Origin of the sequence: Novosphingobium sp. ST904, assembly GCF_001298105.1 — a bacterium.
Classification (GTDB): domain Bacteria; phylum Pseudomonadota; class Alphaproteobacteria; order Sphingomonadales; family Sphingomonadaceae; genus Novosphingobium.
Map to the genome: position 1 here is coordinate 1 of NZ_LGJH01000145.1, position 91645 is coordinate 91645.

Genomic DNA, 91645 nt, shown 5'->3' on the forward strand with positions numbered 1-91645 from the left:
CGCTCGCGGACTTCAGGTGAAAATTTGTTGGTTGTCTTGCTCATAACGGATGCTCCTTCTCACAAGTTGGAGCCTCCTGGAAACCCGGGGCGCTTCAAAGCCTATGGCGACGTGATCTCAGACTATCGCGGCGGCAGCTACTCGCTCGTCAACACTTATGGCTGGGACACGAGCGATGCGTCGAACTACCACGCGCACGAAATCGACATGAACCAGAGCTTCCAGGATACCGCCTTCGACAACATCAAGGGCGCCCTCGCCTACGAGTTCACGCCCGACGACAAGATCTCCGTCGGCGGCGAATGGCGGCGGTTCAAGAACTCCGGCTTCAAGCGCACCTACAACGATGCCCTGCTGAACGATTTCAAGTCAGGTGCGGTAAGCGCAGACATCGGCGATTATTCGCAGGTCTACACCGGCTACAAGGGCCAGGACTGGGTGATCGTCGATTATGACAAGGCCCTCGACGTGCTCGGCATCGACCGGGGGAACTACCTGACCTCGAAGAACAGCGTCTTCGCGGTGGAAGAGCGTACCGCCGCCGGATACGTGCAGTACGACTGGAACCATCTGCTCGGCTCCCTGCCCTTCCGCGGCAACATCGGCGGCCGCTACTATCATACGGACATCCTTTCGGCGGGCATCGGCACCGTGAGCGGCGCGAATACGCCCATCGCGGTTTCAGCGAGCTATCAGGGCTTCCTGCCTGCCGTGAACATGATCTTCGAACCGGCTCGCGATCTCGTTGTCCGCGCTTCGGCTGCGCGCAACATCAACCGTCCCTCGCTCGGCTCGCTGGCCGTCAATGGCACCGTTTCGGTCGGTGACAACGGCGAACTGTCTGTCTCGGTCGGCAACCCTGCCCTCAAGCCCTACAAGTCCACCGACCTCGATCTTTCGGTCGAGTACTATTTCGGCAAGGTCGGCTCGGTCAGCGGGGCCCTGTTCTACAAGACGCTGGACGGCTTCATCACCACCCAGACCGTCAACGACGTACCTTACAGCCAAACCGGTCTTTCGACCGATCTTGTCCCTGGCGCGACCGGCAACACCATCGTCACCTCGTTCTCGCGTCCGGTGAACCTGGGCAAGACGGACCTGTGGGGCCTCGAACTTTCGGCGCAGACGGATTTCACTTTCCTGCCCGCACCGTTCGACCACCTCGGGACGGTGGTGAACTTCACATATGTCGATTCCAGATACGATTACTCGACGATGTACAGCGGCGGCGCCAACACCACGCTTGAAGGCTTGAGCAAGTACAACGGCAACGTCACTCTCTACTATCAGGATGCAAAGTTCGACATTCGCGGATCGGCCAATTACCGCAGCAGCTACGTCTATAGCGCAGCACCGATCACGAGTTCGCTGGGGCTCGACCAGGATCTCTCGGGCTATGCGGCAACTGTCTATGTTGACATGTCCGCCCACTACAAGGTGACTGACGCCATCCAGCTCACGCTCGATGCGATCAATCTCACCAACCAGCACGAACAGCAGTACTCGGACAGCACCAAGCGCCTTTATGTGAATACCCGTTCGGGTACGACCGTTATGGGCGGCGTCCGCTTCGAGTTCTGATGGAAAGGGCGCGAGGCACATCCCTGTCTCGCGCCCCAACCGGCATGGCGAACAAACGATAGCGCAAGGTCACATAACCGTCATCGAGCCCTGATAGCGGCCGCGCCGGAGGGCTTGTGTTTCCCAGCGGTCGCGTTCGGCTCATCACATCCTGCATGGTTCTGGCACTGGCCTCACCGCTTGCGGCCGGAAGCGCACATGCGCGTGCTGGAAAGCCTGCGCTTCCAACATCGCGGCCAAAGCCGCGCAGCATTGCCTTCAAGATCCCCTCCGGCCGCGTTGTCGATGTTCTGAGGGCGATTTCCCAGCAGTCCGGCGTCCAGATCGTTACCTCGGTGACACGGGACCTGAAAATCCGTCGTGCTGTACGAGAGCGGCTGACGGTCGAAGAAGCCCTGGCAAGGATCGCCGCCGAGGTTCCGGTAACGGTAAAACGGATGCCGGACGGGTTCGTGGTCACTCAGGGCATGCCATCCGCATCTCGCAGCCCTGCACCTTCTCCGGCTGCGACTGCGCGACATCGGAACCGGAAGCGCCGCCCATCATCGTCACCGGCTACCGCGAAAGCCTGAGGCAGGCGGTGGCGGAAAAGCAGGGGGCGCAGTCCATCCTCGAGGTCACCCGTGCCGAGGATATCGCCGCTTTCCCTGACCACAATGCTGCTGACGCTCTGCAACGCCTGCCGGGAATTGCCATCAGCCGTGACAATGGCGAAGGTAGGCAGGTTTCGCTGCGCGGTCTCGGACCGCTTTTCACCCGCACCACACTGAACGGGATCGAGGCGCTCGCCACCACCGCATCGGGTTTGGACAATCGCGGTTCGGCCAGTCGCCAGCGCCGGTTCGACTATTCGGTGTTCGATGCAGGACTGTTCTCGGAAGTCGAAGTGCTCAAGAGCTGGTCAGCGGATCGCGAGGCCGGCGGCGTCGGCGGGACCGTGGCCCTGCGCACGGTTCGTCCCTTCGACCAATCCGGCGACGTCACCCTGCTTTCCATGCAAGGCCGCGCAGGTGCCAACAGCAGTGCCGTCACGCCGCAGTTCACCGCCGAAATCTCGCGGAGAAGCGATCGATGGGGTGCGCTTCTGGCGCTGTCCTGGAGCCGGAATCGAGTTTCCGAATACGGCTACCGTAATTGGGACTGGGTTCCCGTCGTCTTCGGAGAAGCCAACGTCGGCTCCGGGGTGAGCAGCGAAGACCGGGCGCGCCTTACCGGCCATGGCGATCCACTGTACATGTCGCGCGCGCAAACTTACTCGACCTGGACTAACCGTTTCGATCGGCTGAACCTCGTTGCCTCGCTCCAACATGAGAGTGACGGTGGGGTCACAATAGCGCTGGATCTCGTCCACGCGCGCCTTTCCAATCATCGCGAGGAATACTCGCTGGCCGCAGCCGGAACCAACGGGCTGACTGCGGATGTCGATGGCACCCAGTTGCTCAACGCGGTAACGGTCGTGGGGAACACGATCACTGCGGCGGATTTCAGCAGGGTGGACTTCCGCTCGGAGCACAAGCTGACGGAAGATCACACCGATTTCAGTCAAGCGGTGTTCTCGCTCGACGCACCGATCGGAGAACGCACGAAGGTCGCCGCGCGGATCGGCTATGCCCGCAGCGATTTCGAGGAGCCGGTGTTCGACAAGGTTTTCCTCGAAGCCGTCGGCAAGGGCTTCAGCTATGTCGCGACCGGGCATGGCGCACGCAACGCCTATGGTTTCGACCTCACCCAGGCTTCCCAGTGGAGCCTCATGCGGGCGGACACCCGCGAAGATTCGATCGTCAATCAGAACGTCACAGCAAGGGTCGAACTGAGCCACACCATCGCTTCGGGGCTCGAATTGCGCCTCGGCGGCTCCTATCGCTATTTCGGCAACGACGGGTACGAACGGCGTGTAAGGGTTGACTACGAGGAAGGCAGTCCCGCTCTGACCTCCCTGTTCAACGGCAAGACGCTGGCCCCTTATATCGTCGCCGATGTCGATGCCACTTTTGCCGCGACCGGGCAGCAGCGCGATCTCGGCGGCGGCGATGACATGCCCGGCACCGCCTACGCATTGCATGAAAACACTTATGCCGCTTTCGCACTCGCCGCGGTCGGTGGACAGCTTGGCGCAATGCCGCTCAGGGCCGAGTTCGGGCTTCAATACCAGCGCGTGGATACCCTTTCCTCAGGCAAGGCCAGTACCGACGTCAGCCAGTATCCGGTTTCCCTTCGCAGTAGCCGGGGGGCGTGGCTACCCTCGATACAGGCGCGCCTGGAACTCCGTCCCGACCTGCTGCTGCGTCTTGCCGCCAGCCGTAACCTGAACCAGCCCGACGTTGCTGATCTGCGCGCCGCGGCACAGGTCAATGCTACGCCGTTCGGCGGCACCATCACCTCTGGCAACCCGGCCCTGAAGCCTTTCACGGCCGATGCGCTGGATCTGTCGATCGAGCACTACTCGGGCCGAGATGGCTATGTCTCTCTAGGCCTGTTCTACAAGCACCTGGATTCGTTCATCACCTCTCAGACCAGCGTTACGCCCTATTCGGAAACCGGCTATCCGTTGGAGTTCCTCTACGCCGATCAGGACCCCTCAATCCTCTACAACGTCGTGCGCCCGGTGAATGGGTCGGGTGCTTCGATCTTCGGGCTGGAGGCAGCCGTCCAGCGTGACCTGCGCTTTCTCCCCGCTCCGTTCGACGGTTTCGGAATGGCCGCAAACATCACTTTCGCCTCGGGCAGGAGCGACGTGACCTACGGCACCGATACGGTCGACCTGCCCCTGATCGACCTGTCTCGCTGGTCGGGCAACGCTACGCTCTATTACACGGGGCAAAAGTGGGATGCGCGGATCGCCGCCGCATACCGCGGATCGTACCGGGTTGGAGTGGGCAATAACGGCAACATCGGGGAATGGATCAAGCCGAGCCTGACACTCGATCTCGCCGCTCACTTCGCACTTGGTGAAAAGCTGCAGGCATTGGCGGAGGCCCGTAACCTGACCGACGCTCCGATCGTCCAGTACACCGACCGCGATGCCCGTCGACTGCTCGCCAGAACCCGCAGCGGGCGGGTATTCTCCGCCGGGCTCAGGTACAGATTTTAAGGACGCGATGACCATCCTGTCCCCACCCGGCCGCCTCGCCGCTCTTACTTCGCAAACCGCATTGGAATTGCCGGACATGCCGCGCTCATCACCGGGCCGTCGACAATGTACATGACCGATGCCGCCAGCCAGCTTTCCGCCGGGCTCGGGCGGCTGCGCAGCTATGTTCGCAAACGGATGCGCGACCCGGGCGGCATGGAGGACGTGGTGCAGGAAACGCTGGTACGCGTGATCGAACAGGAACGCCGACAAGTGATCGAGCAGCCTCTGGCCTATGCCTTCAGGGTTGCAGACTCTGTCATCATGGCAGGCGCCCGCAAGGCCGCGCGCGAAACGGAACTGGATGAATTCGAACTGGTCTGCAACCTGCCGCTGGCCGACGAGGTGCTCGATTACCGCCAGCGCCTCGGCCGGTTCGAAGCCGCCCTCGAACGACTTACCCCGCAACGCCGCACAGTGTTTCGCATGCGCCATATCGACGGAAAATCGCGGCAGGATATTGCGGCTGAAATGAACCTCAGCGTGGAGGCCGTGAAGAAGCACCTCGTGCGCGCAATGGCCGACCTCACCCTCTCCCTCGGCGACGACTGGGCGCCGGAAGCCGGGGCAGGAACCAACCATCATGGATGAACGACAGCTGGAAATGATTGAAACCGCCGCCGACTGGGCGGATCGCTACGATGACCTTGACGAGGCCGGGCGCCGAGAACTGGCGCGCTGGCTGGAGCAGTCCCCTGAACATGGCCGGACCTTTGCCAGCATGAGGCAAGTGCTCCAGGACGCAGCGCTGGCGGAAGCGCTCGAAAGCACAGCGAGCGTCGTGGAGGTGCCCATTCCCGAACTGCCGCGTCAGCGGCCTTCGGCAATGAGGCCCGGATTGCGGCGCACTGGGCAGGAGGCGCCGGGTCTCGGCAGGCGGCAGGTTCTCGCTGCCGGTCTGGCCGCGCTCGCAGTTGTACCCCTCGGCAGCTATTTCCTATTCCGGAACGACAAAAACGTGCCAGCCTCACCGCTCCGTTTTGCCAGCGCCGTCGGCAAGCGGCGCCATTTCACGCTGCCTGATGGCTCGGGCCTCTTGCTCGATGCCGCTTCTTCGGTCGCCGTTCACTTCACAGCCGACATGCGCGCGGTAGAGCTGGAGCGCGGAGCTGCCCGTTTCGATGTCCGCCACGATGCCGCGCGCCCTTTCGAAGTCCGCACCCCCGGGGCGAACATGACCGCGCTCGGCACCAGCTTCAGCGTCGATCGATTGACTGGTGCGTCGGAACTGCGCGTCTTTTCCGGACGGGTTCGGATGGCGGCAGACGGCCATGACGCGTTCGTCGTCCCGGCCCGGGAATGGGCGTTGTTCGACGGCAGTGCGACAAGCCGGGGGAATTTCGATGCCGAGACCCGGCCGGACTGGCAGAACGACTGGCTCGACGCAGATTCCATGCGGCTCGGCTTCGCGATAGAGCGGCTGGCCCGGTATAGCGAAACACCCATCCGGCTCGGCGATCCCGCACTGGCTAGCCGCACTTTCAGCGGCCGCTTCCGGCTGGACCGGCCAGAACAGTCGCTGGCCCTGATCGGCGCCCTGTTCGGCCTTGAAGCAAGCCGCCGCGCCGATGGTATCTACCTTGTAACTGCATGAAACGGAAGGGCGATCCTGCACCTTGCCGGACCGCCCGCCGATAACGTCATGCTTTCGCGAAGCGCCGCTCGTTCCAGTTTACCGAAAGTCCGGTGCTGGTAGTACCTGCGGTGGAACGTCCGGCAATGGTGTTCATGAAATGCCACTGCCCATTCACCCTTTCAGGCGTCAGATCCAGCGAGACATAGCCCCGGCGGCTGGTGTCGGCGAATGCCAGCCCCGGATTTGCTCCCCGAAGCGCAGCGGCAAGATCGGCGGCGACACGGAGGGCAAATATGCCTCATAGCCGGGCGAGGTGACCGAATGCCCGGCATATTCCACACCGGCCGCGCGCCCGTCGAGCGAGAGTTCATTGCCCCAGGCATTGTGGCTGTCGCCCGAGAGCACGACGAGGTTGCAATCCGCCTCACGCGCAGCGCGCAGCAGGCGTTCACGTGCGGCAGGATAGCCGTCCCATGAGTCCATGTTGAACGGCAGGCCGGCCTTCGATGCGGCGGCAATGGCCATGAGCGCCTGCCGCACTTTCGGGTCTGCCCCTGCCGGAACGAGATCCGCCATCTGCGGCGGGGCCTTGAGCGCCCCCATCACCACCTGCTGCGCCAGAACCTGCCAGCGCGTGCCGGACCTCGCCGAGTCCGCCAGCCCCTTGTACAGCCACGCTTCCTGCCTGGCCCCCATGAGCGTGCGGTCGGCGGACATCCATGGGCCGTCGCGGAATTCTGCGAGAGCCTTGGCGATGTCGTTTTGTCCAGCCATGGCCGAACCGAAATCGAGTTGCTGCGTGCGCTCGCTTACGCGGGTTTCCGGGCGGAACAGAGTTGCCAGCGAACCTATCTGGAAACTGTCATAGAGCGCATCCGACACCGGCATCCATTCGCGATAGGCCTTCTCGGCCGCCGCACGGCGTATCGCCCATGGGCCTTCCTTGTCGCTCTGGTGGTTCTCTGCCCCGCCTTTCCACGTGTCATTGGCGAATTCGTGGTCGTCCCACTGGGCAATCATTGGAAATCGCTGGTGAATCCGGCGCAGGTCGGGATCCAGGCGGTAGCTGGCGAAACGCAGGCGATAGTCGGCAAGCGTCACCGTTTCGTTATGCGGCTCGATCGCGCGACCCGCCATCGGGTGGTCGGGATAGTGGCCGTATTCGTACTCGTAGAAGTAGTCGCCGACATGAACGATCAGGTCGAGATCGTCGCGGGCGGCGGCGTGGGCATAGGCGTTGAACCAGCCGAACGGCATGTTCGAACAGGAGAAAAGCCCGATGCCGAAGCGTTCGACCTCACCCACCGGCAGGGTCCGGGTCCGGCCGACTTCGCTTTTGGTGCCGTCCGGCGCGATGAAGCGATAGAAGTACCATTGCCCCGGCGCGAGGCCGGAAACCACCAGCTTGGCGCAATTGTCGTGCGCGGGAGAAGCGACGACCTCGCCGCCTCCCGCCACTTTCCGGAAAGTGTCGTCCGCCGAAAGTTCGCAGCGCAGTTTCGTATCACCGCTGCCGACATAGCGGGTCCATAAGAGCACCGAGTTCGCCGCCGGCTCCCCACTCGCCACGCCGTGCGTGAAGCCGTGCGCGGTGAGTATCTGCGCTACTCCCGGTGTGGAAAGGGCGGCGAGCCCGAAGGCGCCTGCCTGGAGCAGTAGGCGGCGGTCGAGTTGAAGCGTCATGTCTATTCCTCGGGCTGTTCGCTCAGTAGCGCGCGGTGATCTCGATGCCGTAAGTGCGCGGTTCGGCCGGGATAAACGTGGGGTAACCGAAGGAGCCCCCGGTATTGCCGGCATCGAGCAGGTATTTCTTGTCCGTCAGGTTGCGGGCATAGCCGGCGATGCGGAACTTGCCCTCCATCAGCGAAACGCCGCCGCGCAGGTTGACCAGCGTGACCGGGCCCTGGCTGATCGCGTCCTTGTTGGGGATCTCGAAGTAGATCTTGCTGCGGTAGGTTACGCTTGGCGTCAGGAACAGGCTGGTGTTCCGGGTCAACGGCAAATTGAGATTGAAACCCGCCGCCCATTGCCATTTCGGCTGCAGACGGAACTGATCCCCCGCATAGACACCGTTGGATTCCTTGTCGTCGATCCCGCCACTGATGAAGCCAACATTGCCGAAGGCGCTCAGCCAGTCGGTGAAGCGAGCCTCGAGTTCGGCTTCGACGCCCAGGTTGGATGCCGACCCGGCGCTCTCGGTGCGTGCGACCCCGGTAGTGGCGTCAAGGACCGAGACCTGGAAATTGCTGTACTTGTCGTAGTAGACGCCCAGCGAGCCGGAGAACATGCCGACCGAGCCCTTGATGCCCGCCTCGTAGTTCCAGACCGTCTCCGACTTGATGAGATCGAGATCCGCAACCGGCCCCGCCGCTGCCGACAACTGGACGACCGGAGAACGGCGCCCCTCCGAAATCGTGGCGTAGAGATTGAGGCTCGGGGTCAGGTGATAGAGTGCGTTGAAGCGCGGCAGCACCGCCGCGTAGGACTTGCGGGCATAGAAGGTCTGTCCGTCCGTATCGACGAGCGGCAACAGCGGCTGACCGTAGACCGGCGCGTCAGGCTGATACGCGGAGTAGCCCGATCGCCGCTTCTCGATCAGCACGCGGGCACCTGCGGTCAGTTCAAGCGCGGGGGCCGGTTTCCAGCTCACGTCACCGAACATTGACCAGGACTGGTTGCGGCCCTCGTTCTTGTACCAGCTCGAATAGGGCACTGCTGAATAGGCCCCGCCGGTGAGCAGCCCGGTCGCAGAAGCGGCGGGAACGCTGTTGTCCGGCGCGACGCAGCCGAGCCCCGGAATGACGTTGGCGCTGCACTGGAGGTAGGTACCCAGTTCCGACGACATCGGCACATACTGGTAGCTGTCCTCGATGAAGTAGTTCCAGCCGAACGAGGCGCGCCACTGGTCGTCGCTGTAAGTGAAGCGGCCTTCGTGGCTCGCCTGCCAGCCCTTCGCGCGTTCCGCGAATTCAAGATACCAGGCAGCGGAACCGTCCGCATCGAACACTTCCAGCGCATCGAAGTGGCGGTAGCCGTTGACGGTGGTGAAATTCCAGCCGTCCGCGAAGTCCCACGCCAGCGTGAGGTTGCCGTCGTAGACATCGCGATCGAGCCCGAGCTTGTCGGAGCCCAGCACTTCCGCCGAATAGGGCGAACCGCCGAGATAAGCGGCTTCGTAGAGGCCGTCGACCGAAGTCGATCCGAGATTTTTCGAAAGGAACGGCGTTCCCGAATTACGTTGGCGATCGTAAGTGAAAGTCAGGTCGGCGGTGAAATCGCTGGTCGGGGTGTAGCGCAGGGAGCCACGAAGGCCGAGCTGGTCCTGCGCATAGAGATCGTCCTGCCCGGGGGCGAGGTTTTCGATATAGCCGTCACGCTTCTTCCATTGCCAGGCGATGCGTCCCGCCAGCACGTCGTTGCCAGCGTTGACGAAGCCCTCTACCCGGTAGGCATCCAGATTGCCGTAAGCGCCAGTCACTTCGGCAGAGACACCGGGCTGCGGCTTGGCCGAAACGAGACTGATCGCACCGATCGTGGCCGCCGTACCGAACAGCGTGGCCTGCGGGCCTTTCACCACTTCGATGCGGTCGAGATCGTAGAGGCCCTGATATGCGCCCCGCGACCGAGAGATGTCGACACCGTTGTAATAGAGCGTGACGCGGGGGCCCTGCTGCGCGGAACCGCTGTCGGAAGTGATGCCGCGAATGACGAAACCGGGGTTGTTCGCGCTCTGGACCTGTACATTGAGACCCGGGACGTAGTTCGAAAGCTCTCCGATATCGGTCACGCCCAGTTCGCGCATCCGCTCACCCGTCTGCACGCTGAGCGTGATCGGCACGTCCACGGCGCGCTGCTCGATCTTTTGCGAGGTGACGATGATCGAGTTGGCGCTTTCATCCCCGGCGTTCCCGCCGGTCGCTTCCGCGCCGGCCTCGGCTTCCGCCGCGAAGACCGCCGAAGGCATTCCGGCAAGCGCCGTTCCTGCAAGAAGAGCTGCCGAGCAAGTAACGAATTTCATTGCCGTTTCCCCTGGACCCGATTGGGTGATGGGACGGCGGGTTACGCCTCGCAGATTAAGTTTCCATGGCATTCCAATGACGGTTTAAGTCAGTGGATGAAGGCAAATGGCAATCGGTTGCAGCGTATCTGGGTATCGTCTGACCGCCTTGGATCGACGAAAGCCCGTGGTTGCCCCGGTGGTGGTGTTCTGGCTTACGGTTCCTCACAGACGTGAACCAAGGGAAACGCGAAGATGCGCTGGCGCGAGATGCGGGAAGACGATGTGGCTGGTGTTGCCACAGTGGCGGATGCGGTTCATCTCGATTACCCGGAGAATCCGGAGATCTTCGCCGCCTGCCTCCGCCATTATCCTTCCGGCTGCCGCGTACTGGAAGACGATGACGGACAGGTCGCCGGCTACCTCGTATCGCATCCCGGCAGGCAGGATCATCCGCCCGTTCTCGACACGCCGATGGAAGCCCTGGCGGAACCCTTCGACTGCTACTTCCTGCACGACCTCGCCCTCGGCGCGGCTACGCGCGGGCGAGGGTTCGCAGGTGAAGCCGTGGGGATTGCGGTCGGCGAAGCAAAGGCGCTGGGCCTTGACCGGGTGGTACTGATCGCCGTCGGGGATGCTCACAGCTTCTGGAAGAGACAGGGCTTCGAGTTGCTCGGCGACGGGCTCCTCGATCCGGCCAAGGGATATGGTCCCGAGGCACGGATGCTTGTGCGCCGATTCTGAAGAACTGCTTCTAGAGCGTCTTTGCCCAAGCCCGCATGTCAGTTGCAAAGCGCGTCAGTTCCCCCTCGTCCTCGAATACCGAATGCCCCGCAGCATAAGTCTTCGAAGTACGGTGCTCCGGTCCGATCCCGGCATGGTCGAGCGCAAACTGTCCGGCGGCGACAGGCGTGGTGATGTCGTAGTAGCCGCCCACCGTCATCAGCTTCATTCCTGGCTTGTCCACCAGTGCCTTGGCGAGGAACGGTGCGAAACGGACGGTGCGATAGACTTCTCCGCGACCCCAGTCCCACTTGAAATTGATCCCGAGATTGAGCGTGCGATAGGCGCTCGGCAACGCATAGCCGAGATCCTTGCCGATATAGTCAGCGATCAGGTGCCCGGTTTCCGCACCCAGCGTCATCGAGGGATCATCGAAGGGCGGGTGCATGTTCGATTCCGCCACGGCGCGGGTTACGCGGCCGTCAAGCTGGCCTGTGCGCAGCCCCTTCGCTGAGAGGAGGCCCAGCATGAAGGCCTGGCGATCGAGTTGCAGCCCGTCCTTCTCAAGCGTGGAGGCAGGCAGCCCGATGAGCGCCGATATGCGTGCCGCTACCTTTGCCCGTTCGGCCTCGGGCAGCGAAGCTCCTGCGATCAGCGCGCGGGCGTAATCGTTCTCCGCAAAGGCGCGGGCTGCGGCGAAATGCTGCTCCACGGTCGTGCCCTTGCGGTTGATGGCCTGATGATACCAGGCGACAGCGGCCAGGGTCGGCAACAGGGACACGTCGGAGATCACCGGCCCGTCGTTGTCGCCAAGCGAAAGGGAAAACAACGCCACGCCGTCGGGCAGCGGCAGCTTCGCCTTGCTCTCGGCATCAAGCATCGCCAGCGCGCGGGCGGTACCATAGCTCTCGCCTACAAGCGCGAAGGGCGCTTCGGTGCGGCCATTGGCCTGCCGCCAGGTCTGCACCACCTGGGCCACGGCTGCCGCATCACCGGAAACCGAGAACAGGCTCGTCGCATCCGCGCCCTTGACCGGCATCGACGCGCCTGTGCCCGGCGGATCGATGAAGACGAGGTCTGCTACGTCCAGCAGGCTGTGCGGGTTGTTCTCCATATGGGCGCCCTCACCTTTGCCGACGATGCGACGCGGGCCGAATGCATTCATGTGCAGCGGAGAGGACGAGGCTCCCGGTCCGCCGTTGAACACGAACAGCACTGGCCGCCTGGCGCTGCCTGCATCGCGCGCAACGTAAGCGTAAGTGACGACCACCGCCGCAGCCTCCCCCTTGGCATTCTGCACCGGCGTTTCGCTTACGATGGCGTCATAGGCCAGCTTCCTGCCGCCAAACTCGCCCTTGTGCCGGGTTACGACCACTTTGCGGCTGACGGCGGCACGCTCCACCATCGGCTCCATCGCTTTGAGGAACACCGGCGGCATCGGCAGGCTCTCGTCCTGTGCCAGAAGCGGCGTGGCGGGGAGCAACGTCGCCAGAACGGGAGCAAGGGCAAGCAGGCTGGAACGCATGAAAACGGTCTTCTTGGCGGACATTGCGTCTGGTTCCGATCAGGAGGAAATTGGCAGGGCGTCGATCAGGTGCTCGATGTCGTCCATCGAGTTGAACCACGAAGGACAGATACGGAAACGGTTGCGACTGAGCGTGATTGCAACGCCCGCGCGGGAAAGCGGCTCGGACAACTTCTTGTAGGCATCGGGCAAGGCACAAGTGAGCAACGGGCTTCGACAATTGGCGGGCGTCACCACGTCATAGCCCTTTGAGGGCAGCGCCTCATGCAGACGGCGGAGCATCGGCTGGCGATGCACCATGATGTTGTCGATCCCGAGTTCGAGCAGCCTCGCCAGCGACCAGTCGAGTTGCGCCATCACCGCATGGGAATGCGTGCCCATCGCGAACATGCCTTCGGCATCGGGCCGCGGGGTCATGTCGGCAATGCTCTGACCGGGCTCGTCGAACGGGTAGACGTGCGGCTTGAAGCTATCGAGCTGATAGTAACCGAACCGCTTGCGTTTGAGCCGTGCCAGACGGTCGGGCCGGACGTAAAGGAAACCTAGCCCAAAGTCGCCCATCAGCCACTTGTAGCTGGCCGTCGCCGCGAAATCGACGCCGCTTGCCTTCACGTCGATCGGCACGGTTCCGGCGGCATGAATGATATCGGCATAGACCAGCGCTCCGCGAGCATGAGCGATTTCGCAGATGCGCTTGAGGTCGTGCTCGAAGCCGTTGTAGGTCGAAACCAGTGAGAGACTGACAAGCCGTGTGTCCGGGCCGATCGCCTTTTCGTAGGCATCCGGGTCTATGCGTCCGTCTTTCGGCCGTATCCAGCGCACGTCAACGCCTTGCCTTGCAAGCTGATCGTAGAGCCAGAACGAACCGAAGAAATGGAGCGTATCGGTAACGACGCTGCCCTTCGCCGCCGGAAGATCGAGCGCATCGACGATCGACTGTTCGCCTGCAGTCGTGCTCTGGACGAAAGCCAGATCTTCCGGCGCGGCATTAATGAGGCGCGCGAAAGCAGCCTTGATCCGCACCTCCGTATCGTGGCTGGACCATTCCCGCATTTCGGCACGGGACTGGAGATAGGCATCGACCGAAGCCTTCGCGGGCAAGGGCACCGGATGCATCGTGCCGGAATCGAGATAGACCCTTGGCATAGCCGCAAAGTCGCCGGGGCGAGCAAGCGATACCCCCTTTACGGAAGCGGCCAGAGCTTCGCCTGCCATCGCCGGAGCCAGCGGCAGAAGCGTTGAAGCCCGCAGGATATTTCTGCGAGAGAGGCGCGGCGAAGGGGGCGAATCGGTTCGCTGGATCATTTACGCATCCTATGCAAAGGCTGGCGCATAAGAATTGCGCATTTCAAAACTTCAGCCGCTCTCATGTCCCCGGTGGATGAGGGCGTCACAGCGGCTGAAATCCATTTCGCGCATAATCTTGCCTTGGCAACTGGGCTAGGCTCTCACCGTTGTCGAACCAAAAAGGCCCGTCCATGCCGTCAAAGTCCGCTCGCCTGCTGGCTTCATCACTGTCTTTCCTTGCGCTTGTCGCTTGCCAATCGATCGGCACCGCGGAGAGGCAGACCGGCAGCCTCCCTGGCGACCTCTGCGGAAAGGGCATTGTCGGTGCGGCTTCCAAGCTTGGCGGTCTGGACTACACGACATGTGCCGGAACGATCGAGATCGACGATGCGAATGGCGTCAAGGCGGCGGACCTGTTCTACACCGCCTACTTCGCGAAAGCCGCTTCCCCCCAAAAGCCGCGCCCCATTGTTTTCATCTGGAACGGCGGTCCGGGCGCGGATTCCCGCCTGCTCCAGTTTCATGCCCTTGGACCACGCACGCTCCAAGGCGATGTTCTGGGCGATAATCCGGCAAGCCCCCTTCCCGTCGCCGACCTCGTGTTCCTCGACCCTGCCGGAACCGGCTTCAGTCGCGCCGTTTCGGAAGGAGCGGCCAGGCAGTTCTATTCGACGAACGGCGATCTTGCCGCCACGGCTCAGTTCATCCAGCGCTTCCTGAAGTCCCACGAGCGTGAGGGCGCACCCGTCTACCTCGTTGGCGAAAGCTTTGGCACATGGCGCGCCGCAGGCGTGGCGGAGGCGCTGATCGACCGTGGACAACCGGTCGCGGGGATCGCGCTCGTATCCGGCGGCATTCCAATGGGCGAGGAACGCGACCGCGCCCTGATGCGTGCGCTTACCCTTCCCAACCGCACGGCGACGGCTCTGGCTCTCGGCAAACTCGATGCCGCGCTCACAGCGGATCGCGCCAGAACCCTCGCCGATGCGGAAACATGGGCGCGCACGGTCTGGTATCCCGCGCTGGCCCACCCGGATAGGCTGGACGACACTTCCCGTACCAACGTCGTCGCCGGACTGTCGCGCTTCATGGGCCTCGCACCTTCGATGATAGATCCGAAGACGCTGTGGGTTTCGCCCAGAGAGTTCCGAACCAAACTCCTGGGCGCGAAAGGCAAGACCCTGGGCGTATTCGATATGCGGCAGACGGCACCGGCATCCGACGAAAAAGCAGGAAGCGCCGCAATCATCAAATTCTATCGGCAGGTTTTGAACTATCGCGCCGGTCAATATGCCGGGATCGATATCCCAGAACTCCCCGTTGGCAACGACTGGCAGTATGACCAGTCACCCATCACCAAGGAATCGCTGGCCCGCGCCATGGCGGGCGAAGGTCCGCCCAGTGCCTCCCAGCCCTGGGTGCTTCGCGCTCTGGAAAAGGCACCGACGATGAGGGTGTTCGTCGCGACGGGCCTTTACGATTCACTCAATGGCTGCGCAGCCAACGGCCAGGCCGCTCGCGATTTTCCCGAGCCTCTCGCGCACCGGATCGAGGCACACTGCTACGGCGGTGGCCACATGATGTACGAGGAAGCTTCGGAAGCCCCTCAATTTGCAAAAGACCTATCCAGCTTCTTCAGCAAGTCCCATTGAGCTGAGATATCGGGTTAGAAAATTCACATCCGCCTCCATGAAGGTAATTTTAATTCAATCAAGGTTCGCACCGCCCCTCACTTCGCAAAACCCTCGCTTGCTGCATGCGCTAGGTTCTCCTCAGGGAAAGAACACGCAGACAGAACATGAGGGGTAGTTCGATGATCCAGTCACGCATCGAGAGGGCGGGCTTTGCCGCGCTCATGGTTTCCACCGCAGCGGCCGCGCTGCTGGCCGGCGCACCGGCGCAGGCGCAGGATCTGGCGCCCACCGCCGACGACGGCGTACCGGCTGCGGACATCGTCGTTACCGGCTCGCGCATTCGCCGCGACGCTGCCGACGAGACCGCGCCGCTCAATATCGTGGATAGCCAGACCATCTCGGATCGCGGCTACATCAGCGCTTCCGACGCGCTCAACCAGCTCACGTCCAACAGTCCGATGCTCAGCCAGGCGGACGGCAGCGGCGAAGGCAGCGGGTCGGGGCAGCAGTTCCCCAATCTCTTTGGCCTTGGCGCTGGTCGCACGCTCACCCTGCTGAACGGTCGCCGCATGGTGACCAGTTCCTCCGGTCTCGGCGACGCGCAGGTCGATGCCAACATCATCCCGCTTGGCCTGCTCGACCGCGTCGAAGTGGTCCAGGGTGGTGGCGCTGCAGTCTACGGTTCGGATGCCATCGCGGGCGTGGTCAACTATGTGCTCAAGGACAAGTTCGAGGGCCTCGAACTCGATGCGCAGAACGGCATCTCCTCGCGCGGCGATTATCATACCTACAGCCTTCGCGGCACCGCGGGCAAGAACTTCGCGGACGGACGCGGCAATATCGCGATCGACGTGAACTACGCCAGGACCCCCACGCTGATGTTCGCGGACCGGCCGCTTTCGGCACTGGGCCGCCTGACGGTCAGCAACCCCGCCGACCAGTCCGCAACCGACGGGATTCCGGCGGTCAAGGAACTGCTCGACGCGCACTTCTGGGAGTTCAACTCCAACGGCGTCCTGTTCAACGCGCCCGCGCCGTTCACCCGCTTCCTCACCCAGTCGAACGGGACGCCGCTTCAGTTCGACTCCAGCGGTAATGTCGTTTCCTACGATCCGGGAACCGATGTTGGCATCCCGTTCTCCAGCGGCGGCCAGGGCTTCTCCTACCGCGACCTTGCGGGGCTGCGAACCGGCGTCGAGCGCTTCACGGGCAACCTGATCGCGCATTACGACCTGACCGATGCGATCACCCTGCGCACCGAACTGCTCTATGCCCATACCGCCGGAACCGAGATCCCGCAGGGCCAGAGCCGCACGATCCTGAACTACGGTACTTACGCCGGTCCGGTGATCTTCACGATCAATAACCCCTATCTCACCGATCAGGCGAAAAGCGTGCTTTCGTCAGCGAACCCCGGGTTCGCCGCCGGTGCTCCGCTGTTCCTGTCGAAGTACTTCTACGACCTGACGCCGGACAACCTGCAAAGCTACAAGACCGACACCTACCGCGGCCTGCTCGCCGTTGACGGAGAGTTCTCGGCCGGAAGCCGCAACTTCTACTGGACGGTCTCGGGAAGCTATGCCCGCGTCGATGGTTCGCAGCGCCGCTGGGAAGTCGACAATGCCAAGTACAGCAACGCGATCAATGCCGTGCTTTCGGGCGGCCAGATCGTCTGCGGCATCAATGCCGACGCCGATCCCGTCAACAATGACGCCTCGTGCGCCCCCATCAATCCGTTCGGCAACGGCAACGTCTCCAGCGCCGCGCAGCAGTATGTGAGCGTCCGCGCTGGCCTGGACTATCGTAACGAGCAGACCGACTTCCTCGCCACGCTTGGCGGCGACATAATCCAGCTTCCCGGCGGCACCGCCAAGTTCAGCCTGGCATACGAGCACCGCGATGAGCAGGTGTCCTACACCCCGCTCGCAGCGAACCAGCAGGGCCTGTTCGGCGGCGGCACCATGGAAGTCGCCCAGTCTGCCGGCTACAACACGGACGAACTTTCGGCAGAACTGCTGATCCCGATGATCGACAGCGCGATGAACGTACCGATCGTGCGCATGCTCGAAGCAAGCGCGGCGGGCCGCCTCGTCGACAATTCGATCGCGGGCAAGGAGCAGGTCTGGGATCTCGGACTTCGCTGGCAGCCGCTCGACGGGATTACCCTGCGCGTTAGCCGCAGCCGTAACTTCCGCGCGCCCACGCTTGCGATGAAGTTCTCGCCGACGACCACCTCGCTCGGTTCGGTGGGCTACGATCCCTGCGATGCCGACCGCATCAACAGCGGTTCGAACCCTTCGGTTCGTTATGCCAACTGTCTGGCGGCCTTCACCGCCAATCCGAACTACGGCGTGGAAGCAGATGGCACCAATGCAGGAAAGAGCGCAGCCGAGCGTCTCGCGGCGTTCCAGGACCCCGCCGAGAACTTCGAGCGCGCGACCATCACCAGCGGCGGCAACGCAAACCTGCGCAACGAGATTTCCGATACCTTCACGTACGGCGTGGTCCTCCAACCCCGGTTCATCCCGGGCCTGACCATCAGCGCGGATCGCATCGAGATCGACCTCAAGGACGGCCTCTCGGCCTTCACCACCGAGGACTTCACGGCGGCCTGCTATGATAATACCAACCCTGATCCCGCCGTCTGCAATGCCTTCACCCGCATTGCCTCTTCGGACGGCGTGAGCCCGGGCGGCACGATCCTCGCCGGCACGACGACCACCTTCAACGCCGGTGTCGTGAAGTACCGCGGCGAAGTCTACGCCGTCGACTACACCTTTGAACCTGGGAACATCGGCGCATTCCACCTCGGCGTGAACGCGACGCACAACACGCTCCTGACCACCTCGGTCACTGGCGAGAACTACGTCCGCACCGACAACACCTATGAAAAGCCAACCTGGGAAGGCCGTTTCAATCTGGACTGGACCAAGGGTCCGGTCCGGCTGAGCTACCAGGCCTATTACCTCGACAAGACCAAGGCCGCTTACGACGCGACCATCGAGACCACGCCCAACCCGCTGCTCGACAGCAACCTCACGCACTCGATCTCGATGCAGTTCGATACAGGCCGCATGATACTGCGCGCCGGCATCGACAACTTCACCGACGAGGCGCCTTCCTATCCGCAGATCGCCTATGGCGACATCCTCGGCCGCCGCTTCTGGGTCGGCGCCAAGCTGAAGATGTGACGGATTCTGGCGGCGCCGGGACCATTCCCCCCGGCGCGCCTCCATCCACAATCCAGCTCTATCCGGCAGATTCGAGAACATGGCTTCCAGCCCAGACGACCAGACTTCGAAGTCCTACGCCCAATGGGTAAGGCGCTCGATCATCCGGAACAGCAATTCCCGCAGCCTTCTCGTCAGCCTGTTCGAAAGTTCGGTACCCGAGCCGAAGGATCTGCTGCGCGAAGTGCTTCTCGAAGGTTTCGAGAATGGCATAAGCTCCCGCTATGCCAGTACTTTCGTGAAGGGGAACCCCTTCCTCGTCGCCGCGCTGGCGCGTGATTACGGTGTGCGTGAGGAACAGGTCCTGACCACCACCGGCGCAACCGGCGCGCTTTCGCTGATCTACCGTGCCCTGCTCAAGGCGGGTGATCGCATCCTTATCGAGAACCCCAGCTTCGAGCTGTTCGGCAGTCTTGCGCAGTCCGTCGGCATCGCAGTCGATACGTTCGAGCGCCCCGCTCCCTACTTCACGATCGATCCCGCCGAAGTCGAGGCACGCATCCGGCCCGAAACACGCATGATCGTCCTTTCGAACCTGCACAACCCGTCGGGAATGCCGGTCTCGGATGATACCATGCGTGCGCTCTGCGCCGTGGCGGATCGGCATGACGTGGTGCTGGTGGTGGACGAGGTCTATGCGCCCTATGCCGGGGACCGGTTGCGGCCTGCCGCCTCTCTTGGTGCTTCGCCACGCGTGCTTTCGGTCAACAGCCTGACCAAGATTTTCGGTCTCAGTACCCTGCGCTGCGGATGGATCGTCGGCGATGAAAGCCTGGTGGCGCCGGTTCGCGAACTGGCGCGAGAGGTGGAGTTTGCCATCTCGAACCTTGCGCACGCGGTTGCCGCGCTGGTCGTCGAAAATCCGGCGCGCTTTCAGGAGAACACCTTCTCGGTGATCGCAAAAGCCAGGCCGATCATAGAATCCTATCACGCCTACTGGACCGCTGAAGGACTGGTGGAAGGGACATTGCCCGAAAGCGGCTGCATCGCCTTCCCCCGCCTCGTCGGGATCGGAGATACCGAGCATTTCTCCGGCTGGCTTTCCGATCGCTGCGGAGTATTGGTGGCCCCGGGGGAATACTTCGGCGCGCCCGGACATATCCGCCTGGGTTTCGCAATGGAGCCGTCGCGCCTCGATTATGGCCTTCAGGCTCTGACCGACGGCCTCCTGACCTACCGGGAAACCCATAGACTTCTGGAATTGCCATGATCCTGACGCCGCAGCAGCCCTTCGGTCGCAAAAAGAAGTCTCCGCGTCGCCTTTCGGCGTTGACGGGGATCGCGCTTGTCGCGGCGTCTGCCGGACCCATTCCGACGCAAGCGGCCGAGCCGCCGGCCGAGAGGGTCCTCATCGATGCGCGGGTTTCGAAACCCGATCCCGCGCATCCTGTCCGCGCCGAGCTGAGGCTACGTCCCTGTCTCAGCCGGCGCGGACAGTTCACCCGCAACTGCGGGCTACATTTCCTATTCCCGCCCTCAGACCGGCAGGAATGCAAAGACCGAACGGCCGGTGATCTTCGCCTTCAACGGTGGACCCGGCGCTTCGGCCGCCTATCTCCACATGGGCCTGCTCGGCCCCGTGCTCGCGCATGTTCCGCAAGACCCTGCCGATACGAACGCGGCGCCGGCGGCACCCTGCCCGGCCCGTCAAAACTCTATGACGTGGCGACGTGGTCTTCATCGATCCACCCGGCACGGGATTTTCGGAGCGCCCCGCCGGTGCGGCAGGCGCGCCTTACAGCACGGTTGAGGGCGATGCGAATGCGGCGGCGGATGTCTTGCGCCAATGGCTCACCAGCCACGGGCGGCATCACTCACCGTTCTATATCCTCGGCGAAAGCTACGGCACGATCCGCGCGGTTGCGATGCTCGATGCGCTGGACCGGCAGGGCCTGGCTGCGAACGTGCGCGGCGTCGTCCTGCTGGGGCAGGCGCTCAACATGATCGAGACCTCGCAGCGCCCCGACAACGTCGTGACTTACGCCGTATCGCTGCCAACGCTGGCCGCCATCGCCTGCTACCACGGCATGGTGAAAGCGCCCTGCACGGCGGCAGGCGTGACCGACGCGGCGGCAAGCTTCGCCCGCGAGGACTACCTTCCCGCCCTCTATCGCGGCCGAGACCTGCCTCAGGACGAGCGTGATCGGCTCGCTGCACGGCTTGCCGAACTGACCGGCATTCCGGCCGCTTTCTACCTCGCAAACGACCTGCGCATTTCCAAGGAACGCTTTCGCGTCGAACTGCTGCGTGCAAAAGGCAAGGTCATGGGTCGTTACGATGCCCGCTATCTCGCCGATCGTCCCGCAAACGTGACGACGATGATGCCGGGCGATCCCTCATCGTCGATCTCGGACATTTTCGGCAAGGCGATGACCGTCTATCTGGGCGACACGCTCAAAGCTCCCGGCGCCGATACCTACAAGGTGATCGCCCGCTTCGAAGGCGGATGGAGCTATGGCGCAGAGGATTCGCCTTTCGCCGACTGGCCGTTCATGTCCGTGGTCGAGCGCCACGCGGCAACCAACGCTTGCCTGCGGCTTTTCGTCGGCACCGGGATCTACGATACCACCACGACCATCGGCGCGGCCGATTACCTCTTCGCACAATCCAGCCTGCCGAAGACGCGCTATCGCAACGAGCGTTATGTCGGCGGCCATGTATTCTATTCCGACGATGGCAGCCGCGCGCGGTTCCAGTCGGATCTCGTCGATTTCATCAATGCGGATAGCTGCCGGGGGGCGCAAAAGTGAGTGATGCTGAACATGCCTTGCGCAAGGGCATCGGCCTGTGGGGCGTGGTCTCGCTGGGGCTTGGCACGGCAGTCGGTGTTTCGATCTTCTCGGCCGTCTCCCCCGCCACCGCGCTCGCCGGACCGGGAATGTTGCTATCGGTGGTGATCGCGGCGCTGCCGATGTACCTCATCGCCGTCAGCTATGCCTACCTGGGCTCTGCCGATCCGGTTTCCGGCGCAAGCTTCGTCTGGCCATCGCGCTATCTTCACCCGACACTCGGGTTCTTCATCGCCTGGATGCGGATCATCGCCAACATGGGGGCAATGGTCGTGCTGGCGCTGGTGCTGGTCCGATACGTCTCGATGCTCGTGCCGCTACCGGTCAAGCCGACAATGTTCGCGGTACTGGTACTGGCGTTGCTCGCCAATCTGGTCGGCGTCCATGTCGCCACCCGCGCGCAAACTGTTATGGTCGGCGGGCTGATTCTGTTGTTCGGCCTGTTCGTGATCTGGGGCGGCATCACCGTGTCCGAGCCGGCCCGGCTCGAACCGTTCCTGCCGCGCGGACTGCACGGCGCCTTTGCCGCCGCGCCTCTTCTCATGGGTCTGTTCTTCGGCATCGAGGCAGCGACGGAAGCGGGCGGCGAAGTGGCCAACAGCCGCCGCAACATCCCGATCGGGATCGCGGTCGCCATTGGTTCGGCCACGGTTCTCTACGTCGCCGTAGCCTTCGTGGCGCTGACCGTGCTCGGCCCCGCCACGCTGGCCGGCAGCGAAGCGCCGATCCTCGAAACCGCCAGTCGCTTCATGGGACCGCTCGCCGTGCCGGCGATCGTGCTGGCCGCCATCGCCGCGATCGGCACCAGCCTGAATTCCATCTTCACGATGTTCAGCCGCAGCCTTTTCGCGATGGCCGAAGCGGGAGTTCTGCCCCGGGCGATCGCCAGCGTCCATCCCCGCTCGCACGTGCCGCACGTGGCACTGTTCACCGTCTTCGGAATCGGCTGTGCCGGCCTGCAGATGCCGATGGAACTGACCTTCCTCTTCCTCGCGGTCAACATCCCCAATCTCGTGAAGTATGGCAGCATCTGCCTGTCCGCCGCACGAGTGGCGAGGAGCTATCCCGAACTGCACAGCGGCGCAGGGTTCCGTCCGGCACGCGGCGTGATGATGACACTGGGCTGCGCCGGTACGGTCTGCGCGCTTGCCCTCATCGTGATCGGCCTCGAAGCGGATTGGCGGCCCTATGTCCTTCTGCTGGGCTGGGGCTTCCTGGGCGCGGTATGGTACTTCGCCCGTCGGCGCAGCTAGAAGCTCAAAAACCGGTTTACGAGAAAAGAGGCAGGTGGCGACGCCCCCTGCCTCTTTTCGTTCAGAACGCGAAGTCCTCGTGCGCCTCCGCTCCCGATCCGCCCATCAGCGCGACGGGCTTCGCGGCTGCTGCCGGTGCAACGACCTTGGGCGGCTCCGCAAAAGGCTTCACGCCCACCTCGCCCCAGATTTCCGACGGGAAGTACACCGTCCCACCCTTCACGACCATGGCCATGCGGTGGATCGCCGAGAGATCCTCCAGCGGGTTTCCGTCAAGCAACACGAAGTCGGCATACTTGCCCTTTTCGACCGAGCCATAGGACTGGTCGCGATGCATGTACTGTTCCGGTCCAAGCGTGCCGATCTTCAACACATCGGCCACGGGAAGCCCAGCCTCCGCGTAGATCTGCAACTCGCGGTGGACCGACAGGCCCGTGGCATCGTCGGTCCCCGGCAGGAGCGTGATGCCGCGCCTGTGCATGTCGCGCAGCAGCGCCTTGATCGTCACGAAGGCGCCGTCGTAACCGGCGGCATCCTCGGGCGTCTTGATCGGGGCAATGCCCTGGCGGCGATTGCGCTGCACGCCAACCGGCAGATGATCGAAATAGCCCGCGACGGCCGGACTGATCTTGCCGTCCCGGCTCATCATCAGCAGTTCGAGCGTCACTGCCGTAGGATCGAGCGCGATGTGCTTCGCCTGCATAGTGTCGAGCGTCGAAGCGACGCGCGGCGAGGTGATGTCCAGCCCTGCCGTCCGCCGCATGGCGTGAGCCGCAGCGGCGTGCGGGTATCTTCCTTGGGATCGAGCACCCAGCCCAGCATGAGCTGGTTGATGTGCGTCACTTCGTCATAACCCGCCGCGATCATCGCATCGGCATTCGTAAAGGCCGGGATATGCCCGGTTACCCCCATGCCGCGCCGCTTGGCTTCCCTGACCACGCTGGGCACCCATTCGGGATTGAAGCTGTTATAGATCTTCACCTGCCAGTAGCCGCGCGCACCGTACCAGCGCACCGCGTCGAGCGCCTCGGCCTCGCTACCGGCGATGAAGCCGTTGCGCGAACTGTAGGGGCTTCGCCCTTCGAGGAAGCCATTGCGCACGATGCGTGGCCCCGCCACTTCGCCCGCATCGATGCGGCGAGTCAGGTCGATCAGGAAGGCGTTCTCGTTGCCCATGTCGCGCACGCTGGTCACGCCCGAGGCGATGTACAGCAATGCCGATTGGAGCGAGACGTGAGCATGCATGTCATGCAGCCCGGGGATGACCACCCTTCCCGCACCTTCGACCGTGGCCTCGCCGGGCGAGGCAGGGCTGTCGAGCGGTTCGACCGAGGCGATCTTGTCTCCGAACACGACTATCGAAACCGGATCGCCCAGCTTGCCGCTGGCCGGATCGAAGACTCGCACGTCACGGATGCGGATCGGCGCGTCGTAGTTATGCGCGACCTTTTTCTGGATCGCGGCGAAACGGGCAGCCGAACGCTCTGCCGCGATTTTCGCCAGTTCGCCGGCATAAGGCGCAAGACTTTCGCGGACGGTGGCATTGGTCGGCGAATAGGCCGCCACCAGAGCGCCCTTGTCATCGAGCAGGATGGCGCTCGGCGTAAGACCGATACCTTTGACGAGGAAGGCGCGATAGGCAGTGGCGCCCAGCGAGACCGGCGCTTCCTCTTCCAGCGAAAGCGTGCCGCCGGGGGCTGCCGGCAAGGCATGATCGCTATCCGCCAGCAATGCGCGGGCATAGATGCCGAGCGAGAACGGGCTTCCTTCCTGCGCGACATAGAGCGTGGGTAACTTGGCCTGCATGGCGCCCTTGCCGGTCGTATCGACCCAGGACAGGCGCTTGCCTCTGGCAGTGAACTGCTCGTCCACCTTGTTGCCGAACGTCGAGGTACCCTGAAGGGTCCAACTCGTGGGCAGGCCATTGTCGTCGAGCACGATCGCCTCGTGCATGGTCGGGCCTCGGCCATTGCTCTTGACGTCATGGTCGATCGAGACGGTATTGCCCTGAACGTCCGCATAAACGTGGCCGACGTTCTCGCCATTGTCGATCACCGCGAAGCGCTCGGCCTCGGCGTGAAGTGCGCCGGCTGAAAGTGCGATCGTGGAACAGGCGAGCAAGCGCAGGGCCGCAGTTCGTTTCAGGTGCATCAGTTCGAATTCCGGCTTGCGTGAAAGATATGGGCAGCGGATGCAAGATCCTGCACCGCATGGCCGAGCGACTTGTAAACGGTGATTTCGTCGGCACTGCGCCGACCGGAGGCGCGCCCAAGCAGCACTTCACCGATTTCGGCAACGATGTGATCGTCACTCACGACGCCCGCCGCCCTGGCCACCAGGAATTCCGCTGCCGCATCGAGCGCGGAGGCCTTGCTGTCGGCGATGAAGCGGGCGGCCAGGACCAGTGCATTGTCGACCTCGACCGGGCCCGGGCCGCTTGATCCCACGATATTGACATGCGTTCCTGCGCGCACCCATTCGCCGAGCAGGATCGGCTGCCGGGCGCCGGTCAGCGTGCAGATCACATCTGCTTCGGCCGCTGCGGTCCTGGCATCGAAAGCCACTTCCACAGGTAGGCGCCCGCTCCAGGCATCGACGACGGCCTGCGCTTTCGCGGCATCGCGGCCCCAGATGAGAATGCGTTCGAAACGGCGCACCAGCGGCAGCGCCTCAAGGTGGGAATGGACCTGACCGCCGGTCCCCATCAGCAACAGTACTTTCACATCCTCACGCGCCAATGCGTCCGTGCCGACGGCCGTTGCTGCAGCGGTGCGGATATGCGTGATCTCCTCGGCATCGGCGACGCAGACCGGGCGCCCCTCCACCGGCTCAAACAGGGTCACGACGCCGCGATGGCGGCGTACGCCGGGGTTGTCCGGCTCGGCGAAGACGCTGATGAGCTTTGCCCCGAACATGCCCTGATCTGAAAGTGCGCCGGGCATCAGGCCGAAAGTCCGGCCCTCTCCCATGTGGATCATCGTTCGCAGCAACTGGCGCGTCTCACCGCGCGAAAGCGCTTTCATCGCTTCCCGCACGACTTCGATGCAAGAAGGGTAGTCAAGCAGGGCGCGCACGTCCTCCGCATCGAAGATCGACAGTTCGCTCCGTTTCATATCCCTGATCCGTCCCTGTTGCCGGCTATCGGCTCCTCAAGCATCACTGATAGCGCGCTGCGGCGAAATATCTCGACCTTTGTTGCGCTCATGCGCAATTGCGTGGCATGTTCAAACCAACAAACCAGAACAGGGAGCATAATCTTGCCTGCCGAACTTGACCGGCTCGACATGAAGATCCTCGATCGCCTTCAGATCGACGCCTCCGAATCTTCCAGCGAGATCGCTGACCGCGTGGGGCTTTCCCAATCGCCCTGCTGGCGCCGCATGCAGCGGCTCAAGGAGGAGGGTTATGTGCGCCACACCGTGGCGATCCTCGACCGTGAAAAGTTCGGCGAAAGCATGTTCATCTTCGCCCAGCTCAAGATGTCTCGCCTGTCGGACGACGACCGTGACCGGTTCGTCCACGCAGTGGAGGCAACACCGGAAATCCTCGAAGCCTACACGCTGTTCGGTGAAATGGACGTGATGCTCAAAGTCCTGGCCCCCAACATCGCCTGGTACCAGAACTTCACGTTCCGGACCCTGCTCCGCCTGCCCGGTGTGGAGGACGTGCGCTCCACGGCAACGCTCTCGGAACTCAAGTGCACGCACCGGCTACCGCTGCCGTCGTTGCCGGGTTGAAATCCCCACCTAGCATATTTCATGCGCACGCCTGCCGGCAAGCGATGCTCTTTGCACATTTTCCTTCGGTACAGCCTGTTAGCCTCGTTTCATGACATCGCTTCGCAACGCCCTGCTCGCCGCGCTTCTTTCCTCCACACCGCTCGCCTCCGCCACGGCGGCCGAAGCGACCGATGGCCCCGCGCCGGAAATTTCAATCGCACTGGCGCCGGTTGCCGATGAACAGGGCGCGCTTACACGTCTCGACGTGGCGATCCGCTTCGAAGCACCTCCACAAGGCGACGCGCTTGCTGCCATTGCAGTCACCGCCAATACCGTGGAGACTTCCGCGAGGAACCTGCAAGGTCTGGTCTTCTCCGATACCCGCGGCCTGATTCCGGTCGAAATGCATGACACGGCGCGGGACGGAGACAACCTCGAACGCTCGTGGAAAGCGCTGCGCCCGGTCGAAGGCGCGGTAACTGTCGCCTACCGCTTGCCTGTAGACCCGGCCCAGCCTGAAATGGCACGCCCGCAATACGAACTGCGGGCTGCCGACGCCGGGCTGTCCGGCGCAGGCAACGCTTTTCTCATACTGCCGGCCGACGCACGCGCCCGAGACCTGTCGGTAAGCTGGGACCTCGCGCGGGCAGGCAAGGACGCACGCGGCGTCTCCAGCCTTGGGATCGGGAATAGCCATGGCAGCCGCCCTCTCCGGCCCGACCAGATCGGCGGGACATACTACATGGCCGGCCGCATCGGATCTTACGCCAAGGGCACATTCTTCGGTGCCTGGCAGGGACAATTCAGCTTCGCCGGGCCTCAACTGATGGATTGGGCAGCCCGCCTTCAGAAATTCTACGGAGAATTCTTCGACCAGCGCCCAGCCAGCTTCGGGGTGTTTGCGCGAACCAATCGGCTCAATCCCGGAAGCGGCATCGGCCTGACCGACAGTTTCGCTTTTACCTTCAGCGAAAAAACGCCCCTCTCCGACCTCGAAAGCCTGCTGGCGCATGAAATGGTCCATGCCTGGATCAACTCACTCGGCGATTCGATGGACGCGGCGGGCGGGCTCGGCCTTTCGTGGTTCGGTGAAGGTCTCGCTGTCCATTATCAGCGCATGCTGCCTTATCGCGCCGGACTGATTTCGCGGCAGGCCTTCCTCGACGACCTCAACTCCACGGCCGGACGCTACTATACAAACGCCCTGATCGGCACTCCCAATGACCGTATCGCGGAAGGGTTCTGGAAGGACACCCGCATCCGCGTGTTGCCCTACGATCGCGGCTCGCTTTACTTCGCCTCGGTGGATGCGCAAATCCGCGCCGCCTCGGGTGGAAAACGTTCGCTCGACGATCTCGTGCGCCGCATGCTTGCCGAGCGCCGCGCCGGCCATGCCATGGACCTTGCGCTCTGGAAGACACTACTGGGCCAAGAGCTTGGCGCCCGGGGCATCGCCGATTTCGAAGCGATGCTGGCGGGTCTTACCGTGTTGCCTTCAGCAGACGCCTTTGGGCCCTGCTTCGACCGGGTTACAAAGCCGCTCAAGCGCTTCGACCTGGGGTTTGATCCGCTGATCCTCGTCACCCCGGACCGCGTGGTTAAAGGTCTTAAGCCCGGCTCCGCCGCAGAGGCCGCAGGGCTGCAAAACGGTGACCGCATCCTGAACCGTTTCCCGCAAGACGGCCTGCAAGGCGATCAGGACGCCAGCCTGACCCTTGACATCGAGAGGGACGGCCAGAAGCGCAAGCTGACCTATCTGCCGCGAGGAGAGACTATGGATGCGTACCAGTGGCAGGCGAAGCCCAGCGTCTCCTGTCACTGACGCAAACTCATGCCGGAACTGTCGTCATGCTGTCACCTGCCCTGAATAGCCGGCGGAAACAGCGCCGGTTTCCCGAAGGTTTTCAGCATGATCGAATCTCCGCTTTCCCGTCGCTCGCTGATCCGCGGCAGCGCCGGAGCGACGCTTGTCGGGATGGCAGCGTCAATCGTGCCTGACGGGCTTGCAGCCGCAAGCAACGCAAGACCAAGGGCCCCGCGCCCGGCAAAGCCTCTGGTGATCGGCCATCGCGGCGCCAGCGCGCTGCGCCCCGAACACACGCTCGCCTCCTACGCCAAGGCCATTGCAGACGGCGCGGACTTTATCGAACCCGACCTTGTCTGCACAAAGGACGGCATTCTTGTGGCCCGGCACGAGAACAACATCGCCGACACAACCGATGTCGCCAACCATCCAGAGTTTGCAGGCCGGAAAGCCACGAAAGTCATCGACGGCGAGAATGTTACAGGCTGGTTCACCGAGGACTTCACGCTTGATGAAATCAAGCGCCTGCGAGCAAGGGAACGACTCGGCCCGCTACGGCCGGAGAGCCATGGGTTCGACGGCCAGTTCCAGGTCGTTACCTTCGAGGAAATCGCCGAGTTCGTCGCTGCCGAGGCCCGTGCCCACGGCCGCTTGATCGGCGTCATTCCCGAGATCAAGCACTCTACCTACTTTGCCACTATCGGCATTCCGCTTGAGCAGCGCGTTCTCGACCGCCTCCACGCCAGCCTATACCTCTGCACTGCCCCGGTGATCCTCCAGAGCTTCGAGGTATCGAACCTGAAATGGCTGCGCGAGCGGCTTGATGGGCTCCGCAACGTCCAACTCATGCAACTCACCGTACCCGGTGCAAAGCGCCCGGCCGATCTTGCAGCAAAGGGCTCTGGCCCCAGTTTCGACGATCTCCATAAGCCGGCAGGCCTCGCTGAAATCGCGACTTATGCGGATTGGATATCGCCCTACAACCTCGCCCTTGTCCCGCGCGACAAGGACAATCGCCTTGCAGCCCAGCCCAGCGGTCTGGTCGCCAACGCACACGAGGCCGGCCTTCTGGTTTCCAGTTGGACTTTCAGGCCGGAAAATTACTTTCTTCCCGCCGATTTTCGCAACGCATCAGGCGATGCCGCACGCAACCCGGCAGGCAGCATCGCCGAAATCCGCCGGTATCTTGAACTGGGGCTCGACGCTTTCTTCACGGACGATCCGGCACTGGGCCGTGAAGCGGTTGACGGCACAAGGCTCAAAGCCTGACCCTCAACCACAAAAAAGCCCGCGAAAATCGCGGGGCTTTTATTGTTGGTGCGCCCGACGGGATTCGAACCCATGGCCCCCAGATTAGGAATCTGGTGCTCTATCCGGCTGAGCTACGGGCGCACTCGAGGGCCTCCTAGCTTGCGGCGAATGCCTTGGCAATTGGTTCAATTGGTCTGTTCGGGCGGAACTACCGGAAACGGCAAGGGCATGACCGGAATGCCTTCCTCCATAAGCTCCTGCGCCTGCTCGGGCGTGGCACGGCCATGGATCACTTCGGCATCGCGCTCGCCATAATGCATGGCCCGGGCATCTTCCACGAAGGTCTCACCGACAAAACGACTGGACCTGAGCGCCTCGACCTGCATCAGCGCAAGCTTCTGGAGCAGTTCGACCGCCTGCGGCGGGATTGCTTCCGCCTGCTGGAGCGAGGCCGGCTCTGAAGGCACTACCGCAGAGGAACCTTCCGGTTTCTGCGGCGGTGCGTCTGACGCAGCGGCCCGCTGGTTCCCCTTGCGTGCCAGGTGAGGCGCCTGAACCGCCTTGCCAACGTCGTCCGACCCGCAACGGGGACAACTCAGCAATCCCCGTTCCTGCTGCCGCGCATAATCGTCCGAGGACTTGAACCAGCCCTCGAAACGGTGATGCGCGGAACGGCATTCGAGATCAAAGACAATAGGCATCGCGGCCTATTTGGCGATCTCGCGGCGGTTGGCAAGGCTTGGCAACTGCGCGCGCACTTCGGCGATGCGGCCCGGATCAAGATCGACGAAGCCGAGACCGGCCATTTCCCCGCCCATATCGAGCAGAACCTCGCCCCAGGGGTCGATCGCCAGCGAATGACCGTAAGTCTCGCGCCCATCCTCGTGATGGCCCACTTGCGCTGCGCTGAGCATGAAAGCGCTTGCTTCCACGGCCCGTGCGCGCTGCATCAGGTGCCAATGCGCCCGGCCGGTAGGCACGGTAAATGCGGCCGGAGCGGCGATGACATCGCACCTCGCACGGCCGAGCGCCTCGAACAGCGCCGGGAAACGGACGTCGTAGCAAATCGCCAGACCCAGGCGCCCAAGCGGTGTTTCCACCGTCACCACCTTGTCGCCCGGCGCGTAAGCATTCGATTCGCGCCAAGATTCGCCCGTCGCCAGATCCACGTCGAACATGTGCATCTTGTCATAGCGAGCGCGAATCCCGCCCGAGGCATCGATGACGAAAGCGCGGTTGGCGTAGCGCCCATCGTTTCCGGGACGCACGGCCAGCGAGCCGAGATGGACCCAAACCCCTTCACGCGCCGCAGCCTCTCGCACGGCGGCCAGTACCCGATCCTCGCCCTCCGTGACGATGTTGACGGCTGCACGCTCGCGCTTGCGGTCAAGCAGGCCGGACATCTCGGGGGTGAAGACCATGACCGCACCGCCCGCCTTCGCCTCGGCAAGGGCGGAAACGATCGCGGCAGCGTTGACGTCGGGGTGGATGCCCGTGGTCATCTGGAACAGGGCGGCGCGGGGCATTCCGGTCAGAGCCCGAGAACGGGGTCTAGCTTGCCGGCGCGGTCCAGCGCGCTGATGTCGTCGAAACCGCCGTAGGGCTTATCGTCCACCAGCACCTGGGGAACGGTCATGGCACCGGGAACCCGCTCAACCATTTCGGCCCGCTTCGGCCCGCCCATCGTGATGTCATACTCTTCGTAGGTCACGCCTTTGCCGTCGAGCAGCGACTTGGCCATGACGCAATAGGGGCAGCCCCACTTGGTGTAGATCTCGACCTTTGGCTGGCTCATGAATACGGTTCCTTCAATCTCTTTGCGACCCTTGAAAGGGCGCCGCGCTATCATATCTAGGGATGCAAGTCATGGCCCGCCAAGGGGATGGCTTGCCAAAGAGGCGCCGGAGTCCGGGCCTCTTCACACGAAGATTGCTCAAGCGAGGATTTTTGTCATGAACCGTATCGATTTTTCGCCCTACCGCCGCACCATGGTCGGCTTCGACCGCCTGTTCGACATGATCGAGAACCAGGGCCGCGTGAATCCGGGCGATAAATATCCCCCCTTCAATATCGAACGTCGCGGCGCCGATGCCTATCGCATCACGCTGGCAGTCGCCGGTTTCAAGCCTGCCGACATCGATATCACTGCGCAGGCCAACCTGTTGGTGGTCAAGGGCCACAAGCCCGAAGAATCCGTCGAAGGCGAGATGCTGCACGTCGGCATCGCCCAGCGCGGGTTCGAGCGACGCTTCGAACTGGCAGATTATGTTCGCGTCGATGCCGCTGACCTTGCTGACGGCCTCCTTGTGATCGACCTCGTGCGTGAAGTGCCCGAGGCGATGAAGCCCAAGAAGATCGCGATTGGCGGCAATACGCTCACCGTGGTCGAGGGCAGCGCCGAAGAAGGTTCCGCTGCCGCCTGAATAGCCGGGTGAATTGCAGAATTGGGGGCGGTCCGGAAATGCCCGGGCCGCCCTTTTTGATGGTAAATTGCGCACTTCGCACGGGATGCAATTAAAACAGCGATGGACAGGCCAGGCCCAGCGCTTAATCCGCATGCTTTGCAAAGCAGTGGGCCGCACCTTTCCATGATTTCGATCCTGTCGGTCGTACTGCCGATCTTCGCCCTGACATTCGCAGGTTGGCTGACGCGGCGCTTGGGCATCTTCAGTACGCAATCGACGACTGAACTGAACCGCTTCGTGGTCTATCTCGCCCTGCCTGCGCTGCTTTTCGATATCGTAGCCAAGGCCGACGCGGCCCAACTCTGGCAGCCCGGTTTCGTCGCGGTGTTTGGGCTGAGCACGTTCTTCTTCTTCGCGCTTACCGTAGCCATCAGCCGACTGGCCGGCGCACAGATCGGCAATGCCGCAATCCATGGCCTCAACGGCGCTTATTCCAACGCAGCGTTTCTCGGCTTTCCACTGCTGCTGGCAACGCTGGGGCCGGCCTCCCAGACACTCACCCTGATCGCGACGATCAACACCGTCTGTGTGCTCTTTGCGGTCGCCATCGTACTGATCGAATTCGGAAACCAGTCAGGCGGCGCTGGCCCCTTGATCGTACTGCGCGTGCTACAGGCACTGTTTCGCAATCCGCTCGTATTGGCACCGCTACTCGGCGCTGCCGTGATGTCGAGCGGGATAGGCGTTGCCGCGCCCCTCGATGCATTCCTCAAACTGCTTGGATCGGCCGCAAGCCCTTGCGCCCTCGTCTGCCTCGGCATGTTCCTCGCCGAGCCGCGCGAAGCAGAACCCGGCAGCGCGAGGATGACCGCCCTGCTGGTCGCTCTCAAGCTGTTCGTCTACCCGGCGATCACGCTGGCGCTCGCCCTCTGGGTCTTCCCCCTGACCGCACCTCTGCGCAATGCCGCCGTGCTCCTGGCCGCCCTGCCGACCGGAACCGGCCCCTTCATGTTGGCCGAGTTCCATCGCCGGGAAGGTGCGCTTACGGCCAGGGTTATTCTGATCTCGACAGTGCTTTCGGTCGGGACGATCACGCTGCTGCTCACCCTACTCACCTGAAACGGGACATCCGGAATCAAGAGGGGCGGGCTCTTGCGAGCCCGCCCCTCTTCATAATTCGGCCGCTACCGGCTCAGACCAGTCGCGCTGCCGCAAGGCTGCCGCGATGAAACCCGCGAAAAGCGGATGCGGTTCGAACGGCCGCGACTTGTACTCCGGGTGGAACTGCACGCCCACGAAGAACGGATGATCCGGACGCTCGACGATCTCGGGCAGCAAACCGTCAGGCGACATGCCGGAGAAGATCAGTCCATTGCCTTCAAGCGTTTCGCGATATGAAGCGTTCACCTCGTAACGGTGACGATGGCGTTCCGAAATCTCGGTCGCATTGTAGATCGAGGCAACGTGGCTATTGGGCGAAAGCTCGGCCTTGTAGGCTCCGAGACGCATCGTCCCGCCCAGATCGCCGCCTTCGGCGCGCTTTTCCAGGCCGTCCTTGCCCATCCACTCGGTGATGATGCCGACAACGGGCTCCTCGGTGGGGCCGAACTCGGTCGAGTTGGCCTTTTCGACACCAGCAGAGCGGGCCCCTTCGATACAGGCCATCTGCATGCCGAGGCAAATTCCGAAGAAGGGAACTTCACGCTCGCGCGCGAAGCGCACCGAGGCGATCTTGCCCTCCGTCCCACGTTCGCCGAAGCCGCCTGGCACGAGAATGCCGTGCATCGGCTCAAGGGCAGCGGCGATCTCGGAATCTTCCTTCTCGAAGATCTCGGCATCGATCCAGTTAACGTTGACCTTGACCCGGTTGGCCATGCCGCCATGAACGAGTGCCTCGTTCAGCGACTTGTAGGCATCCTGAAGGCCGACATACTTGCCCACGACACCGATGGTGACTTCACCTTCGGGATATTCGAAGCGATCGGTAATGTCGTTCCAGCGCGAAAGATCAGGGGCTTCGGAAGCCATGCCGAAGTGATGAAGCACTTCCGCGTCGAGGCCCTCGTGATGATACTGCAGCGGCACCGCGTAGATGTTCGGCGCGTCAAGCGCGGGAATGACCGCCTGTGGACGCACGTTGCAGAACAGCGCGATCTTGCGGCGCTCACTCTCCGGCAGTTCCCGGTCGCAGCGGCACAGCAGGATATCGGGCTGGATGCCGAGGCCGGTCAGCTCGCGCACGGAGTGCTGGGTAGGCTTGGTCTTCAACTCGCCGGCTGCCGCGATGTAGGGCACCAGCGTGACGTGCACGAAACAGGTCTGTTCACGGCCGAGTTCATTGCGCATCTGGCGCAGAGCCTCGACGAAAGGCAGTCCTTCGATATCGCCCACGGTGCCGCCGATTTCGCACAGGACGAAGTCGAGATCCTCGGTCTCCGTCATCGCGAAGTCCTTGATCGCGTCAGTGACGTGCGGGATCACCTGTACGGTGGCGCCCAGATAGTCGCCGCGGCGCTCCTTGGCGATGATGTCCTGGTAGATACGACCAGAGGTGATGTTGTCAGCCTGGCGCGCCGATACGCCGGTATAGCGTTCGTAATGGCCGAGATCGAGGTCCGTCTCGGCGCCGTCGTCAGTGACGTAGACTTCGCCGTGCTGATACGGGCTCATCGTACCCGGATCGACGTTCAGATAGGGATCGAACTTGCGGATGCGGACGCGGTAACCGCGTGCCTGCAGGAGAGCCGCGAGGCTCGCCGCCATGAGACCTTTGCCGAGCGAGGAGACCACGCCGCCGGTGATAAAAATATGCCGCGCCATGGGAGTCGGCCCTTAAATTGCATGGGGGCACGAGCGCAAGAGCGCTGTGCCTGAATCCACAGTTCAAAACGAATGAAATGCCGCCTGCCAGAGCCAGACGGCATTCCTGTTACGATGATGCGCCGTAGTGTGCCCTGCCGGATTACCGGCCGGCAGCACCCGAAAGCGGATCATTGGCCGGAGTCGTGCCCGCAGGAGCGGCACCGGCCGGAGCCGGGCTCGCGCCATCCGCCGGAGCCCCGGCGGGAGCCGCCGGGCCGGCGAGCGGATCGGCCGGCTGCGCGGGCGCGGCCGGAGCCGTCTCGCGCTGAAGGGAAGTATCGATATCGCGGCCCGTGGTTTCGTTCACCGCAAGCGCTGCAAGCACGATCGAGAGAATCACGAAAACCGCAGCGAGAATTCCAGTGGCGCGGGTAAGGAAGTTGGCCGCGCCGCGTGCGGACATGATGCCCGAGGGGCTGCCGCCCACGCCGAGACCGCCGCCTTCCGACTTCTGCATCAGGATGACGCCGACGAGAAGGAGGGCGACAATCGCCTGGACCACGGTCAGGAAAAGAAACATCGTGCGTTTTTCTCAGTGTTCTCGGGGGCCAAGGCCCGCATCTCAAGTCGCGCAGATAGGCGCTAGTCCGTCTCTGCGCAAGTCATCAGCCGAAGCAGCTGCACAGTGCCCGCTGCCCGGCCGACTTTCGGGGCATTCTCGCCCCATTTCCGTCGTCAGTCGTTGCCCAGCGAAGCTGCAGCGCCAACGATGGCGAGGAAACTTTCCGCGGTCAGGCTTGCACCGCCCACCAATGCTCCGCCCACTTCCGGCACGGACAGCAGTTCATTCGCGTTGTCCGCCTTGACCGAACCGCCATAGAGAATGCGCACATCCGCACCGCCCTCGCCGTAAATGGCCTTGAGCTTGTCACGAATGGCCTGGTGCATCGCGGCCACGTCCTCGATCGAGGGCACGCGGCCCGTGCCGATGGCCCATACCGGCTCATAGGCGACCGAAAGCTTCTCGGGCGCGCCGTCCGTGCGCGGGCACGAACCTTCGAGCTGCGCGGCGACCACGGCTTCGGCGTCGCCCGCATCGCGTTGCGCTTCGGTTTCACCGACGCAGAGAATCACCGCGAGGCCCGCCGACAGCGCGGCCTCCGCCTTGGCCTTGACGTCGCCGTCGCTCTCGCCGTGGAGAGTACGGCGCTCGGAATGGCCGACGATGGTGAAATCCGCGCCCGCATCCTTGAGCATGGGCGCGGAAATGTCGCCCGTGAAGGCGCCGCTGTCTTCCGCACGGCAGTCCTGCCCGCCAACGCCGATCAGTTCTACCGCATCGCGGATGCGGTAGAGCAACGTCGCCGGCGGCGCGACCGCCACCTGCACCTTCGGGAAGCGTGCGGCAGCCCGGTCGATCGCGCGCGCCTCGTTAAGCATCGCGCGCGTGCCGTTCATTTTCCAGTTACCGACGATGTAGGGCAGACCAGCCATGTTATTAAGAAACCTTGATTTCGGGGCGCATCGACCTTCTGACATACCGCAGAGGACGGGAATCGCAGGCCGCGCTTTCGTGGCGCTGCTAGGGCACGCAGGGCCTTCTTGTCAAAATCCGTGGATCTACCGTTCAGGCAAAACTTGCCGCCCGCCGCCATTCTTCGCGAGTCGCGCCCATCAGCAAGGACATCGGATAGAACCTTGCCATTGCAGGATGTCACAAGCCCCCCTAAAGCCAGCCCCGTTTTCGTACGAAGGCCGTCATCACGCTCGGCCATCGTGCTCCGGTTGAACCCAAATCTCGCTGATCGGCACGGTCCATGCTCTCTTTCTTCCGTAACTTCCTGAAGTCCAAGATAGGTGCCGGCATCGCGCTGCTGGTCCTGGTGCTCATTACCCTGGCTTTCGTCGGCGGCGATATCACCGGCCAACGCGATTCCGCGGGCCTGGTGTCCGGTGCTTCCGTGGCCACAGTCGGCAAGGACGACGTAGAAGAAGGCGAGCTCGCACTTGCCGCCAAGTCCGCGCTGACCCGCGTGCAAGGGCAGGACCCGACGATGACCATGAAGGCGCTCATCGCGCAGGGTGGTCTCGAGCAGGTTCTCGACGAACTGATCGACCGTACCGCCACGGCGTTTTTCGGCAAGAAAGTCGGCGTGGTCGCCGGTGATCGCCTGATCGACAGCGAAATCGCCCGTATACCCGCCTTCCAGGGCGTCGACGGCAAGTTCGACCAGACCAAGTTCCGCCAGCTTCTCGCTCAGCAGGGACTGTCCGAGAAGTCGCTGCGCGAGGATATTGCGCAGGGCCTGATCGCGCAGCAGCTCATGCTGCCCGCGCAGTTCGGCACCACGATGTCGAGCTTCGCCGCCAAGCGCTACGCTTCCCTCCTTGACGAGAACCGCTCGGGTTCGGTCGTGGCGCTGCCCTCGCAGGCGTTCTTCCCCGAGAAGGCCCCGACCGACGCGGAACTCCAGGCATTCTACAAGGCTCACACAAACGCCTTCATCCGTCCCGAACGCCGCGTGATCCGTTACGCAGCCTTCGGCGAGGACGCGGTTGGCAACCTGGCCGCACCCACCGCAGCGGAAATCGCCAAGCGCTACGAGACCGACAAGGCTCTTTATGCCCCGCAGGACAACCGCAAGATCACGCAGTTGATCGTGCCTACCGAAGCTGCCGCCAAGGCGGTCGCCAGCGAAGTCGCCGGGGGCAAGACCCTCGAAGCGGCCGCGCAGGAAAAGGGCCTTTCGGCTGCGAAGCTTGAATTCTTCAGCAAGCAGCAGCTTGCCAGCCAGTTCTCTCCGGCCGTCGCAGACGCCGTCTTCGCGACCCCGACAGGCAAGCTGACCGCACCGCAGAAGAGCGCGCTCGGTTGGCACCTGATCCGCGTGGAGGAGGAACAGAAGAAACCTGAGCGCCCCCTCGCCGCTGTCTCGGACGAAATCGTCGCGAAGCTGACCGAGGAAAAGAAGAGCACCGCCTTCACCGACCTGCTCGCCAAGATCGAGGACGAGTTCGCGAATGGCGCCAGCCTCGTCGAAGTTGCCAAGTCGGTCGGCGCCACTGTCGAAACCACCGCGCCGATCACCGCCAACGGACAGGTCTACGGCAAGGCCGGGGAAACCGCGCCTGCACAGCTCCAGCCCGTTCTCGCCACCGCGTTCGGCATGGATCAGGAAAAGCCGCAGGCATCGCAGGTCGGCAAGGATGCAACCCAGTTCGGCGGCAAGAACTACATCGTCTACGACGTAACCCAGATCACGCCGTCGGCGCCTGCTCCGCTCAAGGAAATCACCAACGACGTGAAGGCCGCCTGGGCGCTGGACAAGGGCTCGGCCGCAGCTAAGGCCGCTGCGCTCAAGGTTCAGGCAGCAATGCGTCAGGGCAAGACGCTGGAACAGGCCATTGCCGCCAGCGGCGCCAAGGTACCACCTGTCGAACAGGTCTCCATGTCGCGCGCCACGCTCACCGCCGCACTGCGTTCGGGCCGTCAGGTACCGCCGCCGGTGTCGCTGATGTTCCACATGGCCAAGGGCACCGTGAAGGTGCAGGCAGCCGGACAGGATCGCGGCTGGTTCGTCGTCGTCCTCAAGGAGGTCGTGCCAGGCAAGGTCGATTCGCCGGTCCTCGTCGAAGGCACCCAGCGTGAGCTGGGCGGCCAGCTCGGCCAGGCCTATACCGACGCCCTCGGCAAGGCGATCCGCAAGGAAGTGGGCGTCACCAAGCACGACAAGGCTATCGCGGCCGTTCGCCGCCAACTCGATGGCGCCGGCAGCGCCGAGTAACAACTGAGATGATGACCGGGGTTATGGAACGCGAATCGGATCGCCTTGCAGCATTGGCGCAGCTCTCTGAAGGCAAGCCTGCGCTGCTCTGGCGCAAGCTTGTCGCCGACACCGAGACCCCGGTCGCCGCCGCGCTGAAGCTCTTCGAGGAAGGGCGCGGGGATTTCGTGCTGGAATCCGTCGAAGGCGGCGAAACCCGCGGGCGCTACAGCCTGATCGGCCTTGACCCCGACCTGGTGTTCCGCGCCGAAGGCCACGCCTGCGAGATCAACCGCAACTGGCAGCACGACCGGGAGAGCTTCACCGCCCTTCCCGGCGACGCCCTGGCGGAACTGCGCGCGCTCGTCGAAAGCTGCCGGTTCGACGTGCCGCCGCAACTTCCCCCGGCACTTGCCTGCCTCGTCGGCTATTTCGGCTACGAGACGATCGGCCTGGTCGAGAAACTGCCGCGCGCGCCGCAAAGCGCGCTTTCCTTGCCTGACATGTTGTTCGTGCGCCCCTCACTGATCCTCGTGTTCGATCGCCTCAGCGACGAACTGTTCTGTGTCGCGCCGCTCTGGCCGGAAGCAGGAGCGCCCGAGCGTCTGGTCGAACTCGCAGCGGAACGCATCGACGAGGCCCTGCGCAAGCTGGCCGCGCCGGTGCCCGCCGCGCCCACCGCTACGGATCTCGCCGAGCCGGTACAGACCCCGGTCATGGCTGCTGCCGACTACGAAGCCATGGTCCTCAGGGCAAAGAACTACATCGAGGCCGGCGACATATTCCAGGTGGTGTTGGCCCAGCGCTTCACTTGCGACTTCCCGCTGCCGCCCCTCGCGCTTTACCGCTCGCTGCGCCGCATCAATCCTTCGCCATTCCTCTATTTTCTCGACATGCCCGGCTTCGCGTTGATCGGATCGAGCCCTGAGATCCTCGTGCGCGTGCGCGAGGGCGAAGTGACGATCCGCCCGATCGCCGGCACCCGCCCGCGCGGCAAGAGCGCTGCCGAGGACAAGGCCAACGAAGTGAGCCTCCTCGCGGATCCCAAGGAACGCGCCGAGCATCTCATGCTGCTCGACCTCGGCCGCAACGACGTGGGCCGCGTGGCGGCCGCCGGTTCCGTTGAAGTGACCGACAGCTACACGATCGAGCGCTACAGCCACGTCATGCATATTGTCTCGAACGTGGTCGGCCAGCTCGACACGGAAAGGCACGATGCCATCGACGCCGTCTTCGCGGGCTTCCCGGCCGGCACTGTCTCCGGTGCCCCCAAGGTCCGTGCCTGCGAGATCATCGCGGAACTCGAACCGGAAACGCGCGGAGCTTACGCAGGCGGCGTGGGCTATTTCGCGCCGGACGGTTCGGTCGATTCCTGCATCGTCCTGCGCACTGGTGTCCTCAAGGACGGCGTGCTCCACGTGCAGGCGGGAGCCGGTATCGTTGCCGACAGCGATCCCGTCTACGAACAGCGCGAATGCGAGGCCAAGTCCGGCGCGCTGTTCGCCGCCGCCCGCGAAGCCGTGCGCGTCGCCGGGGAGCCGGGTTTCGGCCAGTGATGCGCGCCGCCGCCGCGGCCGTATTGCTTCTCGCTGCCTGCTCGTCGGGCGATGCGCGGCAGGAGGCCGCCGCGCCGCCCCCGCCTCCATGTGAAGGCGCCACCTTCGAAGGCGCCTCCTTTACGCATTGCACCGCCGATCCCGCGCGCCACACCATCCAGATGGTGCTCGGCCCGAAGGGCGGCGCCCCTTACCGCAGCCTCTCGCAATTGGCAGTGGATCGGCCCGGCAAGAACCACGCCGTCGCCTTCGCGATGAACGGCGGCATGTTCGACGAGAAGGGACAGCCGATCGGCTACTATGTCGAGGACGGCGTAAGACTGCACAAACTGAACACGAACGAGGGTTGGGGCAATTTCCACCTCCAGCCCAACGGCGTGTTCTATGGCGATGCGGATGGCCACTGGGCCGTGCGAGCCACGAACGATTTCGCCAGGAACATCGTCAACCGCCCGGATTTCGGCACCCAGTCCGGCCCCATGCTGGTGATCGGCGGCAAGCTTCATCCAAAGATCGACGCAGACGGCCAATCCAGGAAACTGCGCAATGCCGTGGGCGTGGACCGCAAGGGCCGCGCCCATTTCGTAATTTCGGACGAGCCGGTTTCCTTCGGGAAGCTTGGACGCTACTTCCGTGACAAACTCGATTGCCCCAATGCGCTGTTCCTCGACGGCAGCGTATCCTCGCTCTGGGACCCGGAGCACGGGCGCGTGGACGGCGGGCCTCCGCTGGGCCCCTTGATCGTCGTCGAGAAAGCGACGAAAGGCAGTACATGATCCTCGTCATCGACAATTACGACAGCTTTACCTGGAACCTGGTCCATTACGTGATGGAACTCGGCGCCGAAGTGGAAGTGGTGCGCAACGACGCCCTGACCGCCGCGCAGGCCATAGACAGCGGCGCGCAGGGTTTCCTTCTCTCGCCCGGCCCCTGCACGCCGAACGAGGCGGGTATCAGCCTCGATCTCGTGGGCGCCGCTGCCGACGCCGGCAAGCCGCTTCTCGGTGTCTGCCTTGGCCATCAGTCGATCGGTCAGTACTTTGGCGGCAAGGTCGTGCGCGGCGGCCTGATGCACGGCAAGACTTCCCCTGTCACCCATGACGATACCGGCGTCTTCCAGGGCATCCCCTCGCCCTTCACCGCGACGCGCTATCACTCCCTGATCGTCGAGGACATTCCGCAGGCGCTCAAGGTCAATGCCCGTTCGGACGACGGCCATGTCATGGGCTTCCGCCATGCCACGCTGCCGATCCACGGCGTGCAGTTCCACCCGGAAAGCATCGCGACCGAACACGGCCACGCGATGCTGGCAAACTATCTCAAGCTCTGCGGCCTCGACCCGAAGCTTCCAGCCCGCCTCGCCGCATGACTGTGGCAAGCCTTCCCGATCCGCTGCACCCTATCGAGGAAGCCGAAGCCGAAGAGGCTTTCGGTGCTATCCTCGATGGCAAGGTCGATGACGAAGCCATCGTTCGCTTCCTCATTGCCCTGACCGACCGCGGCGAAACCGCCGGCGAGATCGCCGGCGCTGCTCGCGCGATGCGGGCACGGATGATCCCCATCGCAGCGCCCGACAATGCCATCGACGTTTGCGGCACCGGCGGCGACGGGCACCATACCCTCAACGTCTCCACAGCGGTCTCGCTGGTGGTAGCAGCCTGCGGCGTCCCGGTCGCCAAGCACGGCAACCGTGCGGCCAGTTCCAAGGCTGGCGCGGCCGATACCCTCGAAGCGCTGGGCCTCAACCTGGACCGGGCTGCCGAAACCGCGGAAGAAACGCTCGGCGACCTTGGCATCTGCTTCCTGTTCGCCGCGCGCCACCACCCCGCGATGGGCCGCATCATGCCCATCCGCAAGGCGATCGGCCGCCGCACGATCTTCAACCTCATGGGCCCGCTCGCCAACCCCGCGAACGTCAAGCGCCAGCTCGTCGGCATTGCCCGCCCTGCCTATGTGCCGATCTATGCCGAAGCGCTGATGCACCTCGGCAGTGAGCACTCGTTCGTCATATCCGGGGATGAAGGGCTCGACGAACTCAGCCTCGCCGGCGGCAACGAAGTGGCCGAGATCAGGCATGGCGAACTCTCAATGCGCCGGATATCGCCGGAAGATGTCGGCCTGCCGATATCGCCGGTCGGCGCCATCCGCGGCGGCGACGCCGCTCACAACGCCGATGCCCTGCGCCGCCTTTTGCTGGGTGAAACCGGCGCTTATCGCGATGCCGTGCTGCTGAACGCCGCCGGCGCACTGATCGTCGCCGGTGAAGTCGAAACCTGGCAGGAAGGCGTCGAGGAAGCGGCGGAAGCCATCGACAAGGGCCTCGCCAATGCCCTGCTCAACTGCTGGATTTCAGCGCTCAAGTCCTGACCCAGACGGTCCCGAGGAAACCATGTCCGACAAGCTTACCGAAATCTGCGACACCAAGCGCGTGGAAGTCGAAACCCGCAAGGGCTTCGCCACCGTGAACGACCTCGACGCTCGCGCCGCAGGCCAGTCCACTCCGCGCGGTTTCGAGGCTGCGCTGCGCCGCAAGGCCCAGGATGGCTTTGCCCTGATTGCGGAAATCAAGAAAGCTTCGCCGTCCAAGGGACTGATCCGGCCTGATTTTCGCCCCGCAGAACATGCTGTCGCCTATGAGCGCGGCGGCGCGGCTTGCCTTTCGGTCCTCACCGACGCTCCCTATTTCCAAGGCCACGAGGACTATCTGGAGGATGCTCGCGCTGCATGCGCATTGCCGGTCATCCGCAAGGACTTCATGGTCGATCCCTGGCAGGTCGCAGAGGCCCGCGCGATCGGCGCGGACGCCATCCTCATCATCGTTGCCGCTCTCGACGACGTCCTGATGGCTGAACTCGAAGCAGCTGCTCACGAACGGGGCATGGATTGCCTCGTCGAAGTTCACAACGAATCTGAAATGGAGCGTGCAAGCCGTTTGAAATCGCGCCTGATCGGGGTCAACAATCGCGATCTCAAGCACTTCGTCACGGATATCGCCATTACCGAACGTCTGGCCCCCCTCGCACCCGAAGGGACCCTGCTCGTCAGTGAAAGCGGGATCAACGCCCATTCCGATCTGATCCGTCTGTCAGGTTGCGGTGCGCGGACGTTCCTGGTCGGCGAAAGCCTGATGCGCGAAGCTGACGTGGAAGCTGCGACCAAAGCACTGCTTTTCGGCTGATCCGCGACTTCAGACCGTTTCGAGATTAGCGTAAGCATGCAAGATCCATGGAGAGGTGAGGCGATGAGCAAGAGCCTGACGCACATCGATACCGAAGGGACCGCACGCATGGTCGACGTCGGCTCCAAGAATGAGACACGGCGTGTCGCGGTGGCCTCCGGCCGCATCGTGATGACGCAGGATGCGCTCGAAGCGATCCAGGCCGGCAATGCCCCCAAGGGAGATGTCCTGGGCACTGCCCGTATCGCCGGCATCATGGCCGCTAAGAAGACCGCTGACCTCATCCCGATGTGCCACCCCCTGGTGCTCGATGCCATAAACCTCGATTTCACGTTTGACGCAGAAGCCATATCCGCCAAGGCAACGGTAAGTCTAAGCGGCAAGACTGGCGTCGAAATGGAAGCGATTACAGCGGTTTCCGTCGCACTCGTAACAATCTACGACATGGCGAAAGCGCTCGATAAGGGCATGATCATCGGCGACATTCGCCTGATCGAGAAGACAGGTGGAAAATCGGGCCACTGGCGAGCTGAAGCGCTGTGAAGCCGCACCTTTCGCTCGAGAAAGCGCAGTCCCGTCTTCTTGCACTTGTCGAGCCTCTCCCCATTGAGCGGGTCGATATCGACGGCGCGCTCGGACGCTTTCTAGCGGAACCCTTGCGCGCTCATCGCAGTCAGCCTCCAGCTGATCTCTCCGCAATGGATGGATATGCCGTAACCGCCGACCTGTCGGGGCCTTGGCGCGTTATTGGCGAGAGCGCGGCCGGCCATCCTTACGAAGCGTCAGTCGGCGCGGGCGAAGCAGTAAGGATTTCGACCGGTGCGATGCTGCCTGAGGGCGCCCAAGCCGTTATCCTTCAGGAAGACCTCGCTCGCGAGGGGCAACAGATCACCCTGACGGGAGAGGCACCCGAACCTAGCCACCGCCATATCCGGCGCTGCGGCATGGACTTTGCGGAAGGCCGCGAACTTCTCGCCGCCGGCACTTCGATCGGCCCGGCGCAAGCCGCGCTCGGCATTGCCGCCGGCCATCGCCACCTGCCCGTCCGACGGATTCCGCGGGTAACCGTCATAGATAGCGGTGACGAACTCTCGACCGACCCTGAGTTCTGCGCCAGCCATCAGGTTCCTGCCAGCAACGGCGTCATGCTGGTTGCCATGGCCCGCTCGCTTCCGGTGGATGCGAACCGGGTAGGCCCCGTGGCGGACAAGCTCGATGACCTCATCGCCGCCTTCGAACAGGCGAGCGATTCTGACGTCATCGTGACCAGCGGGGGTGCCTCGGTCGGCGATCACGACCTTGTCCGGCCGGCCCTCGAAGCATGGGGGGCACAGCTGGACTTCTGGCGCGTGGCCATCAAGCCGGGCAAGCCCCTGCTCGTGGCGACCCGCCAGCGCGCTACCGGGCCGCAAATTGTCATCGGATTACCGGGGAACCCGGTGTCCAGCCTTGTGACCGCCTATCATTTTCTCCTGCCTGTCCTGCGGGCCTTGCTGGGGGCTTCACGGCCAATCCCACAGCCGGTTGCAACCCGGCTTTCGGCCCCCCTGCCCGCTGCGGGCAGCCGCCGCGAGTTTTTGCGCGGTTACTGGAACGGCGAGACGGTCTGCGCGAACCCGCTTCAGGACAGCGGCGCCCTGGCATCGCTCGCGGCAAGCAATGTGCTGATCGATCGCCCCATTGGCGCGCCGGCCGCGAATGCGGGAGATGTTGTTGAAGTGTTCTTGCTCCAAAATGGCGGTATTGCTTGACGATACCGGATTCGTTGCATAATTGTTCCCTCATTGTTCGCAGGCAAATCGCCGGACGAGACAGGGCCATGGGCCGCAGAACGAAGAGGCAACGCAGATGTTGACGCGCAAGCAGCACGAATTGCTCCGGTTCATTCAGGTCCGGCTTGAGGAAAGCGGCATCTCGCCCAGCTTCGAGGAAATGAAGGAAGCGCTGGACCTCAAGTCCAAGTCCGGCGTTCACCGCCTGATTTCCGCCTTGGAGGAACGGGGTTTCATTCGCCGCCTCCCCAATCGCGCTCGCGCTCTCGAAGTCCTGCGCCAGCCTGAGGATGCAACGTCCAAACCTGCAAGATCGACTCCGGCGGCGAACAGCAACGATACTGCAGCGCCTGTCCGCGCACCCCAGATCGCACCTGCCCCCGCGAACGATGTCATCGAAATCCCGCTCCACGGCCGCATCGCAGCCGGCGTGCCGATCGAGGCCTTCGAAGGACAGTCCATGCTCCCGGTTCCCGCAGCGCTGCTGGGTTCGGGCGAACACTATGCGCTCGAGGTTTCGGGTGATTCGATGATAGACGCGGGCATACTCGATGGCGATTTCGCCCTGGTGAAGCGGACCAATACCGCTCGCGACGGTGAAATTGTCGTCGCTCTCGTGCGAGGGGCTGAAGCCACGCTCAAGTATCTGCGCCGCGAAGCCGGAATGGTGCGCCTTGATCCTGCCAATGCCGCTTACGAACCGCAGATTTATGGCCCTGACGAAGTTTGAGGTACAAGGCAAGCTGGCTGGACTGCTGCGCCGCTATCACTGATGCGGCTCAAGCGTGAGAAGATGTCCGGTTGTTCCGCCTTCTCGCCGCCGCTTTATTACCGCGCCTTGGCGATGACGCCATAAGAAAGCGGCGGCGAACGCCACCACCCATGATCACCTTGCGCATCTGCCACTGAATGTACCGTGCGGTGTTCCAGGTCGATCGCCACACCGCCCGTTCTGCTCAGCATGTTGCGATCCGCCTTCAGCCAGGTCGGCCGGCAACTTCGCGGCAGACGGCGGCCAGCGATCACAAGATCGGCACCCCGGCAGGCCCGAGCCAAAGTGTCTTCCGGTACGATATCCCGGCCCCTGGCGATCAGTATGTGGCGCGCCTTCCCGCCACGTTCCAGCATCAACGCACAGAAATCCGGGTTACATCGCGTGCCAGGCCATTCCGCAAGCAATACAGGTTTTGACTGAACTCCCGCTACTTCCATCAGATTGTCCAAAACGTAATCGCTCGAGCTGTCGCGCAGCATGACAAGGCGCCTCCCCGGACCGTCAATCAAAGCAACTTGGCGGCCATCTCCCGAAACGACGATGTCAGGCGGTGTCAGCAGGAGCAGGCCGATAAAGCCGCTGGCGACTGGAAGCAGACCCCAGAGCCTGGCTTTTCCGTGCCAAAGCCCCAGCCAAAGTCCTCCAGTCACGAAAAGTAGAAATTGCCATCCGCCCATCGTCGGCGCCATGCTCACCGCGCCGGGCCGCGAGGCGATGAACCGCGCCAGGCCGATCAGCAGATCGATGGCTATTCCAGCAAGCCACCAGACCGGCGATCCGGCCCCAACGATATCGAAAAGCAGCGCCGCGCCGACCAGGGGCATGACAAGAAAGGTCGTGAGCGGGATGGCAACCACATTGGCGATCGATCCATAGAGCCCGGCGCGGTGAAAATGATAAAGTCCGATCGGCATCAGCGCGAGTTCGATGGCCACGCCCGTGACGAGGATCAGGGATAGGCTGCGCAGCGCCTTGAAAGGCAATGCTTCGTCACGGGCCGAGAACCAATGCCGGATGGGCACCGCATTGCCTAACGCGATCAGCACGACAACGGCGGCAAAGCTCATCTGGAAGCTGGCCCCCACAATCGATTCGGGCCAGATCAGAAGGACGATGAAGGCGGCCGCCGCAAGCAGGCGCATCGACAGCGCCTCACGCCCCATCGCCAATGCGGCAAGTACCAGCAGCGCGCTCACGCAGGAGCGTATGGTCGGCACCTGCGATCCGCTCAGCAAAGTGTAACCAACGCCCGCCAATGCCCCGCTAGCCGACGCAAGGACAGGCAATCGCACCCGCAACGCCAGCGCGGGAGATAACGCCAGCAGGCGCAGCGCGAGGATATAGACCGCACCGACAACTGCGCTGACATGCAGGCCGCTGATCGAGAGCAGATGCGCAAGTCCGGCATCGCGCATCGCCTGGGCCTCTGCCTTGCCGATCCCGCCCATGTCCCCTGTGACGAGCGCCGAGGCGATCCCGCCGGCGGATCCTTCAAGGCTTGCAGCGATATGACGGGACAGCCGCATTCGCTGCTCGCCAAGCCAGTCGTCACCCGCTCCGGGGGAAAGCACCTCCACAGGGGAAAGCACGGCGCCGGTTGCGGATATCCCGGCGAACCAAGCCGCCCTGGCGAAATCGTAGGCGCCAGGCAGCATCGGAGGTGCCGGAGGCATCAATCTCCCGCGGAATCGGATGATAGCGCCGGTTGAAAGTGCCGGAGCCCGCGCCGATGCGGGCAAGTTCACGCGAACCTTGATCGGCCTGCCGGTCCCCGGCTCCCGCAGTGCCAGAATCCGTCTGTCCCGCTTCAGCGCCGGCTGCTCCTCGATCGCGAGAACGCGGGCCGTGAATGTTCCGAACAGCGGCCTTGCGATCGCCGGCTGACCAACCGTTTCCGAGCGCGCCCAGACAACGAGACATCCCGCCATGACGAGAAGCGAGCAAGCGATCATCGCCTGCCTGATATATGGCATCCGCGTAGCACCCTGAAGGCAGTACAGTGCGAATAACGCAACTGCGACGCATACTACGCAAAGGGTGACCCACTCCTCGGCTGTAGGCAGGAAAAACCACGCAGTTATGCCGGTTCCGAAGGCTACGGTGAGCCATGGTCCTCTAGCGAAACCGCAGTTCGAAAGAAAACACTCGACACCGGCCAAACTGCTCGACAAGTGGCTCTGGCTGATCCATGGGCGATGCTGCAATGCAGCGGTTCCGGCAAGATCCGGATGCTCTGAATCAAGTGACGTGGCGGCTTGGCTGGCCATGGCGCGCATAGGACAGGAAGGTTACAATAATGGCAAGCGGCAGTGCATCGAGCGGACCAGACGGCAGCAAGGCCGTCGTCACGCGCTTTGCCCCCTCGCCCACGGGTTATCTCCATATCGGCGGCGCCCGTACCGCACTTTTCAACTGGCTCTTCGCCCGCCATCACGGCGGCAAGTACCTGCTTCGCATCGAAGATACCGATCGCGCCCGTTCGACCGAGCCCGCGATCGAGGCGATCTTCGACGGCCTGACATGGCTCGGGCTCGAAGGCGATGAACCGGCCGTGTTCCAGTTCGCCCGTTCCGACCGCCATGCCGAAGTGGCTGCCGAACTGCTGGCCGGCGGTCATGCCTATCGCTGCTACCTCACTTCCGAGGAACTGGCCGAGCGCAGGCAGAAGGCCCAGGAAGAACGCCGTCCGTTCCGCATCGACAGCGAATGGCGCGATGCCGATCCCTCCACCTGGCCTGCTGACAAGTCCTACGTCGTGCGCGTGAAGGCCCCGCGCGACGGCGAAACGACGATCAACGATCTCGTGCAGGGCGAAGTTACCGTCAGGAACGAGGAAATCGACGATTTCGTCATCCTCCGCTCCGACGGCACGCCTACCTACATGCTCGCCGTCGTCGTGGACGACAACGACATGGGCGTCACGCACGTCCTGCGCGGAGACGATCACCTCAACAATGCCTTCCGGCAGCTCGTGATCATTCACGGCATGGGCTGGGACGTGCCTGTCTACGGCCATGTCCCGCTCATCCATGGCTCTGACGGCGCAAAGCTGTCGAAGCGCCACGGCGCGCTGGGCGTGGACGCCTATCGTGACGATATGGGCGTGCTTCCGGAAGCGCTATTCAACTACCTGCTTCGCCTTGGCTGGGGCCATGGCGACGAGGAATTCATCAGCCGCGAGAAGGCGGTCGAATGGTTCGACATGGCGGACGTGGGCAAGTCGCCCTCCCGCTTCGACCTCGCCAAGCTCCAGAATCTCAACGGCCACTACCTGCGCGAGGCCAGCGATGCGCGTCTCGCCGAACTGGTGCTGCCGCGACTGGTGCAGGCCGGCTACGAAGACCCCGACCTCGCCCTGCTCACGCAGGCGATGCCGGTACTGAAGGTCCGCGCAAAGGACCTCAACGAACTTGCAGAAGGCGCCGCCTTCCTTTTTGCCAAGCGTCCGCTCGCATTCAGCGAGAAGGCGCAGGCGCTTCTGACGGACGAGGCGCGGGGGCGCCTTGCCGCCATTCACGAGCGTCTGTCCGCGCAGCCCGAATGGGCTCTGGAGGCATTGGAAGCCAGCCTGAAGGCAATGGCCGAGGATCTGGGATTGGGCCTCGGCAAGCTCGCGCAACCCTTGCGGGCGGCCCTGACTGGTCAGACGACCTCTCCGGGTATTTTCGACGTATTGGTTTTGCTCGGCCGGGACGAAAGCCTCGCACGCATTGGCGCGCAAGCGGACGCCACGACCGGGTCGCACATATAAGGAGTAAGAACTGGTGGGTGATCAGGTCAAACTGAATGCTGGTGGCACGGAATTCGACTATCCCGTGCTCAAGGGCAGCGTCGGCCCGGATGTCATCGATATCCGCAAGCTCTATGCCCAGACGGGCAAGTTCACGTACGATCCGGGGTTCACGTCGACGGCGAGCTGCGAGAGCGCGCTGACCTACATCGACGGCGACGAGGGCGTCCTGCTCCATCGCGGTTACCCGATCGGTCAGCTGGCCGAGAATTCGTCGTTCATGGAAGTCTGCTATCTCATGCTGAACGGCGAACTGCCGAACGGCGGTGAGCTCGACAACTTCTCGAACACCATCACGCGCCACACCATGCTCCACGAGCAGCTGGCGAACTTCTACCGCGGTTTCCGCCGTGACGCCCACCCGATGGCGATCATGTGCGGCGTGGTCGGCGCCCTTTCGGCGTTCTACCACGATTCGACCGACATCTCCGATCCCGAGCATCGCAAGATCAGCTCGCACCGCCTGATCGCCAAGATGCCGACGATCGCCGCTGCGGCCTACAAGTACTCGGTCGGCCAGCCCTTCCTCTACCCGGACAACTCGCTGAGCTACACGGGCAACTTCCTGCGCATGACCTTCGGCGTGCCTGCGGAAGAGTATGAAGTGATCCCCGCCGTCGAAAAGGCGATGGACCGTATCTTCATCCTCCACGCCGACCACGAGCAGAACGCCTCGACCTCGACCGTGCGCCTTGCCGGTTCGTCGGGCGCGAACCCGTTTGCGTGCATCGCGGCCGGTATCGCCTGCCTCTGGGGTCCTGCCCATGGTGGCGCGAACGAAGCCGCGCTCAACATGCTCAAGGAAATCGGTACGCCGGACAAGATCCCGCACTACATCGAGCGCGCGAAGGACAAGAACGATCCGTTCCGCCTGATGGGCTTCGGCCACCGCGTCTACAAGAACTACGATCCGCGCGCCACGGTCATGCAGAAGACCGTCCGCGAGGTGTTCGACGCGCTGAAGGTCACCGACCCGCTGTTCGAGACGGCCCTGCGCCTCGAGGAAATCGCGCTGAGCGATCCGTACTTCGTCGAGAAGAAGCTCTTCCCGAACGTCGACTTCTACTCGGGCATCATCCTCTCGGCCATCGGTTTCCCGACCACGATGTTCACCGCGCTCTTCGCTCTCGCCCGCACCGTGGGCTGGGTCGCGCAGTGGAACGAAATGATCTCCGATCCCGGCCAGAAGATCGGCCGTCCGCGCCAGCTCTACACCGGCCCGACGCAGCGCGATTACATCCCGCTCGACAAGCGCTGAGACTGAGCAGCAAAGTATCGCGAGACATTGTGATATTTCGAAGAGGCCCTCGCGAAAGCGGGGGCCTTTTTTCGTTGTGCTTCGGCTGACGTCGCAGCGGCGACCGGCTCTTCGAAAAATCGGGGTGTCGAACGCGATGAGCGGGGAGTATCCTGCTGGCAGGAACAACTTGCGAATCAATTGCGCGGCGTCCGCAGGAACTTCACAGATCCAGCCACATTCTCGCCGCAAGTTGCTGTCAGGTGTCAAAATTCCTTGGGAGGAATCATGATGCTGTTCCTCAGAATTCTTGTGATCCTTGTTGGACTATGCGCCATCGGCATGGGTATCCTGCTCGTCGGCCAGGGTACGGGCGTCGTCCCATGGCCATTGGACAGCTTCATGCTGGATGACCGTGGATGGGCGATACGCGGCGCCGTGATGGCAGCCGTGGGCGGCATCCTGATCTGGCTCGCCCGTCGCGGGAATGGCGCCAGCAACAACCACCTCTAGGTGAGGTTCAGGCCTCGAGGTCTGCCGGCACTTCCAGAATGAAACGAGCCCCCTGCCCCGGAGCGCTTTGCACCGACAGTTCGCCGCCCATCGCGCGGGCCAGACTGCGCGATATATAGAGGCCGAGCCCGGAACCGCCGTCGCCGCTGCGGCCAAGGCGCTCGAATTTCTCGAAGACCTTCTCCTGGCTCTCCTGCGAGATTCCCGGTCCCTGGTCAGCCACGATCACGCGCGCACGGTCGCCGGCCGCTTCCAGTCGGACCCAGATGTGGGACTGTTCGGGAGAATAGCGGATCGCATTGCCGATGAGGTTGAGCAGAACTTGAAGAACGCGGCGATATTCCGCCACGGCGGGAAGTGCCTCCGCTGCGTGTGGGGCCTCGATCACGATGTTCTTCTCCCGCGCCCGTACATTCAGGATGCCCGCTGCCTGCCGCGCAAGTTCGGACAAGTCCACATGGTCCGGAGCGGTGCTGAAGCCTTCGGTCTCCACGACTTCGAGATCGGCAAGATCGCCGAGGAGATCGAGCAGCAGCTTTCCTGCGCCCGCAATTTCTCCGGCATATTCCGCGTAGGCATCCGGCAGTGGCCCGGCGAGGCGCGTGCGGATGGTCTCGGCATTGGCGATGATGCGCGAGATCGGCTGCCGCAGGACCGGTGCCAGATCCTGCCCGACAAGACTCCGGCGAAGCATGGGCTCCATGGGCTCACGCGCCGGCGCGGCGGTGGAAGCCGGGGTATCGGAGACCAGCAGCAGTTCGAAACCGGCAGGGTCGAAGCCCGGGCGCATGTGCGGAACCAGCGAGACGCGCCAGGATCGCTGCGAACCCGGCACCGCGACCCGCACGCCGTCAAGAAGGCGCCAATGCAGCGGCTGCTGATGCGTGACATTCTCGGGGGGCAGAAATTCCGTCCAGAGTTGCCCGAACCCCGTTTCCATCGCCGCCGTCACGTCAGCGAGTTCCGCACTGTCCGACATGACGGCAAGCACGCGCTGCCCGGCGTCAAGCTGTGCGCTCAATTCGGCAAGGTGGCGATCGATCATGGTCCGGCGACGTTCGACCGACGCGGCATCCTCCACCGGTGCCGGCGCAGTCTGCCAGTTACGCACCACGATCTGGCAACCTTCGCCCAGTCCCTGCGGCTCGACTTCGACCCAGGCGGTGATCACGTCGCGCCGTCGTGCGCGCTGACGGCGCGCGCGAGGCGAAAACCATAGCGACGGGCCTTGCGAACGAGTTCGAGAAGTTCGGGCACGGCGATAGTACCGGGCAGTTCCCCGCCGCAACGCTCCTGCAAACCCGCCAGCGGTTCGTCCGCTTCCAGCAATCGGTCCTGCGCATCGCAAACAGCGCGGGCGATGATGGTGCCTTCCATCAGCATCAGCCGCCGTGCCGCCCGGTTGCCAGAATAGATGCGGCCAGATCGCTGCCGAGCCGCTCAAAGCCGTCTGGCAACATCGCTTCGGGGTGAATGGCCAGAAACTGCTTTTCGATGTCGGCAGCCTTCAGCCCCGCTGCGCGCAAGGCAAGGGCGAGACGTGCCAGTTGCGCCTCATGGGTGGCGAGCACCGCTGCCTCCCGGCGCAGGCCGGAACCGATCGCCAGAGCCGTAAGGAACAGCGCGGCGCCCGCATGTCCTACCGAAAGCGCGGCGTGGAACGCGGCGCCAAGGCCGGTCACCAGCCTTGCCGAAAGGCCGAGGCGGGTCGCGCCTTCATCGTAGCGGCGGCGCACATCGGCCTCCACCAACGCAAGACGCTCCATCCGTTCGGGACTGCCCGCTACCATGCCGCGAACAGCCAGCAGCGCTCGGTGCAGCAGTTCACCCGGCAGTTCGGTAAGGCTCAGGCTCATGCGGCGCTGGGCCTGGCACCAGCGCGCCTGTGACGCGAGCCATTTGACGGCAATCCCCTGCACAGTGCTGTCGGGCGAAGAAGCCATGGCCTGCACCAGCGGTGAAACGACGGGATCGAGCGCCAGACGCGACTGCAGGCGCTCGGTCATTTGCCATTCGAGTGCAAGCGCATGAACGTGCGAGAGAATCAGCGGGTCGCCCATGAACATCCGCGCCAGATCCTCGATATCTTCGGACATCTGGACGGCTGTGGATCCGTCAGCGTGAAGAGGCTCGATCACTCCGCGCGCCAGTTCCGCCAGCATCCCGCGAACCCGCGCAAGAATTTCGTCACTGAACAGCGCGCTGTCTTCCGCCGCCAGCAGATATTGGAGGATCGGAAGTACGCTCTCGGCCATGGCGTCGCCGCGCGCGAGGTCCGCGCGAAGCAATGCCTCCGCGGTCTGGTCGTCGGCCGGATGAACAGCGTTGTCGATCATCCGTCCCGTTTACCTTGTATCTGGTTAAGCCCCGGTTAGTTCTTCCGACGTAGCGGAAGAACCATGCCGATCACAACGAGCACGATCGCCAGAACTTCCGCCAGCGGCTCAACTTGCCCGAATCCTGCGGCAAAAGCCAGCACCAGTCCCAATGTGGCACGGTCCGCCGCGAGAGATGCCGCCGTTCCGGATACGAAACGCGGGATCATCACCAGCAGCATCATCAACATGGCCGGCGGGAACATCCAGGAGATGAGTGATTCTCCACCAAGCCGAGCGATCCCTGCCAGCAAGGAAAGCCCGAAAGCAGTGTCCACCAGCCATCCCAGCACATCGGCACGCGGGATTGCGGGAGGCAGTTGTCCGAGCGCATGACGCTCGGCAGACCGCAGCAGGCGGCTCGCCTCCACCAGCACCGATGCAAGCGCGAGGAACAGGAAACCGGCGGCCACGAAATTGAACCAGACGAGACCGCCCGCGATCGCCAGTGCCCCAAGTACCGCCGCGCTGAGCACATTGCTGGCATTGCCGGCATGCAGCAGCGAGGAGCCGAAGTTGAGCACGCCGTAACGAGCGACCGCGCGCCCGGGCGACACCTTGTCCCCACCCTCGAACCGGCCGCGCAGCCATTCCATCTCAACCGCGTGAGCTTCGCCCTCATCGCGGATCAGGCGCCAGTCCACACCGCTCCGTGCCGCGGCAGGGACTTCGCGCATCGGCACACCGGACTGCAGGGCAATGCGCATCAGGGCGGAGATAACGTCGCAATCCGCCGGAAGTTCGTGAAGATTTTCAACCAGATGCCCAGGAATTCTCATAATTCCCGCAGATGCACGGTTAATGTCGACACGTTCGAAACCCGCCGCCAGCGCCCCTTCGACCGGCTGCACGAGGACTGCCGGCGATCGTCCTTCGAACAAGGGCACAACGCCGGAAGGCTCCGCGAAAAGGCCCTCGCCAATCACCACGAGTTCGTCATTCGCCGTGACAAGCCCGGAAAGCGGGCGCGATCCCGTGGCGATGTAGAATTGCAGCCCGGCATCTTCTGCCATGTGCTGCAAGGCAATCAGATCTGGAGACGGGCCGCGTGCAAGGCAGATCACCCGCTGGCAGTCGAGCGCAAGGGCCATGCCCAGCTGGTGCTGCGCCAGGGTCGCGCCGCCCACGCGCAGGAAGGCGCGCGGGATCGACTGGCCCGCCACGGCGGGCTCCATCATGGCGAGCAAGGCAATACGCAGTTTGGTAAACTCCAGCGACCGTCAACCTGTAGGCAATGGCCGTGCCAGTGCCAAGCACCGCAGGCACATCAGTCGACGGAAAACTCCGTGAGATAGGCCTTGAGCTTGCGAATGACGGCTGGCTCGCCCGGCGCAGACTGAAGCGCCTCCTCTGCCAGTACCAGAAGCTTCATGGAATGGAAGCTCGCCGCGAGCCCCTTGAGCCGCATCGCGGCAAGATGCCAGTTCCCATCACATCGCGACCGCGCGAGAAGGTCGGCCTGCCGCATCACGCTTTCGGCGTAGGATGCGCGCAATTCGGCAAAAAGCGCAGAATCCCCGCCTGCCGCGGCGGCGAGGGTCGCTTCGAGGGCACCTGCTTCGTAAGCCATTTCCCCAGCTTAATGACGAACGGGTTAAAGGAGGGTTTATCGCAGCTTCGCGCGTGGTATCCTGCGGCCATGGCTGGGGAAAACAGGATCATCGCGTTCGGCGCGAACGGCAATGACGGCAATTCTGTCGAAGGCAATCCGGACCGGACCGAAGGGGCTCCCCCTTCCTCCGAGGCGCACGGCGAGATGACCGTCCCGGATGAGGCCTGGCACGAAGCCTGGGTCGCCTCCGAAGGCGAGGCATCGCCGCCGCACAGGTTCGACTGGACCGTGCCGGCGCTCGCCGGCGCAGCCGCGATCGGCTGGACAGCATTCTTCCTCTATGCCCAGTGGCCGGTCCTGCGTGCAGGGATCACCGCCGACGCGGTTCCGCCGCTGATGGTCCAGTTGACGGTTCCGCTGCTTCTCATTGCGGTAGGCTGGCTGCTGGCGCTGCGTCACAGCACCCGCGAAGGGCAGCGCTTCGGCGACGTGGCGCGCATGCTTTCCACCGAATCCGCGCAGCTTGAGACACGCCTCACTGCCGTGAACCGCGAACTTAGCCTCGCACGCGAATTCATAGCCGCCCAGTCCCGCGATCTCGAGGCGCTCGGCCGCATCGCCGCCGAACGGCTCTCCAGCAACGCCGAACGGCTCCAGGACCTGATCCGCGATAACGGCGCCCGTGTCGATTCGATCAGCGGCGTCAGCCAGGCCGCGCTCGACAACATGGAGAAGCTCCGCGGGCAATTGCCCGTCATCGCCAGTTCGGCCAAGGACGTCACGAACAATATCGGCAATGCCGGGCGCGCAGCACATGTGCAGCTCGAAGACATGATAAACGGCTTCAACCGCCTCAACGAATATGGATCTGCAAGCGAACGGCAGGTCGCGAACTTGCGAGAAGCGGTCGATGGTGCACTGGGCGAGATCGCCGCGCGCTGCGAGCAGGTCGGCGCCCTCGCCGATGAACGCTTTGCCGCACTTACCGAACGCGGCCAGACCTTCCGCCTCGATCTGGACCGTCACGAAGTCGAAGCCCTCGCCTCGATCCGCACTCGCGCTGCTGCCTTGGAAGACGAGATTTCCCAGTCCCGCGCGCAGCTTGATCTGCACGAAGCGGAAAGCCTGACCTCTCTCCGTGCCCGCCTCGTCGCCCTGCGCGAGGAAAGCGATGTGGTTTCGCGAGCTCTGCGCGACGGCGAAGGACGCGCCGCAGCGGCCTGGCGCCAGGCTCTCGACGAATTGCATGAGGAACAGGCGGAAGTCGCGCGCGGCATCGCTCTTACCCAGGATGCCGCCGTTTCCGCCTTGCGCGGCTCCGTCGCCGCCATCGGCAATGATGCCCAGGCGCTTGACCGTGCGATCGCCGAGCGCCGCGAGCAGCTCGACAAGGACACCAGCGAGCGCCAGTTGCGCCAGGCCGAGCAGGAACGCCGCGCCATTACCCGCATCGAACACATGCTCGGCGAACTCGACAATGCCATGTCCGAAAGGCTCGAACGCCAACGCCTGCAGGCGGCCACTCTCGGCGAACGTGCTGCCGCTATCACCGGGGAACTGGGCACTTACGAGGCGCGCTTCGGCGCCATCGCCACCAGCAGCGAGGCTCTGGAAAACCGTCTGCGCGGTAGCCTGACCTCCCTTACCGAACGGCTGACCGCCGCGCGTGCCACGCTTCTCGCCACAGACGGCGATGCAGAGAAGCTGACCGAGACCAGCGTGCGGCTGCTCGAACTGATCCAGGGCAGCGCCCGGTACGCCCATCATGACTTGCCCGAAGCTCTTGCAGTTTCGGAAGATCGGCTCAACCGGCTTCAGGCCGGCGTCGCCACCGTGCTCGAAGCGCTTCGCCAATCCGCGCAGAGCGGTGCGGAACTGGCCGGCGGCGTCGAACAATCGGGCGAAAACCTCAAGTCGCTTGCAGACGAACTCTCGGCGATGCACTCCGAGCTTTCAGAGCACGGCGTAGCCCACGGAAAGTTGCTGGACGTCCTTCGCACCACGATAGCCGATATCGACAGCGCGACACAGAACACTGCCGGTAAGGCCAGCGGCGAGTTGAGCAATGCACTGGCCGCGCTGGACAAGACGATCCACGAAGTCGTTGCGAATATCGAAACCGACGCGGCTGGGCGAATTGCAAAAGTCGCTGACGAGCTCGGAGCCGAAAGCGCCAGCGCCATCGACAAGTCCATGCGGACCCGCGTAGCGGAAGTGACCGGCCAGCTCGATCAAGCCGTAGCGCATGCCTCCGGCGCCGCTCGTGAGGCCACGATCCAGCTTCGCGACCAACTCACCAAGGTCGACGAACTGGTCGGCAATCTCGAAAGCCGCGTCACCCATGCGCGCGAGCGTGCCGAGGAGCAGGTGGACAATGACTTCGCACGTCGTGTCGCGCTCATCACCGAATCGCTCAATTCCAATGCGATCGATATCGCCTCGGCCCTGTCCAGCGAAGTTTCCGATACGGCCTGGGCATCCTATCTTCGCGGTGATCGCGGGATCTTCACGCGCCGCGCGGTTTCCCTGCTCGACGCGGGCGAGGTCAAGTCGATCCAGCAGCTCTTCGAACGTGATGATGCCTTCCGCGAGCATGTGAGCCGCTATATTCACGATTTCGAGTCGATCCTGCGGCAGATCCTGTCCACTCGCGACGGCAACGCGCTGGGCGTTACCCTGCTCTCGTCCGACATGGGCAAGCTCTACGTAGCGCTGGCCCAGGGCATCGAGCGGCTGCGGAGCTGAAAGGTCAAGGCGGCTGGAGCTGGCTCAGCCGCCCATTTCCTTAGTAACCGAGGTCCTGAACCGGCGGCTTACCGAAGAAATTGAGATCACTGACAGTGATCCATTGCTGCGCATAATTGACGTAGTAGAGGCCGAACAGCACCATGGCGAGAACCGTGGCGCGCTTCGCGATCAAGCGAGGGCGGAAGTTCACAGGTGCACTGTCCGCATGGCCCTTCTCAACCCGATATCCCTCGACTTCGTTCGGCGTGCGCAGGCCGAAAGGCATGACGAGGAAGGCGCTCAGGACCCAGAACAGGCCGTAGATCGCCACCATCGAAGTCCACTGCATCGCCATATCGTCAGTCCTCCAGCAGCATCACCTGCACTTGCGGCTTCTTGCCCGACCAGCGGGTAGCGGCACGCCGGGCGGCAAGGCGCGCAGCCTCGACACGCACTTCGCGATCGGATTTCTTGGCGCGGCCGAGTGCATCGGCAACGTCGCGCTGCGCTTCCTCGACAAACTTGGGATAGTCCTCGTCAAGCGGAAGGCCGATAGCAGCAACCTTCACATGCCCGCGCCGGTCCGCAGCCACCGAGACCACGCCGTTGGACGCGATCCGGCGGCGCATGATCATGGCATCGCCGTCAGCCGGGGCAATGATGTCGCCGTCAAGGATCAGCCGCCCAGCGCGCACTTCGCCGAACTTGCCCGGATTTCCGGGAGCAAGCCGAACCAGATCGCCGTTCTTCTGGAATACCGCCTTGGGAATTCCGCTTTCAAGCCCAAGCCGGGCCTGTTCGCGCATGTGGCGGATTTCGCCGTGAACGGGCAGCAGGATTTCAGGACGGATCCAACCATAGAGCGCGACCAGCTCCGGCCGTCCGGGATGACCCGAAACGTGGATCATGCTCTGCCGGTCCGTGACGATCACGATGCCTGCGTCCGAAAGGCGGTTCTGGATACGACCGATGGAAATTTCATTGCCGGGAATCTGGCGGCTTGAGAACAGGACGACGTCGCCCTTCTCAAGCTTGATCGGATGATTGCCGTCGGAGATACGCGAGAGCGCCGCACGCGGCTCACCCTGCCCGCCCGTAGCCACGATAAGCACTTCGCCGCGCGGAAGATCCATCGCGGTTTCCACGTCGATCAGTTCGGGCAGCTTCTTGAGATAGCCGCTGGCCTGACCGGTCTCGATTATGCGGTCCAGCGAGCGCCCGGCCACGCAAAGCTTGCGATTGGTCTTGCGCGCGACTTCGCCCAGCGTCTGCAAACGGGCCACGTTCGAGGCGAACGTAGTGACCAGGACACGCCTGCCGCGATGCTTCTTCACTTCCTCCAGCAGCCCGCGATAGACATCGCCTTCGGAACCGGACGCCTGCGGATTGAACACGTTGGTAGAATCGCAGACAAGCGCGAGAACGCCGTCATCGCCAATCGCCGTGAGTTCGGCCTTGGTCGCAGGCGTGCCGACTTGCGGTTCATCGTCCAGCTTCCAGTCGCCCGTGTGGAAGATGCGGCCGAACGGCGTATCGATCAGCAGCGCGTTGCCTTCGGCGATCGAATGAGCCAGCGGAACGTAGCGGATACCGAAAGGACCGATCTGGAACGCGTCGAGGTGATCGATCACGATCAGTTCGACTTCGCCGAGGATACCTGCTTCTTCCAGCTTGGCAGCGACGAGGCGCGCGGTGAAAGGCGTCGCATAGATCGGAACATCGAGTTCCTGCGCGAAATAGGGAACCGCGCCGATATGATCCTCGTGCGCGTGCGTGAGAACGATGCCCAGAAGGTTCTCGCGTTCGCCTTCGATAAAGTCGAGATCGGCGAAGACGAGGTCCACCCCCGGGTATTCGTTCATCCCGAAGGTCATGCCCAGGTCGACCATCAGCCACTTGCCCTGGCAGCCGTAGAGATTGACGTTCATGCCAATCTCGCCCGACCCACCGAGCGCACAAAACAGCAGTTCGTTACCTGGAATCACTTCTTGGATGCCCTTTCGGCAAGAATTGCGAGGCCTTCGAGCGTCAGGTCGGGATCGACCGCGTCGAAAATACTGGAAGCCTCGTCGAACAATACGGCTAGCCCGCCGGTCGCTATGACCTTGGCGGGGCGCCCGATTTCGGCGCGCATGCGGGCGATCAGGCCCTCCATCATCGCCACGTAACCCCAGAACACGCCGATGAGCATCTGGTCCTCGGTATTACGGCCGATCACGCTCTTCGTCGCAGGCACCGCGATGGCGATACGCGGCAGCTTGGCCGTATTCCCCACCAGCGCGTCCAGAGAAAGATTGATGCCCGGCGCGATGATGCCGCCCTTGTAGGCGCCGCGATAGTCTACCACGTCGAAAGTGGTCGCGGTGCCGAAATCGACGACGATGAGATCGCCGCCATGGCGTTCATGCGCGGCGATGGCATTGACCGCACGGTCTGCGCCGAGCGACTTGGGCTGATCGACATCGATGTCGATCGCATAGTCCGCCTTGCCGACGCCTGCGACCAGCGGTTCGACATCGAAGTAATGCCGGCAGAGAATTTCGAGGTTGTGCAGCGCACGCGGAACCACGGTGGAAATGATGATGCTGTCGATCTCATCGGCGGCAACGCCGCGGATCGAGAGAAGCTGCATCAGCCAGACCGCATATTCATCACCCGTGCGGCGCGGATCGGTGGCGATGCGCCAGCGACCGCGCAAAGTGCGGCCCTCGAACAGCGCGAAGACGACATTGGTGTTGCCGGCATCGATGGCAAGCAGCATGGAATTTCCTTCAGGCGAGCGAGACGTCACCGGCGTGGACGACACGTAGGGACCCGTCGGCAAGACGCAAGCGCAATGCTCCATCCGGGTCAAGCCCGGCAAAGGCGCCCGGGACCATCCCTTCCTCATCCATGGCCACCAACAGTGGAGTGCCCTGCGGATGGGCGTGGCGGGTCCATTCGGCCAGCGTGGATGCCAGTCCTTCGGATCGCCACCGCACCAGACGTGCGGCAAAGCAGGACGCCAGATCGCCCAGGACGGCCTGTGCATCGCCGCTATCGGCAGGGTTTTCAGAAAGGATCGAAGTGGTTGCCCGGTCCGGCAGCCGAGGCGCGCTTACCACGTTGACGCCGATGCCGGCGATCACATGATCGCCCGTGCGCTCCAACAGGATGCCGCAGATCTTGGCGCCCCCGACCAGTACGTCGTTCGGCCACTTCAACTGGCAATCCGTGCCCCCGCGAAGCCGCAGGGCCATGAGATCGCCCACGGCAAGCGCGGCGACGAAAGCCAGCGTGTGGACGGGAGGGTCATCGGCTCTCAGCGCGATGACGGTGCTGGCGTAGAGATTGCCCTCAGGCGAGGACCATTGGCGACCGCGGCGCCGCGTCCGGCGCTCTGCCTGACCGCACGCAGCCAGAAACCTTCCGCAAGCCCCTCCCCGGCGCCGAGGCGCCGGGAAAGGTCCGCGTTGGTGGAAGCGGTCTCTTCGACGACCTCGATCAAAGGCCGGTGAACAGAGCGGCCGAAGCCGTTTCAGTCAGGTGGCCAAGCCACTTGGTGAGCAGGAAGCCGAGCGGCGAGATGAACACGCACGAACCCACGAGGATCAGCTTGTGCCAGATGTCGCTTTCACCCTGCACCACGTCGGCAGGTTCGTCGAAGTAAACTACCTTAACGACCTTGAGGTAGTAGAAAGCGCCGATCACCGAGGCTGCGAAGCCGATGGCGGCAAGCGCGATCATGCCGCCGTCGACAGCCGCCTTGAACACCAGGAACTTGCCCCAGAACCCGAAGAGCGGCGGAATACCGGCAAGGCTGAACATGATCATCGCCAGCGCCAGGGACAGGCCCGGACGGCTGCGCGAAAGGCCGGCCATCTTGGCGATGTCCTCGACCGGGTTACCGTCGGCATCTTTGAGCATGAGGATCACGACGAAGCCGCCCACCGTCATCGCAACGTAGATTGCGAGGTAGAACAGCATGGCCGAAATGCCCTGCGGGGTTGCCACGGCAAGGCCGACGAGCATGAAGCCGACGTTGTTGATCGACGAATAGGCCATCAGTCGCTTGATGTTCGACTGGCCGATGGCGCCAAGGGCACCCACGACGATCGAGGCGAGCGCGGCGAAGACCACGATCTGCTGCCAGGCAGCCGCCTGGTCGCCGAAGGCTTCGACGGCAACGCGCATGGTCAGGCCGAGCGCTGCGACCTTGGGGGCCGTGGCGAAGAGCGCGGTAACCGGGGTCGGCGCGCCTTCATAGACGTCCGGCGTCCACATGTGGAACGGAACGGCACTGATCTTGAAGGCAAGGCCGGCGAAGACGAAGACGATGCCGAACAGCGCGCCGTTCGAGAGACCGTGCACCATCGAGGCACTGATACCGGCAAACGAGGTGGTTCCGGCGAAGCCATAGGTCAGGCTCATGCCGAAGAGCATGATACCCGAAGCCAGCGCGCCCAGCACGAAGTACTTGAGGCCGGCTTCGGCCGAACGACCGTCGGTGCGCAGGAACGCCGCGAGGACGTAAGCGGCCAGCGAGTTCATTTCGAGGCCGATGTAGAGCGTCAGCAGGTCGGTGGCCGAGACCATCATGCCCATGCCCAGCGAGGCGAGGAGCACGAGAACCGGATACTCCGCACGCATCGCCTTGAAGCGGTCGAAGTAGGCCGGGGCGATCACCAGCGACACGGCGGCCGAGAGGTAGATCAGGATCTTGGCATAGGACGCGAAGGCGTCCGCACGGAATTGGCCGAAGAAGGCCGAGGTTTCGGCACCCATGGCGCCGCCGCAAAGCGCGGGGGCGACCAGGATGCCGGCGGCGACGAGCGCCGCCACGGCGAGAACGGAGATCAGCCTGGCTGCCTTGTCACCGCCCCAGGCGGCAATGAGGAGCAAGACGAGGCTTGCGACGCTAAGCGTTTCTTCCGGCGCGATAAGGCGCAGCGACTGTGACCAGTCCATCAGTGTGCCCCCTCATGCGCGGCTGCTTCTTCATGTGCAGGCTTTTCCTTGCCCATGACCAACTTGGCGTCTCCTTCCGGCTTTGCGCGAGCGAGCCGGGCGTCGAGTGCGGCAATATCTGCGCGCATCGGAGCGATGAAGCTCTCGGGATAGACGCCCATCCACAGGACCGCGAGGCCGAGCGGGATCACCATCAGGTATTCACGCAGGTCGAGGTCGGCCATGGCGGCGGCATCGGCATTCTTCTGGTCGCCAAAGACGACACGGCGATAGAGGTAGAGCATGTAGGCGGCACCCAGGATGATGCCGGTGGTGCAGATCAGCGCCGTCCAGCTCGATGCCTGGTAGATACCGCCGAGGCTCAGGAACTCGCCGACGAAACCGCTGGTGCCCGGAAGGCCGATCGAGGCCATCGTGAAGAGCAGGAAGAACAGCGCGTAACGCGGCATGTTGATGGCAAGACCGCCGTAGCGGCTGATCTCACGGGTGTGCAGGCGATCGTAGATGATGCCGACGCTGAGGAATAGCGCGCCCGAGACGAGACCGTGGCTCAGCATGACCAGCATCGAGCCTTCGAGGCCCTGCGGATTGAAGGCGAAGAGACCGATGGTCACGATCGCCATGTGCGCGACCGACGAATAGGCGATCAGCTTCTTCATGTCGTCCTGCACCAGCGCGATGAGCGAGGTGATGACGACAGCGGCCATCGACAGGCCCCAGACCAGCGGCGCGAAGTAGGCCGACGCTTCGGGGAACATCGGCAGCGAGAAGCGGATGAAACCGTAGCCGCCCATCTTCAGCAGCACGCCTGCCAGGATCACCGAGCCCGCGGTCGGCGCCTGAACGTGCGCCGCCGGAAGCCAGGTGTGAACCGGCCACATCGGCATCTTCACCGCGAAGCTAGCGAAGAAGGCGAGCCACAGCCAGGTCTGGACCTGCGGATCGAAGTCATAGGTCATCAGCGTGGGGATGAAGGTCGTGCCGGCGGTGTGGACCATCCACAGCATCGCCACGAGCATCAGCACCGAGCCGAGCAGCGTGTAGAGGAAGAACTTGTAGGAGGCGTAGATGCGATCCGCGCCGCCCCAGATGCCGATGATCAGGTACATCGGAATGAGGCCGGCTTCGAAGAACATGTAGAACAGGAAGATATCCTGGGCTGTGAAGACGCCGATCATCAGCGTTTCGACGAGCAGGAACGCCGCCATGTATTCGCCCACGCGCTTCTCGATCGAGTTCCAGCTCGCGCCGATGCAGATCGGCATGAGGAAGACGGAAAGCTCGATCAGGAGCAACGCGATACCGTCGATGCCGAGGGCGTAGGAGAAGCCCGAGAACAGCTCGTGCCGTTCCTGGAACTGCCACTGCGCACCGCCGACGTCGAAGTTCAGCCAGAGGACGACACCAAGGGCAAGGTTCGCAAGGGTGGCGAGAAGCGCCACCATGCGTGCCGATTTGGCATCAAGGTAGAGACATGCCAGCGCCGCCGCGAGCGGCACCAGCAACATCAGACTGAGGATCGGAAAACCACTCATCATCTTATCCCGCGATCACCCAGCTGATGGCGCCGACAAGGCCCAGCAGCATGACAAGAGCGTAGCTGTACAGATAGCCCGACTGGACCTTCTGCGCGTAAGTCGAACCCCTGGCGACGACCCAGGCCGCACCGTCGGGACCGAACTTGTCGATCACGCCGATATCCAGGATCTTCCAGAACACCTTGCCGAGCCAGAATGCGGGACGGACGAAGATGATGTTGTAGAGCTCGTCGAACATCCACTTGCGGTACACGAAGGTGTAGACCGGCCCGAGCTGCTCGGCGACTGCCTTGGGGAACGAGATGTTCTTGATGTAACCGTACCATGCGGTCAGCAGGCCCAGCGACATCACGGTGAACGGCGCCCACTTCACCCAGGTCGGCACGCCGTGCATGGCGTGGATCAGGTGTTCGTGGAAGACCAGCGCACCCTTCCAGAACTCACCCGTCCCTTCCGAGACGAAGGCATGCTGGAAGACGAAGCCGGCAAGTACCGCGCCCGTTGCCAGGATCAGCAGCGGCAACAGCATGACCAGCGGGCTCTCGTGCGGGTGATAGCCACCCGTACCGTCGCCATGCGCCGTGTAGTCCGGACCGCGCGAACCGAGTTCGGGAGCCGCGTGAGCATGTGCATCATCGGCATGGTCGTCATGTGCGTGATCGTCATGACCATGGTCGTCGTGACCGTGGCCGTGCGCATCATGCACCGCGTGCTGGATATGCTCCGACTGGATCCAGCGCGGCTTTCCGAAGAAGGTCAGGAAGACCAGGCGCCAGGAGTAGAAGCTGGTCATCAGCGCAGCGGCGATGCCCATCCAGAAGGCGAAACCGCCAACTGCCGTGCCCGAACCGAACGCCGCCTCAAGGATGGCGTCCTTCGAGTAGAACCCTGCGAAGCCGACGAAGCCCGCGATACCAACGCCGGTGATGGCCAGCGTACCCGCCGTCATCGTCCAGAAGGTGATCGGGATGTGCTTACGCAGAGCGCCGTAGAAGCGCATGTCCTGCTCATGGTGCATCGCATGGATCACCGAGCCCGCACCGAGGAACAGCAGTGCCTTGAAGAAGGCGTGCGTGAACAGGTGGAACATGGCCGCGCCATAGGCGCCGACGCCGGCGGCGAAGAACATGTAGCCGAGCTGCGAACAGGTCGAATAGGCGATGACGCGCTTGATGTCCCACTGCGTGCAGCCGACGGTGGCCGCGAAGAAGCAGGTGCAGGCGCCAACGAAAGCCATGACATGCATCGCCGTTTCGCTGGTCTCGAACATCGGGGACAGGCGGCAGACCATGAAGACGCCCGCGGTGACCATGGTGGCGGCGTGGATCAGCGCCGACACGGGGTCGGGCCTTCCATCGCGTCCGGAAGCCAGGTGTGCAGGCCGAGCTGCGCCGACTTGCCCATCGCGCCCACGAACAGCAGGAGGCAGATCACGGTCATCGTGTCGAAGCGATAGCCGAGGAACCCGATGGTCGAACCGGCCATGCCGGGCGCCGCGTGCAGGATCTCGGGGATCGAGACCGTGCCGAACACCAGGAAGGTGGCGAAGATGCCGAGCATGAAGCCAAGGTCACCCACGCGGTTGACCACGAAGGCCTTGATAGCGGCGGCACCGGCCGAAGGCTTGCGGAACCAGAAGCCGATCAGGAGATACGAGGCAAGACCCACGCCTTCCCAACCGAAGAACATCTGCACCAGGTTGTCAGCGGTCACCAGCATGAGCATGGCGAACGTGAAGAGCGACAGGTACGCGAAGAAGCGCGGCTGATCCGGCTCCTCGCTCATGTAGCCCCACGAATAGAGGTGCACGAGCGCGGAAACCGAAGTCACGACGACGAGCATGACCGCAGTCAGCGAGTCCACGCGCAGCGACCAGTCGAAGGTCATCGCGCCCGACTGGACCCACTTGAGCACCGGGACAACGGCAGCTTCGGCGTTTCCGGTCAGGAAACCGATGAAGATCGGCCAGCTCAGCGCACAGGCGACAAACAGCGCGCCGGTCGTCAGGACCTTTGCGGGGACGTGGCCGAGCTGCTTATTGCCCAGCCCGGCGATGATCGCTGCCAGTAACGGCAGGAAGACGATGATCAGGATCGGGTGCAAGGCCTTATCCCTTCATCCGGTTGACGTCGTCGACGGCGATGCTGCCGCGGCCACGGAAATATATCACGAGGATAGCAAGCCCCACTGCGGCCTCGCCGGCAGCGACCGTCAGCACGAACATCGCGAAGATCTGGCCCGTGAGGTCGTGCAGGAACGCGCTGAACGCGACGAGGTTGATGTTGACCGCAAGCAGGATCAGTTCGATCGCCATGAGCAGAACGATGACGTTCTTGCGGTTCAGGAAAATGCCGAGGACGCCGAGCACGAAGAGGATCGAGCTCACGACCACGTAATGTTCGACGCCGATCACAGCGAAACCCCCTTGCCGACTTCCGGCTTGACGTTGACGGTCGCCTCATCTGGGCGACGCGCGATCTGCTTGCTGACCTTCTGGCCGCGCGTGTCACCGCGCTGACGGTGAGTCAGGACAATGGCGCCAACCATCGCGACGAGCAGGATCAGGCCGGCCGCTTCGAACAGGAACAGATAGCGGCTGTAGAGCAGTCCGCCGATGGCCTCGATGTTGGATGCACCGGTCGGCGTCGCTGCCGTACCGTCAGGCGTGCCGAGGTTCAGGGCGCCGGCCTTGTAGGCACCAAGGCCCAGCACCATCTCGGCAAGCAGCACCACGGCTACAAGCATCCCGAGCGGGAAGTTCTTGACGAACCCTGCCCGCAGTTCGGCGAAGTCGATGTCGAGCATCATGACGACGAACAGGAAGAGCACCGCGACCGCGCCGACGTAGACGATGACGAGCAGCATGGCGATGAACTCGGCACCGGTGAGCATCATGAGCCCGGCGGCGTTGAAGAACGCCAGGATCAGGAACAGCACCGAATGGACCGGGTTACGGGAAAGGATGGTGGCGGCCGCCGAAGCGATCGTCAGCACCGCGAAAAGGTAGAAGGCGAAAGTCTGGATCATGTCCGCGGCCCCCTATCGGTACGGTGCGTCGGCTTCAAGGTTAGCGGCGATAGCACGCTCCCACTTGTCCCCGTTCGCCAGCAGCTTGGCTTTGTCATAGAGCAGTTCTTCGCGCGTTTCGGTCGCATATTCGAAGTTCGGCCCCTCGACGATGGCGTCCACCGGGCAGGCTTCCTGGCAGAAGCCGCAGTAGATGCACTTCGTCATGTCGATGTCGTAGCGCGTGGTACGGCGCGAACCGTCATCGCGCGGCGCGGCTTCGATCGTGATCGCCTGCGCCGGGCAGATCGCCTCGCAGAGCTTGCAGGCGATGCAGCGTTCCTCGCCGTTTGGATAACGGCGAAGGGCGTGCTCACCACGGAAGCGCGGCGAAAGCGGGTTCTTCTCGAAGGGGTAGTTGATCGTCGCCTTGGGCTTGAAGAAATACTTCAAGGTCAGCCAGTGCGCCTTCACGAACTCCCAGAGCGTGAAGCTCTTTATGAGTTGTCCGACGGTCATTGGAAGTGTCCGGTAGCCATGAGGTAGCCGCTGACGAGTACGACGAACAGCAGCGATACGGGCAGGAAGACCTTCCAGCCCAGGCGCATCAACTGGTCATAGCGGTACCGGGGAACGGTGGCCTTGATCCAGCTGAACACGAAGAAGAAGAAGAAGACCTTGAGCAGGAACCATACGAAGCCCGGCACGAGGTAGAGAACGGGGATGTCGAGCGGCGGCAGCCATCCGCCCCAGAACAGCGTCGCATTGAGCGCGCACATCAGGAGCACGTTGGCATATTCGCCCAGCCAGTAGGCGGCGAAGGCCATCGACGAATATTCCGTCTGGTAACCGGCGACGAGTTCCGATTCCGCTTCGGCAAGGTCGAAGGGCGCGCGCTGCGTTTCCGCAAGGCTCGAAATCAGGAACATGACCCACATCGGGAACAGCAGCGGGTTAGCGACGAAACCGTTGATGATGCCGAAGACGTGACCCTTCTGCGCCCAGACGATGTCGTTCATGTTGAACGTGCCCGCCCAGAGCACGACGCAGATCAGGATGAAGCCGATCGAGACTTCATACGAGATCATCTGCGCCGAAGCGCGCATCGCCGAGAAGAACGGGTACTTCGAGTTCGAAGCCCAGCCCGCCATGATCGTGCCGTAGACACCCAGCGAGCTGATCGCGAGGATGTAGAGCAGGCCGATGTTGATATTGGCCAGGATCGCGCCCGAGTTGAACGGGATCACCGCCCAGGACAGCAGCGCCAGCGTGAAGGTCACGATCGGCGCGATCAGGAACAGTCCCTTGTTCGCAGCCGAGGGAACGATGGTTTCCTGAAGGAAGACCTTCAGGCCGTCCGCGAAGGACTGGAGCAGGCCGAACGGGCCGACCACGTTGGGACCACGGCGCAGCGCCATGGCGGCCCAGATCTTGCGGTCGACATAGATGATCATGGCGACGGCCAGCATCAGCGGCAGCGCGATGAGCAGGATGCCGCAGACGGTGGACACGAACCATGCCCACTCGTAGCTCATCCCGAGATTCTGGAAGAAAGCGGTCATTCCGCGGCCTCCGCCAGGTCTTCACCGTGAAGCAGTTCGGCCGAGCAACGCTGCATGACGGCGCTCGCGCGGGCGATCGGGTTGGTCATGTAGAAGTCCTTGATCGGATAGGCGATCTGGCCGGCAGCGGAACCGCCCCCGGCAGGCAGAACGCTCCCGTAGTCGGCGAGGCCTTCGCTGCCAAGTGCAGGAACTTCCTCGATCATTGCATTTCGCAACTGATCGAAGCTGTCGAACCCGACCGAGACGCCGAAAGCGTCGGCAAGGGCGCGAAGGATGGTCCAGTCCTCGCGGGCATCGCCCGGAGCGAACACGCCCTTGTCGGACCACTGCACGCGGCCTTCGGTGTTGACGTAAGTGCCGGCCTTTTCGGTATAGGCAGAAGCCGGCAGGATGACGTCAGCTGCATGAGCGCCCTTGTCGCCGTGATGACCGATGTAGACGATCATCGAACCGGCGAACTGGGTGAAGTCCACTTCATCGGCGCCGAGCGCGAGCAGAACCTTGGGCTTGGCGGCGACGAGATCGGCAATGCCGCCCTTCTGCGCGTAGCCGAGCATCAGGCCGCCCATGCGGGCCGCTGCCATGTGGAGGACGTTGAAACCGTTCCACTGGGTGCCGTCTTCAAGATCGCGAACCAGGTTGAACTGGGCGGCGAGCGCGAGGCCCGCTTCCAGACCGCCACGGCCGAGCGCCGCACCGCCGAGGATGACCGCCGGACGCTTCGCGTTCGACAGCGCATCGGCGACGTTCTGCGGAAGGTTGCCGAGGATCGAAAGGTCTTCGCCGAGGAACTCGCCGCCGAAGGTGGTTTCCCACTCGGGACCGACGAGGAACACCTTGGCGCCCCGCTTCACCGCCTTGCGCAGGCGGACGTTGAGAAGCGGCGCTTCCCAGCGCACGTGGCTGCCGGCGATCAGGATCGCGTCAGCGGTCTCGATCCCTGCGAACGTGGTGTTGAAGTTGACGGCGGCAAGGCTGTCGGTTGCGTAGTCCATCCCGGTCTGGCGACCTTCGATGAGCGTCGAACCGAGCGCGCCGACCAGCTTCTTGGCCGCGAACATCGTTTCGCAATCGACCATGTCGCCGGCGACCGCAGCGATCGAGTTGCCCGGGTTCAGCGTGGCGATGGCGGCGAAGGCCTCGTTCCAGCTGACCGCGACGAGCTTGCCGTCACGGCGCAGGAACGGCTTGTCGAGACGGCGCTTGGTAAGGCCGTCGACCATGTAGCGCGCCTTGTCGCTGATCCATTCCTCGTTGACGTCGTCGTTGTTACGAGGAAGCACGCGCAGCACTTCGCGGCCGCGCGCGTCGATGCGGATGTTGGCACCGGTGGCGTCCGACACGTCGATGCCCAGCGTCTTCTTGAGTTCCCAAGGGCGGGCCTCGAAGGCGTAGGGACGCGAGGTAAGCGCGCCAACCGGGCAGAGATCGATCACGTTGGCCGACATCTCATGCTTGGCAGCATGTTCGAGATAGGTGGTGATCTGCATGGACTCGCCGCGATAGAGCGCGCCGATCTCGTCCACACCTGCGATCTCTTCCGAGAAGCGCACGCAGCGGGTGCAGTGGATGCAGCGCGTCATCGTCGTCTTGATGAGCGGGCCCATGTACTTTTCAGTGACCGCGCGCTTGTTCTCGTCGTAGCGCGAAGCGCCGCGACCGTAAGCGACGGACTGGTCCTGAAGGTCGCACTCGCCGCCCTGATCGCAGATCGGGCAATCGAGCGGGTGGTTGATGAGGAGAAACTCCATCACCCCTTCCCGCGCCTTCTTGACCATTTCGGAATCCGTGCGGATTTCCTGGCCTTCGGTAGCCGGAAGCGCGCACGAAGCCTGGGGCTTGGGCGGTCCGGGCTTCACTTCGACCAGGCACATGCGGCAATTGCCGGCGATGCTCAGGCGCTCGTGATAACAGAAGCGCGGGATTTCCTTGCCGGCAAGCTCGCAGGCCTGCAGCACGGTTGCGCCGTTGGGGACGTCGATCTCGACGCCGTCGACTTTGACCTTGGGCATTACTCGGCAGCCTCGCGGACGTTTTCGGCGATCCGGCGCTCAAGCTCCGGACGGAAATGACGGATCAGGCCCTGGATCGGCCACGCCGCAGCGTCGCCCAGAGCGCAGATGGTGTGGCCTTCGACCTGCTTGGTCACCTGCTGCAGCATGTCGATTTCCTCGACTTCCGCGTCGCCGGTGCGCAGGCGCTCCATCACGCGCCACATCCACCCCGTGCCTTCGCGGCAGGGGGTGCACTGGCCGCAGGACTCGTGCTTGTAGAAGTACGAGATGCGGCTGATGGCGCGAACGATGTCGGTGGACTTGTCCATGACGATGACGGCAGCGGTGCCAAGGCCCGAGCCGACAGCCTTCAGGCCGTCGAAGTCCATCGGAGCATCCCAGATATCGGCCGCCGGAACCAGCGGAACCGACGAACCGCCGGGGATCACCGCCAGCAGGTTGTCCTTGCCGCCGCGAATGCCGCCGCAATGACGCTCGATCAGTTCGCTGAACGGGATCGACATCTCTTCCTCGACCACGCAGGGACGGTTCACGTGCCCGCTGATCTGGAAGAGCTTGGTGCCCTTGTTGTTCTCTCGGCCGAAGCTGGAGAACCAGGCTGCGCCGCGACGCAGGATGGTGGGCGCAACAGCGATCGATTCCACGTTGTTGACCGTGGTCGGGCAGCCGTAGAGGCCTGCACCGGCCGGGAACGGCGGCTTCAGGCGGGGCTGGCCCTTCTTGCCTTCGAGGCTTTCGATCATCGCGGTTTCTTCGCCGCAGATGTAAGCGCCGGCGCCGCGGTGGACGAAGACGTCGAAATCGTAGCCCGAACCGCAGGCGTTCTTGCCCAGCAGGCCGGCTGCGTAAGCCTCTTCACGCGCCGCGAACAGCGTCTCTGCCTCGCGGATGTATTCGCCGCGAATGTAGATGTAGGCCGCGCGCGCACCCATTGCGAAACCCGCGACCAGCGCACCTTCGAACAGGAGATGCGGGTCGTGCGCATGATCTCGCGATCCTTGCACGAACCGGGCTCGGATTCGTCGGCATTGATGACGAGGAAGCTGGGCTTCGGATTGCCGGCCTGGTCGAGCGGCGGCTGCTTGGGCATGAAGGACCACTTCATGCCGGTGGGGAAGCCCGCACCGCCGCGACCGCGCAGACCCGATGCCTTCATCTCGTCGATGATGGCGTCACGGCCGCGCTCGATCAGCGCCTTGGTGTTGTCCCAGGCGCCGCGCGCCTGCGCTTCCTTCAAGTTCCACGGCTGATAGCCGTAGAGGTTGGTGAAGATGCGATCCTTGTCGGCGAGAGCCATTACCACTCACTCCGATAGTCATGATTGGCCGTGATCATCGCGGCCAGGTTGGTCGGCTCACCGACGGGTTCGACGGTGTGTCGGGCAGGATCCTGCGTCCCGGCCTTCGGCGCTTCACCACGCTCCAGCGCGTCGAGCACCGCGTTCAGGCGGTCCGACGTGAGGTCTTCGTAGTTGTCGTCGTTGATCTGGACCATCGGAGCCGAGGCGCAGTTGCCCATGCATTCGACCTCGGTGAACGACCAGAGGCCGTCTTCCGAAATGTGGCCCTTCTTCATGCCGCGCGACTTGCACGTGGCGAGAAGGTCGTCCGAACCACGCAGCATGCACGGCGTCGTGCCGCAGACCTGCACGTGAAAACGGCCGATCGGCGCGATGTTGTACATCGTGTAGAACGTCGCGACCTCGACGACGCGGATTACCGGCATGTCGAGATAGGCGGCGATGTATTCCATCACCGGGATCGGCAGCCAGCCCTGCGTGTTCAGCTCTGCACCGACCTGGCGCTGGGCGAGGTCGAGAAGAGGCATCACCGCCGAGCGCTGGCGCCCGTCGGGATAGCGGGACACGACTTCCTTCGCCTTTTCGGCGTTTTCGGCGGTCCAGGCGAAATTGCCCCAACGGGCCCGAAGTTCGGGCGAGTCGGGTTCGATATAGCGGTCAGCCATGCTTACCCCTGCGCTTCAGCCACTGGTCCTGGCCGAAAAGAAACAATTCGAAACCGCCGATCGCGGTTACCAGCATCGGCAGCACGGCCGTGGGCTGGAGACCGATATAGACGGCGGCAAAGTACCAAACCGCAAGGGCCACGCCGGTGACGGCGGCCCAGATGCGGGTCAGTTCGAGCGTGTTGAATTTCATCGGATGAACTCAACCCGCGAGCACTTGTCACCCTCGAAGCTGTAGACCGCGAGAACGTCGAAAGGCTCGACAAGATCGGAACCGTCCGTTGCCGGACCGCGCGTCACGTGTTCACGGAAAACAACATAGTTGTCGGTTTCTTCACGCGAAACGATCTCGGCCTTGTTCTCGGGCCACCTGGCGAAAGCCGCCTTGAGACCCGAGCGCGTGCCCTCCTTGCCCTCGCGAACCACAGCGCCGCGATAGTTCGCTTCGCTGGCTTCGTCGGTCATGTAGGTCACGTAGAGATCGGCATCCTGCGCGTTGTAGGCTGCGATCATGGCTTCGGCGATTGCGAGGCGGCTCAACGGTCGCACTCCCCGAACACGACGTCGATGGCGCCGAGGATGGCGGTCGCGTCAGGAAGCATGTGGCCCTTCGACATGAAGTCCATCGCCTGGAGGTGCGAGAAGGCGGTCGGGCGGATCTTGCAACGATACGGCTTGTTGGAGCCGTCCGAGACGAGATAGACGCCGAATTCGCCCTTCGGGCTCTCGGTGGCGACGTAGACTTCACCGGCCGGCACATGGAAGCCTTCGGTGTAGAGCTTGAAGTGATGGATCAGCGATTCCATCGACTGCTTCATCTCGCCGCGCTTCGGCGGCGAAACCTTGCGGTCGGAGGAGGCGATCGGACCTTCCGGCATCTCGGCGAGGCACTGCTTCATGATCCGGGCCGACTGACGCACTTCCTCGACGCGGACCATGAAGCGGTCGTAGCAGTCAGAGTTGGTGCCGACGGGGATCTCGAAGTCCATGCGGTCGTAGACGTCGTAGGGCTGCGACTTGCGCAGATCCCAGGGAATGCCCGCGCCGCGGATCATCGGGCCGGAGAAGCCCCATGCCAGCGCGTCTTCCTTGCTCACCAGCGCGATGTCGACATTGCGCTGCTTGAAGATGCGGTTGTCCACCACGAGGCTCATCGCGTCCTCGAACAGCGTCGGCAGGCGGGTATCGAGCCAGTCGGCGATGTCGGTCAGCAGCTTGAGCGGCACGTCCTGATGAACGCCGCCGGGACGGAACCACGCCGAGTGCATGCGCGCACCCGAAGCGCGTTCGAAGAAGTTGAGGCAATCCTCGCGGATTTCGAACAGCCACAGGTTCGGGGTCATCGCGCCCACGTCCATGACGTGGGAGCCGATGTTGAGCATGTGGTTGCAGATGCGCGTCAGCTCGGCGAACAGCACGCGAAGGTACTGCGCGCGGATCGGCACTTCAAGGTTGAGCAGCTTCTCGATCGCCAGGACGTAGGAATGCTCCATCCCCAGCGGCGAGCAGTAGTCCAGACGGTCGAAGTAGGGCAGCGCCTGGAGGTAGGTCTTGTGCTCGATCAGCTTTTCGGTGCCGCGATGCAGCAGGCCGACGTGCGGATCGATGCGCTCGATGATCTCGCCATCGAGTTCCATGACCATGCGCAGAACGCCGTGCGCCGCAGGGTGCTGCGGGCCGAAGTTGATCGTGTAGTTGGTGATGACTTCATCGCCGGTGGTCGGCGACTGCTCGAGCTGGATGCTCACTTGTCGTCTCCCTTCGCGGAATCGCCGGACTTCTCGGCAGCCTTGTCGTTCGCCTTGTCACCGGCGCCGGTATCAGCCTTGCTGTCGGTGGTCTTCGGCTTCTCGACCGGCGGCGGCGCAGGCTGCTGCGCAGCCTTCTCGTCGCCGGGAAGAACGTATTCGGCGCCTTCCCACGGGCTCATGAAGTCGAACTGGCGCAGGTCCTGCGCAAGCTTGACCGGTTCGTAGACGACGCGCTTGTCCTCTTCGGAATAGCGCAGTTCCACGTAGCCGGTCAGCGGGAAGTCCTTGCGGAACGGATGGCCTTCGAAACCGTAGTCGGTCAGGATGCGGCGCAGGTCCGGGTTGCCGGCAAAGATCACGCCGTACATGTCGAACACTTCGCGCTCGAGCCAGCCCGCGTTCGGCCACAGCGTGGTCACGGTGGGAACCGGCGTGTTCTCGGCCGCGGATACCTTCACCATGAGGCGATGGTTCTTCGTCACCGAAAGCAGCATGTAGACGACTTCGAAACGCTCGGGCCGCGACGGGAAGTCGACGCCGGCCATCTCCATGAGCTGCTGGTATTCGTGATGGTCACGCAGCAGGCGCAGGGCGTTCTCGATCTGGTCGCGCGCGACGGTGAGCACGACTTCGCCGTGCTCCTCACGGGCAGCGGTCAGCACCGGACCGAGCGCGGCCGAGAGAGTCTCGATCACACCTTCGTTCGAGGCGAATTTGGGGGCGGAATGCAGAACGGTCATCGTGCCCTTACCTCTCGAGCGTGCCGGCGCGGCGGATCTTGCGCTGCAACTGCATCACGCCATAAAGCAGCGCCTCGGCGGTCGGAGGGCAGCCCGGCACGTAGATGTCGACCGGAACGATGCGGTCGCACCCGCGCACGACGCTGTAGCTGTAGTGATAGTAGCCGCCGCCGTTGGCGCACGAGCCCATCGAGATGACGTACTTCGGGTCCGACATCTGGTCGTAGACCTTGCGGAGCGCCGGAGCCATCTTGTTGCACAGCGTGCCGGCCACGATCATCACGTCCGACTGGCGCGGAGAAGCGCGCGGCGCGGCGCCGAAGCGCTCCATGTCGTAGCGAGGCATGTTGACGTGGATCATCTCGACCGCGCAGCAGGCGAGGCCGAAGGTCATCCACCACAGCGAGCCGGTACGGGCCCACTGGAACAGCTCCTCGGTCGAGGTGACCAGGAAGCCCTTGTCGGATACTTCCTGGTTGAGGTCCTTGAAGAATGCCTGATCGGGCTGCGTGATAGCGCCGCCCTGAACGTTGGCTGATGCGAGTGCCGGAGCGAGGGGCTGGCCGGCGGAGTTGACGAGCGTGCTCATTCCCAGTCCAGAGCTCCCTTTTTCCATGCGTAGGCGAGGCCGATGGCCAGTTCGCCGAGGAACACCATCATCGTCAGCCATCCGGCCCAGCCCGTCAGCTTCAGCGAAACGGCCCAGGGGAACAGGAACGCGGCTTCAAGGTCGAAGACGATGAAGAGGATCGCGACGAGATAGAAGCGGACATCGAACTGGCTGCGCGGGTCCTCGAACGCGGGGAAGCCGCATTCGTACTCGCTGTTCTTGTCGGCGCTTGGGTTGTGGGTGCCGGTCAGGCGAGCGACGCCCATCGGCAGCAGCACGATCACCGACGAGAGCGCGAGCGCGATCGCGAGAAAGATCAGGATCGGCAGGTATTGTGACAGATCAGTCAATGGTTCTGGCCTTCATACCGGATACGGCAAGCCGGACTCATGCCAATGACAGTGCCCGGTTGTTGCGGGCGCTCTTAGGCCAGCCCTCCCCCCTCTGCAAGGTGTCCGAAGGGAATAAATGGCGGAACTCTGCGGTGTTGCAAGTCATTCGCAACAAGCCCTGAGCGGGACACGGTTCGTCATGATGCCGCATCAAGTCGAAACCCGCAGAAGTCGGGAGATTGGGCAATTTCGGAGCAAAAACAGCAAGCCGCCTCATTGATGCAAGATTTAGCATCCAGCTTGCGAAAATCGCCGCTGTCGAAGGCCTGCAAAGCGCTGGGCCAACGCCATGGGGATGGAGCATGCTTGCCCTGCGCTGAGGAGGAGTCACCAATTGCAATTGGTGCAGTGCAACACTACGTCGCTTCCGAAGGATACCTGATTTTCAAGCGTGAAAGGCACAATAATGGCCCAAATCTCGGCTTCAGACCCGATTGTCATTCTTTCCTATGCTCGTACTCCGATGGGCGGCCTCCAGGGCGCTTTCGCCGAAGTTTCGGCGACAGACCTCGGCGCAACGGCGGTGAAGGCCGCGGTCGAACGCGCCGGCGTGGCCGGTGAGGATATCGAACGCATCTATATGGGTTGCGTGCTGCCGGCCGGTCTTGGCCAGGCCCCTGCCCGCCAGGCCGCTCTCAAGGCCGCCTGCCGAAGTCGGTCCAGGCCACCACGGTAAACAAGGTCTGCGGCTCGGGCATGCAGACGGTCATCATGGGCGCCGAAGCGCTCGCCTCCGGCTCGCTCGACGTGGTGATCGCCGGCGGCATGGAATCGATGACCAATGCGCCGTACCTGTCGAAGAAGCACCGCTCGGGCGCGCGCGCTGGGCACGACACGCTTTATGATCACATGTTCCTCGACGGCCTGGAAGACGCTTATGAAGGCGGCTCGATGGGCTCCTTCGCGCAAGTGACCGCCGACGAGTACCAGCTCACCCGCGAAAACCAGGACGATTACTCGATCGAATCCCTGCGCCGCGCGCAGGAAGCGATCACCAGCGGCGCGTTCCGGAACGAAGTCGTCCCCGTCACCGTCAAGACCCGCAAGGGCGAAGTCGTGATCGACAGCGACGAACAGCCGCCCAAGGGCAATCCCGACAAGATCCGCACCCTGCGCGCCGCCTTCGCCAAGGACGGCACGATCACCGCCGCCAGCTCCAGCTCGATTTCCGACGGCGCCGCCGCGGTCGTCATGACCCGCGCCAGCTTCGCCGCCGACAAGGGCCTCTCGCCCGTCGCTACGGTGGTGGGCGTGTCGGCCCATGCGCAGGAGCCCGCCAAGTTCACCACCGCCCCCGTCGGCGCGATCACCAAGCTGATGGACAAGGTGGGCTGGCAACTCTCGGACGTCGACCTGTTCGAAGTGAACGAGGCGTTCGCCTGCGTCGCCATGTTCGCCATGCACGACCTCGGCATTCCGCACGACAAGGTCAACGTTCACGGCGGCGCGACGGCGCTCGGCCATCCGATCGGCGCTTCCGGCACGCGCATCATCGTCACCCTCATCAATGCCCTGAAGGAAAAGGGCCTGAAGAAGGGCGTCGCCTCGCTCTGCATCGGCGGCGGCGAAGCGACTGCGGTGGCGATCGAACTGGCCTGATCCGGCCGGACCGCCACTCGGCCGAAAAAGAAAAACTCCGCCGTGATCCGGCGGGGTTTTTCTTTGTGTTCAGGTTATTGCGGGAGATACTTCAGGGCGCGCCTGCACCCCACAGCGTTTCCTGATCGACGAAGCCCTTGTGCCCTTCCACGTCGAAGGGGCACCATCCCTGCTTGCAGTCGCCCAGCAGGCCGATCACCCCCGGTTGCACCCGCCATAGCATCGGCGACGACGAATTGGGCTCGGCATGCATTTCCACAAGCCCCTTCGCCTTGACCAGCGCCGCGCGTTGGCGGGAAAGCAACAGGTCGCGCATCCAGCCCTTGTCGCCGTCCGGGTCCTCGATCAGGCGCCATGGGCCTTCGCGGCGGATCACTTTCACCGGCAGGTGTGGACGGCGATAGACCCAGTCGATCCTGTACGATTCGCCCGGCCCCACCCGCAGGTTGGCCAGGTCCGTATCGATGGATGCCCAGTAGGGAACCTTGTCGTCATCGGCGGCATGGGCAGGCGCAACCGCCCCGCAGAGGGCAGCGGTGCACGCAATTGCGGCTCCCGTGACGATACGGCCCATGATGACGGACCTGGCCGCAACGATCGACTGTCGGATATTCCAGCGAAACATCGCCATTTCATACGCTGCGGAATGCCTCTTCTTCAAGGTTTCTTGACCGGCCGCCTGTGGAAGGCCTAGCCCATTTTCGAAATGACGCTGGTTACCGAAACACCCCTCGCCCACTCGCAGTTCGAGCGCCCCCGCGTGATCGTCACCCGGCGCCTCCTGCCTGCTGTCGAAGCACGCATGGCCGAACTCTTCGATGTCGTTCTCAACGAGGACGATAGGCCCATGGACAGGGCCAGCCTCGCACAGGCGATGAGCGAATGCGAAGTGCTGGTGCCGACCGTGACCGACCGGATCGATGCCGAACTGATCGCACAGGCCGGTCCGCGACTCGGGCTGATAGCCAGCTTCGGCGCGGGCACCGAACATATCGACGTCGCAGCCGCGCGGGCACGCGATATTGTCATCACCAATACGCCCGGCGTCTTCACCGACGATACCGCCGATCTGACGCTTGCCCTCATCCTGTTCACGGCACGCCGCTTCGGCGAAAGTGCCAGAGTGCTCTACCAGGGAGAATGGACCGGTTGGGGCCCCTCCGCCATGCTGGGGCAAAGCCTTGCCGGCAAGACCCTCGGCATCGTCGGCATGGGCCGCATCGGACAGGCGGTCGCCCACCGCGCCAGGGCTTTCGGCATGGAGATCGTCTATCACAACCGGCACCGCCTGCCCGCCGCGATCGAGAGCGGGTTCGCGGCACGCTACGAAGGCGATCTCGATCAGCTTTTCGCCGAATCCGACATCGTGACCCTGCATTGCCCTGCCGTTCCCGGCACCGATCACCTGATCAACGCCCGCACGCTCGGCCTGATGAAACCCAATGCCTGCCTCATCAACACCGGACGCGGCAAGCTGGTGGATGAAGACGCCCTGATCGTCGCCCTGTCCTCAGGCCGCACGCCGGGGCCGGGCTCGACGTATTTGCCCAGGAACCGGCAGTGGACCCCAGGCTGCTCGCCCTGCCCAACGTTGTCGCCCTGCCTCATCTCGGCAGCGCCACGCACGAAGGACGCGGCGCGGCGGGAGAGCGGATCATCGCCAATATCCGCTTCTGGGTAGACGGCCACCGTCCGCCCGATCAGGTACTTCCCGAGCTTACCTAAGCGCAATTCCCTAATCCCATTCTTGTCTCCGGCCGATTTCCTGCGTTAAGTCCCGCCCTGACGACGGCGGCCCGGTGCGCGGTCCCGGCCTCATGGGGAAAATCGATGACCAGACGGGGCCTGCTGCCCATTTTCGCCGCGCTCACGGCGCTGCCCGGCTCGGCCATGGCGCAGGCTGCAGGGATCGACGTGGCCGATAGCGGTGACACCGCATGGATGCTGGCCGCAAGCGCACTGGTCCTGCTCATGGCGATCCCCGGCCTCGCGCTGCTTCATTCCGGCTCGGTCCGCGCCCGTAATGCCCTTTCGGTCCTGATCCAGTCCGGCGCTATCGTTGCGGTCGTAACCCTGCTCTGGGCTGTCGTGGGCTATACGCTGGCTTTCGGCGACCTTTCGGGTGGCTGGATCGGCGGCGGAAACGCCTGGATGCTGATCGACCTCGGGAATGTGCGCAGCGGCACCGAACTGCCGGAAAGCGTGTTCGTGCTGTTCCAGATCGCCGTCGCCGCGCTGCCCCCGGTACTCATGGCCGGAGCCTGGGCCGAACGCGCGCGCTTCGGTTGGGTCGTGGCGTTCTGCGCGCTGTGGACGCTGGTCGTTCAGGCACCGATCGCCCATTGGATCTGGGGCGGCGGCTGGCTCTCGCGCACGGTGGGCACGCTCGATTGGGCAGGCGGCCTCGCCATGTTCACCAGTGCCGGGGTTTCTGCACTGGTCGTCGCCGTCATGATGGGCCGGCGCATCGGCTTTCCCCGCGAAACCGGGCGAGCCCACAATCCCGTAATGGCTCTGGCCGGAACCGCGTTCCTGTGGGCCGGTGCATTCGGCCTGTGCGGCGGCTGGGCGCTTTCTGCGAATGACGATGCGGCAGCCGCCGTCATCGCCGCTCACCTCGCGATAGCGGCCGCCGTGCTGACGTGGCTGGGGATCGAACGCCTTGCCACCGGCCGGGTAAGCGCTGCGGCGAGCGGTAAAGGCGTGCTCGCCGGGATCGCCGTGATCGCACCTGCCGCAGGCTATGTCTCGCCGGGAGCGGCGATCCTGTTCGGTATCGTCGGCGCCGCGGTCGGCTATCAGGCGCAGCGCTTCGTTCGCCGCGCGCTGGAGATCGACGACGCGATGGACGTGTTCGCCGTGGCGGGGCTCAGCGGCATGGCCGGCGCGCTCCTGCTTGCGCCGTTCCTCTCGGTAGACCTCGGAGGCGTGGGATATTATCCCGGCAACACCATGATTTCACAGCTTATTGCCCAGGTGTCCGGACTTGGTGTGGTGGTTGCCTGGTCCGTTGCAGCAACCGCCATCGTCGCGCTCATGGCTTCGCTGGCCTTCCCGATGCGGGTATCGGAAGATGCCGAACGCGCCGGTCTCGATCGTTCGAACCACGGCCATGGCGAGGACGTATCATGATGGCGAGCTATATGCGCGGCATCAGCGCGACCTTGCGGGCGAGCTTCGATTTCACCGGCAAGGCATCACGCGGCGAACTCTGGGCCTACCTGCTCGCCGCCAGCTTGACTGCCGCGCTGCTTTCGACAGTCATCTCGTGGTTCGTCGATGACCGGAGCGCCGGCGTGGCAGCGCTGGCCATCGGTCTGGTTTGCGCGGTTCCCGCGCCAGCCCTCGCCATCCGACGCTTGCACGATTTCGGTCGCAGCGGCTGGTGGAGCGCGGCGCTCGTCATCGGCGGATTGCGGGCACTGCTGCTCGACGGTCTCCAGATCGCCTTCGGATGGAACGTGCGCAGTGCGGTGGAGAGCATCGTCAGCTGGGTGGACTGGGCGATCTTCCCGGCTTTCGGGCTCGTCTACCTTGCGTTGCTGGCCTGGCCGGGCAAGCGCACCGGGCCCGCGCGGCCGGTTGGCGGGGCAGCCTGAGCCGCCCCGCCTTTCCCGGGTCAGTCCGGCTTCTTGGGCAGCGCGATTTCCGCGATGCCTGCGCACATCAGAGTGCCTTTCTGGTTCATCATCTTGTGCTTCACCTGCACGAGGTGGCGGCCTTCCTCGTCCACCATCTTGTCGACCACTTCGGCCGTCTGGATCGTGACGTCGCCCGAGAGGGCCGGGCCGCGATAATTGGCGGTGGAGTGGACGACCATGCCCCATTCACCGGCCCAACCGCCGAGATAGTCGGTCACCCAGGCGCCCATCGACGCACCATAGCCATAAGCGCGCGGCATGCCAATCCTGCGGGCATACTTCGGGAACAGGTGCCCGCGCGAAGGGCCGAAGTAGGCGCCATCGGTCAGTTCCGGGTTGATCCGCTCCATGTGGGGATCATTCTCGTGCCCAGCCATTTCCGCCGTGAAGCCGAGCGCGGCCAGATCCAGTTCGCGGCGGTCGAGCGTGCCCCAGGTGGTGAACAGGAACGAGCGCCATTCGGTGGTGAAGCTGGCGACGGTATGAGGACCGAAGACACGCTCGGGCAGGTTGTCACCCACCTGAACGTCATCCCACCAGCGCTCGCCATGCCCGAGATCGTGAAGCATCTGGATCCACGCGAACTTGCGTTCTTCCAGCTTTTCCAGTTCCTCGTCAGTCCATTCCGGCTCTTCGAACTCGGCAGTGTTGACGGTATCGCCGCCGGCATGGGCGAGATAGCGGATCGCCGTCGAGCGCTGCTTCGAGATCAGTTCGCCGTGCTGGTTGCGGTAGAAATTGTCGCCGCGCTGGAAGCAGGTCGGCCCGAAGCCGGTGTTCTTCACGACATAGTCGAACGGAATGCGTTCATTGGTGATGGTATCGCCGCCGAAGACGCGCGGACCATAGTGCCAGAACTCATCGCCGCCGAAGAGCAGGTGCGAATTGGGAATGCAGCCCACGCAGGAAGGCGAGGTGCCGTGACCATCGTCCATGACGATCGGGAAGCTCTGCGGCGCGACAAGGCGCCCATAGCGGCTTGCCGCGGCGTAGGCCGGATCGAAATGGATCAGGTTAGGGTAGTGCATGCCCTGGACCCAGCGCCGGATATCGTTGTTGCCCAGCGGCTCCCGGATCGGCGACGAATCGATGACCTTGCCGAGATATTGATCGATATCGGAGCAATCAAACTCCACAGCGGCCTGATCGGACATGGCAGACTTCCTCTCGTACGGGCCGCCGGGCGGCCTTATTATGATCGACAGTGCTGTCTATTACATGCACCCCTTTTGGAGGTCACGCGCTATCCGCAGGCCTGCGCGCTGCAACGCCATGGCGGTATGGCGCCCCTCTCGACAGGCGCGCCGCGCCTCTCTATGCCCATTTAATCGATCACTTAAACGGACCGCTCATGACCCTGCCTGCGCCTTTCGCGAACTTGCGCCTTCCCGTGATCGCGGCCCCGATGTTCATCGTATCGAACCCCGAACTGGTCGTCGCGCAGGTACGCTCGGGGATCGTCGGCAGCTTTCCCGCGCTCAATGCCCGTCCGGCCAGTCAGCTTGACGAATGGCTTCATGAGATTTCAGAAAAAACAGCAGGTTGCGAGGCGCCTTTCGCAGTCAACCTGATCGTCCACAAGAGCAATAACCGGCTTGAGGAGGACCTCAAGGTGCTGGAAAAGCACAAGGTTCCGCTCGTCATCACTTCGCTCGGCGCGATTTCCGAAGTGAACGCCGCGGTCCATTCATGGGGCGGCATGGTGCTTCACGACGTCATCAGTGATCGCTTCGCCCGCAAGGCGGTGGAGAAAGGCGCCGACGGGCTGATCGCGGTCGCGGCTGGCGCCGGTGGCCATGCCGGGCCGCAATCGCCTTTCGCACTGATGCAGGAGATCCGCGCATGGTTCGATGGACCGCTGGCCCTGTCCGGCGCAATCGCTTGCGGACGTTCGATCCTGGCGGCACAGGCCATGGGCGCTGACTTCGCCTATATTGGCACGCCCTTCATCGCCACGACAGAAGCCAATGCCATGGAAGGATACAAGCAGGCCATCGTCGAGGGCAGCGCGGCGGACATCGTCTATTCCAGCCTGTTCACCGGTGTTCACGGCAATTACCTGCGCCCTTCGATCGTCGCGGCCGGGCTCGACCCGGACAACCTTGCCGAGGGCGACAAGAACCAGATGGATTTCGGCTCGGGCGGCAATACCGCGGCCAAGGCCTGGAAGGACATCTGGGGATCGGGACAAGGCATCGGCGCGATTTCGGCGGTTGAACCGGTCTCTTCGCGGGTCGAGGAACTGCTCGCGCAGTACCGTGCGGCGAAGGAAGAACTGCGCGGCCGGGCGGGCATCGGCTGAACGTCATCGTTTGTGAGCGGGGCAAGCACGCTGCCGGTCCCGCTCCACAGGCGATCCGCCATCGCGTCCAGTTCGGAGAAGTCCACCCCCTGCCCCAGCGGATCGTGCCGGTTCAGCAGCGGCTTGCGCCTGCCGTCCTCCAGCAGAAGACGCCGCAAGGCCCGCCGCAACAGCCCGAGCCTCATCGTTGCACGCACTGCAGCGCCGCGCGGATCGCGCAGGCGCTGCACCGTCCAGTCCGCCTCGATCAGCCCTACCCGCTCTATCACCAGTTCGGTGTAGCGCCGGTGCGGCCCCCGATGGAGCGGAAGGCCCATGCGCAGTGCGGCCCGCTCATCACAGGGCAGCAGCAACCCGTTCTCCCGAAAGTCCGCGAAGCGCCTGCGTTCGCCCAGCGCCCCGAACATCGGCGAAAAAACCCCGCGAACAAGGACCTGTCTCGGCAGCAGGTGGTGGCGTTGCAGCCCCGCGTCATAGTCAGGCAGCCCCTTGCGGTTGACCGCACGGAAAGGAATGAACTGTCCCAGAAGCGCGCGCCGTCAGCCGCCGCGCCAGACCCAGATCTGCCGCCCCACTTGCGAAGGTTCGGCCAACAGGTTCCCGCCCGGCGCTTCGATCTCGCGCGGTTCGGTCAGGCGGCCATTGCGGACCAGATAGTCAACCACCCGGATCGCCAGCTTGATGGCATCAGCCGGCGGCTCCCCGTCCCGCGCCTCCAGTTGCATCTCCTGCCCGATGAACCGGGAGAGCCCTTTCGTTGCGATGCTTCCGTCACTGCCAGCAGCCAGCGCCGTCAGCCCCAGCGCAGGGAAGGCCCCGCCGGCCAGCCAGTTCATCACGACGCGCGCAAAATAGCGCGGCTCCATCAGCGTGCCGGCAGACTGCCAGGCGACCGCAGCCACCGGCAGTTCAAGCGCCAAAGCCGCCGCGATACCCACCTGCGTCCGCACGACCGGAAGCAATCCGGCGCCGCCAGCGATATGGCCGCCGGGCACTAGGTCCACGGCTTCGAGCGCGCAGGGCGCCTGAATGTCATCGAAACCATAGCTGTGCGGCGCCTCGACCGCGGCAGCCGCGCCTGCGGGAGACAGGCCCAGAAGATCGAACGTCAACCCGCTGGAAAGGAGTTCCAGCCAGCCTTCGTCCGGGGGTGGGCGAAAGCTGACGCGGGCGGCTACCCCGCCGGACTCCGCCGTTTCGAGCAGATCCGCTATTCTATCGGCGGAAGGCCGCAACCCTGCGGGAAACAGCAATGACACGCCGTTGCGCGGCGCATTTTCACGCAGCAAGTTGCCGGGCAGAGCCAGATTCTCCGAGACGTGCGTTCTCACCCGTCCACTAGGCACGAATTCGTCCGGCACGTCGAGCCCCGTTTGTCCTTTGTGCAACCAGTTCGGTTCAATCTTCAGAAAATGCCGAGTTGCAGGCCTTCGGCAAAGGCCGCTCCGAGATCGCGGCAGGCTTGTAGGCGCGCTTCCGGTACGGTCTTCTCCGCGCGGATACGTTCGGGTGTCTGCGCCTCGAGGTTCACGATCAGCGGCTCGGCCACGCGCTTCAGCCGCCATCCGGTGACGATTCGGTCGATCTGGGTCTGCGCGCCGACCCCGTCCGATCCGGCGGAAATCGCGGTTGCATAAGGCCGCCCCTCGACCCGGCCCAACATCGGGTAGTAGCAGCGGTCGAACATTTCCTTCATCTGCCCGGACATGCTGCCGAGGTTTTCCGGGCAAACGAAGACATAGCCCTTGGCGCCCAGCAGGATCGCAGGCATCGCCTCGGCCGCCGTGATCAGCACGGCTCCATCGCCTCCACCCTGCGCGATCGCCGCAGCCATGGCCCGCGAAGCGCCCGTGCGGCTGTGCCAGATTATCGCCAGCATGCACCTTCTCCTGTCCCGATCGACTTACTATCGAACCGCCGGCCTTCCCGCGCCCCTGCTGTTAGTCTAACCGGGTCCGCATGGCTTCGCGACCCGTTCCTTCCGTACTCGGCATAGATCGTTCCCTCACCGGCAAATCCTGGCGCTGGCGAGGTGGCAACATGGACATTTCGGATTCCTCGTCCGGCTTCCCGAGCGGGCTGGAGGACGACATCGTCACCCAGATCCTGCTTTCGCGCGGTGTCCCGCGTGAGGATCTGGAGCGCCACCGCACCCCTTCACTGCGCGCCTTCCTGCCCGACCCATCCGAATTCCGCGACATGGATGCCGCGGCCGAGCGCGTGGCGCAGGCGGTGATGAGCAACGAGACCGTGACCGTCTACGGCGATTACGACGTCGACGGCGCCACCAGCGCAGCACTGCTGATCCTGCTCCTGCGCCAGCTAGGCCACGAAGCGAAATATTACATCCCCGACCGGCTGCTCGAAGGCTATGGCCCCAGCGGCGAGGCACTCGTGCGGATCGCGGCGGAAGGCTCCAGCCTGATCGTGACCGTTGACTGCGGCGCCATGGCTTACGAGGCGCTGGAAATGGCGCACGGTGCGGGCGTCGACGTGATCGTGGTGGACCACCACAAGTGTGCGCCCGTGCTTCCCCGCGCCGCCGCACTGGTCAATCCCAACCGGCTCGACGAGAGCGAACTGGCGGCAGGCCACGGTCATCTCGCCGCCGTGGGCGTAGCATTCCTCCTCGCCGTCGCCATCGTGCGCACCCTGCGGCAGCGCGGCTTCTTCGAAGGGCGCCGCGAGCCCGACCTCTTCGCCCTGCTCGACCTCGTGGCCCTGGGCACCGTGGCCGACGTCGCCGCGCTCCACGGGCTCAACCGCGCGCTGGTGGCGCAGGGGCTCAAGATCATGGCCAAGCGCGAGAATATCGGGATGTCGGCCCTGATCGACGCGAGCCGTCTCAGCCGGGCACCGACATGCTCCGACCTCGGCTTCGCGCTCGGCCCCCGGATCAATGCGGGCGGCCGGGTGGGAGAATCGACCCTCGGCGTGCGCCTGCTGACCACCACCAATCCCGACGAGGCGCGCGAGATCGCGGCCCAGCTTTCCCGCCTGAACGACGAGCGGCGCGGGATCGAGCAAGTCGTGCAGGAAGCCGCCGAGGCGCAGCTCGAACGCCAGCACAATCGGGCAGTGATCATCGTTTCCGGGGCCGGCTGGCATCCCGGCGTGATCGGCATCGTCGCCGGGCGGATCAAGGAGAAGACCGGCAAGCCCACCCTGGTGATCGCCATGGACGCCGATGAGGCGGGCAACGGCAAGGGATCGGGCCGCTCGATCCCCGGCGTGGACCTTGGCGCGGCCATCATCGCCGCGCGCGAGGCCGGGCTTCTGGTGGCAGGTGGCGGCCACGCCATGGCCGCAGGCCTCACGATCGCACCGGACAAGCTGGACGCGCTGTCGGAATGGCTCGATTCGCTGCTGGCTGCCGATGTTTCGCGGGCGAGCGCCAACCAGTCGATGCTGCTCGACCTCGCGCTGGCTCCCGGAGGGCTCACCCCGGCGCTGGTGGAGACGCTGGAGAGCGCCGGGCCGTTCGGCATGGGCTGGCCCGGCCCGCGCGTAGCCGTGGGCCCTGTACACATCATCAAGGCCGACACGGTTGGCGCCGATCACCTTCGCCTGATCGTTGGTGGACAGGACGGCGGGCGCTTCAAGGCGATGGCCTTCCGCTCTGCCGAGACCGAAATGGGACAGGCGCTGCTTCACGCGTCGCAGGGACGCCGTCTCTGGCTCGCAGGACGGGCCAAGATCGACGACTGGGGCAGCCGCCCCCAGGCCGAACTTCACATCGACGATGCCGCTTTCGCGGACTGAAATCCGCCCGTTTTCGAGGGCCCTGGCAGGAAGTGTCACAAGGAGTTCAAATTATTCGCAATGAGGGGGTTGACCCCCATTGGGACCGCCGCTAGAGGGCCGGTCCTGCCTCCGGCGCAACCCGGTACGGCCCCTTCGTCTAGCGGTTAGGACGCGGCCCTTTCACGGCTGAAACACGGGTTCGATTCCCGTAGGGGTCACCAGTCTTTTCAAGCACTTAGCTTGCATCACGCCTCCAAAAATTTGTGTGATCTAATATGGGTCTAATATCCGGGCGCGAATAATCTCGAACGCCAGCGGACAGGTCGCGTGGGCAAGAGGCTATTTTTTCCATAACAAAGATCGATCTAGCAGGCTCTGCCTAGGTCGCGTTGACAAAATGCTTCAGCCAGAGCCTTGCTGCGGCGAGGTTGAGGAAGCTGAGGTAGGATAGCGCGGTTTTCTCGAAGCGTGTTGCGATGCGGCGCTGTTGTTTCAGGAAGCTGAACATGCGCTCGACCCGGTTGCGATCGCGGTAGCGGCGATAATCAGGATGCTCTGGTGCTTTGCGGTTCGAGCGCGGCGGGATAACGGGTAGGATGTTTCTCAGGAGCAGGTCTTCCCGAAAGCGGTCGCCATCGTAACCCTTATCGGCGAGCAAGGCGGCAGGCTTTGGCACCGGCATAGCCATCAAGCTATCAACACCGCCGTAATCGGAAGCTTCGCCGCCTGTCAGGTGGAAGCCGAGAGGGAGGCCTTGATTGTCGCAGCGGGCGTGGACCTTGCACGTAAAGCCGCCGCGTGATCGACCAAAAGCCTGCGCACAAGCCCCCCTTTTCCGCCAACTGCCGAGACATGGCCGCGAACCGTGGTGCTGTCGATCATGTGCTGCCAGTCGTCGGTCAGGCCGAGATCGACCAGCGTTTGCAGCATGGCATCCCAGACGCCCTGCTCAGCCCAACGGCGGAAGCGGACGTAGACCGAGTTCCACTTGCCGTATCGCTCATGCATGTCGCGCCAGGGGCAGCCAACCCGTAAGACGTGCAGCATCCCGTTCAGATAGCGTCGATTATCGCCGGCAGGACGAGCATGCCTGCCTCGCTCGGGCGGAAGCAGCGGCCCGATCAATTCCCATTCTGCGTCGCTCAGGTCGCCGCGATCCATGACTGCCCTTTCAAAAGGCAGGCTTGAATCAGAACTCAACTCGATTGGGAATCCCTTTTGTCAACGCGACCTAAAGGAGGGGGGGAGCTCTCGCCTCCTACGTCTTCAATGGCACAGGTACGGTAGATGCGGCGCAGTATGCTGCTTCCCAAGTATGGGCCTCGATTGCCGTCCCAGCAGGTTATCGCGATTTGAGCCATGTGGTCTCAAACGGAACAAGATCCTACTATGAAGGTCCCGCCAATCATGCCAGCACACGCGCAACCAAGGCACTTCAGAAATTTCTAAAAGGCCTTAAATAATAAGTACTGGATTGAGAAATTCGCCACACATTACGTCCTTTGCATGTACTCTCTCTGATTGTGACAGCCTTCACTGCTCTAACGCTTGGAAATGCCTCTTCTGCGCGCACTGCAGCGAACGATGCCTCACGATCTGTCAGACTTGAAGGCATGAACTATGCTCAGGGCCGGAAAATTGTACTCCACTATGGATGGAAGCCAGTGTCCGGCCCCTGTAGCGGTCCCATCAGTTCTGAAGTTTGCGAGCAATATCCTGAAATTGATGTCTGCTCTGGAGTGTTCCCCGGATACTGCGGCATGATCTTTGCAAAGGACAGTCGATGCTTAATTCTGACCACCAAAGGCGGTGCTCCCATGGGGGAAATGGCCGATGATACGAACATTGAGCAAGTGACATTCCGGAAGGGGAATTGCGCAAAACGTTCATCAAAATAGATAGCAATCCCAAAAAGCAATCAAGCCCGCCACGAGAAACAAGGGCAAGGGCAAGGGCAAGGGCAAGGGCAAGTGCCTTCCGTAATCGGGGCAAGGGTTCCGGCGAACCGGGAGGCGCGGTGGTGGCGGCATCTGCGGTACAAACTGATCCTGTGAAACAACGCAGGAGACGGACGATGGAGTACTTTGCGGGCCTCGACGTGTGGGTAGACGAGACGGCGATCTGTGTGGTCGACGACAAGGGCGAAGTGCATCTTCGCGTGGCGGTGCCGACGGATCCGGAGGCGGTGTACCTGGCGTTGAAACCTTATGTGCGGCGGCTGCGGCGGGTCGGCCACGAGGCCGGAGCGCTGTCGCCCTGGCTACATCCGGAACTGGCGGCGCTGGGCCTCCCTGCGGTCTGTCTGGAGACGCGCCATGTCCGTGCGGCGATGGCGGCGCAGCGCAACAAGACCGACGCGGCGGACGCCTTGGGGATCGCCCATATCATCCGCACCGGCTGGTACCGGACGGCCTTCGTGAAAAGCGAGGCGTGCTATCGGCTGCGATTGCTGTTGACCCAGCGCCGCAACCTGAAGCGCAAATTTCTCGATCTCGAGAACAGCATCCGCCATTCGCTCAAGGCGTTCGGCATCCGGATCAAAGGGGTTGGCCGCACTGGTTTTGCCCCGGCGGTGCGCGAGGCGGTAGCGGACGACGCGTTGACCGCCGAGCTGATGGAGGCGATGCTGGCCGCGCGCGAAGCCCTGTGGATCGAGTATGGCCGGTTGCACAAGCTGGTGATCCGGGTCGTCGCGGCAAACGAGTTGTGCCGCCGCTTCCTGCAAATTCCCGGGGGTGGGGCCCATTGCGGCCCTGAGCTTCATGACGGCGATCGATGATCCGGGCCGATTCCGACGATCCCGGGATGTCGCCGCCTACTTCGGACTGACCTCTCGGCGGTGGCAGTCGGGGTCGTCGATCGATGTCCAGGGACGCATCAGCAAGGCGGGCGATGCCGACGTTCGGCGCGCGCTTTACGAGGCCGCCTCAGCGCTGCTCACGCGGTTCAAGGGCAAGGACAAACTGCGCACCTGGGGGCTGGCGCTGAGCAAGCGCGGCAATCACCGCAAGGCGACCGTGGCGGTTGCCCGCAAGCTGGCGGTGATCATGCATGCGATGTGGACGGACGGCACGTTTTACATGGGCGATGCGTAGGCGAGCGCGCAGGACATCGCCGCCCGGGCCACCGTAAAAGACCTTCGGTTGCTGGGCGCGCTGGCCAAAACCGCGCCCGTCGCCAACGGCTGACAACGCCATGGGAGTGACCGCCAACCGATAGGGAGATCCGCTCCGGCGGATGAGGATCAGTGCAGACCATCGACGACGGAAAGCGCGATATCTTGCTTGCGAACGGGGCTCTTCACCGAGCGGCTCCGGAACGCGCCCAAATGCCTGTGATGTTGCTCCCTCTTGCCGATCAAAGGGTGCGCCGCGGCGGTTGGAATGCTGCTTTGATGCAGCTGGAACAGCCCGTCGCTGAGCGCGGAGGACTGCACGGCGCACTGAACCTCGATACCGGAGACGCGCCAGCACGGCTTGAGACCTCTGCGGAATGGCGCGGACGACTGCGATGGCGTAGAATGGAGAAGTGGCGATGGCGACGAAGATGAAAGCACTGGAACCGATTAGGACCGCAAGATAAAAGGAATGCCCCCCGCGGGGTAACCTATTGTCCGCACATCGTTTTTTGAGGAGATTGATGGCACCATGGGGAGAATCATGGTGCCATCGTGGTGATAGATGGGCTGTAAAGCACTGTAATTACGGCTTCTTTTACGAGTTCCGGATGGAGCCATGCCGGAAATCAGGGGGCAGGGCCCAGGGCTTCCTGAAAAAGCCGTAGCGCGGTGACGTTGTGCAGTCCGACGTCGTCGATGGTGATGCCCAGGGTACCCATCCGTGATCTGCCCCCTTCTGAGTCGTCCAAAATAACAGAGATTTTGGA

General features: G+C 63.4%; 71 protein-coding genes, 2 tRNA genes and 10 pseudogenes. 36 read left to right on the forward strand and 47 right to left on the reverse strand.

From position 1 onward, the window contains the following. The first annotated feature begins 111 nt into the window (after positions 1-111). The 4 genes from ADT71_RS13480 to ADT71_RS13495 all read left to right on the forward strand — a co-directional run bounded on the left by ADT71_RS13480 (position 112) and on the right by ADT71_RS13495 (position 6305). Positions 112-1581: a TonB-dependent receptor domain-containing protein gene (locus ADT71_RS13480; protein ID WP_054437570.1), complete on the forward strand. Its 1470-nt coding sequence runs from the start codon at positions 112-114 to the stop codon at positions 1579-1581. Between the two features lie 544 nt (positions 1582-2125). Beyond that, complete coding sequence (locus tag ADT71_RS13485; RefSeq protein WP_255351643.1) at positions 2126-4672, forward strand: TonB-dependent receptor; 2547 nt, start codon at positions 2126-2128, stop codon at positions 4670-4672. A gap of 111 nt (positions 4673-4783) precedes the next feature. Then, the gene (locus ADT71_RS13490) at positions 4784-5302 is read left to right on the forward strand and encodes an RNA polymerase sigma factor (RefSeq protein ID WP_082370342.1); all 519 of its coding nucleotides are present in this window, start codon (positions 4784-4786) and stop codon (positions 5300-5302) included. Next, positions 5295-6305, forward strand: coding sequence for a FecR domain-containing protein (locus tag ADT71_RS13495; protein ID WP_054437572.1), 1011 nt, complete (start codon positions 5295-5297; stop codon positions 6303-6305). Before ADT71_RS13490 ends, ADT71_RS13495 begins: the two co-directional genes overlap by 8 nt. 46 nt (positions 6306-6351) lie before the next feature. On the opposite strand, the pseudogene ADT71_RS13500 reads toward ADT71_RS13495, so the two are convergent. Both ADT71_RS13500 and ADT71_RS13505 read right to left on the reverse strand, forming a co-directional pair. Next, a pseudogene (locus ADT71_RS13500) lies at positions 6352-7970 on the reverse strand (alkaline phosphatase). A gap of 22 nt (positions 7971-7992) precedes the next feature. Then, entirely contained in the window at positions 7993-10305 is a 2313-nt protein-coding gene (locus tag ADT71_RS13505) for a TonB-dependent receptor (protein ID WP_054437573.1), read from the reverse strand. A gap of 234 nt (positions 10306-10539) precedes the next feature. Between ADT71_RS13505 and ADT71_RS13510 the strand changes: the two genes are divergently transcribed. Then, a complete protein-coding gene (locus ADT71_RS13510) occupies positions 10540-11028 on the forward strand; it encodes a GNAT family N-acetyltransferase (RefSeq protein WP_054437577.1) in 489 nt (162 codons plus the stop codon). Positions 11029-11038: 10 nt separating this feature from the next. Here the strand turns inward: ADT71_RS13510 and ADT71_RS13515 are convergent, their stop codons facing one another. Next, positions 11039-12532, reverse strand: coding sequence for a peptidase S10 (locus ADT71_RS13515; RefSeq protein ID WP_231635869.1), 1494 nt, complete (start codon positions 12530-12532; stop codon positions 11039-11041). A gap of 39 nt (positions 12533-12571) precedes the next feature. Continuing rightward, a complete protein-coding gene (locus ADT71_RS13520) occupies positions 12572-13837 on the reverse strand; it encodes an aminotransferase class V-fold PLP-dependent enzyme (protein ID WP_054437582.1) in 1266 nt (421 codons plus the stop codon). A gap of 173 nt (positions 13838-14010) precedes the next feature. On the opposite strand from ADT71_RS13520, the gene ADT71_RS13525 reads away from it, so the two are divergent. The 5 genes from ADT71_RS13525 to ADT71_RS13545 all read left to right on the forward strand — a co-directional run bounded on the left by ADT71_RS13525 (position 14011) and on the right by ADT71_RS13545 (position 22725). Continuing rightward, complete coding sequence (locus tag ADT71_RS13525) at positions 14011-15471, forward strand: peptidase S10 (protein WP_054437583.1); 1461 nt, start codon at positions 14011-14013, stop codon at positions 15469-15471. A gap of 161 nt (positions 15472-15632) precedes the next feature. Beyond that, complete coding sequence (locus ADT71_RS13530; RefSeq protein ID WP_054437584.1) at positions 15633-18644, forward strand: TonB-dependent receptor plug domain-containing protein; 3012 nt, start codon at positions 15633-15635, stop codon at positions 18642-18644. A gap of 79 nt (positions 18645-18723) precedes the next feature. Beyond that, on the forward strand, positions 18724-19893 hold the full coding sequence (locus tag ADT71_RS13535; protein ID WP_054437585.1) for a pyridoxal phosphate-dependent aminotransferase: 1170 nt from the start codon (positions 18724-18726) through the stop codon (positions 19891-19893). A gap of 460 nt (positions 19894-20353) precedes the next feature. Next, on the forward strand, positions 20354-21433 hold the full coding sequence (locus tag ADT71_RS13540) for a hypothetical protein (protein ID WP_054437586.1): 1080 nt from the start codon (positions 20354-20356) through the stop codon (positions 21431-21433). Next, on the forward strand, positions 21430-22725 hold the full coding sequence (locus ADT71_RS13545) for an APC family permease (RefSeq protein ID WP_054437587.1): 1296 nt from the start codon (positions 21430-21432) through the stop codon (positions 22723-22725). Before ADT71_RS13540 ends, ADT71_RS13545 begins: the two co-directional genes overlap by 4 nt. Before the next feature lie 61 nt (positions 22726-22786). Here the strand turns inward: ADT71_RS13545 and ADT71_RS33640 are convergent, their stop codons facing one another. Genes ADT71_RS33640 through ADT71_RS13555 form a run of 3 tightly spaced genes read right to left on the reverse strand, consistent with a single transcriptional unit; the run spans position 22787 to position 25838 of the window. Beyond that, entirely contained in the window at positions 22787-23428 is a 642-nt protein-coding gene (locus ADT71_RS33640; protein ID WP_231635870.1) for an amidohydrolase family protein, read from the reverse strand. Continuing rightward, a complete protein-coding gene (locus ADT71_RS13550) occupies positions 23389-24876 on the reverse strand; it encodes a hypothetical protein (RefSeq protein WP_231635871.1) in 1488 nt (495 codons plus the stop codon). Before ADT71_RS13550 ends, ADT71_RS33640 begins: the two co-directional genes overlap by 40 nt. Further along, on the reverse strand, positions 24876-25838 hold the full coding sequence (locus ADT71_RS13555) for an ornithine cyclodeaminase family protein (protein ID WP_054437588.1): 963 nt from the start codon (positions 25836-25838) through the stop codon (positions 24876-24878). The genes ADT71_RS13550 and ADT71_RS13555 overlap by 1 nt, the downstream gene beginning before the upstream one ends. Positions 25839-25982: 144 nt before the next feature. On the opposite strand from ADT71_RS13555, the gene ADT71_RS13560 reads away from it, so the two are divergent. The 3 genes from ADT71_RS13560 (at position 25983) to ADT71_RS13570 (ending at position 29517) form a co-directional block, all read left to right on the forward strand. Continuing rightward, positions 25983-26462 carry an Lrp/AsnC family transcriptional regulator gene (locus ADT71_RS13560; protein WP_231635872.1) on the forward strand — a complete coding sequence of 160 codons (480 nt, stop codon included), beginning with the start codon at positions 25983-25985 and terminating at the stop codon, positions 26460-26462. A gap of 91 nt (positions 26463-26553) precedes the next feature. Next, positions 26554-28266 (forward strand): peptidase M61, encoded by a 1713-nt coding sequence (locus ADT71_RS13565; RefSeq protein WP_054437589.1) that lies wholly within the window; start codon positions 26554-26556, stop codon positions 28264-28266. 87 nt (positions 28267-28353) lie between these two features. Next, positions 28354-29517 carry a glycerophosphodiester phosphodiesterase gene (locus ADT71_RS13570; protein WP_054437590.1) on the forward strand — a complete coding sequence of 388 codons (1164 nt, stop codon included), beginning with the start codon at positions 28354-28356 and terminating at the stop codon, positions 29515-29517. Between the two features lie 46 nt (positions 29518-29563). On the opposite strand, the gene ADT71_RS13575 is transcribed toward ADT71_RS13570, so the two are convergent. The 4 genes from ADT71_RS13575 to grxC form a co-directional block, all read right to left on the reverse strand. After that, positions 29564-29640, reverse strand: a tRNA-Arg gene (locus ADT71_RS13575). Positions 29641-29684: 44 nt separating this feature from the next. Beyond that, on the reverse strand, positions 29685-30200 hold the full coding sequence (locus ADT71_RS13580; protein WP_054437591.1) for a DUF1178 family protein: 516 nt from the start codon (positions 30198-30200) through the stop codon (positions 29685-29687). Between the two features lie 6 nt (positions 30201-30206). Further along, positions 30207-31025 (reverse strand): carbon-nitrogen hydrolase family protein, encoded by an 819-nt coding sequence (locus ADT71_RS13585; RefSeq protein WP_054437592.1) that lies wholly within the window; start codon positions 31023-31025, stop codon positions 30207-30209. 5 nt (positions 31026-31030) lie between these two features. Beyond that, the gene (grxC, locus tag ADT71_RS13590) at positions 31031-31294 is read right to left on the reverse strand and encodes a glutaredoxin 3 (protein ID WP_054437682.1); all 264 of its coding nucleotides are present in this window, start codon (positions 31292-31294) and stop codon (positions 31031-31033) included. 157 nt (positions 31295-31451) lie between these two features. Between grxC and ADT71_RS13595 the strand changes: the two genes are divergently transcribed. Together ADT71_RS13595 and ADT71_RS13600 are read left to right on the forward strand one after the other, a co-directional pair. Then, positions 31452-31922, forward strand: a complete 471-nt coding sequence (locus ADT71_RS13595; protein WP_054437593.1) for an Hsp20 family protein — start codon at positions 31452-31454, stop codon at positions 31920-31922. Positions 31923-32087: 165 nt separating this feature from the next. After that, positions 32088-33023 (forward strand): AEC family transporter, encoded by a 936-nt coding sequence (locus ADT71_RS13600; protein WP_054437597.1) that lies wholly within the window; start codon positions 32088-32090, stop codon positions 33021-33023. Positions 33024-33074: 51 nt separating this feature from the next. Here ADT71_RS13600 and ADT71_RS13605 read toward each other — a convergent pair whose 3' ends face one another. The 3 genes from ADT71_RS13605 to tpiA all read right to left on the reverse strand — a co-directional run bounded on the left by ADT71_RS13605 (position 33075) and on the right by tpiA (position 36200). Then, positions 33075-34724, reverse strand: a complete 1650-nt coding sequence (locus tag ADT71_RS13605; protein ID WP_054437598.1) for a CTP synthase — start codon at positions 34722-34724, stop codon at positions 33075-33077. Positions 34725-34866: 142 nt separating this feature from the next. Continuing rightward, positions 34867-35286 (reverse strand): preprotein translocase subunit SecG, encoded by a 420-nt coding sequence (gene secG / locus ADT71_RS13610; RefSeq protein ID WP_054437599.1) that lies wholly within the window; start codon positions 35284-35286, stop codon positions 34867-34869. Positions 35287-35441: 155 nt separating this feature from the next. Further along, the gene (gene tpiA / locus ADT71_RS13615; protein ID WP_054437602.1) at positions 35442-36200 is read right to left on the reverse strand and encodes a triose-phosphate isomerase; all 759 of its coding nucleotides are present in this window, start codon (positions 36198-36200) and stop codon (positions 35442-35444) included. 323 nt (positions 36201-36523) lie between these two features. Between tpiA and ADT71_RS13620 the strand changes: the two genes are divergently transcribed. The 9 genes and pseudogenes from ADT71_RS13620 to lexA all read left to right on the forward strand — a co-directional run bounded on the left by ADT71_RS13620 (position 36524) and on the right by lexA (position 45749). Further along, complete coding sequence (locus tag ADT71_RS13620) at positions 36524-38491, forward strand: peptidylprolyl isomerase (protein WP_054437604.1); 1968 nt, start codon at positions 36524-36526, stop codon at positions 38489-38491. A gap of 23 nt (positions 38492-38514) precedes the next feature. Continuing rightward, entirely contained in the window at positions 38515-40026 is a 1512-nt protein-coding gene (trpE, locus tag ADT71_RS13625) for an anthranilate synthase component I (protein ID WP_054437606.1), read from the forward strand. Then, positions 40026-40802: a phosphodiester glycosidase family protein gene (locus tag ADT71_RS13630; RefSeq protein WP_054437613.1), complete on the forward strand. Its 777-nt coding sequence runs from the start codon at positions 40026-40028 to the stop codon at positions 40800-40802. The genes trpE and ADT71_RS13630 overlap by 1 nt, the downstream gene beginning before the upstream one ends. Continuing rightward, the gene (locus ADT71_RS13635) at positions 40799-41395 is read left to right on the forward strand and encodes an aminodeoxychorismate/anthranilate synthase component II (RefSeq protein ID WP_054437615.1); all 597 of its coding nucleotides are present in this window, start codon (positions 40799-40801) and stop codon (positions 41393-41395) included. The genes ADT71_RS13630 and ADT71_RS13635 overlap by 4 nt, the downstream gene beginning before the upstream one ends. Beyond that, the gene (gene trpD, locus ADT71_RS13640; protein ID WP_054437616.1) at positions 41392-42393 is read left to right on the forward strand and encodes an anthranilate phosphoribosyltransferase; all 1002 of its coding nucleotides are present in this window, start codon (positions 41392-41394) and stop codon (positions 42391-42393) included. Before ADT71_RS13635 ends, trpD begins: the two co-directional genes overlap by 4 nt. A 22-nt stretch (positions 42394-42415) precedes the next feature. Beyond that, positions 42416-43204 (forward strand): indole-3-glycerol phosphate synthase TrpC, encoded by a 789-nt coding sequence (trpC, locus tag ADT71_RS13645; protein WP_054437617.1) that lies wholly within the window; start codon positions 42416-42418, stop codon positions 43202-43204. 63 nt (positions 43205-43267) lie between these two features. Then, positions 43268-43747, forward strand: coding sequence for a cyclic pyranopterin monophosphate synthase MoaC (moaC, locus tag ADT71_RS13650; RefSeq protein WP_054437618.1), 480 nt, complete (start codon positions 43268-43270; stop codon positions 43745-43747). Next, a complete protein-coding gene (locus tag ADT71_RS13655; protein ID WP_054437619.1) occupies positions 43744-44955 on the forward strand; it encodes a molybdopterin molybdotransferase MoeA in 1212 nt (403 codons plus the stop codon). Before moaC ends, ADT71_RS13655 begins: the two co-directional genes overlap by 4 nt. Positions 44956-45052: 97 nt before the next feature. Beyond that, a pseudogene (gene lexA / locus ADT71_RS13660) lies at positions 45053-45749 on the forward strand (transcriptional repressor LexA). A gap of 55 nt (positions 45750-45804) precedes the next feature. Here lexA and ADT71_RS13665 read toward each other — a convergent pair. After that, a complete protein-coding gene (locus ADT71_RS13665) occupies positions 45805-47277 on the reverse strand; it encodes a ComEC/Rec2 family competence protein (protein ID WP_231635876.1) in 1473 nt (490 codons plus the stop codon). A 63-nt stretch (positions 47278-47340) separates the two neighbouring features. Further along, a pseudogene (locus ADT71_RS33645) lies at positions 47341-48027 on the reverse strand (DUF4131 domain-containing protein); the annotation flags it as partial. Between the two features lie 20 nt (positions 48028-48047). Here ADT71_RS33645 and gltX point away from each other — a divergent pair. From gltX to ADT71_RS13680, 3 genes are all read left to right on the forward strand, one after another. Beyond that, positions 48048-49502, forward strand: a complete 1455-nt coding sequence (gene gltX, locus ADT71_RS13670; RefSeq protein ID WP_054437621.1) for a glutamate--tRNA ligase — start codon at positions 48048-48050, stop codon at positions 49500-49502. A gap of 13 nt (positions 49503-49515) precedes the next feature. Continuing rightward, positions 49516-50799 (forward strand): citrate synthase, encoded by a 1284-nt coding sequence (locus ADT71_RS13675; RefSeq protein ID WP_054437623.1) that lies wholly within the window; start codon positions 49516-49518, stop codon positions 50797-50799. Positions 50800-51066: 267 nt separating this feature from the next. Continuing rightward, positions 51067-51291 (forward strand): hypothetical protein, encoded by a 225-nt coding sequence (locus ADT71_RS13680; RefSeq protein ID WP_324695412.1) that lies wholly within the window; start codon positions 51067-51069, stop codon positions 51289-51291. 7 nt (positions 51292-51298) lie between these two features. On the opposite strand, the gene ADT71_RS13685 is transcribed toward ADT71_RS13680, so the two are convergent. From ADT71_RS13685 to ADT71_RS13700, 5 genes are all read right to left on the reverse strand, one after another. Next, entirely contained in the window at positions 51299-52462 is a 1164-nt protein-coding gene (locus ADT71_RS13685) for a sensor histidine kinase (RefSeq protein WP_369818255.1), read from the reverse strand. Further along, a complete protein-coding gene (locus tag ADT71_RS35725) occupies positions 52459-52668 on the reverse strand; it encodes a hypothetical protein (RefSeq protein WP_369818256.1) in 210 nt (69 codons plus the stop codon). Before ADT71_RS35725 ends, ADT71_RS13685 begins: the two co-directional genes overlap by 4 nt. Before the next feature lie 5 nt (positions 52669-52673). Further along, a complete protein-coding gene (locus tag ADT71_RS13690) occupies positions 52674-53627 on the reverse strand; it encodes a hypothetical protein (RefSeq protein WP_054437625.1) in 954 nt (317 codons plus the stop codon). A 35-nt stretch (positions 53628-53662) separates the two neighbouring features. Next, positions 53663-54829: a hypothetical protein gene (locus tag ADT71_RS13695; protein WP_231635873.1), complete on the reverse strand. Its 1167-nt coding sequence runs from the start codon at positions 54827-54829 to the stop codon at positions 53663-53665. 104 nt (positions 54830-54933) lie between these two features. After that, positions 54934-55236 carry a hypothetical protein gene (locus tag ADT71_RS13700; RefSeq protein ID WP_054437631.1) on the reverse strand — a complete coding sequence of 101 codons (303 nt, stop codon included), beginning with the start codon at positions 55234-55236 and terminating at the stop codon, positions 54934-54936. Positions 55237-55305: 69 nt separating this feature from the next. On the opposite strand from ADT71_RS13700, the gene ADT71_RS13705 reads away from it, so the two are divergent. Further along, positions 55306-57963, forward strand: coding sequence for an ATPase (locus ADT71_RS13705; protein ID WP_054437633.1), 2658 nt, complete (start codon positions 55306-55308; stop codon positions 57961-57963). Between the two features lie 40 nt (positions 57964-58003). On the opposite strand, the gene ADT71_RS13710 is transcribed toward ADT71_RS13705, so the two are convergent. From ADT71_RS13710 to ADT71_RS13805, 20 genes and pseudogenes are all read right to left on the reverse strand, one after another. Further along, entirely contained in the window at positions 58004-58294 is a 291-nt protein-coding gene (locus ADT71_RS13710) for a DUF1467 family protein (protein ID WP_054437634.1), read from the reverse strand. 10 nt (positions 58295-58304) lie between these two features. Then, positions 58305-59930 (reverse strand): ribonuclease J, encoded by a 1626-nt coding sequence (locus ADT71_RS13715; protein ID WP_054437640.1) that lies wholly within the window; start codon positions 59928-59930, stop codon positions 58305-58307. Then, positions 59927-60706 (reverse strand): type III pantothenate kinase, encoded by a 780-nt coding sequence (locus ADT71_RS13720; protein ID WP_054437641.1) that lies wholly within the window; start codon positions 60704-60706, stop codon positions 59927-59929. Before ADT71_RS13720 ends, ADT71_RS13715 begins: the two co-directional genes overlap by 4 nt. A gap of 10 nt (positions 60707-60716) precedes the next feature. Next, the gene (locus ADT71_RS13725; RefSeq protein WP_369818259.1) at positions 60717-61466 is read right to left on the reverse strand and encodes a biotin--[acetyl-CoA-carboxylase] ligase; all 750 of its coding nucleotides are present in this window, start codon (positions 61464-61466) and stop codon (positions 60717-60719) included. Further along, on the reverse strand, positions 61429-62892 hold the full coding sequence (gene nuoN, locus ADT71_RS13730) for an NADH-quinone oxidoreductase subunit NuoN (protein ID WP_054437642.1): 1464 nt from the start codon (positions 62890-62892) through the stop codon (positions 61429-61431). The genes ADT71_RS13725 and nuoN overlap by 38 nt, the downstream gene beginning before the upstream one ends. Then, positions 62892-64427, reverse strand: coding sequence for an NADH-quinone oxidoreductase subunit M (locus ADT71_RS13735; RefSeq protein ID WP_054437687.1), 1536 nt, complete (start codon positions 64425-64427; stop codon positions 62892-62894). Before ADT71_RS13735 ends, nuoN begins: the two co-directional genes overlap by 1 nt. A gap of 4 nt (positions 64428-64431) precedes the next feature. Continuing rightward, positions 64432-66533 (reverse strand): annotated as a pseudogene (gene nuoL / locus ADT71_RS13740) (NADH-quinone oxidoreductase subunit L). Between the two features lie 4 nt (positions 66534-66537). Continuing rightward, positions 66538-66843, reverse strand: a complete 306-nt coding sequence (gene nuoK / locus ADT71_RS13745) for an NADH-quinone oxidoreductase subunit NuoK (RefSeq protein ID WP_054437643.1) — start codon at positions 66841-66843, stop codon at positions 66538-66540. Next, positions 66840-67457: an NADH-quinone oxidoreductase subunit J gene (locus tag ADT71_RS13750; RefSeq protein ID WP_054437644.1), complete on the reverse strand. Its 618-nt coding sequence runs from the start codon at positions 67455-67457 to the stop codon at positions 66840-66842. Before ADT71_RS13750 ends, nuoK begins: the two co-directional genes overlap by 4 nt. Before the next feature lie 12 nt (positions 67458-67469). Next, positions 67470-67955 (reverse strand): NADH-quinone oxidoreductase subunit NuoI, encoded by a 486-nt coding sequence (gene nuoI, locus ADT71_RS13755; RefSeq protein WP_054437645.1) that lies wholly within the window; start codon positions 67953-67955, stop codon positions 67470-67472. Then, positions 67952-68998 carry an NADH-quinone oxidoreductase subunit NuoH gene (gene nuoH, locus ADT71_RS13760; RefSeq protein WP_054437647.1) on the reverse strand — a complete coding sequence of 349 codons (1047 nt, stop codon included), beginning with the start codon at positions 68996-68998 and terminating at the stop codon, positions 67952-67954. The genes nuoI and nuoH overlap by 4 nt, the downstream gene beginning before the upstream one ends. Next, complete coding sequence (gene nuoG / locus ADT71_RS13765; protein WP_054437649.1) at positions 68995-71013, reverse strand: NADH-quinone oxidoreductase subunit NuoG; 2019 nt, start codon at positions 71011-71013, stop codon at positions 68995-68997. Before nuoG ends, nuoH begins: the two co-directional genes overlap by 4 nt. Continuing rightward, a pseudogene (nuoF, locus tag ADT71_RS13770) lies at positions 71013-72313 on the reverse strand (NADH-quinone oxidoreductase subunit NuoF). The gene nuoG and the pseudogene nuoF overlap by 1 nt, the downstream one beginning before the upstream one ends. Continuing rightward, the gene (locus ADT71_RS13775) at positions 72313-72981 is read right to left on the reverse strand and encodes an NAD(P)H-dependent oxidoreductase subunit E (RefSeq protein WP_054437654.1); all 669 of its coding nucleotides are present in this window, start codon (positions 72979-72981) and stop codon (positions 72313-72315) included. Before ADT71_RS13775 ends, nuoF begins: the two are co-directional and overlap by 1 nt. Further along, a complete protein-coding gene (locus ADT71_RS13780; RefSeq protein WP_054437656.1) occupies positions 72974-73174 on the reverse strand; it encodes a hypothetical protein in 201 nt (66 codons plus the stop codon). Before ADT71_RS13780 ends, ADT71_RS13775 begins: the two co-directional genes overlap by 8 nt. Then, positions 73171-73521: a nuclear transport factor 2 family protein gene (locus ADT71_RS13785; RefSeq protein ID WP_054437657.1), complete on the reverse strand. Its 351-nt coding sequence runs from the start codon at positions 73519-73521 to the stop codon at positions 73171-73173. The genes ADT71_RS13780 and ADT71_RS13785 overlap by 4 nt, the downstream gene beginning before the upstream one ends. Next, entirely contained in the window at positions 73518-74729 is a 1212-nt protein-coding gene (locus tag ADT71_RS13790; RefSeq protein WP_054437659.1) for an NADH-quinone oxidoreductase subunit D, read from the reverse strand. The genes ADT71_RS13785 and ADT71_RS13790 overlap by 4 nt, the downstream gene beginning before the upstream one ends. After that, complete coding sequence (locus tag ADT71_RS13795; protein WP_054437660.1) at positions 74726-75472, reverse strand: NADH-quinone oxidoreductase subunit C; 747 nt, start codon at positions 75470-75472, stop codon at positions 74726-74728. Before ADT71_RS13795 ends, ADT71_RS13790 begins: the two co-directional genes overlap by 4 nt. Positions 75473-75479: 7 nt before the next feature. Next, positions 75480-76061 carry an NADH-quinone oxidoreductase subunit B family protein gene (locus tag ADT71_RS13800; RefSeq protein WP_054437661.1) on the reverse strand — a complete coding sequence of 194 codons (582 nt, stop codon included), beginning with the start codon at positions 76059-76061 and terminating at the stop codon, positions 75480-75482. Next, a complete protein-coding gene (locus ADT71_RS13805; protein ID WP_054437662.1) occupies positions 76058-76432 on the reverse strand; it encodes an NADH-quinone oxidoreductase subunit A in 375 nt (124 codons plus the stop codon). The genes ADT71_RS13800 and ADT71_RS13805 overlap by 4 nt, the downstream gene beginning before the upstream one ends. 448 nt (positions 76433-76880) lie before the next feature. Between ADT71_RS13805 and ADT71_RS13810 the strand changes: the two are divergent. Then, positions 76881-78073: pseudogene (locus ADT71_RS13810) on the forward strand (acetyl-CoA C-acyltransferase). A 91-nt stretch (positions 78074-78164) separates the two neighbouring features. Here ADT71_RS13810 and ADT71_RS13815 read toward each other — a convergent pair. Further along, positions 78165-78647 (reverse strand): SH3 domain-containing protein, encoded by a 483-nt coding sequence (locus ADT71_RS13815; protein WP_054437689.1) that lies wholly within the window; start codon positions 78645-78647, stop codon positions 78165-78167. Between the two features lie 132 nt (positions 78648-78779). Between ADT71_RS13815 and ADT71_RS13820 the strand changes: the two are divergent. The 3 genes and pseudogenes from ADT71_RS13820 (at position 78780) to ADT71_RS13830 (ending at position 81672) form a co-directional block, all read left to right on the forward strand. Then, a pseudogene (locus ADT71_RS13820) lies at positions 78780-79798 on the forward strand (2-hydroxyacid dehydrogenase). A gap of 105 nt (positions 79799-79903) precedes the next feature. Next, positions 79904-81205, forward strand: a complete 1302-nt coding sequence (locus tag ADT71_RS13825) for an ammonium transporter (RefSeq protein ID WP_054437663.1) — start codon at positions 79904-79906, stop codon at positions 81203-81205. Continuing rightward, on the forward strand, positions 81202-81672 hold the full coding sequence (locus tag ADT71_RS13830) for a DUF805 domain-containing protein (RefSeq protein WP_082370341.1): 471 nt from the start codon (positions 81202-81204) through the stop codon (positions 81670-81672). The genes ADT71_RS13825 and ADT71_RS13830 overlap by 4 nt, the downstream gene beginning before the upstream one ends. A gap of 20 nt (positions 81673-81692) precedes the next feature. Here ADT71_RS13830 and ADT71_RS13835 read toward each other — a convergent pair whose 3' ends face one another. Next, on the reverse strand, positions 81693-82868 hold the full coding sequence (locus tag ADT71_RS13835; protein ID WP_054437666.1) for a MaoC family dehydratase N-terminal domain-containing protein: 1176 nt from the start codon (positions 82866-82868) through the stop codon (positions 81693-81695). 197 nt (positions 82869-83065) lie between these two features. On the opposite strand from ADT71_RS13835, the gene ADT71_RS13840 reads away from it, so the two are divergent. Further along, a complete protein-coding gene (locus ADT71_RS13840; RefSeq protein ID WP_054437668.1) occupies positions 83066-84016 on the forward strand; it encodes a nitronate monooxygenase family protein in 951 nt (316 codons plus the stop codon). A 236-nt stretch (positions 84017-84252) separates the two neighbouring features. On the opposite strand, the pseudogene ADT71_RS35010 reads toward ADT71_RS13840, so the two are convergent. From ADT71_RS35010 to ADT71_RS13850, 3 genes and pseudogenes are all read right to left on the reverse strand, one after another. Then, positions 84253-84543: pseudogene (locus ADT71_RS35010) on the reverse strand (AHH domain-containing protein); the annotation flags it as partial. Positions 84544-84555: 12 nt separating this feature from the next. Continuing rightward, positions 84556-85404: a hypothetical protein gene (locus ADT71_RS13845; protein WP_231635875.1), complete on the reverse strand. Its 849-nt coding sequence runs from the start codon at positions 85402-85404 to the stop codon at positions 84556-84558. Positions 85405-85421: 17 nt separating this feature from the next. Then, positions 85422-85895: a flavodoxin family protein gene (locus ADT71_RS13850; RefSeq protein WP_054437670.1), complete on the reverse strand. Its 474-nt coding sequence runs from the start codon at positions 85893-85895 to the stop codon at positions 85422-85424. An 80-nt stretch (positions 85896-85975) separates the two neighbouring features. Between ADT71_RS13850 and recJ the strand changes: the two genes are divergently transcribed. Together recJ and ADT71_RS13860 are read left to right on the forward strand one after the other, a co-directional pair. Further along, on the forward strand, positions 85976-87778 hold the full coding sequence (recJ, locus tag ADT71_RS13855) for a single-stranded-DNA-specific exonuclease RecJ (RefSeq protein WP_054437672.1): 1803 nt from the start codon (positions 85976-85978) through the stop codon (positions 87776-87778). Positions 87779-87906: 128 nt separating this feature from the next. After that, positions 87907-87981, forward strand: a tRNA-Glu gene (locus ADT71_RS13860). Positions 87982-88139: 158 nt separating this feature from the next. On the opposite strand, the pseudogene ADT71_RS30360 reads toward ADT71_RS13860, so the two are convergent. Then, positions 88140-88921 (reverse strand): annotated as a pseudogene (locus ADT71_RS30360) (IS5 family transposase). Positions 88922-89834: 913 nt separating this feature from the next. Here ADT71_RS30360 and ADT71_RS13875 point away from each other — a divergent pair. Then, positions 89835-90846, forward strand: a pseudogene (locus ADT71_RS13875) (IS110 family transposase); the annotation flags it as partial. Positions 90847-91645: the final 799 nt, after the last annotated feature.

Coding starts and splice junctions, on each gene's coding strand:
- ADT71_RS13490 (WP_082370342.1), top strand. CDS start 4,784: ATGACCGATGCCGCCAGCCAGCTTTCCGCCGGGCTCGGGCGGCTGCGC.
- ADT71_RS13495 (WP_054437572.1), top strand. CDS start 5,295: ATGGATGAACGACAGCTGGAAATGATTGAAACCGCCGCCGACTGGGCG.
- ADT71_RS13505 (WP_054437573.1), bottom strand. CDS start 10,305: ATGAAATTCGTTACTTGCTCGGCAGCTCTTCTTGCAGGAACGGCGCTT.
- ADT71_RS13510 (WP_054437577.1), top strand. CDS start 10,540: ATGCGCTGGCGCGAGATGCGGGAAGACGATGTGGCTGGTGTTGCCACA.
- ADT71_RS13515 (WP_231635869.1), bottom strand. CDS start 12,532: ATGCGTTCCAGCCTGCTTGCCCTTGCTCCCGTTCTGGCGACGTTGCTC.
- ADT71_RS13520 (WP_054437582.1), bottom strand. CDS start 13,837: ATGATCCAGCGAACCGATTCGCCCCCTTCGCCGCGCCTCTCTCGCAGA.
- ADT71_RS13525 (WP_054437583.1), top strand. CDS start 14,011: ATGCCGTCAAAGTCCGCTCGCCTGCTGGCTTCATCACTGTCTTTCCTT.
- ADT71_RS13530 (WP_054437584.1), top strand. CDS start 15,633: ATGATCCAGTCACGCATCGAGAGGGCGGGCTTTGCCGCGCTCATGGTT.
- ADT71_RS13535 (WP_054437585.1), top strand. CDS start 18,724: ATGGCTTCCAGCCCAGACGACCAGACTTCGAAGTCCTACGCCCAATGG.
- ADT71_RS33640 (WP_231635870.1), bottom strand. CDS start 23,428: ATGCAGGCGAAGCACATCGCGCTCGATCCTACGGCAGTGACGCTCGAA.
- ADT71_RS13550 (WP_231635871.1), bottom strand. CDS start 24,876: ATGCACCTGAAACGAACTGCGGCCCTGCGCTTGCTCGCCTGTTCCACG.
- ADT71_RS13555 (WP_054437588.1), bottom strand. CDS start 25,838: ATGAAACGGAGCGAACTGTCGATCTTCGATGCGGAGGACGTGCGCGCC.
- ADT71_RS13565 (WP_054437589.1), top strand. CDS start 26,554: ATGACATCGCTTCGCAACGCCCTGCTCGCCGCGCTTCTTTCCTCCACA.
- ADT71_RS13570 (WP_054437590.1), top strand. CDS start 28,354: ATGATCGAATCTCCGCTTTCCCGTCGCTCGCTGATCCGCGGCAGCGCC.
- ADT71_RS13580 (WP_054437591.1), bottom strand. CDS start 30,200: ATGCCTATTGTCTTTGATCTCGAATGCCGTTCCGCGCATCACCGTTTC.
- ADT71_RS13585 (WP_054437592.1), bottom strand. CDS start 31,025: ATGCCCCGCGCCGCCCTGTTCCAGATGACCACGGGCATCCACCCCGAC.
- grxC (WP_054437682.1), bottom strand. CDS start 31,294: ATGAGCCAGCCAAAGGTCGAGATCTACACCAAGTGGGGCTGCCCCTAT.
- ADT71_RS13595 (WP_054437593.1), top strand. CDS start 31,452: ATGAACCGTATCGATTTTTCGCCCTACCGCCGCACCATGGTCGGCTTC.
- ADT71_RS13600 (WP_054437597.1), top strand. CDS start 32,088: ATGATTTCGATCCTGTCGGTCGTACTGCCGATCTTCGCCCTGACATTC.
- ADT71_RS13605 (WP_054437598.1), bottom strand. CDS start 34,724: ATGGCGCGGCATATTTTTATCACCGGCGGCGTGGTCTCCTCGCTCGGC.
- secG (WP_054437599.1), bottom strand. CDS start 35,286: ATGTTTCTTTTCCTGACCGTGGTCCAGGCGATTGTCGCCCTCCTTCTC.
- tpiA (WP_054437602.1), bottom strand. CDS start 36,200: ATGGCTGGTCTGCCCTACATCGTCGGTAACTGGAAAATGAACGGCACG.
- ADT71_RS13620 (WP_054437604.1), top strand. CDS start 36,524: ATGCTCTCTTTCTTCCGTAACTTCCTGAAGTCCAAGATAGGTGCCGGC.
- trpE (WP_054437606.1), top strand. CDS start 38,515: ATGGAACGCGAATCGGATCGCCTTGCAGCATTGGCGCAGCTCTCTGAA.
- ADT71_RS13630 (WP_054437613.1), top strand. CDS start 40,026: ATGCGCGCCGCCGCCGCGGCCGTATTGCTTCTCGCTGCCTGCTCGTCG.
- ADT71_RS13635 (WP_054437615.1), top strand. CDS start 40,799: ATGATCCTCGTCATCGACAATTACGACAGCTTTACCTGGAACCTGGTC.
- trpD (WP_054437616.1), top strand. CDS start 41,392: ATGACTGTGGCAAGCCTTCCCGATCCGCTGCACCCTATCGAGGAAGCC.
- trpC (WP_054437617.1), top strand. CDS start 42,416: ATGTCCGACAAGCTTACCGAAATCTGCGACACCAAGCGCGTGGAAGTC.
- moaC (WP_054437618.1), top strand. CDS start 43,268: ATGAGCAAGAGCCTGACGCACATCGATACCGAAGGGACCGCACGCATG.
- ADT71_RS13665 (WP_231635876.1), bottom strand. CDS start 47,277: ATGCGGCTGTCCCGTCATATCGCTGCAAGCCTTGAAGGATCCGCCGGC.
- gltX (WP_054437621.1), top strand. CDS start 48,048: ATGGCAAGCGGCAGTGCATCGAGCGGACCAGACGGCAGCAAGGCCGTC.
- ADT71_RS13680 (WP_324695412.1), top strand. CDS start 51,067: ATGATGCTGTTCCTCAGAATTCTTGTGATCCTTGTTGGACTATGCGCC.
- ADT71_RS35725 (WP_369818256.1), bottom strand. CDS start 52,668: ATGGAAGGCACCATCATCGCCCGCGCTGTTTGCGATGCGCAGGACCGA.
- ADT71_RS13690 (WP_054437625.1), bottom strand. CDS start 53,627: ATGATCGACAACGCTGTTCATCCGGCCGACGACCAGACCGCGGAGGCA.
- ADT71_RS13700 (WP_054437631.1), bottom strand. CDS start 55,236: ATGGCTTACGAAGCAGGTGCCCTCGAAGCGACCCTCGCCGCCGCGGCA.
- ADT71_RS13705 (WP_054437633.1), top strand. CDS start 55,306: ATGGCTGGGGAAAACAGGATCATCGCGTTCGGCGCGAACGGCAATGAC.
- ADT71_RS13710 (WP_054437634.1), bottom strand. CDS start 58,294: ATGCAGTGGACTTCGATGGTGGCGATCTACGGCCTGTTCTGGGTCCTG.
- ADT71_RS13720 (WP_054437641.1), bottom strand. CDS start 60,706: ATGCTGCTTGCCATCGATGCCGGCAACACCAATGTCGTCTTCGCGCTG.
- nuoN (WP_054437642.1), bottom strand. CDS start 62,892: ATGGACTGGTCACAGTCGCTGCGCCTTATCGCGCCGGAAGAAACGCTT.
- ADT71_RS13735 (WP_054437687.1), bottom strand. CDS start 64,427: ATGAGTGGTTTTCCGATCCTCAGTCTGATGTTGCTGGTGCCGCTCGCG.
- ADT71_RS13750 (WP_054437644.1), bottom strand. CDS start 67,457: ATGATCCAGACTTTCGCCTTCTACCTTTTCGCGGTGCTGACGATCGCT.
- nuoI (WP_054437645.1), bottom strand. CDS start 67,955: ATGACCGTCGGACAACTCATAAAGAGCTTCACGCTCTGGGAGTTCGTG.
- nuoH (WP_054437647.1), bottom strand. CDS start 68,998: ATGACCGCTTTCTTCCAGAATCTCGGGATGAGCTACGAGTGGGCATGG.
- nuoG (WP_054437649.1), bottom strand. CDS start 71,013: ATGCCCAAGGTCAAAGTCGACGGCGTCGAGATCGACGTCCCCAACGGC.
- ADT71_RS13775 (WP_054437654.1), bottom strand. CDS start 72,981: ATGGCTGACCGCTATATCGAACCCGACTCGCCCGAACTTCGGGCCCGT.
- ADT71_RS13780 (WP_054437656.1), bottom strand. CDS start 73,174: ATGAAATTCAACACGCTCGAACTGACCCGCATCTGGGCCGCCGTCACC.
- ADT71_RS13795 (WP_054437660.1), bottom strand. CDS start 75,472: ATGACCGTTCTGCATTCCGCCCCCAAATTCGCCTCGAACGAAGGTGTG.
- ADT71_RS13800 (WP_054437661.1), bottom strand. CDS start 76,061: ATGAGCACGCTCGTCAACTCCGCCGGCCAGCCCCTCGCTCCGGCACTC.
- ADT71_RS13815 (WP_054437689.1), bottom strand. CDS start 78,647: ATGGGCCGTATCGTCACGGGAGCCGCAATTGCGTGCACCGCTGCCCTC.
- ADT71_RS13825 (WP_054437663.1), top strand. CDS start 79,904: ATGACCAGACGGGGCCTGCTGCCCATTTTCGCCGCGCTCACGGCGCTG.
- ADT71_RS13830 (WP_082370341.1), top strand. CDS start 81,202: ATGATGGCGAGCTATATGCGCGGCATCAGCGCGACCTTGCGGGCGAGC.
- ADT71_RS13835 (WP_054437666.1), bottom strand. CDS start 82,868: ATGTCCGATCAGGCCGCTGTGGAGTTTGATTGCTCCGATATCGATCAA.
- ADT71_RS13840 (WP_054437668.1), top strand. CDS start 83,066: ATGACCCTGCCTGCGCCTTTCGCGAACTTGCGCCTTCCCGTGATCGCG.
- ADT71_RS13850 (WP_054437670.1), bottom strand. CDS start 85,895: ATGCTGGCGATAATCTGGCACAGCCGCACGGGCGCTTCGCGGGCCATG.
- recJ (WP_054437672.1), top strand. CDS start 85,976: ATGGCTTCGCGACCCGTTCCTTCCGTACTCGGCATAGATCGTTCCCTC.